Origin of the sequence: Mesorhizobium sp. BR1-1-6 (assembly GCF_020165355.1) — a bacterium.
Lineage (GTDB): Bacteria > Pseudomonadota > Alphaproteobacteria > Rhizobiales > Rhizobiaceae > Mesorhizobium.
Window position 1 is genome coordinate 1 of record NZ_JAIUHZ010000019.1, and the last position, 100,782, is coordinate 100,782.

Consider the following 100,782-nt stretch of genomic DNA (forward strand, 5'->3'; position numbering starts at 1 on the left):
CCTGCCTTTCTGATTTCGATATTTATCCTGTTTTCTGCTGCCCAGGCCTCTGCTCTCCAACTAAAACCCTTCAAGGACGATCTGTTCGCCTATCCCGCTACGCTCTCGTCAGACACCAACGGCGACTACACGGTGATCGACTACCGCGAGATGCGCGACATCAACCAGCGCGACGAGGTGCCGGAAAAGCGCGTGCATGCACAGTATACCGATACCGGTGTGCGCAAGGTGCAGCAGGATCTGCTGTTGAAAACCGATGCCGGCGACGTCCGGCACATCGCTGTAGGCAAGACGCAAGGGGCTTCCGTCATCGTGCTCTACCTGCACGGGCAGGGCGGCAGCCGCAAGCAAGGTGTCGACGACTTCACCTTCGGCGGCAATTTCAACCGCATCAAAAACCTGATGGCAGGCAATGGCGGCCTTTATCTCAGCCCTGACTTCCCAGATTTCGGCGACAAGGGGGCGGCACAGGTCGCGGCGCTGATCGATCACTATGCGCAACAGTCGCCGGGCGCGAAGATCTTCGTCGCCTGCGGCTCGATGGGCGGCGCATTGTGCTGGAAGCTTGCCGCCCGCACGGACACAGGCAGGCAAATCGGTGGGCTTTTGCTGCTTGGCTCGCTGTGGGACGAGAGTTTCTTCTCCAGCCTTGCCTTCAGACGCCACGTGCCGGTTTTCTTCGGTCAAGGCAGCCATGACGTGGTCTTCCCCGTGGCAAACCAGGAATCCTTCTTCCGGTCCATCATCGCCAAGTCGAAAGCCTATCCGACCCGCTTCGTGCGCTTCGAGACCGGCACGCACGGCACCCCCATCCGCATGGTCGACTGGCGCGGCGCGTTGAACTGGATGCTGTCGAAGGCGCCGTGATCGGACCTCGCGGGGCTCAGGGAGCGGTGTTGTAGTCGACAACCGTTTGCGGGTTTTCCTCGCCGTCATAGGAGGCGTCGACGTCGTACTGGACGAGTGAAAAATCGCCGTTGCGGAACAGATAGGTGCCTGCTGACGAGGCATCGCCGGCGCCGCGCCACTTGTTGAAGGTGGTTATCGTGTGGGCGTCCTGGTCGTAGCTGGAATTGGTCGCCCAGCCGGTGGTCCGGAAGCCGACGATGTGCATGGATTCGACCTTGCCTTCGCTGTCGTTGTTCACGTAGCGGATGTCCATCTCCGGTTCGGTGAACTGCAGTTGCCTGACGCCGTTCGCCTCGTCGGTCATGTAGTAGATCGAGCTTTCATTGTAGGCGGCCGCCGAGCAGGAAAAATGGAACAGGCGCGTTTCCTTGTCGGGATCGCCGGCCGCCGCATCCTTGTCCCTGTATTTGATGGAAAAAATCTCCGGCTCCTTGGCCGCGAGATCCTTGTCGCATTGGTCGCTATAGCTGGCCAGGAAAGCCTTCTTGGCCTGCTCCAGCGCTGCATCCCTCTTCGGCGGCGGCGGGCCGTCGCCACAGCTAGCCGGCACAGCCTCCTCGAAGTCCGCGCTCGACGGCTTCAGCGCTCCGCTGTCGATGAAGATCGGCTGGAATGGCGGCGCCTGAATCTGGGCATTGACCTGGCGCAGCGTGTAGCAGCCGGCAAAGACCTTCGCCTCGCCCTTCTTGTCGGTTGCCTGGATGGCGACCGGCACGCTGTAGTAGATGCTGCCTGCCGCGCCCTCGTTGGATACGGCGCCGGTCCTGACATCCACCTTGTCGGTACCGTCATAGCCCTTGACGAAGCTGTCGAAGTCCTTGGCCGGCTTGGTATCGCCATAATAACCCCAGGCACGTGCGAATTCATGCCGGTTGATGGCACTGTAGAGCGAGCGGACAACTGCCTCGGCGCTCGACCTGTCATCGACGTAGGGCGCCTCGTCGGCAGGTGCCGACTGGGCGATCGAGGCAAGGGAGAACAAGGCAGTCGCTGCGAGAAAAGCGTGTCTCATCGGGAATCTCCACGCGGTAACGGAGATTCTACCACGGTGATTGCGGCGACGTGGTGACGCCTTGCGGGTATCGCTTGAAGAATCGCCCGGGAAGGCGCTAGTTCGCGCTCGCGGCGCTTCAACTGCCCCGGGAGATAATTGCGTGACCCTATCCATGTATGAAGTATCGGTGGCTGTGTTTTCGGCCCGGTTGAAAGCGCTGTCCAGCGTGCTGTCCACGGCCGAACAAAACGCCGGCGAGCGCAAGATCGACCCGCAGGTGTTCCTGACGGCGCGGCTGGCGCCCGACATGTTCGCCTTGACCAGGCAGGTGCAGATCGCCACCGACCATGCCAAGGGAGCCCCATCGCGGCTCGCCGGCCGGGAGGTTCCCAAATACGAGGACAACGAGGCGAGCTTTGCCGAATTGCATGCGCGCATCGCTAAGACGCTTGACCATCTGGCGACGTTCTCCGCGGCCGATCTGGAAGGTTCGGACGAGCGGATTGTCGAGGTCAGGCTCGGCGGGCGCGAGGTCTCGATGGCCGGTTTGCAGTATCTCCTGCATCTGGCCATGCCCAACTTCTATTTCCACCTCACCACCGCCTACGACATTCTTCGCCATAATGGCGTGCCGCTGGGCAAGGCAACGTTCCTGGGCTCGCGTTGACGGATCACGTCGTCAAGGCGTTGCCCGTCCGGAGCCGGAATATCCCTGGCTGGCCGAACTAGCGAACGGACATTTCGCGGGCGATGCGCGGGAAATCGGCGGGCTTGATGCCGATGTCGGCGCGGTCCGCATTGCTCATGGAATGCAGCAGCGCGAGCGCGGCACGATAACGCAGATGTTCCTGCGGCCGTGGCCGCGCGAACATTTCAGTGAAGAACCCCATAATCCAGGCCCCTGTTGGACCTCCCAGCGTCCGAGTATAGGGGATTCGTGACGATTGTGCAGTGCAGCATTTGCATGCCTGCCATGCTCTGCAAAATTTTTCTGCCATGATCCTGCATCGCCTGAAACTTTCGCAGATCGCGAATCGTATCCCTCTCGCTGGCAGATGGCCGGTTTTTCCTCGCCGCTTCTGGCGAATTCCGGACTGCACCAACCCCAGTCCGGCTTTTTGTGACTGACCGGCGTGGTCCGGCCCCGTAAACCTTCAATTGTTAAAATCGGCGGCATGCATTTTTAACGAGCCGACCCTAAGGTGGATGTCTCGAACACACCGTGAGACTGGGGAGGCTGACATCGTTACCAGCGCCAAGCGGGATTTCGCTTCGTTGCTCGATGACCTCTTCGTCGCCTCCGACAAGGACGGGGGAGGCGAAGAGGCGGCCACTCGCCCATCCATTCCGTTTGACTATCTTTCCGTCGCCGACGAGCTCCATTCGGGCCGCATCAAGGTTTCTGGCAGCGGATTTGCCACGGAATATCGCGAGGCAGGCGCGGATCTCGCCGCAGAGTTCGCGGCCCTGCTCGATCATGCGAAGCTGGCACTTGCGGGCGAAGAGACAAGGCCCGAAGAAAAACTGCCTCCGATCGATCCCGAATCGATTGCCGTGGAATTGGGATTGGACACGCCTAAGGCTGTCGCCGACTTTGGTCGCATGCGCCGCAGTTTCGCCTTTTCCAACCATCCCGATCGCGTCGCGCCGCACCTGCGCCAGCGCGCCATGATCCGCATGCAGGTGGCCAACATGCTGATCGACGAGGCCAAGCGGCGCGCCCTGGCAGGGGCTTGCCGCTAGCGCAGTCTGGTTCACGCAAAAGTCGGCTTGCCGAGGCTTGGAGAGCGCCTCTGCTTTCTTGTAGGATGAAACTTCCTTCCCCGCGCAGCCGCGCAAACTTTCCCGCCGGAGCACACTTCCATGCACAAACGCCGTCTCGGTCGGACCGATCTTCTTGTCACCCAGATCTGCCTCGGTTCGATGACTTGGGGCCAGCAGAACACCGAAGCCGACGGCCACGCTCAGATGGACCTGGCCTTTTCGCGCGGGGTGAATTTCATCGACACTGCCGAGCTCTACCCGATCCCGCCCAAGGCGGAGACGCAAGGGCGGACCGAGAAGATCATCGGCAGCTGGATGAAGGCAAAGGGCAACCGCGACAAGGTGATACTCGCCTCCAAGGTCGTCGGCCGCACCGCAAACAGCTGGTTTCGCGGCGACAGGCCGTCGCAGCTGGTGCGCACCGATATCTTCGATGCCGTTGAAAAATCGTTGGCCAGGCTCGGCACGGACTATGTCGATCTCTACCAGATCCACTGGCCGGAGCGGGACATACCTTGGGGCGCCAATCCGACGCGCGTGGGGGCCGTGGCGCGCCGCGCTGATTCCGTCGGGGCGCCGACCGGTGAAACGCCGATCGCGGAGACGCTTGCCGTCTTCGATGAGCTGGTAAAGGCCGGAAAGATCCGTCATTTCGGCCTGTCGAACGAGAGCTCCTGGGGCGTCATGCGCTTCATTGCAGAGGCTGACAAAGCTATTGGTCCACGCGTCGCCTCGATCCAGAACGCCTATAATCTGGTCAACCGGACCTTCGAGGTGAACCTCGCCGAAGTCTGCGATCGCGAAGAGGTCTCGCTGCTTGCCTATTCGCCGCTCGCGCAGGGCTATCTCTCGGGCAAATACGATCACGGCGCGCGCCCGCAGGGGTCGCGCTCGCAGCTCTTCAACCGCGGCCAGCGTTACGAGACCCCCAATGCCGCAGAGGCGCAGCTTGAATACAACGAGCTGGCGCGCTCCTTCGGCCTGGAGCCGGCGCTGTTCGCCAACGCCTATGTATCGAGCCGGCCCTTTGTCACGTCGAACATCATTGGCGCGACGACCATTTCGCAGCTGGAAATGGCGCTGTCTTCAGTGGAGGTTGTCTGGACCGAAGAGATGCAGAAGGCAGTGGACGCCATTCATCAGCGGGTCGGCAATCCCTGTCCTTGATCGACTCGGAAGTTGAATTATCTGGGAGTAACAGCGGGATGGAGACGATGGTGGATTTTCCGATCGAAACATTGCGTGGAAAATTTCCCGCTCTCGCTCTGACCGATGGAGGTCTCAGGCGCAGCTCGACCTGTCAGCGTGCCTTGGTGCCGAACCCGGTCAGGAAAGCGGTGAGGTTGTCACAGAGTTCGTCGCAGAGATAGCCGCCTTCCTGAACGATTGTCGTCGGCAGGCCGAGCTTGGCGATGGCTTCGCCGATGCGCGAGAAACCTGGCGTCGTCACCGAAAGCCCGCCGAACGGATCACCCTCGAACGCGTCGAGCCCGAGCGCCACGACCAGCGCGTCGGGCGCGAAGGCGCGGATGCGCTGGAACGCCACCTGAAGCGCTTCCAGAAACGCCGCGTCGGCGGATTTGCGTGGCAGCGGCAGGTTGAAATTATAACCGAGGCCGGGGCCTTCGCCGCGCTCGTCAGCATGGCCCCAGAAGAACGGATAAAACCGCACCGGATCGGCATGCAGCGAGACGGTGAGCACGTCGGGCCGCCCATAGAAAATGCCTTGCGTGCCGTTGCCGTGATGCAGGTCAACGTCAAGGATCGCCACGCGTGCCGCCTGTTTGCGCAGTACCTGCGCCGCCACAGCCGAATTGTTGATGAAGCAGAAGCCGCCGGCGACGTCGGCGAACGCATGGTGACCGGGGGGGCGGCAAAGCGCATAGGTGGCCGGCGCGCCCGCCATCACCGCTTCCGCCGCCTCGACCGCGCTCCAGGCGCTCCACAGCGCGCTTTGCCAGGTCTCGCCAGAGATCGGGCAGGCCGTGTCGGCCATGTGGTACCCAGCCTGGCCGACCGCGGAGGCCGGATAGGAGCCGTTGCGCGCGATCGGGTGAATGTTGGGGATCACTTCAGCCGAGGCACCCTCAATGCGTTGCCAACGCGTGTAGATATGCTCCAGGAAATCGAGATATTCGGGCGTGTGCACCGCCGCGACCGGACCAAGTCCGTGATTGCGCGGCCGCTCGATCGTGCAGCCGGCCGATTTTGCGCCTGCTAACAATCTCTCGACGCGCTCCGGCTTTTCGGGATTGGGCTGCGGGGCGCCGCTGGAAAGGAAAGCCTTGGGGTCGTGGCGCTTCTGCTCCTGCGCGTAGAAGGCTTTCATTCTTTTTCCTCCGGCGCGTCGGCAAAGGCGAAGAAAGCGTCGCCGATGATCTTCTGCGTCTGCTCGTAGCTCGACCAGGCGATGCCCAGCCTTTCATAAAAGGCCTTTGCGCTCTCATTGTCGGTATCGACGGACAATCTGAGATAAGCGCCGCCTTGCTTGCGGCACTCGGTCGCGACGCGCCGCAGCAGGCGCTCGCCGATCCTGCGACCGCGAAACCGGTCCTCGACATAGAGGTCCTGCACATAGACGCCGGGCCGCCCCATCCAGGTCGAGAAGATCGGGAAATAGAGGCACAGTCCGGCGAATTCGCCATCGACTTCGGCGATCAGGGTCGAGAAGGCAGGTCTTTCGCCAAAGCCCCAGGTCCTGAGATCGTCTGGCGTTGAGACGATTTCTTCGGGCGCGCCGATATGGGTGCCGAGCTTCAGAATTGCGGCATGGATGGTTTCGACGTCTTCGATTCGTCCGGGGCGGAGGAGGATTTTTTCCGGACTTGTCATGGCAAGCAGGGAGCCAAGGTGTGACGGAGCACTATCATCTCAGCCAGTCGCATTAAAACGCTACCCTGTCGCCACCCTTCAGCGCCAGCATGTCGCGTGCTTCGGCCGGGGTGGCAACCTCCAGCGACAGTCCATCGAGAATGCCACGGATACGGCGCACCTGATCGGCATTGGATTTCGCCAGCTGGCGGCCGTCGTAGAGACTGTCTTCGAGCCCGACACGGACATTGCCGCCCATGGCCGCGGCGATCGAGATCAGCGGCATCTGGTGGCGGCCCGCGGCCAGCACCGAGAACTGGTAGCTGTCGCAGAACAGCTTGTCGGCGATGCGCTTCATGTGGATGAGATTGTCCGGATCGGCGCCGATGCCGCCAAGAATGCCCAGCACGAATTGGATGAACAGCGGCCCCGACACCAGCCCACGGTCGCGGAAATGCGCGAGCGAATAGAGATGGCCGACATCGTAGCACTCGAATTCGAAACGCGTGCCGCAGCCCTTGCCCAGTCTCTCGAGAACGCCCTCCATATCGGCGAAGGTATTCTTGAAGATCGTGTCGCGTGTGGCTTCCAGCAGCTTCGGTTCCCATTCGTGTTGCCATTCCTTTGGCTTGTCGAGCATCGGGAACAGCGCGAAATTCATCGAGCCCATGTTGAGCGAACACATTTCGGGCTCGGCCCGCAAAGGTGCCGCCAGCCGCTGGTCCAGCGTCATCAGGGAGGAGCCGCCGGTTGTGATGTTGATCACCGCCGACGTCGCCTGCTTGATGCGCGGCAGGAACTGCATGAACACGTCCGGATCGGCCGTAGGCCGTCCGTTTTTTGGGTCGCGGGCATGCAAGTGCAGGATCGAGGCGCCGGCCTCGGCCGCGGCGATGGCATCCGCCGCGATCTGGTCCGGCGTTACCGGCAGATAAGGCGACATGGACGGTGTATGCACCGAGCCGGTGACGGCGCAGGTGATGATGACCTTTCTCGGCGCCATTGTTTTATCCCCGGCCTTCGACCGGAAGGTCGAGTTCGGCAGCCAGAACTTCGAGCGAGTCGCCGATGATGGAGATGATCTCGCCGACCTGCTCGCTGGTGACGATCATCGGTGGTGCGACCATGAAATTGTCGCCGTCGACACCGCCCTTGACCTTGCGGCCATAGATGATCAGCCCGCGCTCATAGGCGAGGTCGAGCAGGCGCTGCGTCGCCTTCCTGCTCTGGTCGATCGGCCGCAGCGTTTCGGGATCGGCAAGCATCTCGGCGCCGGTGAGCAGGCCCTTGCCGCGCACGTCGGCGATGAACGGGAAGCGCTTGGCTAGCTCTCGCAATCCGTCCATCAGCACATCGCCCATGGCGGCGGCATTGGCGATCAGGTCGAGGCGGCCCATTTCGCCGAGCACGGCCAGCCCTGCGGCGCAGGCGAGCGGATTGCCGGCATAGGTATGGCCGTGCTGGAAGCCGCCGGAGGCGAGCAGCGGCTGCACCAGCCGCATCGGCGCCGCCAGCGCGCCGAGCGGCGCGTAACCCGATCCCAGGCCTTTTGATAGCGCGACGATGTCCGGCTTGCAGTTCCAATGGTCGCCGCCGAGGAATTTTCCCGTGCGGCCGGCGCCGCTCATCACTTCGTCATGGATGAGCAGGATGCCGTAGCGGTCGCAGATTTCGCGGATGCGCCCATAATAACTGTCCGACGCGACAAGCGCCGCTGTCGCCGCGCCGCCGATCGGTTCCATGATGAAGGCGACCACGCTCTCCGGCTCCTCGGCCAGGATCTTCTCCTCCAGCATGTCGGCATAGCGGAGACCGCGCTGTTCCATCGAGAGATTGTCGCGGTCGCGCCAGGCCGCCGGTGCCGGCACGGTCGGCATCACCCGCATCATTGGCGTGAAGGTCTCGGCCAGCGCGTAGTCGCCGGTGATCGACAGTGAACCCAGCGTGCCGCCGTGATAGGAGGGGAAGCGCGTGATCACCTTCCAGCGGCTGGCTTGGCCGGTAGCCACCGCCCACTGCCGCGCCAGCTTAATGCACGATTCGGTCGCTTCCGAGCCGCCTGAGACGAAGAAGATGCGGTCCATGCCTTCGGGCAGCTTGCCGGCCAGCTCACGCGCCAGCTCTTCTGCCGGTTCGTTCTCGAAATGCAGCCGGTAGGCGAAGGTGGCGCGGTCCATCTGCCGCTTCATGGCGTCGAGCACATTGCGGTTGGAATGACCGATATTGGCGACCATCGGGCCGCTTGATCCGTCGATGAAGCGGCGGCCGTCCTGCGTCCACATATAGATGCCCTCGGCACGGTCGATCAGCGGCCGGCGCAGGCTGGAGAGATAGAACAGATGCGATTGGCGCCGGGCTTCGGTGTCCGGGGCGGCGGTCTGGGCTTTCGACATGTCAGGACTTTCCGAGATAACGATCGAGGACATTTTGGGTAACGCGTTCGACCATCGGGTCCTGCCTCAGCAGGCCGGCGACCCATTCGCAGCTTCCGGCGTGGAAGACCTCGCCCTTGCAGCGCGGGAAATTGACGATCATGCCGTTGCCGCGTTTGACTTTTTCCAGATTGGCGTCGCTCCGATCGCCGAACAGCGTCTCGGCGCTGAAGCGACCATCCTCGTCGGTGAGAAACTGATCCTCGATCGGGATATCGGCGCTTTCCTCGACCTGGCTGGCCATGCCGACGGCGAGAACCTGCAAGCCGTCCGGTGCGCCGCTGGTCGCGGTCGGGTAGGGAAGGCCGCCGCGGATTTCGAAATCCAGCCCGTCGACCTCATAGCCATAGACATGGCTGTCGGCGCCAAGCAGGTCGCCATAGTAGATGCCGGTTCCGGCAAAGGCCCAGTGCTCGGGCCGATACACGGGAAAGCCGCGCACGCCGCGTGGCGCGCAGCCGCCCCATCCGGCATAGAGGCCGCGTGTGGCGTTGAGCCCGAAGGTCGCCGAACCCGGCCGGCCGATCTCGGGCGCCTCCCAGGAATTGGTGGCGCGGGTGACGTCGCCGCCGCGATAGGCGGGGTCCTCGGCTCGGGCGCGGTATTTGTAGCAGACCTGCCGCCGGCCTTCATCCTCCAGCCGCGTCTGCCACATGAAGTTGCCGGCGAAGCGCGCCGCATGGCCGCCACGTTCGACGTAGCTGTCGACCGCATCGCGCATTTCCCAGGTCCAGTACTCGTCATGGCCGACAAAGACGGCGCAGTCGTAGCCATCGAGAATGTCGGGCGAGAAATGCAGATCGTGCTGGCTGGCGAGATCGACGGCGTAGCCCGCCCGTTCGGCGAAGCGGAAGAAGTGGCTGTCATAGCTCGCCCAGCCCGACGATGCGTATTTCTTCGAATGGCCGGTGGCGAGCGCCCATTCCATGTGTGGATAGCGCGGCACTGTCTTCGGCGGCACCGCGACTTCCAACGGCACACGCGGCGCCTCCTTGGGCAGCACGACGAAGCCGCGGCACCAGGGGCGCTGCGTCGAGACGATCGGAGAATATTCGTTACGGTCCGGCCCGGTGATGCCCTGGTAGTGATTGGAGCCGCCCCAGGTGTTGTAGGCGAGCCAGGTGCCTGTCGCCGCCACCTGCAGCACACGGCCTGGCTTCTTGCCGGGCAGGGGCGCGACGATGAAAAGATGATGGGATTGGATCGGCTTGCCGTCGCGGCCTTCAGCAGTCAGCGTCACCCGGTAAGCGCCGGACGGCCAGTCGCTGCCGACGCTGAATTCGAACGAGGCTTCCCAGCCGCAGCCTTCGGCCGAGCACTGGTCTGGACTTTCCTGCCAACGCGCCGCAATGCCGGACTTCTCGAACACCTTTGTCTCGGTGCCGCCGTCGCGGACGATCGTCATGCTGAAGGACGGAGCCGTCGAACTGACATGCAGCGTCACTGTCTCGCCGGCGCGGTAGGAAAAGCGGTCGCTGTAGCACCAGATTTCGCCGCGCTCGCCATCCATGCCCGGCCACTCATAATAGTGGCCGCGCACTGCGTGCCGGCGCTGCTCCGGCGTCAGTCCGAAATCGGGGAATTCAGTGGTCAATCTGGTCATCGTCGTACTCAGGCGGAAAGGTATTTCTTGAGGAAGGTGCGGGTGCGTTCTTTTTGCGGGGCGCGGAAGATGTCGCCCGGCGGGCCTTCTTCCACCACCACGCCGCCATCCATGAACAGCACCCTGTCGGCCACTTCGCCGGCAAAGCGCATTTCGTGCGTTACGATGAGCATGGTCATGTGCTCGGCGGCAAGCTGCTTCATCACCGCGTTGACCTCGTCGACCAGCTCCGGATCGAGCGCCGAGGTGGCCTCGTCGAACAGCATCACCTTGGGCTGCATGGCCAGCGCGCGGGCAATCGCGACGCGCTGCTTCTGCCCGCCCGAAAGACGCGAGGGATAGGCGTCGATCTTGTCGGAGAGCCCGACCTTGGACAAAAGACCAAGCGCCAGCGCACGAGCTTCGGCTTTCGGCATGCTTTTCAGGATCACCGGCCCCATCGTGATGTTCTCGATCACGGTCAAATGCGGGAACAGGTTAAAGTGCTGGAACACCATGCCCATCTGCTGGCGCACCTTGTTGATGTGCCTTTCGAACGCCTGGCCATGCAGCTTCTGGTTGACCTGCAGGCCGTCCAGCCAGACCTCACCGCTGTTCAAACCCTCGAGATGGTTGATGGAACGCAGCAGCGTGCTCTTGCCGGAGCCGCTCGGGCCGATGATTGCGACGATCTGCCCACGTTCGACCGATAGGTCGATACCTCTGAGGACCTCGACGGCGCCAAACGATTTGCGTGCGCCGCGGACCTCGACCATCGGCCGCTGCGTGCTCATCGGGAAACCTCCACATGTCTTTCGAACCTATGCAGGGCCGCTTCGAGTGCGAGGTTGAGAATGTAGTAGAGCGCGGCGGCAGTGATGTAGAATTCGAAAGGGCGAAACGTTTCGCTGATCGCCAGTTGCGCCGAGTGAACCAGCTCGGCAATGCCGATGACCGAGACGATGGAGGATTCCTTCAACAGCGCGATCAAATTGCTGCCGATCGGCGGCGCCGTGTTGCGGATGGCCTGCGGTATCACGACATGGCGCAGCGTCTGCCACTTGCCGAAGCCGATGCTGCGTGCACCTTCCGTCTGGCCGACATCGACGGCCACGATGCCCGCGCGGATGACATCGGCATTGTAGACGGCAAAATGCAGTCCAAGGCCGACAATGCCGGCCACGAGGGCAGGGATGTCGATGCCGACCTGCACCAGGCCAAAATAGATCAGGAAGAGCTGCAACAGCAGCGGCGTGCCCATGAACACCCACATGAAGGCGCGCACGGGGTAGGCCAGGATTGCCGGCGCGTAGAGTACGACAACCGCAAAGAAGATGCCGCCGGCGAAGCTAAGCGCTCCCGCCGAGACCGTCAGCACTGATGTCCACCAGGCGCCGGTCAGCAGAAGATCCCAGTAGGGCGCGATGACTGTGAAATCCAGGCCTTGCATCGTGTTCTGCCTCAGACGATCGCGAAGCGTTTGTCGAGCATGTCGACTATGCGGGCGACGGCATAGACCATGATCATGTAGAGCAGGGCCGCGACGCCGAAGATTTCGAACGGCTTGTAGGTGGAGCCGATGAAGCGCTGCGCGGTGTAGGTCAATTCCACGACCGAGATGGTGGACACCAGGGCCGAGCCTTTCAGCAGCGCAACCGTGTTGACGCCGAGCGGGCGGATCATCAGCCTGGCGGCTTGCGGCAGCACCACCTTGCGCAAGGTCTGGAACCGGCCGAATCCGATCGTGCGGGCTGCCTCCGTCTGGCCGCGGTCGACCGCCACCACCGCGCCCCGGATTGATTCCGCCATATACGCGCCGATATTGAGGCCGAGGCCGATCACGCCGGCCGCGAACGGATCCAGATTGATGCCGATCTGCGGGCCGCCGAAATAGAGCACGAAGAGCTGGATCAGGCACGGTGTGCCGCGAAACAGGCTCACATAGAGCGTGCCGACGGCCCGCAGGATCGTCGATCTCGACATTCTTGCGGTCGCGGCAAGTGCTGCCACGGCCAGCCCCAGAACCAGGGCCAGCGCTGTCAGTTCCAGCGTCACCAAGGCGGCTTCCACGAAGAACGGGAAGACGCGCTGCATCAAGGAGAAATCCATGGAATGGCCCGGCGCAGTGGCTTTCGGCTTCAGGCGGCCTGGACCGCCGAAGCCTGGCGAAGTTAGCGGATGTCGCTGCCGACCCAGTGCATCGATATCTTCTCGTAGGTACCATCGGCCATCATGCCGTCCAGCGCCTTCTGCATGGCGGCCTTGAGCTCGGGATTGTCCTTGCGGATGGCGATGCCGATGGCGACGCTGCCGCCTTCGATACCCGGCGTGTCGAGCTTGCGTACCTTCTCGCCGGTCTCCTTGACGGCGACCATGACCGGAATGTTGTCGACGACGATGGCGTCGACGCGGCCCGCCTTCAATTCCAGCAGCAATTCCGGCAGCCCCTTATAGGTGCGGATGTCCCAGCCGCCCTGTTGGCGCGCCCATTTCTCATGCGTTTCGCCGAGCGTCACGCCAAGGGTCTTGCCCTTGAGTTCGTCGAGGCTCTGCACCTTGGAATCCTGGTTGACGAAAACCGCACGGCCGGCGTGATAGTAGGGGCCGACGAAATCGACCACCTTCTCACGCTCCGGCGTGATCGTCATCGAGCCGACCACGGTGTCGTATTTGTTGGCGAGCAGGCCGGCGATGATGCCGTCCCAGGCGGTCGTGATGATGGTGCCCTTGACGCCGATACGCTCGGCGATGGCCTTGCCGATATCGGCGTCGAAGCCGACGACCTCGTTCTGGTCGTTGACGAAGTTGAAGGGGGGATACTGCCCGCTCATGGAAATCTTCAATTCGCCCGCCGCCTTGACCTTCTCGAGGTCATCGGCCCTGGCCGAGACGTTAGCGAAGGAAGACGCAAACAGCAGCGCCGCGACGGCAATGCCGGAAAATACCTTGTTCATTTGAAACCTGTCCTCTGGATGGAGCGCGAAGGCTTGTTCTTGGGAGGCGTTGGGGCGCACTCCTGACGGCAATGATTGCCTTTGCGGTAGCATTGCGCAAATAGATAATGGAAATAGGGAGCATAGATATCAGGAATGGCATTGCCGCGCCCCGAACGGCTGGTCTGGGATCTGGACTGGAACCTTTTGCGGACATTCGTCGTCATCGCGGAGGTGAAGAGCATCACGCGTGCCGCCGAGAGGCTGAACCTCAAGCAGCCAAGCGTCAGCAATGCGCTGCGGCGGCTGGAAGACCGGGTCGGCCGGCGGCTGGTCGAACGCGATGCGACGCGCTTCGAGCTCACCGAGGTTGGACGGCTTCTCTACGAGCAGAGCATCGAGGTGTTCGGCACCATATCGCAGCTGCCGCTCTTGATGCGCGGCATCAGCGACGATGTCACCGGCCACGTCATGATCGCGACCGCCAGCCATGTGGTCTCGCCGCTGTTCGATCGGGCGCTGTCGGAATTCCACCGCAACTATCCGCGCGCCAGCATCACCATTTCGGTCGCGGCAAGCACCGAAGTGGCCAAGCAGGTGAGGGAGCGCCGTGCTTCGTTTGGCGTCTGCCTGGTCAGCCAGCGCGATCCGGCGCTGCAATACGACATGGTCTATCGCGAGTTCTTCGGCTTCTTTTGCGGGCCGCGGCACAGGCTCTATGGGCAAACCGGACTGACACTCGCCGATCTCCGCGACGAGCCGTCAGTATCGTTCCAGACCGACCATATTTCGGATGCGCTGCGGCCGGTCGCACTGTTGCGTAGCGAAGCACGGCTGAACGCCGATGTCGTGGGCGTTTCGTCGAGCCTGGAGGAGGTGCGGCGCATGATCGTCGCCGGGCTCGGCATCGGCCCGCTGCCGCTGCATGTGGCGCGGCGCGATGTGGCCGACGGCGCGCTGTGGCGGCTGCCGCCCTATGATGCGCCGCCGGCCATCGATATCTTCCTGCTGGTCAATCCGGACAAGGCGATGAACCGCGCCGAGAAGGCGTTGCTGTCAGGGCTGCAGGCGCTGATTGCCGAGACGCCGCTCGAGGACCGTATCTACAAAGGCTGATACGCAATATCGACTGCGCGGCGGCAGACAAACACGGTTGCCTCCGCCCTATTCGTCGCCACGCCCTTGGCCCTCGTCAACAAAGCGACTATCTCAGGACAAGGCGGCGTTCCGCTCGGGGGGTCGACATGCTCAGAGTGCAGAAGGTCAAGGTCGACGACATCTACGTGCCGACGGCGCGTAAGAAGACGCTGCATCCCGAGACGGTCCGTCATCTCGCCGAGGACATTCTGGAAAATGGCATGAAGATGCCGATCCAGGTCCGTCACGACGGCAAGCGTCATATCCTGGTAGAAGGCCTGCATCGGCTGGAAGCGGCCAAGTGGCTCGGCGAGACCGAGATCGATGCCTATCTGGTGCAAGCCAAGCGCCACTGACGCGTCCTCGATTTCGCCGTTGATCCCCATCCACGGGAAAGCCCCGGAATTTCTCCTTGATGATGTCGGTTTGCATTTCGCTGGTTCGTCCTTGGGACGGAAGCCGGGTCAGACCAATATTCTCGATCGGTTTTCGCCCAGGTTGGGGCCGATGCACCAGCCAGCTCAAGAACGCACCGACACACGGACAGACTGGAGGAGATCGATATGTCCAAAGCCCTGCTTTTCGCCATTCTTGCTTCGGCCGCGGCGCTTCTCGCCTGTCCGGGCATCGCCAACGCAAACGAGGTAAAATCTGCCATGACGACCGAAGCGAAGACACCGCCGAAGCCTGAAAAATCCGGCCTGCTGCCGATCAACGGCCTGAATTACTATTATGCCGTCCACGGCAAAGGCGAGCCGCTGCTTCTGCTGCATGGCGGTCTCGGCACAGCGGACATGTTCGCCCCCATTCTGCCGAAGCTTGCCGAACATCGCACTGTCATCACCGTCGACCTGCAAGGCCATGGCCGCACCGCGCTTGGCGACCGGCCGTTCACGCTGGAGGCGATGGGCGACGACATGGCTGATATCGTCAAACGGCTTGGTTACGGCGAGGTCGACGTCATGGGTTATTCTCTGGGCGGCGGTGTCGCCTTCCGGATGGCCGTCCAGCACCCCGAAGCGGTGCGCCGGCTTGTGCTGGTCTCGACCGGCTATGCCGCCGACGGTTTCTATGACGAGATGCGCCCGCAGCAGGCGCAAGTGAGCGCGGCAGCGGCCGATTTCATGAAGGACACGCCGATGTACAAATCCTACGTCGCCGTGGCGCCGCATCCCGAGGAGTTCCCGAAGCTGCTCGACACGCTCGGCAACTTCATGCGCCAGAACTACGACTACTCGGCCGATGTTCCCAAGCTGAAGATGCCGGTCATGCTGGCCTACGGCGACAGCGACATGTACAAGCCCGAGCACGAGATCAAGTTCTACCAGATGCTCGGCGGCGGTTTGAAGGACGCCGGCTGGATGCGTGAAAACCTGTCGCGGAACCGCCTGGCGATCCTGCCCAACCGGACCCACTACGACGTCTTCTTCGCTCCAGAGCTGACGGCCGCCGCGCTGCCGTTCCTCAACGGTGAGACCAAGGTGAAGAGCTGGGATGAGGTGGTCGGCGAAACCGAATAGCTTGCCCGGCATTGGCTGCCGGCGGTCTCCTTCGAGGCGGCCGGCAGTTTTTGTCGCCGCAGCCATCGCAGCCGTCGATGGGATCGCATCAATGCTATTGAATTGACCCGATGTCGGGCGTCGATAGTCTCGCATCAAATCTTCTCGGGAATGGATACGGCAATGGCTAAATATCAGGGCGGATGCCTGTGCGGAGCGGTGCGTTATCGCGCCGACGTCGAGCCCGTCAACGAACGCATCTGCCATTGTCGGCTTTGTCAAAAGGCGATCGGCGCCGCCTTCAACGCGCGTGTGCTGTTTCGCATCGACGATGTGACGGTCGAAGGGCCGTTCGCGATCGTGAACAGCTCGCCGGATGTTAAGCGCGGGTTTTGCCCAAGCTGCGGTACGACGATGTTTTCGCGGCGCGATGCCGCCGGCATCATGGGCGTCACCACCGGGTCACTCGACGATCCGTCCGTCTTCAAGCCGCAGATGCATATCTGGACCGCCTCCAAGCAGCCCTGGGTGGTGCTCGATGACGGCTTGCCGCAGCACGAAGGCGCGCCGCCTGCCTGAGGCCTCTGGCCTCCCTTCTCGTCTTAGGAAAGAAAATGGATCTGCGCTCGAGCGCCGAGACGGTTGAGCCGTGCTGGATGAAGTGCGGCATTGCCGCATCCACCCTTCGGGCCAACAGAAGGGTGAAGTTACGTTACCGTGACCAAAATTAATCGAAACAGTCACGAAATAACCGAAACAGTCACGCGAAAGCCGGCAAAGCGTCATTGGCGAGCCATCATTGTCTTCCTATTTAACCGGTGCGGGCCGGCATTCGAGGAGACGACGGATGAACGACAGCATCAGTACCCTGGACGAGCTTTTGAGCGATCCGATGGTCCTGCTTGTGATGGAGCGCGATCGTGTGCGCCCGGAACAGGTGCGCATGCTGCTCGAACGGGCGCGTCGGCCTTCCGTCGAGGAGCCGGTTGTCCCGCCGGCGCACGTGATCGCCAGGGCGTGCCAGAAACTCTGGCTGTGCCCCTGATCGCATCGTGATTTCCTCCAGTTTTTGCAGACCGGCCCGCCGGCCCGGTCTGGACACTGCCTGGCGCTGCCAGCGCGCCGAGGCGGCGCGGTGTTGATATTCGACACGCCTTCCGCACTCGGTGACCCATTCCCGGGCGCCAGTTCACAAATCCGTAAATTGATTTTCCGGCCCATGGCGGTATGGCTTGCCCGGGCCGATCGCCAGCGGTCGTCTTCAGCGCACTCGATCTCTCATATATGGAATTCGACATGGCCGGCAGCTGCATGCAAGGGATGGACATGGGCTTTGTCGGCCTGGGCTACGCCAAGGTCGCATTTCTCGGCTTGGTGCAAGGCATCACCGAACTGCTGCCGATTTCCTCGACCGCCCACATGCGCGTCGTCCCGGCGGTGCTGGGCTGGCAGGATCCCGGCTCCGCTTTCTCCGCCGCCATGCAGCTTGCGGCCCTCGCCGCGGTGATCAGCTACTTCTGGAACGATGTCAGGGACATCCTGTCCGGTTCGGTCAGTGCCTTGAAACGGCGCGATTTGGCCGACCGACATTTCCGGCTGGCGCTCTGGATCGTGCTGGCGACGATCCCGATCGTCATCGCCGGCGTGGCTCTGTCTGGTATGCTCAACGCCTGCAATTCGCCGTTGCGCGGCCTCGGGGTCATCGGCTGGGCCTGCATCGTGATGGCACTCCTGCTGGCGCTGGCCGAACTCCGTGCCCGCCATGCGCGAACCATGGGCCAGGCGTCCATGGCCGATGCGCTGCTCGTCGGCATCGCCCAAATCGGCGCATTGATCCCGGGCGTCTCGCGGTCCGGTTCGACCTTGACGGCAGCACTGGGGCTCGGCTTCAAGCGGGAAGAAGCGGCGCGCTTTTCATTCCTGCTTGGGCTGCCGGCCATCGCACTCGCCGGTCTCAAGGAGCTTTGGGAACTGCACAAGGCCCATCTCGATGCCCATGGCTGGTCGATCCTCGCGGTCGGCCTGGTGGTTGCCTCGCTATCCGCCTTCTTCGCCATATGGGGCCTGATGCGCGTGCTGGAACGCTTCTCAGCCTGGCCTTTCGTCATTTATCGCGGCGTGCTCGGCATCGCCCTGCTGCTGGCCCTGGCGATGGGATGGCTTGCCTGAAGCAATCCCGGAAAAGCGCGCAGCGGTTTTCCGCCGGCTTCAGACAAGGGACTAAAAGGCAACCCCAGGAACGTGCGAGCCGGTGTTGCTTCGGCGCAACCCCGGTCGGGCATGCGTCGATCGCCAAAGATGTGATCGGCCGCCTTCATTGACTCCAGGCAAAATCCATCTTTAACGTTCTGTTAACAAAAATAGATGGGTGGGGCCGTATGGCATCCTCGGTGGGTTGGCGCCGCAAGGCGAGGGGTTTGGGGTTTGCGTTTGCGCTGACGGCTTTTTGTTCGGCCGCGGGTTTGGCGAATGCGGGACCGCTTTCCATGACCATCGGCGGGCAAACCTCCCAGCCGATCGGGCACTATGATTTTTGCAAGGTCCATTCTGCCGAATGCTCCATCCGCTCGCCCGCCAACGCTCCGGAGAGCATGACCGGCCAGCTGTTGCGGGAAATTTCCGCCGTAAATCTCTCGGTCAACACCCGCGTCAAGCCGATGAGCGACATGGACAATTACGGCAAGGATGAGTGGTGGGCCTACCCCGATAACGGATTTGGCGACTGCGAAGACTACGCGCTTGAAAAGCAGCGCGAACTCCAGGCCGCCGGCATTGCCATTGCCAATCTGCTGATGACGGTGGTGCGCAAGCCCGACGGCGAAGGCCACGCCGTGCTTACGGTGCGCACCGACAAGGGCGATTTCGTCCTCGACAATCTCAGCGACAAGGTTCGTCTCTGGAACCAGACAGGCTATCGCTATCTGAAGAGACAGGCGAGCGACAACAGCGGTCGCTGGGTTTCCATCCTTGGCGGCGACGAGCGGCTCGTCAGCTCTGTTCAATGATGTCGCCGATGTCTTGCGTCGGCAGCCGCACTTCGACCTTGGCCGTTTGATCCATTCCCGCTTGGGACCGTTCTTGCGTCGTGCCGGCGAATGCTGGCGGCGGCTCGTTGGAACAGGCAATCCGGTGCGCGCATGGATCTTTTGACTGTCCTCCAATCCGCGCCATTACTGCTCGCGCTGATCAAGACCGCGCTGCCGTCGGCGGCGGCGATCATGGGGGTCGGCCAATGGTTCGCCTCGTTGCCGCCGTGCCGCGACCTCGTCTTCGAGGCCACCAGCTACCTGGTCTGCGAGGTCGATCCCAGGCAATATCGAATCGAATTGTTCTGGAAGGATCCGGCCGGCAAGCCCTATCACTCGCTGCACAATCTCGACGATGCCCAGCGGCGGGCCGGGCGCACGATGCTGTTCGCCATCAATGCCGGAATGTACCATCCAAACCTCGCGCCGGTCGGCCTGTATGTCGAGCGCGGGCAGGAACTGGCCTCGGCGAAGGTCGGGTCGGGAAGCGGCAATTTTTCGCTCCAGCCCAATGGTATTTTTTACATCAGCGACGGCAAGGCCGCGGTCCGCGCGACAAGGGATTTCCTAGAGAAGCGTCCGCCCACCGATTATGCCACGCAGTCCGGGCCGATGCTGGTGATCAACGGCCGATTGCACCAGAAATTCCGGGCCGACAGCACCTCGCGCAAGACGCGCGACGGTGTCGGGGTGCGAAAGGACGGCGTCGTCGTCTTCGCCATTTCGAATGGCACGGTGACATTCCATGCATTCGCGCGCCTGTTTCGCGACGGGCTCGGCTGCGACAATGCGCTGTTCCTCGACGGGTCGATATCGAGCCTGCTCGCGCCGGCCATCGGCCGCAATGACGACTACTGGAACCTGGGGCCGATGATCGGCGTCTTCAGGCGATAGGATGGGGCAGGCGTAGATTGCGCTTGTCGTCGCGCACGGCCCACACCCGCAACCGTGCCGAACATGCTTAAAAACTTGATTCAATCTTTATTGGTAATTTCTCGTTCATAACTAGACCTGGTTTGTCCGTCGGCCGTTGCCTTCGGTCTGTTGTGTTTGAGTACAGGTCCAGATGCGGTTACCAGGCGCCGTCAGTTTCGTGATCGCAACGCTGTGCCTTGCCGGCTGCTCGTCGACATCCGGCATGGACGCGCTGGACATCCAGAAGCCGTCGAACGAGATCACCAACTCGGTGGTGCGACCAAGCGCGCCGATCGCATCCGCCCCAGTGACCAAGGCCGAACGGAGAATGGCAGCCGAACGGAGGGTGGCGGAAGCCACGCCGGTGGACGAGAATGTCCGGCCTTACGGCCTGGCGGAGGAAGAGACGGTGGCGTTTCCGGCGCCCGACCTGCCGGACAGCGTCGAGCCGCCGGTCGTCGAGCCGGCGGCGCTGGTATCGCCGCCGAAGCTCTTGTCGCGGGTGGCACCGCCGATGCTGGCCGGGCCTGTCACGCGCTACGGCTTTCGCGATGCCAAGCCGATCAATTTCGGCCGCTCCTCGCCCCGCCATCTTGCCGTGCATGGCGTCGACGTGTCGCGCTGGCAAGGCAACGTCAACTGGGAGAAGCTGCGCGCCCAAGGCGCCAACTTCGCCTACATCAAGGCGACCGACGGCGGCGACCATCTCGATCCGATGTTCACCAGGAATTGGCGCAACGCCGACGCCGCAGGGCTGAAGCGCGGCGCCTATCACTTCTTCTACTGGTGCCGCACCGCCGGCGAGCAGGCCGACTGGTTCATCCGCAACGTGCCCAGGGTCGAGGGCGCCTTGCCGCCGGTGATCGATGTCGAATGGAACGGCGAATCCAGCTGTAAGCGGCGCCCGTCGCGCGAGAAGGTGCTGGAGAAGATGCAGGTGTTCATGGACAAGCTTGAACGCCATTACGGCCAGCGGCCCATCATCTACACCGCGCCCGATTTCTACCGCGACAATCTGCAAGGCGCCTTCCTGGACTACCCGTTCTGGCTGCGCGCGGTGGCGAGACACCCATCGAAGGTCTATACCGGCCGCAAATGGCTGTTCTGGCAATATTCCGGCTCCGGCCTGTCGCATGGCGTAACCGGCCGCATCGACCTCAACGTCTTCCACGGCGACGAACGGCAATGGCGCGCCTGGGCCGGCGGCCGGCAGATGGTGGCCGACGCGGATTGAACCGTCGGCTCCGTTCAGGCGCTTTGCGCCGCCGGATCGGCGGTCAGCGGCAATTTCAGGATTTCGCTAACCACCCGCTCACCTTTTCGCAATTGGGTTCTCCAACTCGACGATGCCGGCGACACCGCTCTTCGTGCCGACGACATCTTCACGCCGGAGGGCCTCTACAGCCTGACGCCGTCAGAGCACCCGAATGCTCGATTTGAGGACCATGTGGCCAAGGAATTCTATCGTCTGCGAGCCGCCGAGAGAGACGACAAATTCACACTCTGAGGCAGAGGGTCAACGCTTCGCCCCAGTCGGTTCGCCCTCCGTTTGACAACGACCAAGTCGTCCAGGCCCTCATCATATTCGTAGGCAACACCGTCGGCGACAACGACCTTGTGTGGGTTGGCAATTCGGCAAACCTGGCGACCAAGTTGACCGCCGAAAGCGCAGATTACCCGACCTGGATCACCGATCGTGTGTATAACTATTTGGATGACGGTCAGAAGCTTTCAAACGGAACGAACATGTGGAAATCATGGAAGTGGACTAAGCACAATAACGATGTGATCTATTCGTCTACTTACTACTGGAAGTTCTGAGGGCTGGGGTGATTGACAGATTCGTCGGCGAAGGTGGGCGGCGGCTTCGAGTGGAGGCTCTGCGCGGGCAGAAATTGGTTTCGGGCAACGGTGCACTGGCCGAAGAGCTGGCTGACGCCGTTGAATTGATCTCCTTGGGGAAGGGGCGGGTACTCATCCAGCAAGGCGGCCACGACAATGACGTTTATTTCATCATCGCGGGCTCGTTCGAAGTCGTTGTTAACGGCCGTCGGGTAGCCGCCCGTGGCCCTGGCGACTGTGTCGGCGAGATGGCCGCCATTGAGCCGACACAGAGAAGATCGGCGATGGTGGCTGCGAGCGAAGCCTCCGTCGTAGCCCGGTTGAGCGAAGGGCAATTCACCGAAATCGCCTCCCGCTATCCGGAAATGTATCGCTTCATCGCCAGGGAGCTCTCCAGGCGGCTGTTGCAGCGGAACGCGACGATCGGCGCATATCGAGATAGGATTCGGGTGTTCCTGATCTCGTCTGGCGAGGCCGTGGCCGTCGCAAGGATAATCCAGAACGCACTCAGCCGGGACTTCCTGGTCGTTCCGTGGACCGACGGGGTGTTCAAGGTCGCGAGCTATCCCCTCCAAAGTTTGGAGGACGAGTTGGAAAAGTGCGATTTCGCGATTGCGGTCGCGCATGCCGATGACATGACGGAAAGCAGAGGCAGGGACTGGCCCAGCCCGAGGGATAACGTCGTTTTCGAACTTGGTCTGTTTATGGGTCGCTTGAACCGTCAACGCGCAATTCTGATGGAACCCCGAGAGGAGAAAGTGAAGCTTCCAAGCGACTTGGCAGGCGTAACGACGATCCCCTATCGCTATGTGCCCGGGGACGACGCCGCTGCCTTGATGGGGCCGGCCTGCAATGACCTGCGAGACCACATAAACAGGTTAGGTCCATTCAATGGATAGCATACCCGGCGATACGGCGTCGCAACAAGCTCCGACGAGTAGCTTAGCCTAGTGGAGAGCTGACACCCAGTTCTCGCCGGCTTCCCACACGATCTGGACAGCCCAGACAATTGGCGGGGCTGCCATGCAGACAAACGAAGCCAGAACCATGCGGCCGGCTGCGTTGAAGGTCTTGAATTTACGATTGGCGATGCGTGCCTGCACGGCCACCTGGACAGCTAGGTCATCCAGATATTCGGCGGTGAACGACTGTCCTTCTACAGGGTAGTACCGCTGTTTGGCGGCCGGACCGAAATCGTCGATTTCCAGGGATGCGATGTCGCCGAAGTAAAGAAGGTTGCTAGTTTCCTTCCGTTCAGGGCGAAGATGGTGCAGCAATCTTGGAAGGAAGGACGCGAGCGTCACCACCGCTGCCACTGCCAGCAACGGCAGAGACACCAGAAAGGCAGCTCGAAACCCGATCGGAGGCTCGTCCGTGGAACGGAGGATTCCGATTATGAATCCCATCCACACGGAGCAGAACGTAAGCAGTGCTGCGTTCTTGGCTTCCGCGAATTTGACGAGATCCATCATTCGACCGTGGTTGGCGGCCAAGGCCTTTTCATAGCTTTCCTGCTGATCGTCCTTAGCCATCGGAATTCCTATGCGGCTTCAGGCAGTTCAGTGCCGACGAGGTCCCGGAGGGGACACTCGTCCATTGTTCCGCAGCACTTGAGGGAGGAGCCCTTGAAGCTGTCGAAGAATTCCGCCTCGGCTAGGCGCCAGTTTTTAAGCGCCGCCGCGAGGTCGGCGAACACCTGCGCATGGTCGGAGCATGCCACCAGCGGCAATCCGCTTCCTTGGTCACACTTGCACCTCTGGCGCCGGGTCATCACGCGGCCGCTCTCGATGTCGACTGTAAGCAGCCTCCTGCCGTCGAGCAGAAGCCGCAATCGATCGTGGCCGCCAAGCCTCCTTCGCAATGTCGCGAGACGCCCTTCCTTCAATGCCTTCTCGAAAGCCTCGCCTAAGCTTATGGCGCTGGCTTCAGCTGCCGCCTGGTATCTCGCAGCTTCGGACCCGTGGGCTCTTGCTTCGCCTTTTCCGGGCCAGCTGCGAAGTGCCGCCGCCGTGCGTTGCCTCAGAAGGAAAATGAGCAGCTTCCCCCACCATCGCCCGGCGGCCTCTGCGTTGGTGATTTCATGCGGTTCTGCCTCCACCCAATAGAGACAGAACGTGCCGTCGAAGTTGATGTGGCGCTCCGGGCAGAAGGAGGGGAGGTGTTCGGCTTTTGTCTCCTTTGCGACTATCTTGTCTCCGGCATCAATGACCTTGATAAGAAACCGCGTTGCGGGTGCACCGGACGCGTTGACCAGTTGAACGGCAAAGATCGCGACATTGTCGATCAGGCTCACCAGATCCGAGTGGTTGTCGCGTGCAGTTTCGGCCAGAAGGGCGAGGGCCGACATTGCCGTCAGCGCCCCTCCGAGTGTGGGCGGAACGGTTCCTCCGCAGCCCTGGCGATGGCCGGGCTCTTCGCGGCATACGCGGCGACATGCGCTGCTTTGGCCACCTTGTCGCCTTCGGCCGTGAGCGCCTCAAGCACCACGTCATAGGTCAGTCCGGATTTCCGGCGTGATGTCCCGAAGAGTGTCCGTACAGATTCCGGGCCAGCATCGTACGCCGCCTTTCCGATCGCGGTTTGCTCGCCCTTGCAGCGCTTCTGCTCGGCTTCCGAATCGAGGACGGCGCGACCTGTGGAGCAACGAACGCGCTCGCCCTGCATGCCCAGTCGGGTAATCGCCGTCGGGCCGAATTCAAAGCCTATGGCTAGTCCGAGATCGTCGGTGTCCACGTGACTCACCCCAAGTCTTTCGAGCGCCAGATCGAAGCTGCTGCGCAATCCTCCGGCACACAGGGCTGAGGTAGACACCGTATCCTCGGTGTACGTCTGGTAGGCCGTTCCCTCCATCACGTGGCCGTGGATGCAATCGCCGATGAAGCGAATACGCCGTCCCGAGAAATCGGAGGAAAGGACCCGGTCGAGTTCCGAACGGATGACGTGGAGACAGCGAACGACGTCTTCCGGATCGTCATCGATGTGTGCGTCGAGATATCAAGGTCGCGCAAAGGAGGGGTCGCCCGGCTGAACACGAAAGCGCCGATCGGGTTTTTCTTGTTGTCAGCACGCCAGTCGGACACGACGGAATCCTTGCTCAGGCCAAGATTTGCCGCTTCCTGGCAATCTGCGATTTCGGCTTCCGCGAGCGGCGTGAGAGGGACGTCTTCGTCGTCAAGCTCTTCGAGCCTGATTACCTTCCTCGCCTCGTTGCTCAGATATATGCCGGTGTCGCTCCCATTCGATGCGATCTTCGCTGCCATGTTGGCGGGACGACCTAGGAACAGCGGTTCACGGTTGCCGTTGCGGCCGTTGTTAACGACGAGCGCCCGGCCGCTGTCGATGCCAATTCGAACCTCGGCTGCCGGGATGTTCTCGTCGTCATCGCCAGTTTCAAGCAGGACATCGCTGATCAGTTGTGCGATGGCGACGGCACGGTTAACGCGATCGTCTTCCGCGTCTTCGCCATAGGGCTTGGCGACGACGGCATGGAGCCGTTGATTATGGAAGTCTACGCGGATTGCGTCGGAGGCGGCCAGAATGCGATGGACGGCCCGATAATGCAGGTTGAGGAACCGCAGCGTTCGCTTGTGGCAGGTTTCGCCTTCCGACTGCGTGCTTTCCAGCATCCCTCTCAGGTTCAGGATGTCGACATAGAGGTGAACCGCATCCATGCGGTACGCCTTGTTTGTCGGTATCGATTTCAGCGATGTGTCCCGCTTGTAGTCCACGACGGTCACGGACTCGACTTCCTTAATGCGGGCATCGATCGCGTCCTTGGCGCGATCATATTTCCAGTTGTTCGACATACCTACTCCTATCGACAAGGGCGCTTGGGATCGCCCAGCTACTTCGCAATGAATTCAAGTGAGTTCACACCGGGACACCGTGCTGCGACGAAATCAATCCGGTTGATTGTGCGGTCTTTATTTCGCTCGGAATGCGTTCAATTCCTGATTTGTTCCCGTTGGCATTCCCGGGCGCGAAACGCGCCCGGGAATTGAGTTTTTCTGGCTTATTGCACGAGGTGAGCAGACTTCGTGTGCCGAACGAGCGATCTACCTTGACGTTGAGCGAGATTCAGTGACGCGTCAGGCTAGCCAGTCCTCAGCTGCACCCGCTCGTCGAACCACAGGTGTCGCACTTCTCGCAAGTGCCGTTCCGCACCATGGTGAAGTTATGGCATTCCGAGCATTCGTTGCCGGTGTAGCCCTGCATCAGCGATTGCTGGCGTCGGGTGGCGGCAAGCGCCTTGGCTTCCGCGGCCTCGTGCGCGGCGGCGTCGGAGAACAGCCCTTCGGCACCCGAAGCCCCGGCTTCCTCCTCGGCGATGTCCTCGACCAGTTCCCTGGCGCGTTCCTCATAGTCCCGCTTGTAGGCGATGGCCTCGTCGCTCGCCGGCTTCAGCGCCAGTACGTTGGAGCCGGAGAAGGCCGTCGGCGCCACGCGGGCAGGGGCCGTGGCCGGGGCGGAACCGCCGAATCCCTTGGGTTCGGCGCCCGACACCAGCTTGACCGGCGAGGCACCGCGGTAGAGGCCCTTGGAGAAGGGCGTGGCCTTGCCTTCGGTGATGCCGCGCCCAAGTGCCGTCTTGTCGAAATCCGACTGGTCGACATGGGCGAGGTCGTGGCGGTTGAGATAAGAGACCGCAAGTTCGCGGAACACGTAGTCGAGGATCGACGTCGCGTTCTTGATCGCGTCATTGCCCTGCACCATGCCGGCCGGCTCGAACTTGGTGAAGGTGAAGGCTTCGACAAATTCCTCCAGCGGCACGCCATATTGCAGGCCGAGCGAGATGGCGATGGCAAAATTGTTCATCATCGCCCGGAAGGCCGCGCCTTCCTTGTGCATGTCGATAAAAATCTCGCCGAGACGCCCGTCGTCGAACTCGCCGGTGCGCAGATAGACCTTGTGGCCGCCGACGACCGCCTTCTGCGTGTAACCCTTGCGGCGGTTCGGCAGCTTTTCGCGGTCGCGGTAGAGACGCTCGACGACGCGCTCGACGATCTTTTCGGTGACCTGCACCGCACGCTGCGCGGCGGGCGCGGCGACCAGTTGTTCGATTGCCTCGTCCTCGTCCTCCTCGCCATCGGCGAGCAGCGAGGCATTGAGCGGCTGCGACAGCTTCGAGCCGTCGCGGTAGAGCGCGTTGGCCTTCAGCGCCAGCTTCCACGACAGCATGTAGGCGCTCTTGGCGTCCTCCACCGTGGCGTCGTTCGGCATGTTGATGGTCTTGGAAATGGCGCCGGAAATGAAGGGCTGTGCCGCCGCCATCATCTGGATGTGGCTGTTGATCGACAGCGAGCGCTTGCCGATCTTGCCGCAGGGGCTGGCGCAGTCGAACACGGGAAGGTGTTCGGCTTTGAGGAAGGGCGCTCCCTCAAGCGTCATCGCACCGCAGACATGGATGTTGGCGGCTTCGATGTCCTTCCTGGAGAAGCCCAGCGCCGGCAGCATCTCGAACGAGAAGTCGTTGAGCTGCTCGTCGGTGAAGCCAAAGGTCTCCTTCACCCAGTCGGCGCCCAGCGTCCACTGGTTGAAGACGAACTTGATGTCGAAGGCCGACTTCAGCGCCGCGTTGAGCGCCGCGATCTTGTCGTCGGTGAAGCCCTTGGCCTTGAGCGAGCCGGGGTTGATGCCGGGAGCCTGGTTGAGATTGCCGTGGCCGACGGCGTAGGCCTCGATCTCAGCGATCTGGCTTTCCGAATAGCCCAGCGTGCGCAGCGCTTCCGGCACGGCGCGGTTGATGATCTTGAAATAGCCGCCGCCGGCAAGCTTCTTGAACTTCACCAGCGCGAAGTCGGGTTCGATGCCTGTTGTGTCGCAATCCATGACCAGTCCGATCGTGCCGGTCGGCGCGATGACGGTCGCCTGCGCGTTGCGATAGCCGTGCTCCTCGCCGAGTTCGATGGCGCGGTCCCAGGCAGCCTTGGCGTGCGTCGCCAACTCCTGCTGCTTGAGGTCGGAAGCGACCAGCGGCACCGGGTTGACGGCCAGCTTCTCGTAGCCGTCCTTGTCGCCATAGGCGGCGCGGCGATGATTGCGCATGACGCGCAGCATGTTCTGCGCATTGCGGTCGTAATCGGGGAAGGCGCCGAGTTCGGACGCCATCTCGGCCGAGGTGGCGTAGGCGGTGCCGGTCATGACGGCGGTGAGCGCGGCGCAGATGGCGCGGCCCTCATCGGAATCGTAGGGAATGCCCGAGGTCATCAACAGGCCGCCAATATTGGCATAGCCGAGGCCCAGCGTGCGGTAGTCGTAGGAGAGCTTGGCGATCTCCTTTGACGGGAACTGCGCCATCATGACCGAGATTTCCAGCACGATGGTCCACAGCCTGACCGTATGCTCATAGGCAGCGATGTCGATCGTGCCGTCGGCATTGCGGTAGGGGAGCAGATTGATCGAGGCGAGATTGCAGGCCGTGTCGTCGAGGAACATGTATTCCGAGCACGGGTTGGAGGCCCGGATCGCACCGGCGGATGCGCAGGTGTGCCAGTCGTTCATCGTCGTGTTGAAGTGCAGGCCCGGATCGGCGGATGCCCAAGCGGCGTAGCCGATCTTTTCCCAGAGATCCCTGGCCTTCAGCGTCTTCAGCACCTTGCCGTCCTTGCGGGCGGTGAGATGCCAGTCGGCATCATCCTCGACGGCGCGCAGGAAATTGTCCTTCAGCGACACCGAATTGTTGGAGTTCTGGCCCGACACGGTGAGGTAGGCGTCGGAATCCCAGTCGGTGTCGTAGGTCTTGAACGACATCGAGGTGTAGCCCTGCTTGGCGAACTGGATGACGCGGTAGATATAGTTCTCCGGCACCGCGTCCTTCTTGGCCGCCTTGATCTCGCGCTTCAGCGCCGTGTTGATGGCGGGGTCGAAGCAGTCGTCGTCATGGCCTTCGCAGTTGACGCAGGCCTTCATGATCGCTTCGAGATGCTTCTTGACGATCTTGGAGCCGGTCACCAGCGAGGCGACCTTCTGCTCTTCATTGACCTTCCAGTCGATGAATTCCTCGATGTCGGGGTGATCGGCGTCGACGATGACCATCTTGGCGGCGCGGCGCGTCGTGCCGCCCGACTTGATGGCGCCCGCGGCGCGGTCGCCGATCTTGAGGAAGCTCATCAGGCCGGACGAACGGCCGCCGCCGGACAGCTTTTCGCCCTCGCCGCGCAGCAGCGAGAAATTGGAGCCGGTGCCCGAGCCGTATTTGAACAGGCGCGCCTCGCGCACCCACAGATCCATGATGCCGCCCTCATTGACGAGGTCGTCCTGCACGCCCTGGATGAAGCAGGCATGCGGCTGCGGGTGCTCGTAGGAGGATTTCGACTTCGTCAGCTTGCCGGTGAACGGGTCGACATAGAAGTGGCCCTGGCTCGGGCCGTCTATGCCATAGGCCCAGTGCAGGCCGGTGTTGAACCATTGCGGCGAGTTCGGCGCCACGCGCTGGGTGGCCAGCATATAGGCAAGCTCGTCGCGGAAGGCGCGCGCGTCTTCCTCCGACTTGAAATAGCCGCCCTTCCAGCCCCAATAGGTCCAGGTGCCGGCCAACCGGTCGAAGACCTGGCGGGCGTCGATCTCGGACCCGTAGCGCTCGGCTTCCGGCAACTTGGCAAGTTCGGCCTCGTCGGCGACTGAGCGCCACAGGAAGGAGGGAACATCGTTCTCCTCGACCTTCTTCAGCCGCGCGGGGACGCCGGCCTTGCGGAAATATTTCTGCGCCAGGATGTCGGCGGCGACCTGGGAGAATTGCGCCGGCACGTCGATATTGTCCAAGCGGAACACCACCGAGCCATCCGGATTCTTGATCTCGGAGAGCGCCTTGCGGAATTCGATCTCCGCGTAAGCCGATTGTCCCTGTCTGGTGAAACGACGCTCGATGCGCATTGGTCCGGTCCCTTTTGTCTATATATAGCGCTTTCGTCAGGAGATTTCTGCTCCCAATGCGAAACGCGCATGTCCGCCGTCTGCCGGCGTTCGAAAACGGCCGGCTCTCCATTTTCGCGGTCTTCGTCCGCCTTGCTGGTCAAACTTCTTGCGAAGCGCCTGTCCAACTCACCGACGAACCCGCGGGTCCCTCAAAACTGATTTTTTCCGATTCCCTCACTCGAGGGAAATTCACATTATCTAGCGTCGAACCTGCCTGCAAACACTAAATATAGTGTTAACAGACAATTTATTCCAGTCCGACAATTCTCCCTTTTATCGCCCACGCCCCACAATCCCAACGCTTCCGCCAGCCTCGTAAACAGGCGGAAATGTGGGGAAAAACGCACATAATCCGGGAAAAAGACCGGGCTCAGAACTTTCCGGTCGCGCTCTCAACAGGAGCGCATGGCCTATAAAAGGCGACTCGTTTTGCGCCGTCAAGGATTCGTTTGCGTAGCTTTTGTGACCTCAACATCTTGTGTGTCACACATGTGGATAACGGGGATAGAATGGAGCTGCCGCGGTAGCCCCCGGCCGAGGGGACAAAGACGCGCTTGTCAGGCTTCGCGACGGCTCCGGGGCGTGATCCAGGCACAGACCATCTGGCGCATCCGACGTCGCGGATCAGCCGTAATGCGTCCTGGGCTTCGGCTCGGTTCCGGTGAAGTGCACCCCGATCCGGCCGTTGCGGCGCCAGCGGACCTCGCATCGATAGCCGATGCCGTCGACGGGCACATAGAGAAGGAAATGATCCGGAATCGTTGCTTCGGGCGGAACCTTGAGTTCGGCGCCACCTTCATTTTGATTGCGCAGCGTGCAGCCAACTTCCGAATTCGAGATGCCCGTGATGATCGTGCCGCCCTTGAGCACGCGCTGGCGATGCTCGCGCTTGTGCTCGTCGGATCTCTCTGGATTGGGATTTGCGGGATTTGTCATCGGTAAAACGCCAGGATCGGATCAGATCCTATTACGTCTTCATTAGAAAAGCATTCACGCCGCAGGCGCCCCCGTCCGAGCTGCTTGGTGGCGCGGCCGGTCCCGGTTCAGGCAAACCGACGCGGGTCGGCGCAGAAATAGGCGATGATCTGGCAAAGATCCGGTTCGTTGACCATGCGCACCGCTTCGCTCGAACTGACCCATTTGCGGGTGCGGGAGCGTTTTTCCTTCCAATGGTCGGCGACCTTGTCGACATGCAGCGGGAACACCAATACCTCGCATGGCACTTCCTCGCCGGAGGCCAGGGCCTTGGCGTAGAAGTAGCGGCCGGCCTCGAGATGCGAGATCGTCCCGCGCAGTCCGGCTTCCTCGACAGCCTCGCGCGCCGCGGCTTCGCAAAGCGGCTCCCTGGCTTCAGGCCAGCCCTTCGGAAGCACCCAGCGGCCGGTATCGCGGCTGGTAATCAGCATGATCTCGACGCTGTTTCCGGTTTCGCGCCAGGGCAGGGCGGCTACCTGCAGACGGCACGGCGCGGTGCCGAAGAGTCGCCGGACCCTTTCGGCCAGATGGTTGTGCGTCGTTGGCCTCGTCAGCATCGGAGAAGCTAGCCCCAGCCTCCAGAATCGTTTGCCGTCTCACGAATCTTACGGCCAATTGTCGGCAATAAAAGTAAAAACTTTCATCAGGATGGCCGATTTTCGCCAATAGACGCCGATTTCCGCGCGCCAGCCAGCCTCGCGAGACCCTTTGCCTAGTGGATGAGACTTCCCTGCGGCTCGATTTGCAGCAGGTTGCTTGCCGCGAATCAGCCGGCGTGATCGTCGGCGATCGGCTTCTGGTAGGTGAAGCCCATGTCCCAGGGAAAATAGATCCAGGTATCCTGACTGACCTCGGTGACGAAAGTATCGACCAGCGGCCGCCCCTTCGGTTTGGCGTAGACGGTGGCGAAATGCGCCTTCGGCATCATGGCGCGCACGATGCCAGCCGTCTTGCCGGTGTCGGTCAGGTCGTCGATAATCAGCACGCCCGCGCCGTCGTCGGCAAGCAGGGCCGGCGTGACCTCCTTCAGCACCTGCAGCTGACCCTGGCTGCTGTAGTCATGATAGGAGGCGACGCAGACCGTCTCGATAACGCGTATGCCAAGCTCCCGCGAGATGATCGCCGCCGGCACGAGGCCGCCGCGCGTGATGCAGACGATCGCTTTCCATTGCGCCTTGTTGGTGCCGGCAAGCCGCCAGGCGAGCGCGCGCGCATCGCGGTGGAACTGGTCCCAGGAGACGGGAAAGGCTTTTTCGGGAAGGGACATCTTTCGCGCACTCCGCAGCACGCGCGGTCGCGCGCAGAAAACAGGGGAATGCGCGCGGAAGTAACTGGAAAACCTCGCGCTTGGCAAGAGCGGCCGCAAACGACACTGTGAACTTACCGCGACAGGAAAGCCGCCACCGGCGCGGTGCGCAGCACGGAGCGCGTCACTCCGCCGAACAGGAGCTGGCGCAGCCACGAGTGGCTGTAGGCGCCAAGCACCAGCAAATCGGCGCCGGTCTCCGCGATCCTGGTCTGGATCACCTCGTCGACCGAGGTGCCGCCCGATCTCTGCACCGAGACACTCACGCTGGCGCCATGACGCGACAAGGCGGAAGCGATTTCCGCTCCGGCGGCCTCGGGGCGTTCATCGAGCGTGTCCGGCGGATCGATGACCAGAATGTCGGTTTTGTCGGCCTCGATGATGAAGGGCAGCGCATCGAAGGCGGCGCGTGCGGCCTCCTTGCTGCCGTTCCAGGCAAGCAGCACACGCTTGAAGGTGGTGATCAGTGGACCCAGGTGCGGCACTACCAGCACCGGCCGTCCGGCGTCGTAGACCAGTGTGTCGACGTCGGCGCTCGCATCGCCGCCCGTCTCGCGCTGCGCGGCGATGATCAGGTCGGCGGCACGCACGCTTGAAATGCCGGTCAGGGCGCTGTCGCCGGAAAAACTCTCCAGGCTGTGCCATTCGAAGGACAGGCCGGAATTCTCGATATGCCTGAGAAACGCGGCCCGCAGCTTTTCGGCCCGTTCGCGGTTCATGTCGGCCGAAACCTGCAGGAACTCGGTGTCGGGAAAGCCGGTGGCCGACGTGTAGGGCACCGGAAGCGCTTCGGCGTGGATGCCGATCAGATGGCTCTGGAAGCGGCCGGCAAGCGGAATGGCGAAGTCGAGCACGCGCTCCGCGTCCTGCTCGTTCTGCAGAATGGCGACGATGGTCTTGAAGCGCATGGTGATCCCCTCATTTTGCGAGCGATCCGCCCGCGGCAAGGAAACGTCGCCGCGTTGTGCTTGGTTCCGGCCTGGACCGGATCAGCTCGCGCTGCTGGCAAAGCCGGCCACCATCGCCTCGACATCGGCGCGCGCAGCGTCCAGGGCCTGCTGGCTGCGGGCACGGACCACCAGTTCGGTCCAGAACTTGCCGTCGCCGTATTTCGGATAGGAGCCGATGATCGTGTCCGGATGCGCTTTCTGGATCTCGCCCAGCGGCCCGCCGACGAGACCTTCGCCGAACGGGCAATGCACCGCTGCCGACAGCATTTTCGTGCCGGCTTTCAGCGTCGGCACGACATTGTCGAGCATGGCCTGGAAGATCGAGGGCACGCCCGCCATCACGTGGACATTTCCGATGCGGAATCCGGGCGCGACCGACACCGGATTGTCGATATGGTCGGCGCCGCGCGGCATTCGGGCCATGCGCTTGCGGGCCTCGGTGTATTCGATGCCGCGAGCGGCATAGCTTGCTTCCAGCAGGGCATAGGCCTTGGCATCGTATTCGCACGGCACGCCGAAGGCCTTGGCAATCGAATCGGCTGTGATGTCGTCATGGGTCGGGCCGATGCCGCCGGTTGTGAACACATAGGTATAGCGGGCCCGCACTGCATTTACCGCTGCGACGATCTCGTCTTCCTCATCGGGAACGATGCGCACCTCCTTCAGGTCGATGCCGATGGCCGTCATGATGTCAGCCAGATGGCCGATATTCCTGTCCTTGGTGCGGCCGGACAGGATCTCATCGCCGATGACGAGCATGGCGGCGGTAACGATTTCAGACATCGAAGGCTCCGGCAAAAACGGGGTCGCCTGAAATAGCGCGGCACGCGGCCAGCGGCAATGCCACCCGACCGGTTAACAAACTGTGCCCGCCTACGCGGTATTCCCCGAATATTGGCGCCCTAAGTACCCTGGCGTGGCCGGGCGGACGAGGATCATCACGTCAAGGAGACGCAAATGGCCAAAGTACTTGTTCTCTACTATTCGAGCTGGGGTCACATGGAGCAGATGGCCAAGGCCGCAGCCGAAGGCGCTCGCGAAGCCGGTGCCGAGGTGACCATCAAGCGCGTCGCCGAACTCGTGCCCGAAGCGGTCGCCAAGGCCGCCCACTACAAGCTCGACCAGGAAGCGGCGATCGCCAGCCCGCTGGAACTCAGCGACTATGACGCGATCATCGTCGGCGCCTCGACGCGTTACGGAATGATGTGCGCGCAACTGAAGAACTTCTTCGACCAGACCGGCCCGCTATGGGTCAAGGGCGCGCTGATCAACAAGATCGGCTCGGTGATGTCTTCGACCGCGACCCAGCACGGCGGCGCGGAACTGGCGCTGATCAGCACCCAGGCCATGCTTCAGCACCACGGCATGATCATCGTTCCCCTGTCCTATGCCTATCAGGCTCAGATGGGCAACGATGTCGTGCGTGGGGGGGCGCCCTACGGCATGACCACCACAAGCGACAGCGACGGTTCGCGCCAGCCTTCGGCGCAGGAACTCGAAGGCGCGAAGTTCCAGGGCGGGCGCGTCGCCGAAATCGCCGCGAAGCTGCACGGCTGATCGTTGTGCCGCCGGTGCCTGCCGGCGTTGCTCCTGCTGGCGATGCTTGTGGTCCACGCCGTGGATCGTCGCTTCACCGACGCTTCACAAGGAATTCAAGGAACCATTCGGCTGATGACTGGTTTGCCCCGTGTCGCACCCAAGGCGACGAAGACAAAACGGAGTGATCCAATGTACAAAAAACTTTTCGCGGCATTCGTTCTGACGGCCGGTCTTGCCACATCGGCGATGGCGCAGTCGACTGACGGCAGGTATTACAACCATGACAGTTGGTGGAACAATTGGTCGCTGTTCGGCAATGAGGATTCATCAGCCATCGACCAGAGCACCACCGGGAGCATCAACGCATACGGCTCCGGGTTGAGCACCCAAGGCAATACCGGTGGGATGGGCCCATGTGCTCACAACACTCCAGGTCCGGACGCCAATGCTCAAGGCAACGTCAATGACCAGTACTGCGGCAAATAATCAGCCGTAAGCTCCCTGCTGACCGTAGGACGTTTTCTCTCCCGACGTCCGCGGTCGGCGCTCCGGGGCGGCCGGCCTTTGGGGCGATCGGGCTTTGGGCTGAAAGATCAGTCGGAAACCTCGGTCTGCGGCCGGTCGCGTCCATCAGCCAGTTCCTCATGCCATTTGCCGTCGGCATCCTCGTACTGGATGCCGTCCGTCGACCCCGCGACCTGCTGCTCGGCTGAAGCGATCTCGGCGGCCCGCAACGCGTCCTGATGCGTGGGAAACGTCTCCGAGAAGGTCGCTCCGACCTTGTAGGCCCAGCCGCCGTCATGCTCGACGATCTTGTAAGTCAGCTTCGCCATCAAAACCTCCGGTTTAAAGGTCCGTCCGCTCAATGCAGGCGGTCGTCGGACAGCTTGTCGTCTGGCACCAGCACTTCCGATTCCCTGGCGGCTTCGATAAGGGCCCGGCGCGCATCCGCTGTCGAACGATAACCTTCCAGCACTTTGAGGCAAGTGTCGAGAGCATCACGATGACGGGGGCCGCGATTGAGCGGCCAAACCGTCATCAGGCACTCCGCCGCCTCCTGGGTACTGCGGATGTGGCGATATTTGCCGACATGGCCGAGTTCGACCACGACCGGTGTTTCAAAAGGCTTGTTGTCCATCATGGCCGCAACGCAAAGCAGTCAATTTGGTTGCAACCGTGTCCTCAGCCTGCGCCCAAACGTCCCAGACCTCCTTGGAAGCTCTATTGCGGCGGTCGTCCGACGACGCGTTCCGCGCTGCTCGGAAGGGCGCTCAGCCCGCCGCCTTCATCCAGTGCTGCATCGTCGTCACCGAGCGTGCGAGCTGCGGCGCGGGATGGATCGTCTCGCTGAACGTGGCGGCCGCTCGCCACCCCCAGCGCGGGTCGGCGAGGAAGGCGCGCGCCAGCGCAACCATGTCGGCGCGGCCTTCGGCGATGATCGCCTCTGCCTGCTTGGGATCGTCGATCAGACCGACCGCGCGGGTAGGGATGCCGGCGCCCCCGCGCACGGCTTCCGCCAGATGCACCTGGTAGCCGGGCCCGGAGGGCAGTTTCTGCAAGGGTGAATTGCCGCCGCTCGAGCAACAGAGATAAGCGACGCCCTCGGCCTTCAGCGCTTTCGCCACTTCGATCGCATCCTCGACGTCGAAACCGCCATCGACCCAATCCTTGACCGACAGCCGGGCGCCCAGCATCAGTTTTGGCGCTGCCTTTTTCACCGCCTTGGCGATCTCGACGACAAGACGCATGCGGTTTTCCAGCGAGCCGCCCCAGCGGTCCGTGCGTTGGTTGGAGAGCGGCGACAGGAACTGGAAGATCAGATAGCCGTGCGCCGCGTGCAGCTCGATGAAGTCAAAGCCCGCGCGTTCGGCCCGCCTCGCCGACTCGGCGAACCGCTCGATGAGCTGGAGGATCTCCTCTTCCTCCAGCGCTCGCGGCACGTTCCACCCGGTATCGTAGGCGATTGCCGAGGCCGAGACGGTCTGCCAGGGATCCTCGTTCGGCTGCAGCGGTCCGCCCCCCTCCCAGGGCTTGCGGTTCGAGGCCTTGCGGCCGGCATGGGCAAGCTGAGTGCCGAATTTGGTGCCGGGTGCGGCCACGCGCCTTGCTGCGTCCAGGGCGCGGCGCGCAGCGGCTTCATTGTCTTCGGAATAGAGGCCGAGGCAGCCATGGCTGATGCGGCCACGCCGCTCGACATCGGTCATCTCGACCGTGACCATGCCGGCGCCGGACATTGCCAGGTTCATCCAGTGGTGGAGATGCCAGTCGCTCGCCGAGCCGTCCTCGGCCGAATACTGGCACATCGGCGCGACGGCGATGCGGTTGGGAAAGCTCAAGCCATCGAGCGTGATCGGCTGGAAAAGCGATGTGGTCATGAACGAAACTCCGGGAATAGGATGCGCTATTTAGGCGATCGATCGCCGCCATGCCACACACGAGAGAGTGAAATGCTTACTGGACCAACCGCTGCCCCGATTGCGCGAACGCCGGTTCGCGGCTACGCCTCCCGGGCAACGTGGAGGCAGCCGATGGAAGATCGTATCCGCATCCGTTCTGAAGAAATCCTATCCGACGACTGGGCGATTCTGAAGAAGACCGTCCTCGACTACCGTCGCCGCGACGGACAATGGGAGACACAAATTCGCCAGACTTACGATCGCGGCGATGGCGCGGTGATCCTGCCCTATGATCCCCAGCGTTCAACCGTGCTCCTGGTGCGCCAGTTCCGCTATCCCGCCTATGTCACCGGCCACCGCGAACCGCTGGTCGAGGCCTGCGCGGGACTGCTCGACGAAAACGATCCGGAGACCTGCATCCGCAAGGAGGCGGAGGAAGAGCTCGGCTATCGGCTGAACCATGTGGAGCGGCTGTTTTCGCCCTATATGAGCCCGGGCAGCGTCACCGAGCGGCTCTGGTTCTTCACCGCCCTCTATTCGCCCGCCGACCGCATTTCGGCCGGTGGCGGCGCAGCGGACGAAGGCGAGGACATCGAGGTGCTGGAAATGCCGCTCGACGAGGCTCTGGCCGGCATTGCCGATGGCCGCATCATCGACGCCAAGACCATCATCCTGATCCAGCATCTGAAGCTCCATCCGATCGCTGTTTGACCGATACCGGTCGCCCCTGCGGGAGGAAGAATCGGTGCGGGGCGAATGAAAACGAACGTGTTTTGCACAACGCTTTTTGGGGACTGCATGGCCCCGATTGACGAGATCGCCTAGGTAGTTGAAACGAAAGGCGCGCGGACGTGGCGGAATTGGTAGACGCAAGGGACTTAAAATCCCTCGATCTCTGATCGTACGGGTTCGATTCCCGTCGTCCGCACCACCTTAACTCTACTTCAATGCTCTGCAGAGCCTAGCCGCCACCAACGGGTGCCACCCGGGTCTCTTAGCGGCGGCTCGGCGACCGTGCGCCGAGGCGCGCCGTCGGCTATGGGCCCTCGGCGAACGTTGCCACGATCCGCCGACCTGAAACGGCGGATCGTGGCGTTCAAGCGCTCACTGGATAATCTTTACGATCTTGCGTGTGCCGGGATCCACGACGACGGTGTGATTGTCCACGACGACATAGCGATATTTGACGTTCGGAATTTCATGAAGCTCGACCGTGTCGGGCAGGGCGGTTCCGACATTGAGCTCAACGCCGGGAATCTTGACTGAGGCCAGAGGCTGTTTCTTTACGTATTCTTGTATGACGGTTTCGTCCTGCGGCTGAATGACCACATCCTGTGCGGCGGCGGCACCGATGCCGGCAAGCAGCAGGAATCCCGCTACGACGGTTGTAAGATCGGTTCTCATTGTTGCTTCCTTTCTCTCTCGTTGGGCTTGACGCGAAGCGCGGTGGCGCCCGAAGGATTGCCAGGGATTGGCAAGGGCTCCCAATGCTGGCCATCGATCAGGGGAACCATCGTTCAATGGCCTGTCAGGCAATCGCTCTTAGACGCGTGGGTTCCAAACAACCGTGGGTTTGGGCCTTTTGCGCGCCGCGATCTGACTTTGGTCGCATGTTCAATAGGACCCAAGCCCTAGCAGTGGAACCGCCGGTAGGAAGCGTGCGTTGCGTTTGCTAATGATCTTCAACTGGAGGCCGATCATGGCAGCCGGCCCCGCTGTGGTAAATTCTGGCGGCAGCGCTGCCGTGGCCATTGTTCTGGCAGGCGGAAAAAATATTTGGCGTCAAGATTGACGCTCCCAAAGCCAAAGTGCCGTCCGCATCGGCGAATCCGTCGAAGGGTGGCTGATGTCAATCCGAAGCTTCGTGAGGCAAAGCATGACCCCTGGTTCCATCAAAACTGATGGCCGTGACCGTGTCACAATTCCCGACAACGACAATCACATGGCTGGCGTCGACACCAAGCCGCTCTTGAAATGTATCCAGCGCGACGATTTTGCTGACGCGCTTTGCGCGAGAGCTGAGCGCTTCGCGACCAAGGTGGTCGTGGCAATGGCGATTTGTTTGACATCGACACTGGTCGCCGGCGTTTATTTTTTACTGGCGCCCTCTTGAGGGACCAGAAGCTCAAGCTGGAGAGCACGACCGGCCTCTCATACCCGGGCTGCGATTAAGCACTCATTTTCAACAGGGAAGACCCGCCTGGCTTCCTCAGCCTCCACTTCCCTTGTTGTCGGTCCGCAGCTCGCGGGCACGGCCCGGCAGGGTTGGCGATCAGCCGGGCCGGATTGCACAATATTAGTCGTTGCTGTCGTAGATCACCACTGGGTGATGCCGGTGGTGACGGCGTTCAGTTGAGCCCGTTATGACGACGGTGTCGCGGCGATGATGCCGGCGACCTTGGTCATAGAAAGCCACCGTGCCATGGCGCCGATGATGGAGGCGATGGCCCTGATCGTTGATCACTGCCACGTGACGGTGATGATGGCGATGGGTTTTGATGACGACGTCGGCTTCTGCCGCCGAAGCGACAACCGGCATTGCAACGAAAACGAGCGCCATGGCACTTGTCAGAAAAATCGCTTTCATAAGTGTTTCTCCATTCCAGATCCCTCGGGGGTAGTTTCACGACAGCTCAAGCCGCACGAGGTCTCGATTTGAGCTTTCTGCCTGCGAAATGAGCAGGGGGTTGAGGGTGCAATGATGGCAACCCTGCTCTCGTGGGCACATGAAGGACCATTGCTGCACCCGTTCAACAAATGAAAGGAATGCGAGTACGTTCCTTGCAGGAGAGCTGATCGGACCTCTGCTGTAGGTATTCGGACCAAGGTCTTGCTGATGTTCTTGGACCTTCGTCCGCACTTGCGGTTCGATGGCTCTTTTCTCGATGCAATTCTTTGAGTGTTCACTGCGCGATCGGGCGCGGGTACTGCGATGGCGGACGCGCGCCTGCGTGCGAGGGCAGGATCATAAACGGCACGCGGCATCAAGTTCTGCGCCGGTGACGTTCAGACAAGCGGGCATGGTGATACTGGTGCGATCACGCAATTCCGCGCGCCGCAGGCAATGATACGGTGTCTGCGCGGCGGATCTGATCCGTCGAGGCCGGCGTCTACCAGGCCCAACCCATCCCCCCGCTCACTGGGGACGCCGGCCCCTCAGTCCTTGGAATTGCCGTAGAATTGCCGTCACGGACCATGCGAGATCGAGCATGATCCTGCCCGGTGACCGGGCGCGGCGATGGGGCTCAGAACTTGTAGCTCAGATTGATGCCGACCGTATTCAGCTTCACATTCTGGTCGCGATCGAGAAAATCGTCCGGCGCATCGAAATGCTCCTTGCTGAAATCATAGTAGCGATACTGCGCCGCGACGACGAACCTGTCGGTCAGCGCATAGTCGATGCCGGCGCCAACCGTCCAGCCTATGCTGGTTCGCGTGTTGTCGAACGAGGTACCGGCATCTTGCGAGGTTTCGATGCCGGCAAAGGCGACGCCGCCGATGCCGTAGATCAGGAACCGATCCATCGCATAGCCGGCCTTGGCATTGATGGAACCGAACCACTTGACATCCGTGCCGAGCAGATTTCCCGCACCCAGTTCTTCGGCGCCCTTTGCCGAGGAATAGTTAAGCTCTGCTTCGGCGCCGAGCACAGCCTGGTCGAATTGCCACAGACCGGCGACATGGCCACCGACGAAACCGCCGTCGAGGTCTGGCGAGGCGGCAAACGGCTCGCCCTCGGTTCCCGAGATGTCGGAACTGCCCCAGCCATAACCGCCTTGCAGGCCGGCATAGTAGCCGGTCCAGTCGAAACCGGGCGCGGTCATCGGCACATCGGCCACAGGTTCGGCTGCGAAAGCCGGTGCGGCCAGAGCGGCAAGAAAACCGACAGTTGCAAGCATTAGGCGACGCATCGAACTGCCCGAACGAAGAGCTGGAAGATCCTGGCAGGCACGGTAACCCGATTTGCGGCAAAACGGCATCGCATTTCTGTGCGGCCGATTTACGCTCTCCGTCGGTCTTGGAACAATCGGGAGAAAGTGTGAGGCTGGTCAAAACCGTGGCGGCTTGGCACAGTCGGGCAAACAGGAGTCGCTTCATGGCGAACACGCCGTCGGGCAGCAAACCCAGACCATGGACTGAAATGGCAACGCATCTGGTCGATGTCGCCATGGGCAGGAAACCCGCCGATCTCGTCATCCGCAACGGGCGCTGGGTCAATGTTCACTCCGGCGAGATCGTAGCCGGCACCGACATCGCTATTGCCGGCGGCCGCTTCGCCTATTGCGGTCCGAACGCCGGCCATGCCATCGGGCAGGGCACCAAGGTGGTCGATGCCGGCGGGCGCTATCTGGTGCCCGGCCTTTGCGACGCGCACATGCATGTCGAGAGCGGCATGGTGACGGTGACCGAATTCTGCCGCGCGGTGATCCCGCATGGCACGACTTCGATGTTCATCGATCCGCACGAGATCGCCAATGTGCTCGGCCTGCCCGGCGTGCGGCTGATGCATGACGAGGCCGTCGCCATGCCGATCAACGTGCATGTCCAAATGCCGTCCTGCGTGCCGTCGGCCCCCGGGCTCGAACATGCCGGCGCCGAACTGACGGTCGCCGACGTCGCCGAGGCGATGGGCTGGGAAAATATCATCGGGCTGGGCGAGGTGATGAATTTCCCTGGCGTCGCCGCCAACGATCCTGTGATGTCGGGCGAGATCGCCGCGACCGTGAAAGCCGGCAAGACCGTCGGCGGGCACTATGCCTCGCGCGATCTCGGCTTGCCGTTCCATGGCTATGTCGCCGGCGGCCCGGAGGACGACCATGAGGGCACGCGCGCCGAAGATGCCATCGCCCGCGTGCGCCAGGGTATGAAGGCGATGCTTCGGCTGGGCTCGGCCTGGTACGACGTCGCCTCGCAGATCAAGGCGGTTACCGAGGGCGGCATCGATCCGCGCAATTTCATCCTGTGCACCGACGACAGCCATTCCGGCACCTTGGTTCACCAGGGGCATATGGACCGCGTGGTCCGCCACGCCATCAGCCAGGGCTTGAAACCGGTGACCGCGATCCAGATGGCGACGCTCAACACCGCTCAGCATTTCCGGCTGGAGCGCGAGATCGGATCGATCGCGCCGGGGCGGCTGGCTGACCTTTTAATCGTCTCGGATCTCGCCGAAATGACCATCGACGAGGTCTATGCGCGTGGCGTCAGGCTGGCCAAGGCCGGCAAGCTCGACATCGACATTCCGGTCTACGACTATCCCAAGGCGGCGAAGAACACCGTCAAGCTCGGCAAGAAGCTGAAGGCCCACGATTTCGACATCACGGCACCCAAGGGCGCGAACGAAGTCCGGGTCCGGGTCATCGGGGTCATCGAAAATCAGGCACCGACGCGGGCGCTGGAAGCGGATCTCGCCGTCGAGGACGGGCTGGTCGCCATGGATCGCCGCAACGACGTCTGCCAGATCGCGCTGGTCGAGCGTCACAAGGGTACCGGCGGCGTCACCAATGCCTTTGTCTCCGGCTTCGGCTACATCGGCGATTGCGCGATGGCGTCGAGCGTGGCGCATGATGCCCACCACATCATCGTCGTTGGCACCAACAAGCGGGATATGGCGCTTGCGGCCAACCGACTGGGCGAGGTCGGTGGCGGCGTCGTGCTGTTTTCCAAGGGTAAGGAACTGGCACTGGTCGAAATGCCGATCGCCGGGCTGATGTCGGACGAGCGGGCCGAAATCGTCGCGGCCAAGGCCGACAAACTGACCGAGGCCATGCGCCAGATGGGCTGCTCGCTGAACAACGCCTACATGCAGCACTCGCTGCTGGCGCTGGTCGTCATTCCGGAGCTCAGGATTTCCGATGTCGGCCTGATCGACGTGACGACCTTCCAGAAGGTCGACCTCTTCGTATAAGAGCAGTTGCGGTCGCCTCGCTCATCCGCCGGTGGCGATCGTCAGCACCTTGAACGGCGTGGTGATGACGATCTCGGCAACCGAGCCGACGGCCTTGCCGAGGCCTTGGCCGAGATTGTTGAACTGCACTGGAGGTTCGTCCGACGCCAGGCCGGCCGGGGCCCGCAGCCGGTCGCCGAGCAACTGAACCAGGATCGGATTGTCGGCGAATTTGGCGTGGTTCAGCCGGTCCCCACCCTTGGTCTGGCTGAGATCGACCACAGACACGCCATAGCTGGCGAGATCGGCCGCGTCGCCATAGTCGCCGACGCGGGGCTTGTCGCCCGAGATCAGGGAAGACAGTTTGAGCGCCCGGTCGTCCGCTGAAAGCAGGATGGCGAACGGTTTGTCCGGCTTGCCGTAGCGGATCATCTGTTTCTTGAACACGTCGACGTCGATGTCGGGCGAGGCCAGGACGACATAACCGAGCTTGCCGTCGAGATCGCGGTCGCCGGTGATGGCAAGCTGGCGCAGCGCCTCCATGGTCACCCATGTTCCCATCGAATGGGCAACGATGTCGATACTCTTGGCCCGCGTCTTGGCCAGCATCCTGAGCGTTGCCTCGAGGTCGTCACGCGCCGCGTTGGCGCTCTCCTTGTCATAGATGTAGCCCGTCGTCTTGCCGCTCGAGGCCCAGGAGAACAGCACCGGCGTGCCCGGATATTTCGTGTCGTGCGCGATCTGCGTCAGCCGGTAGATGCCGTCGTCGAAACCATTGTTGAACCCGTGCACGAAAACCAGCGCACGGTCGCCGCGCATGGCGATGTCGGCACCGACCGCCTTGGCGAATTGCGGCGCATCCGCGTAGAACGCGACATCCTTGGCGGTGAAATCCTTGGCTGGATTGCTGTTGGCAGACCCCCGGACACGCTCGATCATGCCGACCTTGTGACTTTTCGGCACGGTGACGTCGACCCGGGCGAAGCTGGTGGTCAAGGAGCGATCGCCGTCGAACACCTGCCGCGGGTCCTTGGTCGCCTTCTGGCGGGTGGTGGCGACGAATATCTCGTGGGTGGCCGCGATGTCGGACGCGGGTACGGCAACCGTCGTCCTGTTCAGCAGATCGTGCGTGTTTCGGCCGGCGCAGCCTGCGACCAGCAGCGTGAACGCAATGACGACGAAACTCTTCGAATGCACCGTCACACGCCGGCTCCCGCAAAGGAGGACGTCAAACGCGTGACGTCGCTGGATATTTCGATAAGGCCAGAGGCCGGCGCGGTCCAGTTCAAAGTTGGTCGACTCTGTCGCAAGGCCGAGCGGGCCACGCGAACCCGCGGCGATGCATCTATTGGCCGAGCAGGCTGATGCGGTCGGTCACGTCGCGGTCGCTGGCAAATCCATCGTCTTCGCGCAGCCGTTGGCCGATCATCTTCACCAGCGCGGGATTGTCGGCGAATTTCGTATGGTTGAAACTATCCGCTCCCTTGATCTTGGAGAGGTCGACGACCGTTACGCCGTAGGATGCAAGGTCGGCGGCGTCCTTGTAGTCGCCGACGCGCGGCCGCGCGCCGGCAATCAGACCGGAGAGCCGGAGCGCGCGGTCATCATCGGACAACAACAGGATGAACGGCTTGTTGGGTTTGCCATAGCGGCGCATCTGGCTCTTGAACACGTCGACATCGATGTCGGGCGATGCGAGCACGACGTCGCCGAGCTTGCCGCCGAGATCACGGTCGCCGGTGATGGCGAGCTGGCGCAGCGTCTCCATGGTCACCCAGGTTCCCATTGAATGGGCGACGATGTCGATGCGCCGCGCGCCGGTCTGCGCCAGCATGCGCAACGTCACCTCGAGCTGGTCGCGCGCGGCGCTGGCGCTTTCCTTGTCGTAGACATAGTCGGTGGTCTTGGCGCCGGATGCCCAGGAAAACAGCACGGGTGTGCCGGGATAGCCGGAATCGTGGACGATCTGGGTCAGGCGGTAAACGGCGTCGTCAAAGCCGGTGTTGTAGCCATGGACGAAGACCATGACGCGGTCGCCGCGCGCCGCGATGTCAGCACTTAGCGCATTGGCGAATTTCGGCTGGGTGTCGTAGCCGACGACCTCGGAGGCCATGAAATACTTGGCCGGATCGTTCGACTTGCCGCGCGAGCGGCGTTCGATCTGCCCGGTCTGGTGGATGCCGGGCACGGTGACGTTGACGCGGGCGTAGTTCAGCGTGGCCGATCGCTCGCCGTCGAAGACCTTGTTCGGATCGTCGGATTTCTTGCGCGTGGTGGCGATGAAGATGCTGTGATTGCCGGCGATCTCGGTCACCGGCGCTGCCACGATGGCGCTGCCGAGCAGTTCCTGGGTCTGCTGTCCCGCGCAGCCCGCGACAAGCAAGGCTAGGCCAATGGCAAAAATCGTCTTCAACGGCACGTCTGAAATTCCACTCCGGCCCGAAAAGGCCAATCGCCTCCGCAAGTCTCCCCCGACAGCGCAAGTGCGGCGGAAGTAAGTCGTGCCCAGCCGAAAAGCGGTCGGCGTCTCGCGACCGCCGCCGCAGTGTTGCACGAAAGCCAGACTGCATCAGGGCGAGCCCCGACGGGCCTTGGCACCCGCATGGATTTTAAGAATTACATGAACAATCACCTCCAACTAACGGCAAATATGTCACTAAACGCCGACCGCTTGGGAACATGAGTGACGGGCAATGGTTTCACGGGGTCGCCTGTGCAATAGACGGAATCGGGTTGCTTGGCGGCAAGGCTCGCGACAAAAGGGCGTTCCGCAGCCAATCGATGATAGACGTTTTCAAACGACATGCGTTCAAGGTGGCTTTCCGATGACCAGCTTCTCTTCCCGTGTTGCCACCGCTGCTTCCGCGATCCGCCGGATCTTTCCGGAAACGCCGCTGCAGGAGAACGACTATCTGTCGAAGAAGACCGCCGCGCGGGTGCTTTTGAAGCGCGAGGACCTGAGCCCGGTGCGCTCCTACAAGATCCGCGGCGCCTTCAACTTCTTCCGCAAGGCACTTGGCGAAGGCAATCAGGCCGAACTGTTCGTCTGCGCTTCCGCCGGCAATCATGCGCAGGGTTTCGCCTTCGTCTGCCGTCATTTCGGTAAAAAGGGCGTTGTATTCATGCCGGTGACGACGCCGCAGCAGAAGATCGACAAGACGCGGCTGTTCGGCGGCGACTTCGTCGAGATCAGGCTCGTCGGCGATTTCTTCGACGATTGCTATCGCGCCGCCATCGAATTCACCGAAAGCGCCGGCGCTCATATGGTGCCGCCCTTCGACCACAAGGACATCATCGAGGGACAGGCGACGGTCGCCTATGAGATCGCCCACCAGATGCCCGGCGCGGGCATGCCCGACATCGTCATGCTGCCGGTCGGCGGCGGAGGTCTGGCCGCAGGGGTGACGCACTACTTCGCCGATCAGGGGCGTGAGGCGCGCTTCGTCTTTTGCGAACCGGCAGGGGCGCCAAGCCTGCGCGAGAGCCTTGCGGCGGGAAAACGGCTCAAACTCGCCAAGGTCGATAATTTCGTCGACGGCGCGGCGGTCGCCGAGATCGGCCGTGAGCCCCTGCGTCACCTCAAGGACTTCGCCGCCGACACGGTGCGGTTGATCCCGGAAAACCGGCTCTGCGCGACCATGATCGAGATGCTCAATGTCGAGGGCGTGGTGCTGGAGCCGGCCGGCGCGCTGGCTATCGATGCGCTGAAGGATTTTTCCAGGAAGGAAATCCGCGGCAAGACCATCGTGGCGGTGGTTTCGGGCGGCAATTTCGATTTCGAACGGCTGCCGGACGTTAAGGAACGGGCACTGCGCTTCGAGGGCCTGAAGAAATACTTCATCATCCGCTTTCCGCAGCGGCCGGGCGCGCTGCGCGACTTCCTTGAAATGCTGGGGCCGGACGACGACATCGCCCGGTTCGAATATCTGAAGAAGTCGGCACGCAATTTCGGCTCGGTTCTGATCGGCATCGAAACCAAGGATCGCCGCAATTTCGACCTGCTGAAAGCGAATTTCGAGGCCGAAGGCGTCCAGTATCAGGATATCACCGACAACGAGACATTGGCCGGGTTCATCATATGAGCGGAAACGTCTTCATCGCCCTGTTTTCAGGCATCAATGTCGGCGGCAACCGCATCGTCAGGATGGCCGAGTTGCGGGCGTTCTTCGAGGATCTCGGGTTTTGCGATGTCGCTACCTACGTGCAGAGCGGCAACGCGGTGTTCCGGGCGAAGGAGGGAGACGCCGCCACGCTGACCAAACAGATCGAAGCGGCTTTCGAGGAGAAATGGGGTTTTCATTCGCGCATCATGGTGCGCGATCTCGGCTGGGTCGAACGGCTGGTCAGGGAAAATCCCTATCCGGAGATTGCCGAGGAGCCGACAAAGCTGCACGCGTATGCGCTGGAGCGCGCGCCTACCGCCGAGGAGGCGGCGCGGCTGGCCGAAAAATGTACGGGTCCGGAGCGGTTCGAGATCAAGGGCGACGTGCTTTACCTGCATGCACCCGGCGGACTGGGCAAATCGGTGTTTGCCAATCTGATCCCACGCGTACTGAAGGTACCTGGCACTGCGCGCAACTGGCGCTCGGTGCTGGCGCTGCTGGAGATGGCTGGCAAGCCCGGCGGCGGCTGATTAATGCCTGCCGTAATGCGCAGACAAGAGCCTACGCCGCCTCGGCGCGTTTCCAGTCGAACGTCAGCTCCTCGCGAAACGCAAAGCGTTTGATGTGGTCGGCGACGACGCTTTCGAGGCGTTCGATAGAGCCGGGGTCGTCGCTCGATACGGTGATGTGCAGCGCAGCTCCGTCGGCATCCATGATGGTGCGGCCGAGCGAAAGGTCGATGGCGCCATGGTTGGGATCGAATTCCACGGGGAATTTGTGCGCCCAATGTTTGCACAATTGCTGCAGATAACGGCTTGCATGTGCGGTGGTGACATCGGCATGGCTGATCGTCATGAAGGGATCTCCGAGGGTGAAACGCACGAAACGGCGGCCGCTTTCGAAGCGGGCGCTATCGCCGCATAGATAGGCGCAAGCTCGCCCGCCGCCATAGGCCGGCTGCGGACCGCTCGAAAAGGTGATCGATCACCAGCTTCCGGTGTTCGGCATCGACGCCCACGGTTCGGCCTTTGCCTTCGCCGGACCTTTCTGCAGAAGTTCGATCGAGATTCCGTCCGGCGACTTGACAAAAGCCATGTTGCCGTCGCGCGGCGGCCGGTTGATGGTGACACCGCTGTCCATCAGCCGCTGGCAGGTGGCGTATATGTCGTCGACTTCATAGGCGAGGTGGCCGAAATTGCGGCCGCCCTTGTAGTCTTCCGGGTCCCAATTGTAGGTGAGCTCGACCAGCGGTGCTTTCTCGTCGATGCCGCTTTGCTCGTCTTCCGGCGCGGCCAGGAAGATCAGCGTATAGCGGCCCTGCTCGTTCTCGTAGCGGCGCACTTCCTTCAGGCCGAGCTTGTTGCAGTAGAAATCGAGCGAAGCATCGATGTCGGCGACGCGAACCATGGTGTGCAGATAGCGCATGTGATTTCCTCGACTTGTTGGGTTGCGGCGCAACATAGGGGTGGGCCGTCCAAAGGGCAAATCCCAGGCGGCTGCCGGCGCCGCCAAAGAACAAATCCGGTATTCGCATAATGAACCGTGAAAAAAGGCACGTCAGGTCTTGCACTCACCGGAAGCCGCAGTGTTAATCTGGTGTCAAGAATCAGTTGCGGTGTTCTTGAAAAAAGGGGGCATTCTTATGGGGGAAAAAGCCTCTTTGACGGGGCGGTCCGAAACCCTTGGCGACGCCATGAAGCGCGAGGAAGGCGGCGATGCCGTCGATCTGACCGAAATATCCGGCGCCATCAAGTGGTTCGATGTAGCCAAGGGCTATGGCTTCATCCTCCCGGATGACGGCGTTTCAGGCGACATCCTCCTCCATGTGACATGCCTTAGACGGGATGGTTTCCAGACTGCTCTGGAGGGAGCGCGCGTTGTCTGCCTCGTCAAGCAGGGCGAGCGCGGATTGCAGGCTTTCCGGGTTCTCTCGATGGATGTCACCACAGCGGTCCATCCGGCGGAAATGCAGGAACAGCGCACCCATGTCTCGGTGACGCCCGAAAGCGGGCTGGAGCGTGCCTTGGTGAAGTGGTTCAACCGCACCAAAGGATTTGGTTTCCTGACCCGGGGCGAGGGCACCGAGGACATCTTCGTCCATATGGAGACCTTGCGCCGCTACGGCATCACCGAGCTTCGGCCGGGGCAGGTCGTGCTTGTCCGCTTCGGGCGCGGCGACAAAGGCCTTATGGCTGCCGAAATCCACCCCGATATGGGAACCTTGCCGGTCGCGCATTAGGGCGGTTGCCGAGGATTTTCGCATGACACATAGGAACTGGCTGACGGCGGGCGCAATGTGCGTCCTGGCTGCCGTCATCGTCGCCGCGGGCGCCTATTTCTATTCGCCTGCACCGACGGCGGCCGACAGCCGGGTGATGACCCTGCCGGTGGACCCGACGCCGCTGGTCGTGGCGACGAAAGGCGGAGATCGCTCCTTTTCCATCGAAATCGCCGACACCGATGCTGAACGCGAGGCCGGCTTGATGTATCGCCAGGACATGGCGGACGATCACGGCATGTTGTTCGTCTTCGACATGCAGCAGCAGGTCAACTTCTGGATGCAGAACACGCCGATGCCGCTTGACCTGGTTTTTATCGGCCAGGATGGCAAGATCCGGGCGGTCAAGCACGGCGAGCCGCAATCCCAGGCGCTCATTTCGCCCGGCGTGCCGGTGCGCTTCGTGCTTGAGCTCAAGGCGGGCACCGCCGCCAGGAACGGTATCGATTATGGCGACCTGGTGCGGCATCCGGCCGTTGGCACCATATCAGGCCCCGAGGTGCCGCCATCGGACAATGGCGATGCGCCGAACGGCGGTGGCGGTTGAGGACGCGGGCAGTATAGCCGATGCAGTTTTTTTCCCATGACGGGTTCGACATCGCCTTCCTCGATCGCCAGCCGGGATCGGGCCGGGGCGATCCTGTGCTGATGATCCATGGCTTTGCCTCCAGCCATTACGTCAACTGGGTTTCGCCCGGCTGGTTCAAGACGCTGGACGATGCCGGCTACCGCGCTATAGCGCTGGACAATCGCGGCCACGGCTCGTCATCGAAAAGCTACGAAGAGGCAGATTACACCCCGGCCCGGATGGCCTCGGACGCGGCTGCTTTGCTCGATCATCTCGGCATCGAGCGCGCCCATGTCATGGGCTATTCGATGGGCGCGAGGATAGCGGCATTCCTGGCGCTATCGGATCCCGACAAGGTAGCGACGCTGGTCTTCGGCGGTCTCGGCATCGGCATGATCGACGGCGTCGGCGATTGGGATCCGATCGCGGCAGCCCTCCTTGCCGACGATCCGGCCAAGACCACACATCCCCGCGGCCGTTCGTTTCGCGCCTTCGCCGACCAGACCCGCAGCGACCGCCGGGCGCTCGCGGCCTGCATCGCCACCTCCCGCGAGTTGCTGAGCGAGGATGAAATTGCCCGGATCGCCCAGCCGACGCTGATCGCCGTCGGCACCACCGACGACATCGGCGGCTCGCCCGACGAGCTTGCCACGCTGATGCCCAACGCCAAGGCTTTCCACATCGAAGGCCGCGACCATATGCTGGCCGTCGGCGACAAGACCTTCAAGCGGCGTGTGCTGGAATTCTACGCCGAAAATCCGCTTTGACCCGGCGCAAGAGCCCGATAAAACCTGATGCACAAGCCAGATGTCACGCTGGTTTTTGCAGCGCTTCGAGCGATCGGGTGAGATTCAGCCTGGCCTGCTGCTCGAAGCGCCGACGGAATTCCTCGCTGTGGAAGATGTGCGGGCGTGTCAGGAAGCTGTTCAGCACCGCGCCGCGTCCGGCCCGCCAGATCGGCTCCTCCACCCATTGATATTCGGCGCGGATCGCGCGCTCATAAGCATCGAATGCATCCGGCGCTGCGCCGAGGATCGACAGGTCCATGTCCAGGAAAAGAGCGGCGTCATGCATCGCGGCCGTGTCTTCGAAGCCCGGCAACTGGTGTGTTGCGGTGGCAAGGATCATGGCGCAGATGCAGCCGAGGCGCTGGGCGTCGATGCGGCCCGCGAGCTTTTTTTCCGCGAGCGCCGCGCTTTGCGCCTCATTGTCCTTGGCCCGGCTGTCGTAGACGGCGTCGTGGAACCAGATCGCCGCCTCGACGGCCTCGGGATCGCCGAGCAGCTTCCGGTACTCGCCGGCGAGCGCCAGCATCGCCTCGATATGGGCAAGGTTGTGGTAGTGGCGATCCCGTCCCTCATAGAGGACGGAAAGCTCGCGTTTGAGGGCATTGTCGAGCAAGAGTTCATTTTCCATGCCGGCTTGAATTCCCGCGAACCAAATCCATTTGACAGAGCACTAAGGAAAATTGAGTTCAATCGTGCTATGATCTGGCTTATATGTGCGGCCCGATATTAGGCAAGGCGGCAGGACGACGTCGATGAACAGCATCAGCATTTCCCGACACAGCGCGTTGCAGCCGGTCGATCCGATCTGGCGCTCGATCCGTGACGAAGCGATGGACGCGGTCAATCGCGACCCGCTGCTCGCCGCCTTCCTCTATTCGACCATCCTCAACCAGGAGAGCCTGGAGGAGGCGGTCATCCACCGGCTGGCCGAGCGGTTGGCGCACCAGGACATAGGCTCCGATCTCATCCGCCAGACCTTCAAGTCGATGCTGGCCGACGACAAGGACTGGCCGACCACCGTGCGTGTCGACATCCAGGCCTATTACGACCGCGATCCGGCCTGCGACCGCTTCATCATGCCGGTTCTCTACTTCAAGGGGTTTCACGCCATCCAGACCCACAGGCTGGCGCATTGGCTGTGGAACCAGGGGCGCAAGGATTTCGCGCTCTATCTGCAAAGCCGTTCGTCCTCGGTCTTCCAGACCGATATCAATCCGGCGGCCCGCATCGGCAAGGGCATCTTCATCGACCACGCCACCGGTCTGGTCGTCGGCGAGACAGCGGTCATCGAGGACGACGTGTCGATCCTGCACGGTGTCACGCTCGGCGGCACCGGCAAGGCCGGCGGAGATCGCCACCCCAAGATTCGTCGTGGCGTCTTGATCGGTGCCGGCGCCAAGATTCTCGGCAACATCGAAATCGGCCATTGCTCCAAGATCGCCGCCGGTTCGGTGGTGCTGTCGCCGGTGCCGCATAACAAGACGGTTGCAGGCGTGCCGGCTCGCGTCGTCGGCGAGACCGGCTGCGACCAGCCGTCGCGCCAGATGGACCAGCTTCTGCCGTCGCAGACGATGGACCAGGTCGTCAGCTTCGACATCTAGTTTTACTGAGGGGCGTCGCGGAGTTTCGCACTGCTCGCGCCGGCGGCTTCGATTGCCGTGCAATGCGGCGAGCTTGCCTTTACATGGCCATCGTCGACGTGTCAGAAGCGCCGTTCAAACGAGCAAGCCCGATGATCGGAGAAGACTGTTGAAGCCTGACGAAATCAGAAAGCTGGACGCCTATTTCAAGCGCGTCTTCCAGAACCCCAAGCTCGAGGTCAAGGCACGGCCGCGCAAGGAGGATTCGGCCGAAGTCTATGTCGGCGACGAGTTCCTCGGCATCGTCTTCAAGGACGAGGATGACGGCGACTACAATTTCTCGATGGCGATCCTCGACATCGATCTGGGCTGATCCCAGCATCCCATGGCGATGCCGGACGCAAACGCGACCGGCCTTTCCCGTCAATGTCCGGCCTTCAGGACACGCCTGGCCTCGGCGGTGATTGCCGCGTCAAGCGCCTGCCAATCCCCCAGAAATTCCTTCGGGAAGCGATAGGTGAGGCTGAGATCCTCGCCGACATGGATGTCGCGCTCGCAAGGCGCCAGCGATTGTTCTGCTGCCGGCCCGCTCAGGCAGCGGGCCACGAATGGGTCCTTGCCGGGCCGGTTGCCGACAACGAGCACCTCGTTGAGGTAACCTGATTTCGCGTTGAAACCGTAAATCGTCGTGCCGCCCGGACCTGCCGTGCCGGGCTGCACGATCAGCGCGCTGTAGATCGGCCCGAAACGTCCGCTCATGTCGCGAGACATCATTTGCGGTTCGAAGGACAGGAAGACGATGCTTTTGGCTGGCCCCGTGTGGTTGAAATCGCCGCGGGCGGCCTCGCTGTAGCCATCCATCTGGGGATAGCGCAGGTAGAGGTCGAGCCGCGAAGCGATGCCGTCGCGCCGCGCCTGTTCGAAACGGATAAAATTGGCAGGCACGGCGATGACATTGTTGCCGACCACCACCTTGCGCATCGTCGCATCATCCGTGTAGCCGGCCATGGCGATCGAATGGCCGAACCATTTGCCGCCCAGGCTGATTGCGACCGACAGCAGGGCGAGTGCTGCGAAGGCGTAGAATACCCGCTTCATCAACGTGGAATCGACCACGGTGAATTCGGGGTCGTCGGCGATCGCTGCCTGCTTCATCTCTGTCCCCGGATTCCTGTCCCGTGACGGCACGCATCGCACGGCACGGCTCTTGCAGTCCTTCCAGCGACTGTGCGATTTCATGGTAAACGGAAGGTAAAGATGGGCCCGGTTGAGCTAACTGCGTTCGCTTTTCTTGTCGGGTTGACGGCTTGCGGGCAGGTCGGATCGGCGATGGAGTTGGTTGCCGGGCGCAAGGTCGCGTTCACCGAGCCTTATGTGTCCTCCGCGCACGTACTGCGTTCGCTCGCCGCCACCGCGTGCGCCGGGCCGTTCATGCTGGTCAACGATGCCTTGGACGCCCGCCGCGACGGTCGCATTTCGTCGGTGGCGCTGATTTCCTGTGGCTGCACGGCGGTCGCCTGGACGCTGGCGCTCGGCATCGTTCTTGTGGCCGTTGCGTGTTGGGAGGTGCCAACCTAGGGTCGTTCGACTTCTAGGCTTGAGACGAATCGGAGACCAGAAATGCCGCTTTATGCGATCGATGGCACCGAACTGAACTTCGCGGATGCGGGCTCAAACTGGATCGCGCCCGATGCGACGCTGATCGGCGACATCAGCATCGGCCGCAATGCCGGCTTCTGGTTCGGCGTCGTCATTCGCGGCGACAATGAGCCTGTCGTGATCGGCGCCGACACCAACGTGCAGGAGCACACGGTCATGCACACCGATCCCGGCTTCCCGCTGACCATTGGCGAAGGCTGCACGATCGGCCACCGCGCCATGCTGCATGGCTGCACCATCGGCGATAACAGCCTGATCGGCATGGGCGCAATCGTGCTCAACGGCGCCAGGATCGGCAAGAATTCGCTGGTCGGCGCCGGCGCGCTGGTCACCGAAGGCAAGGAATTCCCGGACAATTCGCTGATCGTCGGCTCGCCGGCCAAGGCGATCAGGGTTCTGGACGAGGCTGCGATTGCAAGGTTGCGGGCCTCGGCCGCGCACTATGTCGCCAACGGCAGGCGCTTCAAAGCGGGTTTGGAGAAGGTCTAAGCCAGAAATGGCGGAGCCGGCCCGGGGACGGGGCCGGCTCCTTAGACCCGGTCGTTGGGACGGGGAGGGTGGGGACTCGACCGGGTTTCTCCTTAGGCGCATCGCCTTGATGCGTAGCGCCTGGTCTCTGGTTCACGCGTGCCGGTCCCCTAACGCTGCGCGTTGATCGCCATGGATCGACGCCTTCAGCGGACGCTGGCGACCGCGTCGGCGCGGCCGTCGTTGATCGTCACCCAGACGCCGGAATTGGTATCCGACTGTCGCTTGAGGTAGGTGTAGTCGGTGTCCGTCCAGGACAGGACCTTGGTTTCCAGATTGTCGAGGATGAACTCGCCGAGGCTGGTGCGCACGGTCAGCACCGCGTGGCCGTCACCGTTCGGCTGGCGCGCGACCGTCATCAACAGGTTGCCGGCCGGAACGCCGGCGTCCATCAGCTCGCGGCGCTTTTCCAGCGCGTAGTCCTCGCAATCGCCATAGCCGTTGTCGGGATAGGCCCAATATTCCTCGACGCCGTTGTTTTCCATGTCGGTGCGCGGCTTGACGCGGGTATTGACCGAATTGTTGATGCTGAGGATCGTCGCCCACAGCTTGCGGGTCAGTTCGACCGGCGCCCCCTTGGGTGTCCGCTCGCTGCATTCGCCCGGCATGCGCTGGCAGAATTCATAGTGGCCGACAGGCTGTGTGGTGCGGCCGCCGGTGTGCATATAGGCCGGTCCCGCGGCATATGCTGATCCCCAAGCGGAAAGCTGCATCGCCATCGCCATCAGCAACAGCTTGCCCCTCGTTTTCTTCATTGTTTTTGTCTCCCCGTTCGAGGGAGACATTGCCACAGGTGGATTTATTCGACGCAAAAGCGCGCAGTAGACATTGAGTAAAACGCCCCTAGAATAAGTATCAAATTTGAAACTTTTGAATGGTCAATCGTTTAACGTTTCGGGGACTGAAGTGACTCGAATTGCGCTGTCGTGAAATACAAAAAAACCGGCCGCGAAGGCCGGTTTTGATCTGGACGCTGTTCGGCCTTCAGGCGCGCGGCGTGTTGAATTCCGAATCGAGCGTCTCAGGCCGCTGGATGACGGCGAATTCGATGGCGACGCCATCCTCGAAATGACGCACGATCTGTCCGCGCATGGTGCCGAGCATGACCTGGACGCCGATCGCCGGCTTGACATCGATCTCGATCGCGGCGCCGGAGAGCGACAGGTCGATGATGCGGCACTGGTACTGACGCCCGTCGGTGAGCTGCAGGATGCTGGTCGGGTTGCGGGGGGCGACGCGCTCGTGGCGGCGGTCTTCCGGCAGATCGAGCTCGTGCTTGTTGGCGAGCCACGTCAATTGCGCGGCGAGCTTGTCCTTCTTGCGGTCCGACGCAATCACCGTCATTGCGAAACCGTCCTGCAAGGTGCGGGTGACGACGCCTTCTATGCGGCCGATATGGTCGACATAGGCGATGACCTTTTCACCGGGCATGCCGATGCGGTCCGTGCGAAACGCGACGTTACCCGGCGACATATCGACGACCTGGCAAGGATGTTCGGTGCGGTCTTCCAGCATGAAGCGCCCGTATATCTTGACCCGGACGCGCTGAAAGTTACGTCTCTCAGCTTGGGACGGCGCGTAGTCGACCGCCGCTGACCTCATGACTGCCTACACCCCGTTTGGCATCCCCGCGCGCCGATGCCAGGGACTTCATCCCAGAACTACAGCAAAGCGGGTTAACAAAGGGGAAAAACGGGCAGGCGGGGCTGTAGGATCGTCAACTATTCCTCGCGCCCGCCATCGAAGACGACGAGGTGGCGGATGCGGCGCGCTCGGCCGAGCGCGGAGATGGTTTCGGGCGCCTCCAGTTCGGCGGGAACAAGCGAGGGAACGTCGATCGCCGGCCGGCTCGCCAGCAACTCTTTTTCGGGATCGATGACACGGATCGAATCGATCAACGCGTCCGTGAGCGGGTCGGCGCCCAGCCAGAACGGCTTCTCCACAGCGCTGATCACGCCAAGGCAACGCGGGTTTTCGACGCCGCCATCCAGCGGCAAGGCAAGCAGTTCGAACTTGTTGGAACGGCCGTTGCGGCTGAAGCCCTCGAACATGATCAGCACGACGGATTTCTGGTCGAACACGCCATGGATCAGCTTCGAGACCAGCCGCTGGTCCTTCTCGCGCCACAGCGAGGGAAAGGAGAACCCCTTGAGTTCGCGGCCATAGGAGGCGCAGAGCCTTGTGCCGGCCAGCCGGAACACCGCTTGCCCACGCGTGTCCCTTTCCAGGATGAAGGTGTCGGCCAGCAGCGACTTGATATCGGCCGGCTCCACTTCCGAGCGCTTCGGGGCAGGGCGTCCATCACGCAAGCGGTTCCAATACTGGAACAGCGTGATCGATCCGTTCTGGTTCATGCTAAGCAGCTCCGCGCATTCTGTCGTCTGATGTCCCATCGGTGAACAGAAGGGCGCCCTCCGATGACCTACATGCGTTGCGGAGCAGGAAGCGTGCCAGCGTCGTTAACACTTGTTCACGGGTCGGGGCCGTTAAGGTTAACAAGTGGTTTACGTTGCGCCCGGTCGAGCCGCGTGGCACACAAAAACCACTCCAGAAGCGGTCGTTTCGCGACGATCGGCAGCACTTCAGTCAAGAGTTCGGGGGGACAGGGGACTCGACAGCCGTTCAAGGGAAACCTTGGACGGCTTTCTTTTGATTCGGCACTTTTGATTCGCGCTCGGCGATTCGCCCTTTGTGGTCCGGCGGGCAGTGGTCTAGATGCTCGCAACAACGAATCCTGGACCGAGTGCTAGTGCACATGAGTGAACCTGTAAGCCCACCGGAAATAGAACAGGCGGATCGCGAGCCCGAGCCGCGTCGCGAGCCGATCTTCAACCTGCCGCCGATCGTGCTGGCGGTGATCGCCATTTGCGTGGCCATCTACCTGTTGCAGCAATACGTGCTGAGTGATGCTCAGCAAATGACACTGCTTTACGACGGAGCCTTCATCCCTGTCCTCTACACCGGCCAATACGGCTTCGACTGGTTCCTGTTCACGCGGCCCTTCACCTATGCCTTCATGCATGGTGGATTTGCGCATATCGCCATCAATATGGTCTGGCTCGCTGCCTTTGGCTCGCCGTTGGCCAATCGGCTCGGAGCGTTCTGGTTCGCGTTGTTCTTCGCCGCGACGGGACTGGCTTCAGTGGCGCTTTTCTGGGCCATGCATCCATATGGCGAAGCGCCGCTGGTCGGGGCTTCCGGTGCGATATCGGGCATGATGGGAGCGGCGGCACGCTTTGGCTTCCGTACGGATCGTTCGGCGGGCAAAGCCGCTTTCGCCGGCCCCGTGCTGCCGATCGCAATGGTGCTGCGCTCGCGTGGCGTGATGATCTTCCTTGCCGTTTGGATGGTGATCAACCTTGTCACCGGCCTTGTCGGCTTCGCCCCCGGCGTCGACAGCCAGATCGCCTGGGAGGCTCACATTGGCGGCTTTATCGCCGGCTTCTTCGGCTTGCGCTGGTTCGATAGGCGTTGGCAGCCGCTCGACTGGGAGACGACCGACCACCGCACTTGAAATGCAACCGATCGCGGCGCACGATGTTCACTCTTACGTGAAAGCCGGTCAGGGCAGGAACCGGTTGGCAAAGTAGAGGAGGACGCCATGACGGTTAAGGCCATTCTCGAGCAAAAAGGCCACGACGTGTTGACGCTCGGGCCGAACGAAAAACTAAGCGAGGCCATCCGCATCCTTGCCGAACACAGGATCGGGGCGTTGGTCATCACCAATGGAGACCGCAAGATCGTCGGCATCCTGTCCGAGCGCGACATCGTGCGCGTCGTCGCAAGGGAAGGCGCTGCCGCGCTCGACATAGCCGTTCGTTCCGCGATGACGCCGAAAGTGAAGATCTGCAACGAGAATCACACCGTCAACGAGGTGATGGAGATCATGACCCGGGGCCGCTTCCGCCATCTTCCGGTGGAAAAGGACGGCATGCTCGACGGCATCGTTTCGATCGGCGACGTGGTCAAGCGTCGTATCGAGGATGTCGAGCGCGAGGCTGAGGAAATCCGCGCCTATATCGCTACCGCCTGAGCGGTAAGCAACCGCCGGCCGCGCAAACGGCCGGCGGGCGATAGGCTACCTGTTGTCGAGTTCGGAGCGGACGAGTTGGAGCCCGCGCCGCGTGATGCGGTAGGGGCCGCCGTCCGACGACGAAACCGCCTTCTTGCGCTTCAGCTTCCGAAACAGGTCGAGATCGACGCCGGGGTAGTGCCAGCCGTCGCGGGTCAGGCATTTGACGGAGGCGATCCGTTTCTTCTCACTTTTTTCGATCTCAATGCGTCCGCCCTGCGCGAGCAGGTGCAGAACGCGTTGTTCAATACGCGAAATATCCATGGGAGAGTTTCCGGGAAAACAACAAAAGCCGCCGCCGCGAAGCTTCGCGGCGCGGGGTTTCAGGTTTTCTGCCCTGCCTCGCTATGAGGTCAGGGTCTTACCGGGACTGAGCGTAAGTGGACATCCACTCTCCATTGGGATGGATGGCCTATAGGCGAAAGCGGCGGAAAAGGCCAGCGGGCGGCTTTACGCTTGTCTCGCGAGGCGGTTTGCACTAGCGAAGTTGCAAATCAGGATGTGCAAAACGCACGTTTCCATCGTTCTACTACGCAGGCTACCATGAGCATCATCGACACCCGCACGCCCGACGCGAAACGCCTTATCCCCGGCGCCACCGGCGACTGGGAAATCATCATCGGGCTCGAGGTCCACGCGCAGGTGACATCGGAAGCAAAACTCTTTTCCGGCGCTTCGACGTCGTTCGGCGCTGCCCCCAACGCCAATGTCAGCCTGGTCGATGCGGCAATGCCCGGCATGCTCCCCGTCATCAATGAGGAATGCGTCAAGCAGGCGATCCGTACCGGCCTCGGCTTGAAGGCGCAGATCAACCACAAGTCCGTCTTCGACCGGAAGAACTATTTCTACCCGGACCTGCCGCAGGGCTACCAGATCTCGCAGTTCAAGCAGCCGATCGTCGGCGAGGGCACGGTGATCGTCTCCGTCGGGCCGGACCGCCAGGGCGAGTTCGAGGACATCGAGGTCGGCATCGAGCGCCTGCATCTGGAGCAGGACGCCGGCAAGTCGATGCACGACCAGCATCCGACCATGTCCTATGTCGATCTCAACCGCTCCGGCGTGGCGCTGATGGAAATCGTGTCGAAACCGGACATGCGTTCGGCCGACGAAGCCAAGGCCTATGTCACCAAGCTGCGCACCATCGTGCGCTATCTCGGCACCTGCGACGGCAACATGGACGAAGGCTCCATGCGCGCGGACGTCAACGTTTCGGTGCGCCGGCCGGGCGGCGAATTCGGCACGCGCTGCGAGATCAAGAACGTCAATTCGATCCGCTTCATAGGCCAGGCGATCGATTTCGAGGCGCGCCGGCAGATCGCTATCATCGAGGATGGCGGCACGATTGACCAGGAAACGCGGCTGTTCGACGCCGTCAAGGGCGAAACCCGTTCGATGCGCACCAAGGAAGAGGCGCACGACTACCGCTATTTTCCAGATCCCGACCTGTTGCCGCTGGAATTCGACCAGGCCTATGTCGAAGCGCTGGCCAAGGAACTGCCGGAACTGCCCGACGACAAGAAGGCGCGATTGATCTCCTCGCTCGGCCTCTCGACTTACGATGCCTCGATCCTGGTGTCGGAAAAGCCGATCGCCGACTATTTCGAGAAGGTGGCCGCCGGCCGCGACGGCAAGCTCGCCGCCAACTGGGTTATCAACGACCTGCTTGGGCAATTGAACAAAGCTGGAAAGGACATTGAAAATGCTCCGGTTTCGCCGGATCAGCTCGGTGCCATCATCGATCTGATCAAGGACGGCACCATCTCCGGCAAGATCGCCAAGGACCTGTTCGAGATCGTCTGGAACGAGGGCGGCGACCCGCGCCAACTGGTCGAGAGCCGCGGCATGAAACAGGTTACCGACACCGGCGCTATCGAAAAGGCGGTGGACGAGGTGATCGCAGCCAACCCGGACAAGGTCGAGCAGGCGCGCGCCAAGCCGACCATGGCCGGCTGGTTCGTCGGCCAGGTGATGAAGGCGACCGGTGGCAAGGCCAACCCGCAGGCCGTCAATGACCTGGTCAAGGCCAAGCTGGGCATCGAGTAGACTATGTTCGTGCGCACCGCCGGGGATCGCGACCTCGCCGCCATCCGGGCGCTGCTGGTCGAGACTTGGCATGCGACTTACGACGCCATCTATGGCGCCGAACGGGTGACAGAGATCACCGATGCGTGGCATTCGATCGCCTCGCTCACGGCGCGGCTGGCGAAGCCAAACAGCGAGTTCCTCGTCGCCGACGATGGCCAGCGCATTGGCGGCATGGCATTTGCCGAAGCGCTCGATGGCGGCGGCGTGGTCATGCTGAAGCAGCTTTACGTGCAGCCCGGCCTGCAGGGCCGGGGCATCGGCGGCATGCTTCTCGACGAGATCATCGAAAGCTTCCCTGAGGCCCGCGCCATCCGGCTGGAAGTGGAAGAGAAGAACACGCGCGCAATTGCCTTCTACCAGGCGAACGGCTTCGTCCAGACCGGCCGCACCGACAATTGCGGTTCGGCCCAATCCGCTATCCCGGCCCTCGTCTATGAAAGGCCGCTTGCCGCATAGCGGCGGACCTTTCGGGTGCGCAATCCGGCGGTCGAATTCAGCGATCGAGCCGCAGCCTAACTGGTGGAGACGTCCACATTGTCGATCAGCCTGGTCTTGCCCAGCCAGGCGGCGGCGAGCAGGCGGCCCTCGTGCCCGCGGCGCCACGGCGCCAACGTCCGGCTCTCGCGAGCTTCGACATAATCGATCTTGTGGAAGCCGGCCGCGAGCAGGGCGCGGCTGGCTTCGCCTGTCGCGCCGTTCTGGTCGGCGCCGGCCGCCAGCGCCGCGGCTGCCTTGCGCAGGATCACGTTGAGCCGGCGGGCGATCTGGAGTTCGGCCTCGCCGAGATAGGCGTTACGCGATGACATGGCGAGGCCGTACGCGTCGCGGATCGTCGGCGCGCCGATGATTTCGACGGGCAGGTCGAGGTCGCGGCAGAGCTGCCTGACGACGCACAATTGCTGATAATCCTTTTCGCCAAAGACCGCGACGTCGGGCGACGCCTGCAGGAACAGCTTCGCCACGACGGTGGCGACGCCTTCGAAAAAAGTCGGTCGAAAATCCGATTCGAGCCCGGCGGAGGGACCGCCGACCGAGATTTTGGTGGCAAAGCCGGCAGGATACATCTCACCAACCCCAGGCGTGTAGGCAAGATCGGCTCCGGCCAAAGCCAGCTGGTCGAGATCGCGGGCGAGCTGACGTGGATATTTGTCGAGATCCTCGCTCGGCGCGAACTGCGTCGGGTTGACAAAGATCGAGACGATGCAGCGCTCGGCTCTTTCAAGCGCGATCCTGACCAGCGATAGGTGCCCTTCGTGCAAGGCGCCCATTGTCGGCGCCATGGCGACGCGAAGGCCGTCGCGCCGCCAGTCGCGGATCCGCGCGCGAAGGCCGGCGACCGTGTCGACGACGAGGGGCCGGCTCATCGGTTGTCCTTGCCCAAGGTGGCCGAAAACACATTTTCAGGGCCGGGGAATGTCCGGTCTCGTACCTCGCTGGCGTAACGTGCGGCCGCATACGAGACCACGCTGCGCAAATCGGCGTACTCCTTGACGAATTTCGGCACGCGGTCGACGGTGAGCCCGACCATGTCGTCTATGACCAGGATCTGGCCGTCGCAAACGCCGCTGGCGCCGATGCCGATAGTCGGAATGGCGATGCGGCGGGTGATTTCGGCCGCGACCGCTTCGACCGTGCCCTCGATGACCATCGAAAAGGCGCCGGCTTCTTCGACGGCGCGCGCATCGGCAAACAGCGCTGCCGCATTCTCGTCGGTCCGGCCCTTGATCCTGTAGCCGCCATCCTTCTCGACGGACTGCGGCAGCAGGCCGATATGGCCCATGACCGCGATGCCGGCATCGACGACTGCGGCGATCTGCCGGGCCATACCGACGCCGCCCTCGAGTTTCACAGCCTGGCAGCCGGTTTCGCCAACGATACGCCGCGCCGAGGCAACGGCTTGGGCCGCCGAATCCTCATAGCTGCCGGCCGGCATGTCGACGACGACGCAAGCCCTGGCCGAGCCGCGCATCACCGCTTGCCCATGCGCGATCATCATCTCCAGCGAGGCGCCCAGCGTCGTTTTGTGGCCATGCAGGACCATTGCGACGCTGTCGCCGACGAGGAGCAGATCGACATGCTCGTCGAGCAGCCGGGCGATGGGGTAGGTATAGGCGGTGAGACAGACGATCGGCACGCCACGCTTGCGGCGGCGAATGGCATCGGCGCCGATGCGAATGTCGGCGGTCGGCGATTCCCTGGCCAATCGTCACCTCCCTCGGCCAAGGGTCGGCCGGATACCCGCACGGCGCGCGCGCGCAGAGCTTTAGAAAGGCTGAGGGTGGTTGGCAAGCACCATACGGCGCCGGCAATGCATCACCGGCTTGTGTCGCCTTACCGGCGCGCCATTTGCGCCCTCTTGGCGGCAAGCCCCTTGCCTTCACGAAGGGCTGACGCCATAAGCAGGAAACGGACGCCATCGGCGCGAGGGTTTGAAGATGAAGACTTTCCTTACGCAGTTTTTCACCTGGTGGAACGGCCAGACGCTTGGCACGCGCCTGCACACCTGGCGGCACGGCAGGAAGGTCGGGCAGGACGAGGTGGGCAACGTCTACTACGAAGGCGGTGTCGATTCCGAAGGACGCACGCGCCGCTGGGTCATCTATCGCGATTATTCCGAGGCTTCTTCTATCCCGCCCGGCTGGCACGGCTGGATTCATCACCGCGTCGACGTCGCGCCGCCGAGCGACGATTACAAGCCGCGCGACTGGCAGAAACCGCATCAACCGAACCTGACCGGCTCGCCCTCAGCCTATCGTCCGAAGGGCTCGGTGCTGACCAACCAGCACCGCCCGCAGGTCACCGGCGACTACGACGCCTGGACGCCCGGATCATAAGCGGGCGTCGGTCCTTTATCGCCACAATTGGTGTCTAGCAGCTTGCTCATCAGAAAACGGCGACTAGCCTTTGTGATAGAGAGAATCACCCGGGCGCTAACCACCGGTATCCCTGCATGAGCATTTTCAGCCTGACATCGATGGGCGCACTGATAGTAGCCGCCGGGCTCACCGTTAGCACCGCGGCACTTGCCGCTTCGCCAACGCCGGCCGCACCCGCGCCGGCGCCGGGATCGGACCGAATCACCAACCCGGTCGCCGAATTCGCCGGCATCGACAAGATCACCGGCCGCATCATCACCTTCGACGTCTATATCGACGAGACGGTGCAGTTCGGTGCTTTGCAGGTGACGCCGCGCGTCTGCTACTCCCGGCCGCAGAACGAGGAGCCGAAGACCGATTCTTTTGTCGAAGTCGACGAGATCACGCTCGACCGCAAGATCCGCCGCATCTTCACTGGCTGGATGTTTGCCGAAAGCCCTGGTCTCAATGCCGTCGAGCATGCCGTCTATGACGTCTGGCTGAAGGCCTGCAAGCAGAAGTCGGATGTGCCAGCGCCCGATTCGGCCAAGACCGATGCGGCCAAGCCCGATACGGCCCAGCCGAATGCCACGGCCGCTCCGGCTGCGGCCGAACCGGAAGCCACGGAACCGCCTACGACCAACGCCAACTGATCCTTCGGAACCGCCCTGAGGGCAACGCGTTGGGCCCTGACGGCCACACGATGCGCGCCGGGAGGATTTTCCGATGTCTGCCAGAAAGCGGATCACCGCCAGCATCAAGGAACTGCTTGAGCTCGAAAAGGGCTTCTGGACAGGCGATTCGGCATTTTTCGCGGCCAATGCCGACACCGAGTGCCTCGTGGCATTTCCGCAGTTGGCCCAGACCATGAGCAATGCCGATCTCGCCGAAACCGCCGCCGATCCCAAGCGATGGCGTGATCTCGAGATCGATCTCAAGGGCGTGGTCGAACCAGGCAGCGACATCGTCATCCTGGCCTATGAGGCGCATGCCGTGAAGGGCAATGGCGAAGCCTACGCGGCGCTGGTCAGCACCGGCTATGTCCATCGCGTCAACGGCTGGAAGATGATGTTCCATTCGCAGGCTCCGCTGGAAACGAAGGTCCGCTGACGGGCTGGATCATCAGGGGAAAAACACCGCTTCACCCTTCAGCGCGTCGGCCAGCATCTTCTCGTATTTGCCGCGCGGCACGTCGATTGCGCCGAAGCGCTTGAGGTGTTCGGTGGTGAACTGCGTGTCGAGCAGTGCGAAACCGCGCGCCTGCAGGCGTTCGACGAGATGCACAAGGCAGATCTTCGAAGCATCCGTTTCCCGGGAAAACATGCTTTCGCCGAAGAACACCCTCCCCAGGGAGACACCGTAGAGGCCGCCGACCAGCCGCTCCTCGCGCCAGGCCTCGACAGAATGGCAATGGCCGATGCGATGCAACTGCACATAGGCCTCGCGGATCGGCGCGTTGATCCAGGTGGAACGGCGCTCCTCGCGCCTTTCGGCGCAGCCATCGATCGTCGCCTCGAAATCGAAGTCGAAACGGATGTCGAAGAGGTTTCGCCGAAGCGCCTTCTTCAGACTTTTCGGCGTGTGGAAGCGGTCGAGCGGAATGATGCCGCGCGTCTCCGGCCGCACCCAGAACACTTCCGGATCGGCGGCGCTTTCGGCCATCGGGAAGACGCCCGAGGCGTAGGCCTTGAGCAGAAGGTCGGTCGGGATACGATAGCCTGGCGCGTAGGGGCGAGTCATCGCTTCATTATAGCGGCAAGTCCGGGGCTATTCGCCTTTGGCCAGATATTTTTCCAGCCAGTGGATGTCATAGTCGCCATTGGCGATGTCGGCGTTGCCGACGAGGTCGCGAAACAGCGGCAACGTCGTCTTGATTCCGTCGACGACGAATTCGTCCAGCGCCCGGCGCAGCCGCATCATGCATTCGACGCGGTTGCGCCCGTGCACGATCAGCTTGCCGATCAGGCTGTCGTAGTAAGGCGGGATCTTGTACCCTGAATAGACGCCGGAATCGACACGGATGCCAAGGCCGCCTGGCGTGTGGAAATGGGTGATCGTGCCGGGCGAGGGCGTGAAGGTGCGCGGATCCTCTGCATTGATGCGGCACTCGATGGCATGGCCCTGGAAGCGGATGTCTTCCTGCTTGACCGAAAGACCGCCGCCCGAGGCGACACGGATCTGCTCATGCACCAGATCGATGCCAGTGATAGCCTCCGTCACCGGATGCTCGACTTGCAGGCGCGTGTTCATCTCGATGAAATAGAACTCGCCATTCTCGTAGAGGAACTCGATCGTGCCGGCGCCGGAATAGCCGAGGTCGGCGATGGCGTTGGCGCAGATATCGCCGATGCGCGAGCGTTCCTCGGCGTTGAGGGCGGGTGAGTTGGCCTCTTCCCAGACTTTCTGGTGGCGGCGCTGCAAGGAGCAGTCGCGCTCGCCGAAATGCACGCCCCGGCCAAAGCCGTCGCCGAACACCTGAACCTCGATATGACGCGGCTTTTGCAGGTACTTTTCAATATAGACGGCGTCATCGCCGAAGGCCGCGCCCGCTTCCGAGCGGGCCGTCTGCAAGGCGACTTCGAGGTCGGCCTCGGTATGCGCCACTTTCATGCCGCGTCCGCCGCCGCCGGCCGACGCCTTGATGATCACGGGATAGCCGATCTCTGCGGCGATGCGCTTGGCCTCCTTTTCCTCGGTCACCGCACCATCGGAGCCGGGAACCACCGGAATGCCGAGGCGCTTGGCGGTGCGCTTGGCTTCGATCTTGTCGCCCATGATGCGGATATGGTCGCCGGTCGGACCGATAAAGGTAATGTTGTGCGCGGCCAATATGTCTGAAAACTTGGCGTTCTCCGACAGGAAACCGTAGCCGGGATGCACGGCGTCGGCGCCGGTGATCTCGCAGGCGGCGACGATCTGGTGGATATTGAGGTAGCTGTCGCGCGATGGCGGTGGCCCGATGCATACGCTCTCGTCGGCGAGCCGAACATGCATGGCGTCGGCGTCGGCGGTCGAGTGCACCACCACCGTCTGGATGCCAAGCTCCTTGCAGGCACGCAGCACCCGAAGCGCGATTTCGCCGCGATTGGCGATGAGAATCTTCTGGAACATTAGGGCCGCTCTACTCGATCACGACGAGCGGCATGCCGTATTCGACCGGCTGTGCGTCCTCGAACAGGATCGCCGTCACCGTGCCGGCGCGTGGCGAGGGGATCTGGTTCATCGTCTTCATCGCTTCGATGATCAGCAGCGTCTGCCCTTCCTTGACGTTCTGGCCGATCTCGATGAACGGCTTGGCATCCGGCGAGGGCGCTAGATAGGCAGTGCCGACCATGGGGGAGGCCACGGCGTTTTTCGACACGTCGGCCGCGGCCGGAACGGCTGCGGTGGCAGATTGCGCCGCCGGCGCCGGCGCAAAGGCCGGCTGCGGCGCGGCTATCGCGTGAACCGCCGGCGCCTGCCGCGATACGCGCACCTTCAGGTCACCCAGCTCGACTTCGATCTCCGTGAGATTGGTGTCGTTCAGTATGCCCGCGAGGTCGCGGATCAGCTGCTGGTCAACACCGGTCTTCTTTATCGACATTTTCGAGCCTTCTGTTTGTTGGCCGGTCATAGGCGTGCGGCCAGCGCCTGCAGCGCCAGCGTGTAGCCGAGCGGCCCAAAGCCACAGATCATGCCGACAGCGACCGGCGCGACCATGGAGACGTGGCGGAATGGTTCCCGCGCATGGATATTGGAAAGATGGACCTCGGCGACCGGCAGCGGCGCCACGGAACGGATGGCGTCGTGAATCGCGATCGACGTGTGGCTATAGGCGCCGGGATTGATGACGATGCCGACGGCCTTGTCGCCGGCTTCCTGGATCCAGTCGACGAGGTCGCCCTCGTGGTTCGACTGGCGGAAATCGATTTCGAGCCCGAGCGCCGCGCCCGCCTCTCTGCAGTCCTCCGCGATGGCGGCAAGCGTCTTGCCGCCATAGATGCCTGGCTCGCGCTTGCCGAGCGCGTTGAGATTGGGACCGTTCAGGACGAAAACCGTTTTCAAAAAATGCCGACCTTTTCCGGCACCGGCGTCAAACCGGCGCTGGGCCCTCTATAATGGGCATAGACGCCCGCGGAAAGAGCGCAAGTGCGTTCTTTCACTGTCCACAACAGGCGGAAATGCGCCCGTGAAGAAAACCCGCGGCCGATCAAAGCGCGGCTTTCGCCGCCTCGATCTTCTCCGCCAGGACTTCCTGTCCGAGCGCCCCGAACACGACCTCGTTGCCGACGACATAGGACGGCGTTCCGGTGATCGCCAGCTTGTTGGCGAGATCGTAGGTCTTGGAGAAGGCTTCGGTGATGGACGGGTCCTTCATCTTTTCACGCAGCGTCGCTTCATCGGCGCCGAGCGAAAGCGCGACCTTGATCGCCGCCGCCTCGGTGGCGCGACCCTGGCCGCCGAGCAGCGCATTGTGGAACTCGCCGTACTTCTGCGGCATCATCAGGTGGAAGGCCATCGAAACGACGCTGGCCTTCTGCGAATCCGGGCCGAGGATCGGGAACTCCTTGAGCACGAAACGCAGGTCCGGATCGGCCTTGGTCAGCGCCTGCATGTCTTCGATGGCGCGTTTGCAGAAGCCGCAATTGTAGTCGTAGAACTCGACGATCGTGACCTTGCCGTTCGGGTTCCCGACCACGCCGTCGAAGGAGGAGTTGAAGATCTGCTCCTTGGCGCCCTTGATGACGCCGAGATGGGCAATGCGCTGCTCTTCCTTCTGCTTGGCCTCGAGCGCATCCTGGACTTCCAGCAGCACTTCCGGATTCTTCAGGAGATAATCGCGGATGATGCCTTCGACCTCGGTGCGGTCGATCTTGGTATCGGCCGCTGCCGTCTGAAGCGGTTGCGCCGCACCGGCTTCCGCGATTTGCGGGCTGCCGGCCACGAAACCGAACGCCAGCATGGCAAGGGCTATCGCAACTCCCGTGGTGCCCAGCAACAGTGCCTTTTTCATCGTTCCGTTCCTTTGCCTGTTTTCCGGTCTGGCTGCGTCGCAGCGCACGGCCGGAAGGTTCATTATACCTTGCCCGACGGCTTGTAGTTTATGATGTCCTGGGCGCGTATCCATCGCGGCTCGCCGCGTTTGAGTTGCTGCTGCGCTCGCATGGCGAAGATCTTCGCATCCTTGTAGTTACCGGAATAGAAATGACCCTCGGCCGTGGCGAGCTCGGCGCCCGGTATGTCTCCCAATTCGCCATAGGCCTGCGCCAGATAGCGGTATCCCGCGGAATTTTCCTTGTCGCGTCGCAAGCCGTTGTTGATCTGGATCACGGCCTTTTTCAGAGCGTCTGGGGTGCCCGTCGCCATCAACGCCTGGCCGAGCGAAACCGGCAGCAATCCAGATCGCGCCTTGTCGAGGCTGACTGCCTTGGCGTAGGCATCGGCAGCTTCCTTGGGCTTGTTCGCCTTCATCAATATATCGCCGCGCAATTCCTGGAAATAGGCGTTGCCGGGCTGGGCTTTGATCAAGGCGTTGGTCTTGGCGAGTGCGGTGGCGATGTTGCCGAAAAGATAGGCCGATTGGGCCTCGCCATACTGCGCGGCAAGGCTGCCCTGCATCTTTCGCATCAGCCGCGACGCGGCGGCCTGGCCTTCCATGTAGACAGCGATCTTCACCCGCATCATGTCGTGGCGCAATTGCAGTGCCGGCGCATCGACCTTGTCGAGATAGGGGCTCTGCTTGACCAGCACTTCGAGGTTGGAGATTCGATCGCGCGGCATTGGATGGCTGATCCGGTAGGGATCGACCTGCGCGCCCGACAGCGACAAGGCCGTCTGGAAACGCTGAAACGTCTTCAGCATGCCCATGCCGGACTGGCCGGTGGCGTTGAGATAGGTGATCGCCGAGCGGTCGGCCGTCATCTCCTCGGTGCGCTGATAGGCGAGAATGCTGCGCTGCGCCATCTCGCCGCCGCCAGCCGCCACGCCCACGCCGGCGCCGGCAAGTCCGCGGCTGTTGGTGGTCGCCCCGGCGACCATGGCGCCAGCGCCCAGCAAGGTTGCGATGATGGCCATCGTCTTGGCGCGCTCGAGTTGGTCACGCAGTTTCTGCTGGTGGCCGCCGGCGATGTGGCCGGCCTCGTGGGCGATGACGCCGATGATCTCGTTGGGCGTTTCGGCTTCCATCAAGGCGCCCGTGTTGATGAACAGCCGGCGTCCGGTGACGAAGGCATTGAAGCTCTGGTCGTTGACCAGGACGATGTCGATGCCGTCATTCGCCAGACCGGCGGCCTTGAAGATCGGGCGGGCGTAGTCGCGCACCAGCGCCTCGATCTCGGCATCGCGCACCACCGGCACGTTCTGGGCGAAGGCGCTGATGGAACCAGACACCGCGACGGCGACGCCAAGCGAAAGCGTCGCAACGACGCGCGCTGCCCGGGCAACCATCGATTTGGGTCGGCTCAACATGACGTGTCCACTGGTAGACGAGCGTGCGAAAGATGAAAAGTCGGCACCGGAAAAACTTCCTCAACTTGTGATCCTCACACCAATCGGGCATTTGTGCGGCGCATGCGCCAGGATGTGGCGCGCTCAATCGTCGGATCGAGGTCAAAATGGTCGTTTCGCTCTCACGCCGTGGCAATGTCGAACCCTTCCACGCCATGGATGTGCTGGCCGAGGCGAACCGGCTGAGAGCGACGGGCGCGCCGGTCATTTCCATGGCCGTCGGCCAGCCGTCCGATCCGGCTCCGGCCCGCGTTCGTGCCGCGGCGGCCAGGGCTTTGCAGGACGGGCGCATTGGCTATACCGATGCGCTGGGCCTGGCTGGATTGCGCAAGGCGATCGCGGAACACTATGGGGATCACTACGGGCTTGATGTCGCGCCCGACCGGATCGCGGTCACGACGGGATCCTCGGCCGCCTTCAATCTCGCCTTCCTGGCAATGTTCGATCCCGGTGACCGCGTCGTCATCGCAGCGCCGGGCTACCCCGCCTATCGCAACATCATGGCGGCGCTGGGCATCGAAGTGATCGAGATAGAGCTCGGCGATGCGGCCTATCTTCATGCCGCTCACCTGGAGACCGCGCATCGCGAAAAACCGCTGAAGGGCGTGCTGTTCGCAAGTCCGGCCAACCCGACCGGCGCGGTCATTCCGGCCGATGATCTCGCGGACCTGGTCCGGACGGCGGAGGCGCTCGGCATTGCCGTCATCTCCGACGAGATCTACCATCGGCTGGCCTATGCGGCGTCCGACACCACCGCACTCGCCTTTGGCACCGGTGTCACGGCGATCAACTCCTTCTCGAAATACTATTGCATGACCGGCTGGCGCATCGGCTGGATGGTGCTGCCGGAAGCGGTGGTGCGGCCCATCGAGCGCATTGCGCAGAGCCTCTACATCTCGCCGCCGGAACTGTCGCAGGTCGCCGCAATCGAGGCCTTTGCCGCTACCGAGGAGCTAGAAGCGGTCAAGGGTCGCTATGCCTGGAACCGCGAGCTCCTGATGAAGCGTCTGCCGGAGCTCGGTTTTCCGCTCGCAGCACCGATGGATGGCGCCTTCTATGCCTTTTGCTACGTCACCAGGCACAGCAACGACAGCATGGCTTTCGCCCGCAAGATGCTGGCCGAGGCGCATGTCGCGGCCACGCCCGGCCGTGATTTCGACACCCAGGCCGGGCACCGCACCATGCGGTTCTCCTATGCCGGCAGCCATGACGACATGGTCGAGGCATTGGCGCGCATCGAACGCTGGCTGAGATAGATCCATGCCGGAACTCGAGCAGGCCCTGGCCGAAGTCGCGGCCGAAATGGCCGAACGCACCGATCGCGGCGAGGTCGCCACCTATATCCCGCAACTCGGCAAGGTTGATCCCAAGAAATTCGGCATCGCAGCCGTCACCAATGACGGCCGTGTGCTGATGGCGGGCGACGCCGACCAGCCCTTTTCGATCCAGAGCATCTCGAAAGTGTTCACCTTGACGCTGGCGCTGGGCAATGTCGGCGACGCGCTGTGGAAGCGGGTAGGGCGCGAGCCTTCGGGCAATCCGTTCAACTCGATCGTGCAGCTCGAGCATGAGAACGGCATTCCGCGCAATCCCTTCATCAATGCCGGCGCCATTGTCATCTCCGACATCCTGCTTGCCGGCCACCAGCCGCGCGAGGCGATCGGCGAGATCCTGCGCTTCATCCAGTTCCTCGCCGACGACGAGACCATCATCATCGACCGCGAGGTGGCAGCGTCGGAGCGCGCCACCGGCTATCGCAACTTCGCGCTCGCCAACTACATGAAATCCTTCGGGAATCTTCATCATGCGCCGGAGCTGGCGCTCGGCGTCTATTTCCACCATTGCGCCATCGCCATGAGCTGCCGGCAGCTGGCGATGCCCGGCCGGTTCCTCGCCAATGGCGGCAAAAATCCGGCGACCGGACATTCCGTGGTGTCGGTCGAGCGGGCACGCCGCATCGGCGCCATGATGCTGACCTGCGGCCACTATGACGGCTCCGGTGATTTTGCCTTCCGCGTCGGCATTCCGGGCAAGAGCGGCGTCGGCGGCGGCATATTGGGCATCGTGCCCGGCGTCGCCTCGCTCGCCGTCTGGTCGCCCGGCCTCAACGCCAACGGCAATTCCAAGCTGGGCTCTATCGCCCTGGAGAAGCTCGCCAGGATGATGAACTGGTCGATCTTCGCGCCGTAACGCTCTGTCGGAAAAGCTGGATATGAAAAATCCCGCACCGTCTTTCGACCGGCGCGGGATTTTTTGTTCAGGAAGTCAGTTCAACGGGCTGAAATCTCAGAAGAAGCCTTTCCGCTGCCACCAGCCGGCGCGCTTCGGCTTCTCTTCGGTCTTGGTTTCCGGCTCTTCGGCGACGGTCGAGGAAACCACCGGCACGACCGGCGCATCGATGGCCGGCGGCTTGCGTCGCGACGGACGGGCCTTCGGTGTGTCCGCGGCGGTCGTCGCCGCTGCCTCGTCCGATGCCGTGGCTGGCGTCTCGGCGGGTGCTGGAACGGCCAGTTCAGCGATCGGCTCCTCGGCGACAGCCTCGGCGGCTGCCTTCTTCGGCTTGGCTACACGCCGCGGCTTCTTGGGCTTCTCGGCGGTCGTCGCCTCGTCGCTCACCGGAGCCACCGGCTCTTCCGCAGCCACGACGGCTACCGGCTCGATCGCAGGCTCGCTTTCGGAAGCATCGACCCCGGAAGGTTCAGTCGCTTCATCGGCGCTTGCCCCGGCCTCGCCTTCGCCGTCCTCGCGCCGGTTGCGCTTGCCGCCGCGCTTGCCGCGGCGACGCTTCTTGCCCTGGCCCTCGTCGGATGCTTCCGCCGTTTCGGCAGTTCCGGCCGCAGGGACCGGAGCCTCGTCGCCGGCTTCCGACTCGTCACGGCTCACCGGGCTTTCCGACGTGGACAAATCGTCGGTCTGCGCCGCCACGGAAGCACCGTCGATGTGGCCATGCTCGCGATCGCGATCCTTGCCGCCGCGGCGTCTGCGACGCTTGCGGCGCTTGCGGTCACGGCCTTCGCCCTCTTCGCCGGGCCTCTGCTGGTGCTGACCTTGCTGCGGCTGACGCGGCTGTTCGGCCTGGGCCGGTGCTTCGTCTTCCTCCTCGACGATGGTCTCATCCTCGGGCTCTTCCGGTTCGACATAGGCCGGCAGGGTGCGTGCTTCGACGAAGCCTTCCGGCTTTTCGGCCAGCGCGCCGCGGAAGATCGCATAATGCTGCGAACCGACCGTGTCGTCGGCCTCGAGCGTGATGGTCAGGCCGAAGCGGCTTTCCAGTTCCACCAGCGTGCCGCGCTTGTGGTTGAGCACATAGAGCGCGGTCGCCGCAGGCGTGCGAACCGTGATGTGGCTGCGCGAATCCTTGAGCAGGAACTCCTCGATCGCCCTGACCACCATCAGCGCGACAGACGAATCGGAGCGCACATGGCCGGTGCCGCCGCAATGCGGGCAAGGCTTCATGGTCGATTCCAACACGCTGGCGCGGATGCGCTGGCGCGACATCTCCATCAGGCCGAAATGCGAGATGCGGCCGACCTGGATGCGCGCGCGGTCGTTCTTGAGATGATCCTTCAACCGCTTCTCGACGGCACGGTTGTTGCGGTTCTCCTCCATGTCGATGAAGTCGATGACGATCAGGCCGGCAAGGTCGCGCAGCCTGAGCTGGCGGGCGACTTCCTCCGCCGCTTCCAGATTGGTGTGGAGCGCGGTGTCCTCGATCGAGTGCTCCTTGGTCGAGCGGCCCGAATTGACGTCGATGGCGACCAGCGCCTCGGTCTGGTTGATGATGATGTAGCCGCCGCTCTTGAGCGTCACTTGCGGCTGCAGCATGCGGTCAAGCTGCGCCTCGATGCCGTTGCGCACGAAGATCGGCGTCGTATCGCGGAACGGCTGAACCACCTTCGCGTGGCTCGGCATCAGCATGCGCATGAAGTCCTTGGCCTCGCGGTAGCCCTCTTCGCCGGAGACGAGGATCTCGTCGATGTCCTTGTTATAGAGGTCGCGCACCGAACGCTTGATCAGGCTGCCTTCCTCGTAGACGAGGGCAGGGGCCGTGGACTGGAGCGTGAGATTGCGCACGTTCTCCCAAAGCCGCATCAGATATTCATAATCGCGCTTGATCTCGGCCTTGGTGCGGCTCTCGCCGGCGGTGCGCAGGATGACGCCCATGCCTTGCGGCACTTCGAGATCGGCGACCACTTCCTTGAGGCGCTTGCGGTCCACAGCACTAGTGATCTTGCGCGAAATTCCGCCGCCGCGCGCCGTGTTCGGCATCAGCACGGAATAGCGGCCGGCAAGCGACAGATAGGTGGTGAGCGCTGCGCCCTTGTTGCCGCGCTCTTCCTTGACGACCTGCACCAGCAGGATCTGGCGGCGCTTGATCACTTCCTGGATCTTGTACTGGCGGCGCATCGGCTTGCGGCGGTTGCGCGCTTCCTCCAGGGCATCCTCGGCGCCGACCGATTCGACCTCGTGATCGTCCAGATGCGAAGACTGAACCTCTTCCAGCATGCCGCGATCATCGTCGCTGGATTCACTGCCCTGTTCCGTCAGCGGGACGGGTTCGGAAATCACATCGGCGTCGACGGAGGCGGCGATCGACGTCGGGCCGCCCTCGCGGGTCTCGCCTTCGTCCTGTCCGGACGATTCGTCGCTCTGCTCGGGAGAGGCTTCGCCATGATTGGATGCATCCGCGGCCTGTTCCGGGATATCGGCCGCATGTTCGATGGTTTCCGAACCGTGGGAAATGTTCTCCGAGACGGCGTCATTGCCATTGTCGGCGTCGCCTGCCTCGCCGGCCGTTTCGGTTGCCTCGTCGGCATCGGTCCCGCCCGCGTCGCGCTTGTGTTCTGCGCGGTCGCGGCCCTTGCCGCCGCGCCGGCGTCCGCGCCGGCCGCGATCACGGCTCTGGGGGTCGTCGCCTTCGCCGTCCTCATCGTCCTCGTCCTCGGCTTCCTGCGCTTCGGCGCGCAGCAGCGCCTGACGGTCGGCGACGGGGATCTGGTAGTAGTCGGGGTGTATTTCACTGAAGGCGAGGAAACCGTGACGGTTGCCGCCATATTCGACAAAGGCTGCCTGAAGGGAGGGTTCGACGCGCGTTACGCGGGCGAGATAGATGTTTCCTTTGAGCTGCTTCTTGTCCTGTGATTCAAAGTCGAATTCTTCGATACGATTACCGCGTACGACGACAACGCGTGTTTCCTCCGGGTGGGAGGCGTCTATCAGCATTTTGTTGGGCATTATTTCGTTTCCCCCCGGCAGCCGTCAGCCGCAGCTTGCGGCGCAAGGGCCGCTGCTGTGTGTCTGGATGAATGTGGGTGCCGGATGTCTGAATGTCCGCCGGACGGTGCCTGCGCGCCATGGCGGTGCCGCCCGCAGCCATATTGGCGCGGTTTGATGCGGACCTTTCCATGATTGCGCTTGAAGCCATCGTCACCAGCAGAACCTTTTGAACCAAAGCCCGGAAACCGGACCAGCTTGTTTGCTCATACAGAGCCGGCGCGGGACAAACCCGGCCGTTTTCCTCACGCAGGCGATTCCCCCGCCACGGGCGCACACCTGCGAAATTCGTCGCGATCACCTGAACCCTTCTCGCATGGAGCGAAAGGAGCCGCCTTTCGTCTCACCTGTAGCGGGAAGCTGCGGAGGAGGGCGGTTCCAGGATTGCAGTGATCCACTATCGCTTTTATGATTTGGCGGGTTGGAAGGCAACCCCGATTTCCGACGCCGGCAAAAGCGGTTCCGCCACGTAAGCACGGGTCCGGGCCTCGCGTGAAAAGGCTTGGTTAACCTTCTCTGGATACCAATCGTTAATCGAGTTCGCGGCCTAACCGGCACTTCGACTACATGACCGGGCGCCTTGGCGCCAAACCGGGAGCGACTGCAAAGAGATGGGACTGGCAGGCTTCACAGACAAGGGCAGTCGTGCCGGCGGCCGTTTGCTCGCGATCTTCTGCCTCCTGCTGTCGATGACCATCTCGTTGGTCGCCAACGCCGCCGATGCCCCGCTCACGGCAACCGGTTACAAGATGGCGGGCGATGCCACCAAGATGCGCATCGTCATGGATTTCGACCGTGAGCCCGACGTCAAATGGTTCCTTTTGCGCGGCCCCAATCGTCTGGTCATCGACCTGGCGAATACGAAATTGGCCATCGATGCCAAGGATTTGAAGCCTCGCGGGCTGGTCAAGGGCGTGCGCCTGGGTGAGTTGGAGGCAGGCGTGTCGCGGCTGGTTCTCACCGGGAAGGGGCCGTTCGCGGTCGACAAGCTCGATGTTCTCAAGAACGAGGACGGCGCGGGCTACCGCATCGCCATCGACATGTCGGCGGCCTCCGAACGCGAGTTCGACACTGCCCTTGCCAATCAGGCGCTGACCACCGGTTCCACGGTTTCGACCGACAAGGGCGGACGGGTCGGCACCGGGCCGGTCTCCAATCCGGGCCATCGCTTCACCGTCGTCATCGATCCGGGCCATGGCGGCGTCGATGGCGGTGCCGAGGGCCTGAACGGCACCGTCGAAAAGAACGTCACGCTGGCTTTCGCCACGGAACTGCGCGACAAGCTCGCCGCCCTCGGCAGATACGATGTCTTCATGACGCGCGACACCGACGAATATTTGCGGCTGGACGACCGCGTGCGCATCGCTCGCCAGCATGAGGCCGACCTGCTCATCTCCATTCATGCCGACACCATCAGCCTCAAGGGCATCCGTGGCGCGACCGTCTATACCGTTTCCGACAAGGCTTCGGATCCGGAAGCGCAGGCGCTTGCCGACCGTGAAAATCTCTCGGACCAGTTCGCCGGCATGGTGATCAAGGACGACAACAAGGAAGTCACCGATATCCTGATCGACCTGATCCGCCGCGAGACCCACACCTTTTCGATGAGTTTCGCCCACACGCTGGTCGGCCAGTTGTCGACCAGCGTCGGCCTCATCAACAATCCGCAGCGTTCCGCGGGATTCAAGGTGCTGAAAGCGCCTGACGTCCCCTCCGTGCTGGTCGAACTAGGCTATCTCTCGAATGCCAAGGACGAGGCGCAACTGCTCGACGCCGACTGGCGCGGCAAGGCGGCGCAAAGCATCACCAACGCCGTCGCGCTGTTCGCTTCCGCGCGTGCCGGAACGGGAACCGGGGGCTGAAATGCCTGACGACGCCTGCAACCACAGGCAGCGTTGCGCGGCGACAACACCCGACGCTTTTATTTCCGACTCACGGCCGCGAAATCCGGCCTTGCCGTATTTTGCCCACATGGTAGCGACATGGGTTTTCCATTACGGGTTGGGACCGGCTCGAATGCTTGCGCGGAAGGCGGCTTCGTTTAGGAAATTCCCGAACCAAGGACTGGAGCGGGCATGATTCGTCTCATTGGCTATTTCTTCGGTATCGGCACGACGCTGGCCCTGCTGGTCGCGGCGGGGGTTGCCATCTATATCGGGCATTTGTCCAAGGATCTGCCCGACTATGAGGTGCTGGCCAAGTACGAGCCGCCGGTGACCACCCGAATCCATGCCTCGGACGGCGCGCTGATGGCCGAGTACGCGCGCGAACGGCGCCTGTATTTGCCGATCCAGGCCATCCCCGACCGCGTCAAGGCGGCCTTCCTGTCGGCCGAGGACAAGAATTTCTACAACCACCCCGGCATTGACGTGACCGGCCTGGGCCGCGCTATCATCGTCAACCTGCAGAATTTCGGCTCGGGCAGGCGTCAGGTTGGCGCCTCGACGATCACCCAGCAGGTGGCGAAGAATTTTCTGCTGACCTCGGACCAGACCTACGAGCGCAAGATCAAGGAAATGATCCTCGCCTTCCGCATCGAGCAGGCCTATTCCAAGGACCGCATTCTCGAACTCTACCTCAACGAAATCTTCTTCGGTTTCGGCGCCTATGGCGTGGCGGGTGCCGCGCTCACTTATTTCGACAAGTCGGTGAACGAGCTGACCGTGGCCGAGGCCGCCTATCTGGCCTCGCTGCCCAAGGGGCCGAACAATTATCACCCCTTCAAGCATGCCGACCGCGCGCTTGAGCGCCGTAACTGGGTCATCGACCAGATGGTCGAGAACGGCTACGTTACGCGCGAGGAAGGCGACAAGGCCAAGGCGGAGCCCCTCGGCGTCACGCCGCGCCGCAACGGCACCTATCTGTTCGCCGGCGAATACTTCACCGAGGAGGTGCGCCGCCAGATCATCGCCCGCTACGGCGAGAACGCGCTCTATGAAGGCGGCCTGTCCGTCCGCACCACGCTCGACCCGAAGATCCAGCTCATCGCCCGCAAGGCGATGCAGAACGGCTTGATCAAATACGACACGCTGCGCGGCTACCGCGGGCCGCTGAAGACGATCGACGTGTCCGGCGACTGGGGTGTGCCGCTGGGCAATGTGAAGGGACTGGAAGACGTTCCCGAATGGAAGCTCGCAGTCGTGCTCGACAGTTCGGCATCCGGCCTGTCGATTGGCTTGCAGCCGGCACGCCAGGCGTCGGGCGACATCGTCAAGGAGCGCGTCGAAGGCACCGTCAGCAAGGAAGACATGGGCTTTGCCATGCGCCATGTGGTCGGCGGCAAGACGGTCAGGGCCAAGTCGCCGGCCGATGTGCTGAAGCCGGGCGACGTCGTCTTCGTCCAGAAGAACGAAGGCTCCGACGACGCCTACAGCCTGCGCCAGGTCCCCGAAGTGGAAGGCGGCCTGATCGCCATGGATCCACACACCGGCCGCGTGCTGGCCATGGTCGGCGGCTTCTCCTACGCGCAGTCGGAGTTCAACCGCGCCACCCAGGCCATGCGCCAGCCCGGCTCTTCGTTCAAGCCGATCGTCTATTCCGCGGCGCTCGACAATGGCTATACGCCGGCGTCGGTGATCATGGACGGGCCGATTACCATCCAGAGCGGCAACACGACCTGGACGCCGAAGAACTACGACGGCACGGTCGCTGGTCCGGCAACCCTGCGCTCCGGCATCGAAAAGTCGCGCAACCTGATGACTGTGCGCCTCGCCAACGACATGGGCATGAAGCTGGTCGTCGAATATGCCGAGCGTTTCGGCGTCTATGACCATCTGGCGCCGTATTTGCCGATGGCGCTGGGCTCCGGCGAGACGACGGTGATGCGCATGGTTTCGGCCTATTCGATCATGGCCAATGGCGGCAAGTCGATCAAGCCGACATTGATCGACCGTATCCAGGACCGCTACGGCAAGACCGTCTTCAAGCAGGACGAACGCGGCTGCGAAGGCTGCAACGCGGCCGAATGGCAGAACCAGCCCGAACCTGAGCTTGTCGATAATTCCGAACAGGTTCTCGATCCGATGACCGCCTACCAGATCACCTCGATGATGGAAGGCGTCGTCCAGCGCGGCACCGGCGCCACCATCGCCGAGCTCGGACGCCACATCGCCGGCAAGACCGGCACCACCAACGACGAAAAGGACGCCTGGTTCATCGGTTACACGCCGAACCTCGTCGTCGGCCTCTATATGGGCTACGACACGCCGCGCGGCCTTGGCCATGGCGCCACCGGCGGCGGCCTCGCCGCTCCTATCTTCAAGGATTTCATGCGCGTGGCGCTGGATGGCACGCCCAATGTCGACTTCAAGGTTCCCGAAGGCATGAATCTGGTCGCCATCAACCGCAAGACCGGCATGCGGGCCAATTCGGGCGATCCCGGCACCATCATCGAGGCCTTCAAGCCGGGCACCGGGCCAGCCGACAGCTATTGGGTGATCGGCATGGGCGCTGACGGGTCCAATGCCTCCGGCGGCGCGCTGTCGCCTCAGGCCAACCAGGCCATCCAGTCGGGCGGCGGCGGCCTCTACTGACGGGTATGCATGCAGGATTGGGCCGGCCCTGGGCCGGTCCAATTTGCTTTACAGGCGGCGGCGCCGTCCCTATGTATCGCGCCGACCAGGCGTCACTTTCAGCAACAGGATAAAACATCAGGCCATGCGCGCGGAAACGCAGAATATTGTCGACGAGATCAGGCAGGCAATTACCCTGCTGAGGAGGCATCTTTGACTGGGATCAGGCCATAAAGCGGCTTGAATATCTCAACGTCCGCGCCGAGGACGCCAGCCTCTGGAACGAACCGCTGGAAGCGCAGAAGCTGATGCGCGAGCGCCAGGGCCTCGAGGAAGGCATCGCGGCGGTCAGGGGCCTGACCCAGGCGCTGGAAGACAATATCGGCCTGATCGAACTCGGCGAGGAAGAGGGCGACGAGAGCGTCGTTGCCGAGGCTGAGGCAGCGATCCGCTCGATGCAAGGCGAGGCGAAGGCCCGCCAGGTCGAGACGCTGCTGTCGGGCGAAGCCGACGCCAACGACACCTATCTCGAAATCCACGCAGGCGCCGGCGGCACCGAAAGCCAGGACTGGGCCTCGATGTTGCTGCGCATGTACACGCGCTGGGCCGAGCGCCGCCGCTTCAAGGTAGAGGTGCTGGAAGTGCATGACGGCGAAGAAGCCGGCATCAAGTCCGCGACGCTGCTGATCAAGGGCCACAATGCCTATGGTTGGCTGAAGACGGAATCCGGCGTCCATCGCCTGGTGCGCATTTCACCCTATGACAGCAACGCGCGCCGGCACACGTCCTTCGCCAGCGTCTGGGTCTATCCCGTCATCGACGATACGATCGAGATCGACGTTTCCGAATCCGACGTGCGCATCGACACCTATCGTTCGTCCGGTTCAGGCGGCCAGCACGTCAACACCACCGATTCGGCGGTGCGCATTACCCATCTCGCCACCGGTATAGCGGTCGCCTGCCAGGCCGAACGTTCGCAGCACAAAAATCGGGCAAAGGCCTGGGAGATGCTGCGCTCGCGGCTTTACGAGGAAGAGCTGAAGAAGCGCGAAGCCGTCGCCAACGCCACCGAAGCATCGAAGAGCGACATTGGCTGGGGTCACCAGATCCGCTCCTACGTGCTGCAGCCCTATCAGCTGGTGAAGGATCTGCGTACTGGCGTCGAAAGCACCAGCCCGTCGAGCGTGCTCGATGGCGACCTCGATGACTTCATGGAAGCCTCGCTGTCGCAACGCATCGAGGGTGGTGCTGGGGAAGCGGTGGCGGACCTGGATTAGGGCCGGCGCCTACAGTGCCACACATTTGGATTGGATGATGGCTCGCAAGCTTGTTGGAAAGTGCTTCTGCGGCGCGGTGCACTATGCGGTCGCTGACGAGTTCCTGTACGCGGCGAATTGCCATTGCTCGAACTGCCGGCGCACGACAGGTTCGGCTTTCAAGCCCTTCGCGGGCATCGAACGCGCCAAGTTTGTCCTGACCAAGGGCCACGACATGTTGCTGGTCTTCGGCGACGACAACGGCCATGACGCGCACTGCAAGCGGTGCGGTTCGCTGCTCTATTCGGTCGTGCGCCAGGGCGCCTTCGTCCATGTCGCGATGGGAACGCTCGTCGACAACCCGAGCATCCGCCCGACCGAGCATATCTTCGTCGGTTCCAAGGCGCCGTGGTACACGATCAGCGACGGCCTGCCGCAGTATGACGAACACGTGATCACAGGACCTGCTGGCGAATAGGCCGGAACTTCTCTCGCTGAATCTCGTTATCTGCGATCCCGTCTGCTGGGCATGGTTGTGCCTGCCTATCCAATCGAGAGACGGCGCCTGTTTTCTGTTGCCGATGCGCGGCATTCAGCCTGCGACATCGGCATGCAGTGGTTTCTTGCGCCGACTCACAAATCGGCCCACCATCCATGGTCGAGGGGAGACAAAAGCATCTATGGCCGGGCGCGGCAGAAATGCCTGCTGACGATCCGGCCGCTGGGAAGACACGTTTCAGGAACGGGCAAGCGAAACGCTTGATGCTCGTCGAAAGGAGCGCTTCCATGTCTGCTGCCCCATCAAAATCGGCTCGGGCCGCGGTGGGCCGACTCATGCTCTGCCTGCTTGCAATCGCAGCGATTGCGTTGCCGATGGCGCCTGCCTTCGCCCACGACGCCAAGCCTACAGCGGCGAAGCCGCTGGGTTGGAGCTATCCATTCGCATGCTGCGCTAACTACGATTGCCGCACGGCCCATACTGGCGAGGTTTTGGAAAAACCCGAGGGTTATGTGATCGCCGGCACGGGGGAAGTTGTCCCGATGACCGACAAGCGTGTGAAGGACAGCCCGGACGGCGAATTCCACTGGTGCGCGCATCAAGCGGGTCTAGACGCCGGTAAGACGATCTGCCTGTTCGTGCCGCCGCGCTCCTACTAAGCCCGGGAGGCGCAGCGGCGACCGGGCCCGGACCGCGATGGGCGGGGGCCTGCTGACGGACGGTTGCCAGGACCGCTCCTTTGTGTTGCGTTGCCTGCGGGCGGCGGACAAGGGAGAGGTGACGTCCATGACCATCAAGGGAAGCTGCCACTGCAAGGCGACGATATTCGAGGTTTCGCAAGCACCGCAGACGCTGACGCAGTGCACTTGTTCGTTCTGCTCGAAACGCGGCTCGCTTTGGGCCTACTACACTCCTGCGCAGTTCAAGCTCCTCACGCCGCAGAAGAATGTTTCCTTCTATCAGTGGGGATCGAAGACCGTTAAGCACGGTTTTTGCGACACCTGCGGCTGCGGGACCTTCACCGAAACACCGGACTGGTCGAGCGGAGAGCCGGATTTCGACAATCCCAAGATCAGCGTCAACTCGCGGTTGTTCGACGATTTCGATCTGGACAAGGTCGAAGTGGTGGCCATCGACGGCCGGAATCTCTGGTAGATTCCTGGACGCCCAATCGGGAAATCGTGCCCCGGGGAAAAGCCGTTGCCGGTGTTTTTCCCGTTCCGCTTTTCGCCGCATTTCATGGTACAAGTCGCGCGAAGGGCTGATTTGGCGCCACCGCAAGGCGTGACTTGGAGAGGGACAATCCTATGAAGAAGACCGTGCTCGTCGTCGTGGCGACGGCTGTGCTGGTGAGCGCCTGCACCACCACCGATCCGTATACCGGTGACCAGAAAATTTCCAACACGGCGGCCGGTGCCGGCCTCGGCGCCTTGGCCGGCGCCAGCCTTGGCCTGCTTGCGGGCGGCAATGATCGTCGCAACGCGCTGATCGGCGCCGGCATCGGGGCGCTGGCTGGCGGCGCCATCGGCGCCACCATGGACCAGAACGAAGCCGAACTGCGCCGGCAGTTGGAGGGCACAGGCGTCAGCGTCACCCGCTCCGGCGACCAGATCATCCTTAATATGCCGTCCGATATCACCTTCAACGTCGATCAGGATGCGGTGAAGCCCGGCTTTTACCAAGTGCTGAATTCGGTCGCGCTGGTGCTGAAGAAGTTCAAGCAGACCACGGTCGACGTGTTCGGCCATACCGATTCGACCGGCGGCGACCAGCATAATTTCGATCTGTCGCAGCGCCGCGCGCTGGCGGTCGCCAACTACCTGGCTGGCCAGGGCGTCGATTCGCGCCGCTTCGCGGTCACCGGATTCGGCAAGACCCGTCCGGTAGCGTCCAATGCCACCGCCGAGGGTCGCGCTCAAAACCGTCGCGTCGAGATCCAGCTTTCGCCGCTCACCTGAGCAGCATCGATCAGAATGCAAAAACGGCCTCGCAAGGGGCCGTTTTGTTTGCAAAATGCGACCGACGGCCAGGCCTGCGGCCCCCGGGTTCTTCCATGATCTTACGGTGAGGTCGGCTTATCGACCGTCGCTCATTGGGTCAGGCGCTGCCGCCGGACGACATGGGCAACGATCAGTCCATGAATGATCAGCCCGGCCGCAAGTCCAAGGACATGGAAACCCGTTCCCGAACCGGAAAGCGTCAGGATCGACCAGCTGGATGCGGGTACGAACAAGACAATTGCGGTGATGAGCCCGGGGTTATAGCTGCGCATCCTGATGGCCTGCGCGATGTGAACCAAAGCGTTGATCAGGGTGGTGTAGGCGGCGATCAGCCCTATTCCGGCATTGACCGTGACAGTGAGGGTGAAAACCAGGGAGTAGATGCCCCATACACCCGGTACGTTGATCACAAAGACATCGAAGCGGGTAAGCAGCGGCGCCCCGCCGCCGAGCATCTTGTTGACAAAAAGCCGGAACCGGTCTTCGGCATGCTCCTCGTATTGATGGAGCATGTAAATCGGAATCAGCAGGAAGACGGTGAGCTCGGCTGTCTCCAATTGAGCGGCCAGCCCGATCGCCACCACGCACAGAGTGAGGCCGGCGAGCACGCCACCATAGACCCAATCTTCCACCAGACGCTTCATCACGCCATCTTCGGCGAGGCCGCGCGTCCTTGCAACACACGACGATATCAGACCTTGGCAACGATGCGCATGAAGGCCGGCGTGTCGTCGCCGAAGCCAACGGTGGTGTCGCTCGGCGATGACGGCAACAGCTTCACCGGCCGCGACCGCCGCGCTCAGATTGAGATTGGCGTGCCAGAGAATTAGCCAGTCCTAAATAACCGCTTTCCCGCAGCCATGGAAAGGAATAGCATCGTCGCTGTTCCGGAGGGGATGAGGCGGTACACTTGGCCGCGCAATAAGCATTTTCTTTTTCAGCCTCGGTCTTGCACGGCCAGATCAAAAAAATCTGGGAGGAATGCATGACAAGAACAGCCAGCCTTGGGCGTTGCGGCGTCTTCGCTTTAACAGGTCTTGTAAGCGCATGGTTGGGCGTCGCGGCGGCTCGAGCCGAGGATGCCAACAAAGCTGACATCGAGGCCTTGAAAAAGTCGCTCGCCAAATATGAGGACTACACCGCGGCCGTCCGCGACCTTTATCTGTCGACGGTCGGCTGCGTCTACTATAGCGGAGAAAAGATATCCGGAGCGATGTACTACCCGAAAGGCGCCATGGGCATCCATTTCGTCAACGTCCCAAGTGTCGGCCAAAAACTCGACCCGATGCGCCCCAATGTGCTGATCTACGAGCCGACGAAAAACGGTCTGCGCCTGGTCGGGGCGGAATGGCTTGTGCCGCTGACGCCGGACGTCAAAGAGCCACCGAAGCTGTTTGGCCAAACCTTCATGGGTCCGATGGAGGGACACTATCCGCTCATCCCGAGGGAGTTCGTCCACTACGATCTTCACGCCTGGCTGGGTGATAATCCGAACGGCATGTTCAGTCCGACGAACCCGAACGTGAAATGCAACAAGGCCGAGTTTCCGATGTTGGAGAAACCGACCAAGATGATGCCTGGGCCGATGTAACGGCCAGCCCAGCCAGGAGCTTGCCGGGAGGGCAAGCCGGATGGCCGTCTTGTCTTGGAACCACTCGTCGGTCAGCCCTTGGCGACGATGCGCATGAAGGCCGGCATGTCGTCGCCGAAGCCAACGGTGGCGTCGTTTTCGTCTTCTCGGTTGCGGGCAGGGCGACGGTCATCGCGCTGCGGCCTGGTGTCGCCGCGCTCCGGTGCACGTCGCTCGCTGCGCGCCGCGGAGCTCTTGCGCTCGGAATTTTCCGAGCGGATAGCGTCCTTGCGCGTGCGCCGCTCACCAGTGCCGGCGACCGTTTCCTCGGTCGCGACCGGCTGTTCCTCGCGCACGGTTTCCGGTGCCGCGTCTTCGCCGTGCTTGGCCTGGCGTCCGCCTCTCTTGCGCTCGCCCCTGTCCTTGCGGTCGTCGTCCTTGCGGCCGGCGCGCCGCGGCGCACCGCGGCCACGGCGCGGTGCTTCGTCCTCGCCTTCGCTGGCCACCACCGTCGACAGGTCACCGTCATGCCACTCGATCTTGGTGCCGATCAGCCGTTCGATGGCGTCGATGTACTTGGTGTCGGACTTGGTCGCGATGGTGAAGGATTTTCCGGAGCGCCCGGCGCGGCCGGTACGGCCGATTCGGTGGACGTAATCCTCGGCATGGATCGGGACGTCATAGTTGAAGACGTGGCTGACATCGGGAATGTCGAGGCCGCGCGCGGCCACGTCGGAGGCGACCAGATACCGCAGCTTGCCGTCGCGGAAATTGGCCAGCATCTGCATGCGCGCGCGCTGGTCCATGTCGCCATGCAGCGCGCCGGCGTCGAAGTCATATTTCAGCAGCGAGCGGAACAGCTCCGACACCTCGATCTTGCGGTTGCAGAAGATGATGGCGTTCTTCAGCTCCGCATCCTCGGCCTTGATCAGGTTGCGCAGCGTCTCGCGCTTGTCCCAGGGTTTGGAACCGGACTTCACCAGCCGCTGGATGATGTTGGTCGCGGCGGAGGCGGCCTTTGAAACCTCGACGCGCACCGGCGCGTGCAGGAACTTTTCGGTCAGCTTGGTGATCTCGGGCGGCATCGTCGCCGAGAAGAACAGCGTCTGCCGGGTGAAGGGGATCATCTCGCAGATACGCTCGATATCGGGAATGAAGCCCATGTCGAGCATGCGATCGGCTTCGTCGATGACGAGGATCTCGACGCCGTTGAGCAAGAGCTTGCCGCGCTCGCGGTGGTCGAGCATGCGGCCGGGCGTCGCGATGAGCACGTCGGCGCCACGCTCCAGTTTCTTGTCCTGTTCGTCGAACGACACGCCGCCGATCAGCAGTGCGATGTTGAGCTTGTGGTTCTTGCCGTATTTGATGAAGTTTTCCTCGACCTGCGCCGCAAGCTCGCGGGTCGGCTCCAGGATCAGCGTGCGGGGCATGCGGGCGCGGGCGCGGCCCTTTTCCAGTCGTGTCAGCATCGGCAGCACGAAGGAGGCCGTCTTGCCGGTACCGGTCTGTGCTATGCCAAGCACATCCTTGCCCAGAAGCGCGTGCGGAATGGCGCCGGCCTGGATCGGCGTCGGCTTGAGGTAGCCGGCGTCGGTGACTGCGGAAAGGACCTTCGGCGATAGGCCGAGGTCCGCGAAAGTCAACGCTTCTTGAGCGGTCTGGGTGTCTGAGGACAAGTTCTGGCTGTCTTTGGCTGTTCGGGGAAGCGCAACGGCATCCGTCGCGGCAGGCGCCGCGCGCCCGCAAGATCATCACTGCAACTAGGCGCAAGCCCGCGATTTGTCAACACAAACGGCCGGCAATGGCTCGATTGTGAAGTCGTAACCTTAATTACTATGTCTGATCCGGCCGCTTATCCGCGCGCCGGCTCAATATCGGCTCAATAACGGAACTGTTCCGCCAGTATGCGTTCGTTCCAGGAGTGATTGGGATCGAACAGCAAAGTTGCGGTCGCCGTCGCAGATTCCCTCACCGTCACGGAAGCTACGGCCTTGACCTCCGTATGGTCGGCGGCGGCGTTCACCGGCCGCTTTTCCGCCTCTAGTATATCGAAGCGCACGGTTGCCTTGTTGGAAAGCAAAGCGCCGCGCCAGCGGCGCGGGCGAAACGGGCTGACGGGGGTAAGCGCCAGCAGCGGCGCGTCGAGCGGCAGGATGGGCCCATGCGCCGAAAGATTGTAGGCGGTGGAGCCAGCCGGCGTGGCGATCATCACGCCGTCGCAATTCAGTTCCTCGAGCCGTACCTGGTCATCTATGGTGATGCGGATCTTGGCCGTCTGATAGGACTGGCGCCATAACGCCACTTCGTTGATGGCCAGCGCCGAGACGGTTTCGCCATCCGAGGTAACGGCCTGCATCTCCAGCGGACGGATCGTTTCGGCGACCGCGGCCGCGATGCGCTCGGCGAGACCTCCGGAACGATATTCGTTCATCAGGAAGCCGATGGTGCCACGGTTCATGCCGTAGACCTTTTTGCCGGTTCCCATTGTATCGCGCAAAGTTTGCAGCAGGAAACCGTCGCCGCCCAGGGCCACGACGACATCGGCTTCCGCGACCGAATGCTGGCCATAGCGCGCCGACAGGCTTTCCAGCGCCGCTTTGGCGTCAGGCGTGCCGGACGAGACGAAGGCGATGCTGTTGGCGGCTTTGCTCATGGCTCCCCGACGGTGACCGGTTGGCGGCTGGGCCGGGGTAGCATGGGCGGGCCTGTGTGCAAAGAGAGCCCGCAGACGTGCGGTTCGAACCGGCAGTCGCGAATCATATCAGGGAACGAGCCAATGTGATGGTTAAGGCCGGGCTTAAACTCTCGTAAAGCCGCATGGATCATGTTAGCCGGCATGGGTGGCGTGGGGGCGCCCGCAGCGATCTTATGCCTTTCAGGATACGAAAGACGCTGTGGCACTTTGATCGTGCGTGAATCCTTCGAGAGTCGATCCCGATTTCGGGGACACGCGCCAGCCGGGACCAACATATTGCTGGTAACACGCCTGATCATCATCTCCGTCGTGCTGGGAAGCTTCGCGCTTGTCTTCGCCGAACTGGTGCGCCACTCGGAAGAAACAAGCCTCAGGCCATTGCCCACGGCCTCGCGCTGCGGCGATGCCGCCGGAATGCCTTGTCCGCAAAGGGCGCTGTAGATCAAAACAAGCTGATTGTTAGGAGCGTGGTTGCAGATGGCAGCCGGCCTGGCGTTTCTGTGCCAGATACTCGTCGATCAGCTGGCGATAGCGCACCTTGCCGAAACTCGGGAAATGGCCGCCATGCACGACCGAGACGTCGAGGTCGCGCATGGCAAGCAGCGTCTGCAAATAATCATCGATATCGGAATGGTAGACGTCGTCGATCAGCGGGCCGTCATAGATGATGTCGCCGGAAAGCAGGATGCGGGTCTTCTTCTCGTACAGAGCGATACCGCCTGGCGAATGGCCGGGCGTGTGGATCACCTCGAAGGCGCGATCGCCGAGGTCGACGATATCGCCATGTTCGAGCAGGCGGTCCGCCGGGGCGGGCATGATGCGATAGCGCGCCGTATCCCAACCTTGTGGCTGGCGATCGAACATCTCTTCATTGGCGTAGCGGTCCGCCACCGTCCATTCGTTGCGCGGATCGGTCAGAATCTCCGCCTCGGCGCGGTGCACGCAGCGGTCGGGAAATTCATGGTGGCAGCCTATATGATCGAAATGCGTGTGGCTGGCGACGCAGGTGAGCTTGCGCTCGCTGACCAGCGGCACATGGCGCCTGAGGCTGAAATGGCCAAGCCCGGTATCGAACAGCAGGTCGCGGTCGCGACCGCGCACATGCCACATATTACAGCGGAAGAACGGTTTGATCCATGGCTCGTGGATCAGCGTGACACCGTCGCCCATGCCGATGGTCTCGTACCAGTCAGGTGCGTCGACGACCGCAAGCATGCCCATGTTCAATCCGTCAGCAGGATGATCTTGTCTGTATCGCAGGAAACCGAGACCGTGTCGCCCGGCTGCACGACGGACGTCGCGGGCAGTTTGGCGATGAATTGCAGCGTGGCGTCTTCAGCGGAGACCGCGAGCACGCGCTTGAAGCTGCCCTGGAAAACGACATCGCTGACCTGCGCCTTGCCCAGCTTTGTGGCGCCTGAGGTCGCGCCCAGGGCAAGGTGCTCCGGCCGGATGGCCAAGGCAACCGCCGATCCCACCGGCAACGCTCCGGACGCCGAGACCGGCCCGACCTGTGTCGCGACAGTGCTTGTCCTGTCCATCATCTCCGCCACCGTTCCGCGAAGAATGGTGCTCTCGCCCATGAAAGTCGCCGAAAAGCGTGTCTTTGGGCGCGCATAGACGCGTTCGGGCGGCCCTTCGTCCTCGATGCGGCCGTCACTCATCACCACGCAGTGGTCGGCCAGCGCCATCGCTTCTTCCTGGTCGTGGGTGACATGGATGAAGGCGGTGCCGACGCGCTTCTGGATCGCTTTCAATTCGTCCTGCATCTGCCGGCGCAGCTTGAGGTCGAGCGCGCCGAGCGGCTCGTCGAGCAGCAGCACGGCGGGCTCGATCACCAGTGCGCGCGCCAGCGCTACGCGCTGCCGCTGGCCGCCGGAGAGCTGGTGCGGCTTCTTGTCGAAGGCGGCATCCAGCCCGACCAGCGCCAGCGTCTCACGCGCCCGCGCGGCGCGTGTCGCGCCATCGACGCCTTGCATGCGCAGGCCAAAACCGACATTGCCGCCGACGCTCATATGCGGAAACAGCGCATAATCCTGGAACACCGTCGTTGTCGGGCGCTTTGCCGGCGGAACGGCGGTGCAGTCCTCGCCTCGGATGAACACCTTGCCTTCGCTCGGTGTGACGAAGCCGCCCAAAATCGACAAAAGCGTCGTCTTGCCGGAGCCCGACGGTCCGAGCAGGATGGTGTAGCTACCGGGCTCTATCCGCAGCGATACGTCTTTCAGCACCGCCAGCTGGCCGAAACGGTGCGAGATCCCGCGGATGTCGACCAGGGGCGCGCTCATGCCGGCTTTCTCCGCAGCAATGTCAGTTCGAACAGCACGACCAGCACGATGGAGACGGCGAACACCAGCGAGCCGATTGCGTTGGTCTTGGGGTTGAGGCCGGAGCGTAAGAGGTTCCAGATTTCGACCGGCAGCGTGGTTTCGAAGCGTGTCAGCAGGAAGGAGATCACGAATTCGTCCCAGGAAAAGGTCATCGACAGGAAGAAGCCGGCGAAGATGGCCGGCGCCATGACAGGCACAGTAATCAAGAGCAGCACTTTCCATTCCGGCGCGCCGAGATCGCGCGCGGCGCGCTCGATGTTGATCTGGTGGTCGCCCATCTGGCTGTAGACGATGGCGAAGCAGAGCGGCAGGTTGATCACGACATGGCCGATGCCGGCGGCCATCAGCGATTTCGGCACGCCGGCCCAGTTGAACAGCACCAGCAGCCCCATGCCGATGATGAGATAGCTGACGGTAAGCGGTAGCGTGATCAACCCTCGCAGCAGGGCCGAACCCGGCAGCACGAAGCGCGCGAACGCCCAGGCGCTGAGGAAGCCGAGCGTGACGGCCGCGAGCGACGAAAGGACGGCCACCAGCAGCGAGTTCACCAGCGCCGAGGTCAGCCGCGTATCGGACAGGACGGCCTGGTACCAGCGCAGCGACGGGCCGGTGAAGGGCGGGATGGGGAAGGAGGTTGCCTGCAGCGAGAACAGCACGAGCACGACCACCGGCAGGAAAATGAAGGAATAGATGGCGATCGCGTAGAGACAGGAAGCGGTTCGGACGATCAGGCGCATCTCAGGCCCGCTCGATCTTCAGCCAGCGGGCGCAGGCGAGATAGGCGATGGTCACGACCGCCATCAGGATGATCGAGAGCGCCGAGGCCAGCGGAAAATCGCCGCGCCGGCCGATCTGCATCATCACCAGCTGCGGCATGACCAGCTCGTTGTTGCCGCCGAGGATCTGCGGCGTGATGTAGTCGCCGATGCACAGCACGAAGGTCAGGAAGGCGCCGACCATGATGCCGGGCAAGGTCAGCGGCAGGATGACATGCAGGAAGGTGCGCACCGGCCCGGCGCCGAGATCAGCGGCGGCCTTGCGGTAGCTCGGACTGAGCTGCTTCAAATTGGCGAAGATCGTCAGCGTCAAAAGCATGACGAAGAAATGCACGAAGCCGGTCACGGTGGCGAAGCGCGTATTGGCGAGCTGCAGCGGTTCGCTGGTCAAGCCGATGCCGGTCAGCGTCCGGTTGATGACGCCGTTCTGCGCCAGCACCAGAAGCCAGGAATAGGAGCGCACGACATAGGACGTCCAGAACGGCAGCACGGCCAGCATCAGCGCCAGCCGCTGCCAGCGTTCCGGCACCTGTTCGGCCAGGATCCAGGCGAAAGGATAGGCGAGCAGCACCGAGACCACGGTGACGATCGCCGTCACCTGAAGCGAGTTCACCATCGCTTGCCAATAGGCAGGATTGGTGAAGAACTGGCTGTAATTGGCCGATGTGAAGCCGCCGCCCTCATGCGACGTCAGGCTGGAAAACCCCATGGCGATGAAAGGCAACACGAAGAACAGCAAGGTCCAGCCGAGCGCCGGCGTAACCAGCGCCCAGGGCAGGGCCTTGTTTGCGGTGCTGCTCACGACGCCCGTCTACTGCGCCTGCAGCATCTCGGTCCACATGTCCTGCATCTTCTTGTCGAGGTCGGCGTTCGGCGCCGGATAGGCCTGGGCGCGGGCAAGGAACTCGGGCTGCTCGTCGAAGCGCAGGATCTTCTTCTGGTCGTCGGTGAGTGCCGCCTTGCTGTTCGCCGGCATGCCCCAATAGCAGGAGGATGTGGCAAGACGGGCCTGGCCTTCCGGGCTCATGATGTACTGGATGAATTTCAGCGCCACGTCCTTGTTCTTGGAGTCCTTGAACATGGCGAGCGACTGCGACCACAGCACCGCTCCCTCCTTGGGGATCGAGAAGTCCAGCGCCGGGTTCTCCTTGGCCAGGCCCGCCGTCACCCATTCGCCGCCGCCGACCAGAATATCGACTTCACCGGTGGCGAGCGCTGTCTGGCTGGCGGTCACCTCGCCGACCAGCTTGGCGTTGGCCTTCATCTTGAGCAGTTCGGCCTTGAGGGCGGGAAGATCGGCCTCGGTGAGTTCAGCCGTTTTCTTGCCGATGGCGAGTGCTGCCATGCCGATGACCGGCAGGTAATAATCGTAGATGGCGACCTTGCCCTTGTACTTGTCGCTTGTCAGCGACGCCAAGGATTGCATGTCGGCCGGGTCGACCTTGGTCTTGTTGAAGCCGATCGTGTTGTAGCCGAACTTTTCGGTGATGCCGTAGCGCTTGCCGCCGACCACGGTGGAGTTGTCCATCTTCACCTGCGGAAAGAGGTCGCCCAACGGCAGCTTGTCCTCCGGCAGCGGCTCGAACAGGCCTTTTTCCACGCCGCGCGGCACGTCGATGCTGTCGATCACCATCACGTCCCAGTCGCCGGGTTGCGACTGTTCGACGATGGCGAGCCCCGCGCCGGTGCCCTCGAATTCCTTGACGTTGACCTTGACGTTGTTGGCCTCTTCGAAGGGCTGCAGCAGCGCCGGGTCGGCATGATCGCACCAGATCAGGGCGTTGAGATCGGCGGCCTGGCTGGCGCCGGCTGCTGAGAGCACCAGCGCCGTGGCGCCGCAAGCGGCGCCCAGATGTCTCTTCAGGATTGAAAGCGGATTGTTGGCTGTGGATCGTGCGGACATCGAGTGTTCTCCCTTGCCTTTGTGGCTTCTTGCAAAAAATTGAACCAATTCTAAAATTGAGTCAATTCTGTTTCTGTGGCAGACAGCCGGCATGAGTGGATTGAGGGCAAGGCAAAAGGCCGACCGGCACCGCCGCATCATCGAGGCGGCCGCCGAGCTTTTCCGCGAGGCAGGCTATGAAGGCGCCAAGATCGAAACGATCGCGGCCCAGGCCGAAGTGTCGATCGGGACGATTTACAATTACTACCAGAATAAGGGCGACATCCTCGGCGCCATCGTCTCCATGGAGGTCAACGAGGTGCTGAATGCCGGGCGAGGCGTGGTCGACAGCCCACCGGCCAATGTCGGCGATGCGCTGGACACGCTGATCGGCATCTATATCGAGCACTCCTTGCACTATCTCAGCAAGGAAATGTGGCGCCAGGCGATGGCGATCTCGACGCAACTGCCCGATAGCCCGTTCGGCCAGGCCTACACGGCGCTCGACCGCGCTCTGACGCAACAGATCCGCGCCCTGATCGCAAGGCTGCAGGAGATCGGCCTGGTGCGGCGCGACATCGACGGGCAGGCGGTGGGTGAGCTGGTCTTCAACAACATGAACATGATGTTCATCGAGTTCGTGAAGCGCGACGAGGCAAGGATAGCGGAACTGCGCGCGGCGATCCGACGGCAGAACCGGATCTTGGTGGCGGCGATCGGGATGTGAGGATGGAAGCGACCGCGGCATGAACCAGCTTCCGCTGCCAGTGTGACTGACGATGAGTGCCAACGGCGGCGCCCGTCTACACCGCCGGGCCCCGCGCACAGGGCAGCGTAGCCGCTGGGCCTATCAGCGATTCCTTCGAAGCATCGACCGAAAGGAAAGACGCGGCCGCAGTGTCGCAGGTAAAAATCAGTGATCGGTCGGATCGATCTTCGTCAGGCGCTCTCGCGCTTCGGTGACGCGCCGCTGCGCGGACCTTATCCTGCTGCAAAGCGCGAGATTGATGCCGACGCCACAGTCTCCGTCCAGCATTTCTTCCGCCCGCTTGAGGGCGAGTTCCGCTCGGCCAATTCGCTGCCTGGCTTGGGCCAGTTCCATATCCAAGAGTTCGATCATTGTTCCGCTACAGAGTTTGCGGTCCCTTCGGTCGTTAACCGTCTCCGGCCGGGTTTGGTTCCGGGTTGGGGCTCGAGACTCAGGACAGCAGGAGAAAGTCGCCGCTTCGGCACCGACCTCATTGCACGCGAAGTCGCCTCTTGAGTTGAATTTGAAATCTGTTACAACTTATAGGGGCAGACGAAGGGGAGAGATGGTAAATGGGGACGTTTTCAATCTGGCATTGGGCGATCGTACTGCTGATCATCGGCGTGCCTGTTTTCTTTGCGGTTCGCTCAGCCGTGAAGCCGTCACAGGGCCCGGCGGCTCTTGTAGGATTCGGTGGCTGGCTTATGCTATTGGCGATCGGCCAGGTGTTGTCGCCGCTGCGCACGCTCGCCGACTTGGCCAATTCGGCCGAGGGTTACCGGCAACTCATGCCCCTGCCAAATGGACTGGTTGCGGTTTATAGCGAGGTTGCCCTCAATCTGGCATTTCTGGCGCTTCAACTGGTTGTGCTCATTTCGATGCTGCGGCGAAGCCGACGCTTTCCACAATTGTTTCTGGTTCAGTGGATTGCGATACCGGTTGTGTTCGTCCTGGACACGATCTTGATCTCATCAACTCTAGGCGTCCCGGTGAGCCAGATCCTTGCTGGAGATGCGCTGATGACACCCATTCTGTCGTTCGTTTTCACCGGAGCCTGGGTCGCCTACGTCCACAAGTCTGTCAGGGTGAAGAACACGTTCGGCGGCGAAGTGGCAGCCGGCCCAGGTCGCGACGGCCTCCTAGCGAGAGTCCGCCAGGCTCTCTTCCCATGAGCAGTCCTCTTTCGTCGAAGGCTTCGGAGGACTCCTCAGTCTAGTGGGCGCTGGTTGGCCTACCATCCGGGCGGGCCGCGCGCCGGTTGCGCTGGGCTAAATCGCCTGCAGCGCCGCGCCCGAACTTATCCGCAGTGCAGTATGTTTTCGCCAGATCAAGGGTTGGGTAATTTCGTTTGCCTATGATCACCTGGCAAGCAGGATGGATCGCAAGGCACATCATGGCCAGTTTGGATGTATGCCATCGGATCAGGATGAGGCTGCTAATCGGTATGCCTCTCGTTGTTGGTGGCGTACTTCTTCGGCACTACAGTTTTCACGCCTTCGAGCTTGTCATATTCGGGTTCTCGATTGCTCTGACCCTTTTCTCGATCTGGCTTGTCTATGTCAGCTGGCCCGGCCGAGAGCAAAGGCTGAAAGATAAGACCAGCGCCGCCTATGCGCGGCCGATCATGGCCTCATTCCTTCTCATTGTGTCTCTCTACGGCAACTATATCGTTCTGCCTGTCGTGACCGGGTAAGAAAATTGTCCCGGAAGGGGAAACTTACAAGGGCCATACTGGACTCAAGGGAGCTCTAAGGTGGCCTGCCACCCGAAGCTCGAAGAACGAAGGGTGGTGCCCCCGGCAGGAATCGAACCCGCGACCTTCGGTTTACAAAACCGCTGCTCTACCAGCTGAGCTACAAGGGCATGCGGCACCGGTTAGCCATATTTGCGGCGCCAGTAAAGACAAATGTCGGTTTTGAGGCGCTCATGAACGCTGCCGGGCAACAGGCACGGCATCCTGAAAACGGCCAATTCGCTTCCTATATCTACGGCAGGTGCAATCGCTTGGGCGAGGCTGCCACATGATCAGATTTGTCATCATCCTGCCGATCGTCGTCATAGCCTGGATGCTTCTGGTGAAGCTTATCAGGAGCGTCAAGAACGCCAATATCGACTGGACCGGCGTCACCACCATCATCGGCTTCATCGCGCTCGCCTTCTGGCTGCGCCATGTCACGGGCATGGGGTGGTGAATAGTAGTCAGTAGTCAGTAGTCAGTAGTCAGTAGTCAGTAGTCAGTAGTCAGTAGTCAGTAGTCAGTAGTCAGTAGTCAGTAGTCAGCCTGCCGCTCATAGCCTGCTACTCACTACTCACTACTCACGATTCATCCCGTCTCCGGCCTTGCCGAAAAAATCTCCTCCCCCTTTCGAACCTTTTCCCGCGCCGCGCCGACTGATGGTCAGAGGCGAATGGGTCGCCTCGATCAAAAGATCCAGGAGATCATCATGTTCAAGCGCACTCTCGTTTCAGGCCTCGTTGCAATCTTCGTCGCCACCGGCGCGCTCGCCGGCACCGTCGGCACGTCGTCGGCCCACGGCATGCACGGCCATCATCATCACCACAATCATCACAAGAAGCACTTCAAGAAGTTCTGGTGGAAGCACCACAACCATCATCACCACAAGCACGGCAAGGTGATCATTTTCCTTTGATGGAGGAACCCAATTCTCCCGAAAGGGCGGCTTCGGCCGCCCTTTTTCGTTGGGCGAAGCGGGGCGGTCATGAATGTCTCGTCAAGCTCTCAGGTCGCCGTCAGCACGACCTCCTCGGTTCACGTTCAAAAAGATTCGAACCTTTTTCTTGTGCCGAACGACAGATGATCAAGAGGCGGATGGGTCGCCTCTCCAACGAAGCAAGGAGATCATCATGTTCAAGCGCGCACTCGTTTCCAGCCTCATCGCCACCGCTGTCGCCGCCACCGCTTTGGTCGGCACCGTTCAGCCCTCGGCGGCTCATTCGCATCACCACCACCATGGCCTCGGCATCGGCATTGCCGCCGGCGTCGGCGGTTTTGTCCTGGGCAGCCTGCTTGCCCAGCCCCGCGCCGTCTATGTGGATGAGGACGGCGGCTCGTGGCACGTCCGCCGCTGCTTCGATCGCTATTCGAGCTACGATCCGGACTCCGACACCTACATCGGTTACGACGGCTATCGCCATTACTGCCGTCTCTGAGAGGAGGAGCACCGTTCAGCACCAGAATAGGGGCTCAGGCGAGCCCCTTTTCTACGCTTGGATGGCGGCACACCTGTTGGATTAGCCGACTTTCACGGAGACGCCTGAACCCTCGGTCATCGGCTTTTGTCGATGCGATCGGCAATGTACAGGCATTTCCCGAAGGCCTAATCTGCTTGGCGATAATCTGCGGGCGATATGGGGGAGGGTGATCCTTGGACGAGCAGGACCCGAAAGAGGAACAGGTCGAAATTATTTTCCGCAACGGCACGGTCACGGCCGTCGGCATCCTGCTGGCGTTTTCGCTGGGATTTATTACGCATTGGGCCGCCAACCCGATCCCGTGGCAGACCTATCATCTCGTCGCCGTGCTGCCGATCCTGGCCGGCATCGCCTTGCAGATGCGGGCACTGTCGCTTCTGCTCGACACAAAGTGCCTGCAGCGGCGCCTCTATGAACGCGCCAACCGCATCTTCATCACCGGCCTTGTCTTCACCGCCTGCGGTGTCGGCATGGCGATCCTGCTCGATTTCTTCGATCTTGCGAGCAAAAGCGCGCTGCCCGGGGCAGGTTGATCATCCGGTTTGCACGCCGCCGATCATCTTGGTTACCTCGGCCGCGGCGCTGTGCACCAGCGGGCCGATCTCGGCCAGCCGCTCAGGCGTCACCCGGACCGTCGGGCCCGACACGGAGACACCGCCGATCGGCTCGCCGAATTCGTTGAAGATGGCTGATGCCACGCAGCGCATGCCTGGGTGCCGTTCCTCGTCGTCGACCGACCAGCCGCGCAGCTTGATCGTCGCGAGATCATGCGCGAGGGCAGGGATGTCGGACAGCGTCCTGTCGGTAAAGCGCTGCAGGCCGGCCTTGCGCAGGATGGCTCCGACGCGCTCCGGCTCGAGATGGGCCAGCACCGCCTTGCCGATGCCGGATGCGTGAAAAGGGCTGCGCGTGCCCGGTCGGAAGAAGGCGCGAATTGCCTGGTGCGTCTCGACCTGGCTGACGAAGACCACGCAATCGTCCTCGGCGACACCGAGATTGGCGGTCTCGCCGGTTTTCTCCATCAGCTCCTGCATGACGATGCGCGCGCGGTCGACCAGCTTGCGGCGGCGCAGGAACGCCGCTCCCATCCGGTAGGTCTCGACACCGATCGACCAAAGCTGGTCCGAGCTGTCGAACTCGACCATGCCGTGGTTTTCGAGCGTCGTCAGCATGCGGTAGGCGGTGGAGGCAGCCAGGCCGCTTTGCGCGGATATCTCGCTCAGCGACAGGCCGCTGCCTTCGGCAACGATGGCCAGGATGCGCAAGGCGCGGTCCAACGACTGCACCGAAGCCGCTTCCGACGGGCCGTTGAAGGCGCGCGGCCGGCCGCGCTGGCGTTTTTCGGCGGTTTCCATGACGCCATCATGCCCGATTTTCCCGAATGGACAATGAAAAAGTTTTTCACTCTTCTGCATTGCCATTTTTTGGAAAACAAAAAGAGAAAGGAAATCAATTGGCAACGGCAGCTTCCTAGAAATGAAAAAATATTCTGAAAAAATTGAAAAATAGGCCGCTTGCTGACATTCTCGGTCATCCAACAATCACAACCCTGTGGAGGGCCGGAACAATGGCCAGGATGCGCGCTGTCGACGCTGCGGTTCTCGTTTTCGAAAAGGAAGGCATCGCCTGCGCCTTCGGCGTGCCGGGAGCGGCGATCAATCCGCTCTACTCGGCCCTGAAGGCGAGGGGCACGATCCGCCATGTGCTGGCCCGTCATGTCGAGGGCGCCTCGCACATGGCCGAAGGCTTCACCAGGGCCAAGGCAGACAATATCGGGCTCTGCATCGGCACGTCTGGCCCGGCCGGCACCGACATGATCACCGGGCTCTACTCGGCCGCAGCCGATTCCATCCCGATCCTCTGCATCACCGGCCAGGCGCCGCGGGCGCGGCTGAACAAGGAGGATTTCCAGGCCGTCGACATCGCCGCTATCGCGTCGCCCGTCGCCAAATGGGCGGTCACCGTCATGGAGCCTTATCTCGTGCCGATGGCGCTGCAGAAGGCATTCCACCTGATGAGGTCTTCGCGCCCGGGACCGGTGCTGATCGACCTGCCGGTCGACGTCCAATTGGCCGAGATCGAGTTCGACATCGACGCCTACGAGCCGCTCGCGCCATTCAAGCCGGCGATGACGCGCGCCCAGGCCGAGAAGGCGCTGGCGATGCTCAACGCCGCCGAAAAGCCGCTGATCGTCGCCGGCGGCGGCATCATCAATGCCGATGCGTCGGACCTGCTGATAGAATTCGCCGAGATTACCGGCGTGCCCGTCATCCCGACGCTGATGGGCTGGGGCGCGATCCCCGACGACCATCGGCTGATGGCCGGCATGTGCGGCCTGCAGACCTCGCACCGCTATGGCAACGCGACGATGCTCGAGGCCGACTTCGTGTTCGGCATCGGCAACCGCTGGGCCAACCGCCACACCGGTTCGGTCGATGTCTACACCAAGGGAAAAAAGTTCATCCATGTCGACATCGAGCCGACGCAGATCGGCCGCGTGTTCGCACCCGATCTCGGCGTTGTCTCAGACGCGGGGGCTGCGCTGAAGATGCTGCTCGACGTCGCCACCGAGTGGAAAACGGCCGGAAGACTGCGCGACTGGTCGAGCTGGGCCAAGGAATGCCAGGACCGCAAGAAGACTATGAAGCGCAAGACGCATTTCGACCAGGTGCCGCTCAAGCCGCAGCGCGTCTATGAGGAGATGAACAAGGCGTTCGGGCGCGACGTCACCTACGTCACCACGATCGGCCTGTCGCAGATCGCCGGCGCGCAGTTCCTGCATGTCTACAAGCCCCGCAACTGGATCAATTGCGGCCAGGCCGGCCCGCTCGGCTGGACACTGCCGGCAGCCCTTGGCGTGCGCGCCGCCGATCCCGACCGCACCATCGTGGCGCTGTCGGGCGACTATGACTTCCAGTTCATGATCGAGGAACTGGCGGTCGGCGCGCAGCACAAACTGCCCTACATCCACGTCGTCGTGAACAATGCCTATCTCGGCCTGATCCGCCAGGCGCAGCGCGGCTTCTCGATGGATTACGAGGTCAGCCTTGCTTTCGAGAACATCAACCGATCGGACGATCCCGAGGCCGGCTACGGCGTCGACCACGTCGCTGTTGCCGAGGCGATGGGCTGCAAGGCGGTCAGGGTGCGCAAACCGGAAGAATTCGCCGGTGCCTTCAAGGAGGCGCAGCGGCTGATGAAGGAGCATCAGGTTCCCGTAGTGCTCGAATTCATCCTCGAACGCGTCACCAACATCTCGATGGGCACCGAGATCGACAAGATCACCGAATTCGAGGACCTTGCCGAACATCAGGAAGACGCGCCGACGGCGATCGTGATGCTGGACTAGGAGAAAAAGAATGCCGCGTTTTTCAGCCAATCTTTCCATGCTCTTTGGCGAGCATGACTTCCTCGACCGTTTTGACGCAGCTGCCCGCGCGGGCTTCAAAGGCGTCGAATATATAGGCCCCTACGACCATGCCCCCGAGGTGGTGGCCGCGCGGCTGAAGAAGAACGGCCTGACACAGGTGCTGTTCAACCTGCCAGCGGGCGATTGGGGCAAGGGCGAGCGCGGTATCGCCGTTTTGCCGGACCGAGTGCCGGAATTCCGGCAGGGCATCGCCAAGGCGATCATCTACGCGCAGGCGCTCGGCTGCTCACAGGTCAATTGCCTGTCCGGCATTGCGCCCGCCGGCGTCGACCGCAAGGTGCTCGAAGATGTGTTTGCCGAGAACCTCGCCTTCGCGGCGGAGAAACTGGAGCAGGCCGGCATCAGGCTGCTGATCGAGCCGATCAACACGCGCGACATTCCGGGCTTCTTCCTCAATTATTCCGACCAGGCGCTGGCGCTGATCGACCGCGTTGGCTCGAAGAACCTGTTCCTGCAATACGACATCTACCACATGCAGATCATGGAGGGGGATCTCGCCCGTACCATCGAGGCAAACCTCGGCCGCATCGCGCATATCCAGCTTGCGGACAATCCCGGCCGTCACGAGCCGGGGACGGGCGAGATCAACTATCCCTTCCTCTACGAGCACATCGACCGCATTGGTTATTCCGGCTGGGTCGGCGCGGAATACAAGCCGAAGGCCGGAACTGAGCAAGGGTTGGGGTGGTTCCGGGAACTGGCCGGGCAGGGAAGCGCGGCGGCTTAGCTGTCGAAATCGAACTCGCGTTCCTTCACGCCCTCCTCTAGCTTGCCGGCCATCTCCC

111 protein-coding genes and 2 tRNA genes are annotated in these 100,782 nt (G+C 62.2%); 57 read left to right on the forward strand and 56 right to left on the reverse strand.

The features are described from left to right. Nucleotides 1-9 precede the first annotated feature (9 nt). The gene (locus LB545_RS25150; protein ID WP_224706039.1) at nucleotides 10-867 is read left to right on the forward strand and encodes an alpha/beta hydrolase family protein; all 858 of its coding nucleotides are present in this window, start codon (nucleotides 10-12) and stop codon (nucleotides 865-867) included. A 16-nt stretch (nucleotides 868-883) separates the two neighbouring features. Here the strand turns inward: LB545_RS25150 and LB545_RS25155 are convergent, their stop codons facing one another. Further along, nucleotides 884-1,921, reverse strand: a complete 1,038-nt coding sequence (locus LB545_RS25155) for a DUF1176 domain-containing protein (protein ID WP_140493792.1) — start codon at nucleotides 1,919-1,921, stop codon at nucleotides 884-886. Between the two features lie 142 nt (nucleotides 1,922-2,063). On the opposite strand from LB545_RS25155, the gene LB545_RS25160 reads away from it, so the two are divergent. Beyond that, nucleotides 2,064-2,570 carry a DUF1993 family protein gene (locus tag LB545_RS25160; protein WP_140517685.1) on the forward strand — a complete coding sequence of 169 codons (507 nt, stop codon included), beginning with the start codon at nucleotides 2,064-2,066 and terminating at the stop codon, nucleotides 2,568-2,570. Nucleotides 2,571-2,628: 58 nt separating this feature from the next. Here the strand turns inward: LB545_RS25160 and LB545_RS25165 are convergent, their stop codons facing one another. Continuing rightward, nucleotides 2,629-2,901: a hypothetical protein gene (locus LB545_RS25165; protein WP_181172778.1), complete on the reverse strand. Its 273-nt coding sequence runs from the start codon at nucleotides 2,899-2,901 to the stop codon at nucleotides 2,629-2,631. A 277-nt stretch (nucleotides 2,902-3,178) separates the two neighbouring features. On the opposite strand from LB545_RS25165, the gene LB545_RS25170 reads away from it, so the two are divergent. Both LB545_RS25170 and LB545_RS25175 read left to right on the forward strand, forming a co-directional pair. After that, on the forward strand, nucleotides 3,179-3,646 hold the full coding sequence (locus tag LB545_RS25170; RefSeq protein WP_224706040.1) for a hypothetical protein: 468 nt from the start codon (nucleotides 3,179-3,181) through the stop codon (nucleotides 3,644-3,646). Between the two features lie 120 nt (nucleotides 3,647-3,766). Continuing rightward, a complete protein-coding gene (locus tag LB545_RS25175) occupies nucleotides 3,767-4,834 on the forward strand; it encodes an aldo/keto reductase (protein ID WP_140631646.1) in 1,068 nt (355 codons plus the stop codon). Between the two features lie 133 nt (nucleotides 4,835-4,967). On the opposite strand, the gene LB545_RS25180 is transcribed toward LB545_RS25175, so the two are convergent. The 9 genes from LB545_RS25180 to LB545_RS25220 form a co-directional block, all read right to left on the reverse strand. Next, on the reverse strand, nucleotides 4,968-5,996 hold the full coding sequence (locus tag LB545_RS25180; RefSeq protein WP_224706006.1) for a histone deacetylase family protein: 1,029 nt from the start codon (nucleotides 5,994-5,996) through the stop codon (nucleotides 4,968-4,970). Beyond that, nucleotides 5,993-6,499: a GNAT family N-acetyltransferase gene (locus LB545_RS25185; protein ID WP_140517682.1), complete on the reverse strand. Its 507-nt coding sequence runs from the start codon at nucleotides 6,497-6,499 to the stop codon at nucleotides 5,993-5,995. Before LB545_RS25185 ends, LB545_RS25180 begins: the two co-directional genes overlap by 4 nt. A 52-nt stretch (nucleotides 6,500-6,551) precedes the next feature. Continuing rightward, entirely contained in the window at nucleotides 6,552-7,481 is a 930-nt protein-coding gene (locus LB545_RS25190) for a 3-keto-5-aminohexanoate cleavage protein (protein ID WP_224706007.1), read from the reverse strand. Nucleotides 7,482-7,485: 4 nt separating this feature from the next. Beyond that, nucleotides 7,486-8,871 (reverse strand): aspartate aminotransferase family protein, encoded by a 1,386-nt coding sequence (locus LB545_RS25195; protein ID WP_224706008.1) that lies wholly within the window; start codon nucleotides 8,869-8,871, stop codon nucleotides 7,486-7,488. A 1-nt stretch (nucleotide 8,872) separates the two neighbouring features. Continuing rightward, nucleotides 8,873-10,513, reverse strand: a complete 1,641-nt coding sequence (locus LB545_RS25200) for a N,N-dimethylformamidase beta subunit family domain-containing protein (protein WP_224706009.1) — start codon at nucleotides 10,511-10,513, stop codon at nucleotides 8,873-8,875. A gap of 8 nt (nucleotides 10,514-10,521) precedes the next feature. After that, nucleotides 10,522-11,286, reverse strand: a complete 765-nt coding sequence (locus LB545_RS25205) for an amino acid ABC transporter ATP-binding protein (protein WP_140493771.1) — start codon at nucleotides 11,284-11,286, stop codon at nucleotides 10,522-10,524. Then, nucleotides 11,283-11,942: an amino acid ABC transporter permease gene (locus LB545_RS25210; RefSeq protein ID WP_140522073.1), complete on the reverse strand. Its 660-nt coding sequence runs from the start codon at nucleotides 11,940-11,942 to the stop codon at nucleotides 11,283-11,285. Before LB545_RS25210 ends, LB545_RS25205 begins: the two co-directional genes overlap by 4 nt. Nucleotides 11,943-11,953: 11 nt before the next feature. Further along, entirely contained in the window at nucleotides 11,954-12,601 is a 648-nt protein-coding gene (locus LB545_RS25215; RefSeq protein ID WP_140522075.1) for an amino acid ABC transporter permease, read from the reverse strand. A gap of 62 nt (nucleotides 12,602-12,663) precedes the next feature. Continuing rightward, complete coding sequence (locus LB545_RS25220) at nucleotides 12,664-13,446, reverse strand: ABC transporter substrate-binding protein (protein WP_140493765.1); 783 nt, start codon at nucleotides 13,444-13,446, stop codon at nucleotides 12,664-12,666. A 135-nt stretch (nucleotides 13,447-13,581) separates the two neighbouring features. Here LB545_RS25220 and LB545_RS25225 point away from each other — a divergent pair, with 135 nt between their 5' ends. The 10 genes from LB545_RS25225 to LB545_RS25270 all read left to right on the forward strand — a co-directional run bounded on the left by LB545_RS25225 (nucleotide 13,582) and on the right by LB545_RS25270 (nucleotide 22,743). Continuing rightward, nucleotides 13,582-14,541, forward strand: coding sequence for a LysR family transcriptional regulator (locus tag LB545_RS25225; RefSeq protein WP_140493763.1), 960 nt, complete (start codon nucleotides 13,582-13,584; stop codon nucleotides 14,539-14,541). Between the two features lie 128 nt (nucleotides 14,542-14,669). Further along, nucleotides 14,670-14,918: a ParB N-terminal domain-containing protein gene (locus LB545_RS25230; protein ID WP_006206067.1), complete on the forward strand. Its 249-nt coding sequence runs from the start codon at nucleotides 14,670-14,672 to the stop codon at nucleotides 14,916-14,918. Nucleotides 14,919-15,125: 207 nt separating this feature from the next. Beyond that, nucleotides 15,126-16,082, forward strand: coding sequence for an alpha/beta fold hydrolase (locus LB545_RS25235; protein WP_140493761.1), 957 nt, complete (start codon nucleotides 15,126-15,128; stop codon nucleotides 16,080-16,082). A 162-nt stretch (nucleotides 16,083-16,244) separates the two neighbouring features. After that, nucleotides 16,245-16,640 (forward strand): GFA family protein, encoded by a 396-nt coding sequence (locus LB545_RS25240; RefSeq protein WP_224706010.1) that lies wholly within the window; start codon nucleotides 16,245-16,247, stop codon nucleotides 16,638-16,640. Nucleotides 16,641-16,908: 268 nt separating this feature from the next. Beyond that, entirely contained in the window at nucleotides 16,909-17,106 is a 198-nt protein-coding gene (locus tag LB545_RS25245; protein ID WP_140493757.1) for a hypothetical protein, read from the forward strand. A 251-nt stretch (nucleotides 17,107-17,357) separates the two neighbouring features. After that, entirely contained in the window at nucleotides 17,358-18,230 is an 873-nt protein-coding gene (locus LB545_RS25250; protein ID WP_140493755.1) for an undecaprenyl-diphosphate phosphatase, read from the forward strand. 209 nt (nucleotides 18,231-18,439) lie between these two features. Continuing rightward, nucleotides 18,440-19,066: a transglutaminase-like cysteine peptidase gene (locus LB545_RS25255; RefSeq protein WP_140561002.1), complete on the forward strand. Its 627-nt coding sequence runs from the start codon at nucleotides 18,440-18,442 to the stop codon at nucleotides 19,064-19,066. Between the two features lie 132 nt (nucleotides 19,067-19,198). Beyond that, the gene (locus tag LB545_RS25260; protein WP_224706011.1) at nucleotides 19,199-19,981 is read left to right on the forward strand and encodes a phosphodiester glycosidase family protein; all 783 of its coding nucleotides are present in this window, start codon (nucleotides 19,199-19,201) and stop codon (nucleotides 19,979-19,981) included. 172 nt (nucleotides 19,982-20,153) lie between these two features. Next, a complete protein-coding gene (locus LB545_RS25265; protein ID WP_224706012.1) occupies nucleotides 20,154-21,236 on the forward strand; it encodes a GH25 family lysozyme in 1,083 nt (360 codons plus the stop codon). A gap of 637 nt (nucleotides 21,237-21,873) precedes the next feature. Further along, entirely contained in the window at nucleotides 21,874-22,743 is an 870-nt protein-coding gene (locus LB545_RS25270) for a TIR domain-containing protein (protein ID WP_224706013.1), read from the forward strand. A gap of 48 nt (nucleotides 22,744-22,791) precedes the next feature. Here LB545_RS25270 and LB545_RS25275 read toward each other — a convergent pair whose 3' ends face one another. The 10 genes from LB545_RS25275 to LB545_RS25320 form a co-directional block, all read right to left on the reverse strand. Further along, on the reverse strand, nucleotides 22,792-23,376 hold the full coding sequence (locus LB545_RS25275; RefSeq protein ID WP_224706014.1) for a Pycsar system effector family protein: 585 nt from the start codon (nucleotides 23,374-23,376) through the stop codon (nucleotides 22,792-22,794). Between the two features lie 8 nt (nucleotides 23,377-23,384). After that, nucleotides 23,385-24,191, reverse strand: a complete 807-nt coding sequence (locus tag LB545_RS25280; RefSeq protein ID WP_224706015.1) for an E2 domain-associated cysteine-rich protein — start codon at nucleotides 24,189-24,191, stop codon at nucleotides 23,385-23,387. 5 nt (nucleotides 24,192-24,196) lie between these two features. Continuing rightward, nucleotides 24,197-24,577: a hypothetical protein gene (locus LB545_RS25285; RefSeq protein ID WP_224706016.1), complete on the reverse strand. Its 381-nt coding sequence runs from the start codon at nucleotides 24,575-24,577 to the stop codon at nucleotides 24,197-24,199. A gap of 116 nt (nucleotides 24,578-24,693) precedes the next feature. Next, nucleotides 24,694-25,650: an adenylate/guanylate cyclase domain-containing protein gene (locus LB545_RS25290; protein WP_224706017.1), complete on the reverse strand. Its 957-nt coding sequence runs from the start codon at nucleotides 25,648-25,650 to the stop codon at nucleotides 24,694-24,696. A 298-nt stretch (nucleotides 25,651-25,948) separates the two neighbouring features. Further along, a complete protein-coding gene (locus tag LB545_RS25295; RefSeq protein WP_224706018.1) occupies nucleotides 25,949-29,716 on the reverse strand; it encodes a vitamin B12-dependent ribonucleotide reductase in 3,768 nt (1,255 codons plus the stop codon). 666 nt (nucleotides 29,717-30,382) lie between these two features. Then, complete coding sequence (locus LB545_RS25300; protein WP_140493741.1) at nucleotides 30,383-30,694, reverse strand: PilZ domain-containing protein; 312 nt, start codon at nucleotides 30,692-30,694, stop codon at nucleotides 30,383-30,385. 107 nt (nucleotides 30,695-30,801) lie between these two features. Continuing rightward, nucleotides 30,802-31,290: an NUDIX hydrolase gene (locus LB545_RS25305; RefSeq protein WP_140493739.1), complete on the reverse strand. Its 489-nt coding sequence runs from the start codon at nucleotides 31,288-31,290 to the stop codon at nucleotides 30,802-30,804. 209 nt (nucleotides 31,291-31,499) lie between these two features. Continuing rightward, nucleotides 31,500-32,000, reverse strand: a complete 501-nt coding sequence (gene gpt / locus LB545_RS25310; RefSeq protein ID WP_140493737.1) for a xanthine phosphoribosyltransferase — start codon at nucleotides 31,998-32,000, stop codon at nucleotides 31,500-31,502. Nucleotides 32,001-32,113: 113 nt separating this feature from the next. Continuing rightward, complete coding sequence (locus LB545_RS25315) at nucleotides 32,114-32,947, reverse strand: universal stress protein (RefSeq protein WP_140493736.1); 834 nt, start codon at nucleotides 32,945-32,947, stop codon at nucleotides 32,114-32,116. A gap of 81 nt (nucleotides 32,948-33,028) precedes the next feature. Continuing rightward, entirely contained in the window at nucleotides 33,029-33,772 is a 744-nt protein-coding gene (locus LB545_RS25320) for a competence/damage-inducible protein A (protein WP_140517664.1), read from the reverse strand. Nucleotides 33,773-33,946: 174 nt separating this feature from the next. Here LB545_RS25320 and wrbA point away from each other — a divergent pair, with 174 nt between their 5' ends. Together wrbA and LB545_RS25330 are read left to right on the forward strand one after the other, a co-directional pair. Continuing rightward, nucleotides 33,947-34,546 carry an NAD(P)H:quinone oxidoreductase type IV gene (gene wrbA / locus LB545_RS25325; RefSeq protein WP_140517663.1) on the forward strand — a complete coding sequence of 200 codons (600 nt, stop codon included), beginning with the start codon at nucleotides 33,947-33,949 and terminating at the stop codon, nucleotides 34,544-34,546. Nucleotides 34,547-34,717: 171 nt separating this feature from the next. Then, entirely contained in the window at nucleotides 34,718-35,014 is a 297-nt protein-coding gene (locus tag LB545_RS25330) for a hypothetical protein (protein WP_140494988.1), read from the forward strand. 107 nt (nucleotides 35,015-35,121) lie between these two features. Here the strand turns inward: LB545_RS25330 and LB545_RS25335 are convergent, their stop codons facing one another. The 3 genes from LB545_RS25335 to LB545_RS25345 all read right to left on the reverse strand — a co-directional run bounded on the left by LB545_RS25335 (nucleotide 35,122) and on the right by LB545_RS25345 (nucleotide 36,903). Next, nucleotides 35,122-35,361 (reverse strand): DUF2188 domain-containing protein, encoded by a 240-nt coding sequence (locus tag LB545_RS25335; RefSeq protein ID WP_140493732.1) that lies wholly within the window; start codon nucleotides 35,359-35,361, stop codon nucleotides 35,122-35,124. Between the two features lie 29 nt (nucleotides 35,362-35,390). Next, a complete protein-coding gene (locus tag LB545_RS25340) occupies nucleotides 35,391-35,669 on the reverse strand; it encodes a DUF982 domain-containing protein (RefSeq protein WP_032920128.1) in 279 nt (92 codons plus the stop codon). Between the two features lie 130 nt (nucleotides 35,670-35,799). Next, entirely contained in the window at nucleotides 35,800-36,903 is a 1,104-nt protein-coding gene (locus LB545_RS25345) for an NADH:flavin oxidoreductase/NADH oxidase (protein WP_224706019.1), read from the reverse strand. A 153-nt stretch (nucleotides 36,904-37,056) separates the two neighbouring features. On the opposite strand from LB545_RS25345, the gene LB545_RS25350 reads away from it, so the two are divergent. Both LB545_RS25350 and LB545_RS25355 read left to right on the forward strand, forming a co-directional pair. After that, complete coding sequence (locus tag LB545_RS25350; RefSeq protein ID WP_140522089.1) at nucleotides 37,057-37,635, forward strand: NUDIX domain-containing protein; 579 nt, start codon at nucleotides 37,057-37,059, stop codon at nucleotides 37,633-37,635. Between the two features lie 134 nt (nucleotides 37,636-37,769). After that, nucleotides 37,770-37,855: transfer RNA gene (locus tag LB545_RS25355), tRNA-Leu, on the forward strand. A gap of 173 nt (nucleotides 37,856-38,028) precedes the next feature. Here LB545_RS25355 and LB545_RS25360 read toward each other — a convergent pair. Then, nucleotides 38,029-38,328 (reverse strand): DUF1236 domain-containing protein, encoded by a 300-nt coding sequence (locus LB545_RS25360; RefSeq protein ID WP_140493726.1) that lies wholly within the window; start codon nucleotides 38,326-38,328, stop codon nucleotides 38,029-38,031. Between the two features lie 472 nt (nucleotides 38,329-38,800). Between LB545_RS25360 and LB545_RS25365 the strand changes: the two genes are divergently transcribed. Then, nucleotides 38,801-39,037, forward strand: a complete 237-nt coding sequence (locus tag LB545_RS25365; protein ID WP_224706020.1) for a hypothetical protein — start codon at nucleotides 38,801-38,803, stop codon at nucleotides 39,035-39,037. Between the two features lie 183 nt (nucleotides 39,038-39,220). Here LB545_RS25365 and LB545_RS25370 read toward each other — a convergent pair whose 3' ends face one another. Continuing rightward, the gene (locus LB545_RS25370) at nucleotides 39,221-39,511 is read right to left on the reverse strand and encodes a hypothetical protein (RefSeq protein WP_140625541.1); all 291 of its coding nucleotides are present in this window, start codon (nucleotides 39,509-39,511) and stop codon (nucleotides 39,221-39,223) included. 658 nt (nucleotides 39,512-40,169) lie between these two features. Then, nucleotides 40,170-40,835 (reverse strand): outer membrane protein, encoded by a 666-nt coding sequence (locus LB545_RS25375; RefSeq protein ID WP_318012566.1) that lies wholly within the window; start codon nucleotides 40,833-40,835, stop codon nucleotides 40,170-40,172. A gap of 185 nt (nucleotides 40,836-41,020) precedes the next feature. On the opposite strand from LB545_RS25375, the gene ade reads away from it, so the two are divergent. Continuing rightward, nucleotides 41,021-42,832 carry an adenine deaminase gene (gene ade, locus LB545_RS25380; protein WP_224706022.1) on the forward strand — a complete coding sequence of 604 codons (1,812 nt, stop codon included), beginning with the start codon at nucleotides 41,021-41,023 and terminating at the stop codon, nucleotides 42,830-42,832. Between the two features lie 21 nt (nucleotides 42,833-42,853). On the opposite strand, the gene LB545_RS25385 is transcribed toward ade, so the two are convergent. Continuing rightward, nucleotides 42,854-44,014 carry an alpha/beta hydrolase gene (locus LB545_RS25385; protein ID WP_224706023.1) on the reverse strand — a complete coding sequence of 387 codons (1,161 nt, stop codon included), beginning with the start codon at nucleotides 44,012-44,014 and terminating at the stop codon, nucleotides 42,854-42,856. A gap of 142 nt (nucleotides 44,015-44,156) precedes the next feature. Beyond that, nucleotides 44,157-45,230, reverse strand: a complete 1,074-nt coding sequence (locus tag LB545_RS25390) for an alpha/beta hydrolase (protein ID WP_140493715.1) — start codon at nucleotides 45,228-45,230, stop codon at nucleotides 44,157-44,159. A gap of 406 nt (nucleotides 45,231-45,636) precedes the next feature. Between LB545_RS25390 and ilvA the strand changes: the two genes are divergently transcribed. Next, nucleotides 45,637-46,893, forward strand: coding sequence for a threonine ammonia-lyase IlvA (gene ilvA / locus LB545_RS25395; RefSeq protein WP_224706024.1), 1,257 nt, complete (start codon nucleotides 45,637-45,639; stop codon nucleotides 46,891-46,893). Next, on the forward strand, nucleotides 46,890-47,444 hold the full coding sequence (locus LB545_RS25400) for a DUF1697 domain-containing protein (RefSeq protein WP_140625538.1): 555 nt from the start codon (nucleotides 46,890-46,892) through the stop codon (nucleotides 47,442-47,444). Before ilvA ends, LB545_RS25400 begins: the two co-directional genes overlap by 4 nt. Nucleotides 47,445-47,475: 31 nt before the next feature. On the opposite strand, the gene LB545_RS25405 is transcribed toward LB545_RS25400, so the two are convergent. Together LB545_RS25405 and gloA are read right to left on the reverse strand one after the other, a co-directional pair. After that, on the reverse strand, nucleotides 47,476-47,769 hold the full coding sequence (locus LB545_RS25405; protein WP_140522099.1) for a DUF2218 domain-containing protein: 294 nt from the start codon (nucleotides 47,767-47,769) through the stop codon (nucleotides 47,476-47,478). Between the two features lie 129 nt (nucleotides 47,770-47,898). Next, the gene (gloA, locus tag LB545_RS25410) at nucleotides 47,899-48,339 is read right to left on the reverse strand and encodes a lactoylglutathione lyase (RefSeq protein ID WP_140522101.1); all 441 of its coding nucleotides are present in this window, start codon (nucleotides 48,337-48,339) and stop codon (nucleotides 47,899-47,901) included. Between the two features lie 268 nt (nucleotides 48,340-48,607). On the opposite strand from gloA, the gene LB545_RS25415 reads away from it, so the two are divergent. The 3 genes from LB545_RS25415 to LB545_RS25425 are packed head-to-tail and all read left to right on the forward strand — an operon-like array spanning nucleotide 48,608 to nucleotide 50,527. After that, on the forward strand, nucleotides 48,608-49,153 hold the full coding sequence (locus tag LB545_RS25415; protein WP_181167391.1) for a cold-shock protein: 546 nt from the start codon (nucleotides 48,608-48,610) through the stop codon (nucleotides 49,151-49,153). 22 nt (nucleotides 49,154-49,175) lie between these two features. Then, the gene (locus LB545_RS25420; protein WP_140493705.1) at nucleotides 49,176-49,739 is read left to right on the forward strand and encodes a DUF192 domain-containing protein; all 564 of its coding nucleotides are present in this window, start codon (nucleotides 49,176-49,178) and stop codon (nucleotides 49,737-49,739) included. Between the two features lie 20 nt (nucleotides 49,740-49,759). Continuing rightward, nucleotides 49,760-50,527 carry an alpha/beta fold hydrolase gene (locus tag LB545_RS25425; RefSeq protein WP_140493703.1) on the forward strand — a complete coding sequence of 256 codons (768 nt, stop codon included), beginning with the start codon at nucleotides 49,760-49,762 and terminating at the stop codon, nucleotides 50,525-50,527. 43 nt (nucleotides 50,528-50,570) lie between these two features. Here the strand turns inward: LB545_RS25425 and LB545_RS25430 are convergent, their stop codons facing one another. Next, nucleotides 50,571-51,176, reverse strand: coding sequence for a hypothetical protein (locus LB545_RS25430; protein WP_224706025.1), 606 nt, complete (start codon nucleotides 51,174-51,176; stop codon nucleotides 50,571-50,573). A 124-nt stretch (nucleotides 51,177-51,300) separates the two neighbouring features. Here LB545_RS25430 and cysE point away from each other — a divergent pair, with 124 nt between their 5' ends. Together cysE and LB545_RS25440 are read left to right on the forward strand one after the other, a co-directional pair. Further along, complete coding sequence (gene cysE / locus LB545_RS25435) at nucleotides 51,301-52,149, forward strand: serine O-acetyltransferase (RefSeq protein ID WP_140493699.1); 849 nt, start codon at nucleotides 51,301-51,303, stop codon at nucleotides 52,147-52,149. A gap of 148 nt (nucleotides 52,150-52,297) precedes the next feature. After that, nucleotides 52,298-52,501 carry a DUF3126 family protein gene (locus LB545_RS25440; RefSeq protein ID WP_019857879.1) on the forward strand — a complete coding sequence of 68 codons (204 nt, stop codon included), beginning with the start codon at nucleotides 52,298-52,300 and terminating at the stop codon, nucleotides 52,499-52,501. Nucleotides 52,502-52,551: 50 nt separating this feature from the next. Here the strand turns inward: LB545_RS25440 and LB545_RS25445 are convergent, their stop codons facing one another. After that, entirely contained in the window at nucleotides 52,552-53,283 is a 732-nt protein-coding gene (locus LB545_RS25445; RefSeq protein WP_140493697.1) for a hypothetical protein, read from the reverse strand. Between the two features lie 102 nt (nucleotides 53,284-53,385). Between LB545_RS25445 and LB545_RS25450 the strand changes: the two genes are divergently transcribed. Continuing rightward, nucleotides 53,386-53,706 carry a DUF6949 family protein gene (locus tag LB545_RS25450; protein ID WP_224706026.1) on the forward strand — a complete coding sequence of 107 codons (321 nt, stop codon included), beginning with the start codon at nucleotides 53,386-53,388 and terminating at the stop codon, nucleotides 53,704-53,706. A 42-nt stretch (nucleotides 53,707-53,748) separates the two neighbouring features. After that, nucleotides 53,749-54,276, forward strand: a complete 528-nt coding sequence (locus tag LB545_RS25455) for a gamma carbonic anhydrase family protein (RefSeq protein ID WP_224706027.1) — start codon at nucleotides 53,749-53,751, stop codon at nucleotides 54,274-54,276. Nucleotides 54,277-54,461: 185 nt separating this feature from the next. Here the strand turns inward: LB545_RS25455 and LB545_RS25460 are convergent, their stop codons facing one another. The 3 genes from LB545_RS25460 to LB545_RS25470 all read right to left on the reverse strand — a co-directional run bounded on the left by LB545_RS25460 (nucleotide 54,462) and on the right by LB545_RS25470 (nucleotide 56,669). Further along, nucleotides 54,462-55,070, reverse strand: coding sequence for a transglutaminase-like cysteine peptidase (locus LB545_RS25460; RefSeq protein ID WP_140493691.1), 609 nt, complete (start codon nucleotides 55,068-55,070; stop codon nucleotides 54,462-54,464). A gap of 229 nt (nucleotides 55,071-55,299) precedes the next feature. After that, complete coding sequence (locus LB545_RS25465) at nucleotides 55,300-55,917, reverse strand: PilZ domain-containing protein (RefSeq protein WP_140493689.1); 618 nt, start codon at nucleotides 55,915-55,917, stop codon at nucleotides 55,300-55,302. 119 nt (nucleotides 55,918-56,036) lie between these two features. Beyond that, complete coding sequence (locus LB545_RS25470) at nucleotides 56,037-56,669, reverse strand: PAS domain-containing protein (protein WP_140493687.1); 633 nt, start codon at nucleotides 56,667-56,669, stop codon at nucleotides 56,037-56,039. A gap of 401 nt (nucleotides 56,670-57,070) precedes the next feature. On the opposite strand from LB545_RS25470, the gene LB545_RS25475 reads away from it, so the two are divergent. Both LB545_RS25475 and LB545_RS25480 read left to right on the forward strand, forming a co-directional pair. Continuing rightward, nucleotides 57,071-57,829 (forward strand): rhomboid family intramembrane serine protease, encoded by a 759-nt coding sequence (locus LB545_RS25475; RefSeq protein WP_140493684.1) that lies wholly within the window; start codon nucleotides 57,071-57,073, stop codon nucleotides 57,827-57,829. A gap of 87 nt (nucleotides 57,830-57,916) precedes the next feature. Continuing rightward, nucleotides 57,917-58,348 carry a CBS domain-containing protein gene (locus LB545_RS25480; protein ID WP_140493682.1) on the forward strand — a complete coding sequence of 144 codons (432 nt, stop codon included), beginning with the start codon at nucleotides 57,917-57,919 and terminating at the stop codon, nucleotides 58,346-58,348. A 45-nt stretch (nucleotides 58,349-58,393) separates the two neighbouring features. Here the strand turns inward: LB545_RS25480 and LB545_RS25485 are convergent, their stop codons facing one another. Further along, on the reverse strand, nucleotides 58,394-58,651 hold the full coding sequence (locus LB545_RS25485) for a YjhX family toxin (RefSeq protein ID WP_140493680.1): 258 nt from the start codon (nucleotides 58,649-58,651) through the stop codon (nucleotides 58,394-58,396). 279 nt (nucleotides 58,652-58,930) lie between these two features. On the opposite strand from LB545_RS25485, the gene gatB reads away from it, so the two are divergent. Next, nucleotides 58,931-60,430 carry an Asp-tRNA(Asn)/Glu-tRNA(Gln) amidotransferase subunit GatB gene (gatB, locus tag LB545_RS25490; protein ID WP_140493678.1) on the forward strand — a complete coding sequence of 500 codons (1,500 nt, stop codon included), beginning with the start codon at nucleotides 58,931-58,933 and terminating at the stop codon, nucleotides 60,428-60,430. A 3-nt stretch (nucleotides 60,431-60,433) separates the two neighbouring features. Next, entirely contained in the window at nucleotides 60,434-60,928 is a 495-nt protein-coding gene (locus LB545_RS25495) for a GNAT family N-acetyltransferase (protein ID WP_140493676.1), read from the forward strand. A 56-nt stretch (nucleotides 60,929-60,984) separates the two neighbouring features. Here LB545_RS25495 and panC read toward each other — a convergent pair whose 3' ends face one another. Next, on the reverse strand, nucleotides 60,985-61,836 hold the full coding sequence (gene panC, locus LB545_RS25500) for a pantoate--beta-alanine ligase (protein WP_140493674.1): 852 nt from the start codon (nucleotides 61,834-61,836) through the stop codon (nucleotides 60,985-60,987). Then, a complete protein-coding gene (gene panB / locus LB545_RS25505) occupies nucleotides 61,833-62,675 on the reverse strand; it encodes a 3-methyl-2-oxobutanoate hydroxymethyltransferase (RefSeq protein ID WP_140493672.1) in 843 nt (280 codons plus the stop codon). Before panB ends, panC begins: the two co-directional genes overlap by 4 nt. A gap of 232 nt (nucleotides 62,676-62,907) precedes the next feature. Here panB and LB545_RS25510 point away from each other — a divergent pair, with 232 nt between their 5' ends. The 3 genes from LB545_RS25510 to LB545_RS25520 all read left to right on the forward strand — a co-directional run bounded on the left by LB545_RS25510 (nucleotide 62,908) and on the right by LB545_RS25520 (nucleotide 64,437). After that, nucleotides 62,908-63,306, forward strand: a complete 399-nt coding sequence (locus LB545_RS25510) for an NADH:ubiquinone oxidoreductase subunit NDUFA12 (protein WP_140493670.1) — start codon at nucleotides 62,908-62,910, stop codon at nucleotides 63,304-63,306. A 116-nt stretch (nucleotides 63,307-63,422) separates the two neighbouring features. Further along, nucleotides 63,423-63,980 (forward strand): DUF2155 domain-containing protein, encoded by a 558-nt coding sequence (locus tag LB545_RS25515; protein WP_140493668.1) that lies wholly within the window; start codon nucleotides 63,423-63,425, stop codon nucleotides 63,978-63,980. Between the two features lie 73 nt (nucleotides 63,981-64,053). Continuing rightward, nucleotides 64,054-64,437, forward strand: a complete 384-nt coding sequence (locus LB545_RS25520) for a hypothetical protein (protein ID WP_224706028.1) — start codon at nucleotides 64,054-64,056, stop codon at nucleotides 64,435-64,437. 12 nt (nucleotides 64,438-64,449) lie between these two features. Here the strand turns inward: LB545_RS25520 and aat are convergent, their stop codons facing one another. The 6 genes from aat to LB545_RS25550 all read right to left on the reverse strand — a co-directional run bounded on the left by aat (nucleotide 64,450) and on the right by LB545_RS25550 (nucleotide 69,774). Further along, entirely contained in the window at nucleotides 64,450-65,067 is a 618-nt protein-coding gene (aat, locus tag LB545_RS25525) for a leucyl/phenylalanyl-tRNA--protein transferase (protein ID WP_140517639.1), read from the reverse strand. A gap of 27 nt (nucleotides 65,068-65,094) precedes the next feature. Then, nucleotides 65,095-66,438, reverse strand: coding sequence for an acetyl-CoA carboxylase biotin carboxylase subunit (gene accC, locus LB545_RS25530; RefSeq protein ID WP_140493663.1), 1,344 nt, complete (start codon nucleotides 66,436-66,438; stop codon nucleotides 65,095-65,097). 10 nt (nucleotides 66,439-66,448) lie between these two features. Further along, nucleotides 66,449-66,910 carry an acetyl-CoA carboxylase biotin carboxyl carrier protein gene (accB, locus tag LB545_RS25535; protein WP_140561025.1) on the reverse strand — a complete coding sequence of 154 codons (462 nt, stop codon included), beginning with the start codon at nucleotides 66,908-66,910 and terminating at the stop codon, nucleotides 66,449-66,451. Nucleotides 66,911-66,936: 26 nt separating this feature from the next. Next, complete coding sequence (gene aroQ, locus LB545_RS25540; protein WP_140522126.1) at nucleotides 66,937-67,371, reverse strand: type II 3-dehydroquinate dehydratase; 435 nt, start codon at nucleotides 67,369-67,371, stop codon at nucleotides 66,937-66,939. A 145-nt stretch (nucleotides 67,372-67,516) separates the two neighbouring features. Then, nucleotides 67,517-68,320: a DsbA family protein gene (locus tag LB545_RS25545; RefSeq protein ID WP_140517637.1), complete on the reverse strand. Its 804-nt coding sequence runs from the start codon at nucleotides 68,318-68,320 to the stop codon at nucleotides 67,517-67,519. A gap of 62 nt (nucleotides 68,321-68,382) precedes the next feature. Next, nucleotides 68,383-69,774 (reverse strand): M48 family metalloprotease, encoded by a 1,392-nt coding sequence (locus LB545_RS25550; RefSeq protein ID WP_224706029.1) that lies wholly within the window; start codon nucleotides 69,772-69,774, stop codon nucleotides 68,383-68,385. A gap of 146 nt (nucleotides 69,775-69,920) precedes the next feature. Between LB545_RS25550 and LB545_RS25555 the strand changes: the two genes are divergently transcribed. Together LB545_RS25555 and LB545_RS25560 are read left to right on the forward strand one after the other, a co-directional pair. Then, nucleotides 69,921-71,069, forward strand: coding sequence for a pyridoxal phosphate-dependent aminotransferase (locus LB545_RS25555; protein ID WP_224706030.1), 1,149 nt, complete (start codon nucleotides 69,921-69,923; stop codon nucleotides 71,067-71,069). A gap of 4 nt (nucleotides 71,070-71,073) precedes the next feature. Beyond that, the gene (locus LB545_RS25560; RefSeq protein WP_224706031.1) at nucleotides 71,074-72,003 is read left to right on the forward strand and encodes a glutaminase; all 930 of its coding nucleotides are present in this window, start codon (nucleotides 71,074-71,076) and stop codon (nucleotides 72,001-72,003) included. A 96-nt stretch (nucleotides 72,004-72,099) separates the two neighbouring features. On the opposite strand, the gene LB545_RS25565 is transcribed toward LB545_RS25560, so the two are convergent. Continuing rightward, complete coding sequence (locus LB545_RS25565) at nucleotides 72,100-75,048, reverse strand: ribonuclease E/G (protein WP_224706032.1); 2,949 nt, start codon at nucleotides 75,046-75,048, stop codon at nucleotides 72,100-72,102. Between the two features lie 650 nt (nucleotides 75,049-75,698). Between LB545_RS25565 and LB545_RS25570 the strand changes: the two genes are divergently transcribed. From LB545_RS25570 to LB545_RS25600, 7 genes are all read left to right on the forward strand, one after another. Further along, nucleotides 75,699-76,949: an N-acetylmuramoyl-L-alanine amidase gene (locus LB545_RS25570; protein WP_140686215.1), complete on the forward strand. Its 1,251-nt coding sequence runs from the start codon at nucleotides 75,699-75,701 to the stop codon at nucleotides 76,947-76,949. Between the two features lie 213 nt (nucleotides 76,950-77,162). Next, nucleotides 77,163-79,619 carry a penicillin-binding protein 1A gene (locus tag LB545_RS25575; protein ID WP_140493638.1) on the forward strand — a complete coding sequence of 819 codons (2,457 nt, stop codon included), beginning with the start codon at nucleotides 77,163-77,165 and terminating at the stop codon, nucleotides 79,617-79,619. Between the two features lie 124 nt (nucleotides 79,620-79,743). Continuing rightward, nucleotides 79,744-80,875 (forward strand): peptide chain release factor 2 gene (gene prfB, locus LB545_RS25580; RefSeq protein ID WP_140493636.1). Its coding sequence is split into 2 segments (ribosomal slippage): nucleotides 79,744-79,809 and nucleotides 79,811-80,875, totalling 1,131 coding nucleotides; the frame shifts between segments, so codons are not numbered across the junction. A 37-nt stretch (nucleotides 80,876-80,912) separates the two neighbouring features. Beyond that, on the forward strand, nucleotides 80,913-81,332 hold the full coding sequence (locus LB545_RS25585) for a GFA family protein (RefSeq protein ID WP_140517633.1): 420 nt from the start codon (nucleotides 80,913-80,915) through the stop codon (nucleotides 81,330-81,332). 308 nt (nucleotides 81,333-81,640) lie between these two features. After that, a complete protein-coding gene (locus LB545_RS25590) occupies nucleotides 81,641-82,012 on the forward strand; it encodes a hypothetical protein (protein ID WP_140493631.1) in 372 nt (123 codons plus the stop codon). 127 nt (nucleotides 82,013-82,139) lie between these two features. Continuing rightward, nucleotides 82,140-82,508, forward strand: coding sequence for a GFA family protein (locus LB545_RS25595; protein ID WP_140584175.1), 369 nt, complete (start codon nucleotides 82,140-82,142; stop codon nucleotides 82,506-82,508). Between the two features lie 152 nt (nucleotides 82,509-82,660). Next, on the forward strand, nucleotides 82,661-83,311 hold the full coding sequence (locus tag LB545_RS25600; protein ID WP_140493627.1) for an OmpA family protein: 651 nt from the start codon (nucleotides 82,661-82,663) through the stop codon (nucleotides 83,309-83,311). Nucleotides 83,312-83,442: 131 nt separating this feature from the next. On the opposite strand, the gene LB545_RS25605 is transcribed toward LB545_RS25600, so the two are convergent. Then, nucleotides 83,443-83,997 (reverse strand): HXXEE domain-containing protein, encoded by a 555-nt coding sequence (locus LB545_RS25605; protein ID WP_210243808.1) that lies wholly within the window; start codon nucleotides 83,995-83,997, stop codon nucleotides 83,443-83,445. A 54-nt stretch (nucleotides 83,998-84,051) separates the two neighbouring features. Between LB545_RS25605 and LB545_RS30890 the strand changes: the two genes are divergently transcribed. Then, nucleotides 84,052-84,183, forward strand: a complete 132-nt coding sequence (locus tag LB545_RS30890) for a hypothetical protein (protein WP_263483010.1) — start codon at nucleotides 84,052-84,054, stop codon at nucleotides 84,181-84,183. 155 nt (nucleotides 84,184-84,338) lie between these two features. Continuing rightward, the gene (locus LB545_RS25610) at nucleotides 84,339-84,944 is read left to right on the forward strand and encodes a hypothetical protein (RefSeq protein WP_140494984.1); all 606 of its coding nucleotides are present in this window, start codon (nucleotides 84,339-84,341) and stop codon (nucleotides 84,942-84,944) included. A 71-nt stretch (nucleotides 84,945-85,015) separates the two neighbouring features. Here the strand turns inward: LB545_RS25610 and LB545_RS25615 are convergent, their stop codons facing one another. Both LB545_RS25615 and LB545_RS25620 read right to left on the reverse strand, forming a co-directional pair. Next, nucleotides 85,016-86,599 (reverse strand): DEAD/DEAH box helicase, encoded by a 1,584-nt coding sequence (locus LB545_RS25615; protein ID WP_181167385.1) that lies wholly within the window; start codon nucleotides 86,597-86,599, stop codon nucleotides 85,016-85,018. Nucleotides 86,600-86,802: 203 nt separating this feature from the next. Next, nucleotides 86,803-87,576, reverse strand: coding sequence for an NAD kinase (locus tag LB545_RS25620; RefSeq protein WP_140493621.1), 774 nt, complete (start codon nucleotides 87,574-87,576; stop codon nucleotides 86,803-86,805). 318 nt (nucleotides 87,577-87,894) lie between these two features. Here LB545_RS25620 and LB545_RS25625 point away from each other — a divergent pair, with 318 nt between their 5' ends. Continuing rightward, a complete protein-coding gene (locus tag LB545_RS25625; RefSeq protein WP_181168343.1) occupies nucleotides 87,895-88,059 on the forward strand; it encodes a hypothetical protein in 165 nt (54 codons plus the stop codon). A gap of 18 nt (nucleotides 88,060-88,077) precedes the next feature. Here the strand turns inward: LB545_RS25625 and LB545_RS25630 are convergent, their stop codons facing one another. The 5 genes from LB545_RS25630 to LB545_RS25650 are packed head-to-tail and all read right to left on the reverse strand — an operon-like array spanning nucleotide 88,078 to nucleotide 92,627. Then, nucleotides 88,078-88,839 carry an MBL fold metallo-hydrolase gene (locus LB545_RS25630; RefSeq protein ID WP_140762314.1) on the reverse strand — a complete coding sequence of 254 codons (762 nt, stop codon included), beginning with the start codon at nucleotides 88,837-88,839 and terminating at the stop codon, nucleotides 88,078-88,080. Between the two features lie 2 nt (nucleotides 88,840-88,841). After that, entirely contained in the window at nucleotides 88,842-89,906 is a 1,065-nt protein-coding gene (locus tag LB545_RS25635; protein ID WP_224706033.1) for an ABC transporter ATP-binding protein, read from the reverse strand. Continuing rightward, nucleotides 89,903-90,685 carry an ABC transporter permease gene (locus tag LB545_RS25640; RefSeq protein ID WP_224706034.1) on the reverse strand — a complete coding sequence of 261 codons (783 nt, stop codon included), beginning with the start codon at nucleotides 90,683-90,685 and terminating at the stop codon, nucleotides 89,903-89,905. Before LB545_RS25640 ends, LB545_RS25635 begins: the two co-directional genes overlap by 4 nt. A gap of 1 nt (nucleotide 90,686) precedes the next feature. After that, nucleotides 90,687-91,526, reverse strand: a complete 840-nt coding sequence (locus LB545_RS25645; RefSeq protein WP_140671700.1) for an ABC transporter permease — start codon at nucleotides 91,524-91,526, stop codon at nucleotides 90,687-90,689. 9 nt (nucleotides 91,527-91,535) lie between these two features. Continuing rightward, a complete protein-coding gene (locus tag LB545_RS25650; protein ID WP_140584184.1) occupies nucleotides 91,536-92,627 on the reverse strand; it encodes a spermidine/putrescine ABC transporter substrate-binding protein in 1,092 nt (363 codons plus the stop codon). A 91-nt stretch (nucleotides 92,628-92,718) separates the two neighbouring features. Here LB545_RS25650 and LB545_RS25655 point away from each other — a divergent pair, with 91 nt between their 5' ends. The 3 genes from LB545_RS25655 (at nucleotide 92,719) to LB545_RS25665 (ending at nucleotide 94,526) form a co-directional block, all read left to right on the forward strand. Beyond that, on the forward strand, nucleotides 92,719-93,333 hold the full coding sequence (locus tag LB545_RS25655) for a TetR/AcrR family transcriptional regulator (RefSeq protein ID WP_140493601.1): 615 nt from the start codon (nucleotides 92,719-92,721) through the stop codon (nucleotides 93,331-93,333). A gap of 189 nt (nucleotides 93,334-93,522) precedes the next feature. Next, complete coding sequence (locus LB545_RS25660; protein WP_181168487.1) at nucleotides 93,523-93,870, forward strand: hypothetical protein; 348 nt, start codon at nucleotides 93,523-93,525, stop codon at nucleotides 93,868-93,870. A 56-nt stretch (nucleotides 93,871-93,926) separates the two neighbouring features. Further along, nucleotides 93,927-94,526: a DUF2569 family protein gene (locus LB545_RS25665; protein WP_224706035.1), complete on the forward strand. Its 600-nt coding sequence runs from the start codon at nucleotides 93,927-93,929 to the stop codon at nucleotides 94,524-94,526. Between the two features lie 615 nt (nucleotides 94,527-95,141). Here the strand turns inward: LB545_RS25665 and LB545_RS25670 are convergent. Beyond that, nucleotides 95,142-95,217: transfer RNA gene (locus tag LB545_RS25670), tRNA-Thr, on the reverse strand. A 158-nt stretch (nucleotides 95,218-95,375) separates the two neighbouring features. Between LB545_RS25670 and LB545_RS25675 the strand changes: the two genes are divergently transcribed. The 4 genes from LB545_RS25675 (at nucleotide 95,376) to LB545_RS25690 (ending at nucleotide 97,100) form a co-directional block, all read left to right on the forward strand. Next, on the forward strand, nucleotides 95,376-95,546 hold the full coding sequence (locus tag LB545_RS25675; protein WP_140493589.1) for a hypothetical protein: 171 nt from the start codon (nucleotides 95,376-95,378) through the stop codon (nucleotides 95,544-95,546). A gap of 252 nt (nucleotides 95,547-95,798) precedes the next feature. Further along, nucleotides 95,799-96,005, forward strand: a complete 207-nt coding sequence (locus tag LB545_RS25680) for a hypothetical protein (protein ID WP_140638034.1) — start codon at nucleotides 95,799-95,801, stop codon at nucleotides 96,003-96,005. 214 nt (nucleotides 96,006-96,219) lie between these two features. Then, nucleotides 96,220-96,525, forward strand: a complete 306-nt coding sequence (locus LB545_RS25685) for a BA14K family protein (protein ID WP_224706036.1) — start codon at nucleotides 96,220-96,222, stop codon at nucleotides 96,523-96,525. Nucleotides 96,526-96,740: 215 nt separating this feature from the next. Then, nucleotides 96,741-97,100, forward strand: coding sequence for a hypothetical protein (locus LB545_RS25690; protein WP_140674793.1), 360 nt, complete (start codon nucleotides 96,741-96,743; stop codon nucleotides 97,098-97,100). Here the strand turns inward: LB545_RS25690 and bhcR are convergent, their stop codons facing one another. After that, nucleotides 97,101-97,922, reverse strand: coding sequence for an HTH-type transcriptional regulator BhcR (bhcR, locus tag LB545_RS25695; protein ID WP_140517623.1), 822 nt, complete (start codon nucleotides 97,920-97,922; stop codon nucleotides 97,101-97,103). It abuts the gene before it with no gap. A gap of 212 nt (nucleotides 97,923-98,134) precedes the next feature. On the opposite strand from bhcR, the gene gcl reads away from it, so the two are divergent. Together gcl and otnI are read left to right on the forward strand one after the other, a co-directional pair. Continuing rightward, on the forward strand, nucleotides 98,135-99,916 hold the full coding sequence (gcl, locus tag LB545_RS25700) for a glyoxylate carboligase (protein WP_224706037.1): 1,782 nt from the start codon (nucleotides 98,135-98,137) through the stop codon (nucleotides 99,914-99,916). Nucleotides 99,917-99,926: 10 nt separating this feature from the next. After that, nucleotides 99,927-100,724, forward strand: coding sequence for a hydroxypyruvate isomerase (otnI, locus tag LB545_RS25705; RefSeq protein WP_224706038.1), 798 nt, complete (start codon nucleotides 99,927-99,929; stop codon nucleotides 100,722-100,724). The last annotated feature ends 58 nt before the right edge of the window (nucleotides 100,725-100,782 follow it).

What these genes read in the sequence shown, in the direction of transcription:
- LB545_RS25155 (WP_140493792.1), bottom strand. Translation starts at nt 1,921, where the DNA reads ATGAGACACGCTTTTCTCGCAGCGACTGCCTTGTTCTCCCTTGCCTCG.
- LB545_RS25165 (WP_181172778.1), bottom strand. Translation starts at nt 2,901, where the DNA reads ATGGCAGAAAAATTTTGCAGAGCATGGCAGGCATGCAAATGCTGCACT.
- LB545_RS25175 (WP_140631646.1), top strand. Translation starts at nt 3,767, where the DNA reads ATGCACAAACGCCGTCTCGGTCGGACCGATCTTCTTGTCACCCAGATC.
- LB545_RS25180 (WP_224706006.1), bottom strand. Translation starts at nt 5,996, where the DNA reads ATGAAAGCCTTCTACGCGCAGGAGCAGAAGCGCCACGACCCCAAGGCT.
- LB545_RS25185 (WP_140517682.1), bottom strand. Translation starts at nt 6,499, where the DNA reads ATGACAAGTCCGGAAAAAATCCTCCTCCGCCCCGGACGAATCGAAGAC.
- LB545_RS25190 (WP_224706007.1), bottom strand. Translation starts at nt 7,481, where the DNA reads ATGGCGCCGAGAAAGGTCATCATCACCTGCGCCGTCACCGGCTCGGTG.
- LB545_RS25195 (WP_224706008.1), bottom strand. Translation starts at nt 8,871, where the DNA reads ATGTCGAAAGCCCAGACCGCCGCCCCGGACACCGAAGCCCGGCGCCAA.
- LB545_RS25200 (WP_224706009.1), bottom strand. Translation starts at nt 10,513, where the DNA reads ATGACCAGATTGACCACTGAATTCCCCGATTTCGGACTGACGCCGGAG.
- LB545_RS25205 (WP_140493771.1), bottom strand. Translation starts at nt 11,286, where the DNA reads ATGAGCACGCAGCGGCCGATGGTCGAGGTCCGCGGCGCACGCAAATCG.
- LB545_RS25210 (WP_140522073.1), bottom strand. Translation starts at nt 11,942, where the DNA reads ATGCAAGGCCTGGATTTCACAGTCATCGCGCCCTACTGGGATCTTCTG.
- LB545_RS25215 (WP_140522075.1), bottom strand. Translation starts at nt 12,601, where the DNA reads ATGGATTTCTCCTTGATGCAGCGCGTCTTCCCGTTCTTCGTGGAAGCC.
- LB545_RS25220 (WP_140493765.1), bottom strand. Translation starts at nt 13,446, where the DNA reads ATGAACAAGGTATTTTCCGGCATTGCCGTCGCGGCGCTGCTGTTTGCG.
- LB545_RS25225 (WP_140493763.1), top strand. Translation starts at nt 13,582, where the DNA reads ATGGCATTGCCGCGCCCCGAACGGCTGGTCTGGGATCTGGACTGGAAC.
- LB545_RS25230 (WP_006206067.1), top strand. Translation starts at nt 14,670, where the DNA reads ATGCTCAGAGTGCAGAAGGTCAAGGTCGACGACATCTACGTGCCGACG.
- LB545_RS25235 (WP_140493761.1), top strand. Translation starts at nt 15,126, where the DNA reads ATGTCCAAAGCCCTGCTTTTCGCCATTCTTGCTTCGGCCGCGGCGCTT.
- LB545_RS25240 (WP_224706010.1), top strand. Translation starts at nt 16,245, where the DNA reads ATGGCTAAATATCAGGGCGGATGCCTGTGCGGAGCGGTGCGTTATCGC.
- LB545_RS25245 (WP_140493757.1), top strand. Translation starts at nt 16,909, where the DNA reads ATGAACGACAGCATCAGTACCCTGGACGAGCTTTTGAGCGATCCGATG.
- LB545_RS25250 (WP_140493755.1), top strand. Translation starts at nt 17,358, where the DNA reads ATGGCCGGCAGCTGCATGCAAGGGATGGACATGGGCTTTGTCGGCCTG.
- LB545_RS25255 (WP_140561002.1), top strand. Translation starts at nt 18,440, where the DNA reads ATGGCATCCTCGGTGGGTTGGCGCCGCAAGGCGAGGGGTTTGGGGTTT.
- LB545_RS25260 (WP_224706011.1), top strand. Translation starts at nt 19,199, where the DNA reads ATGGATCTTTTGACTGTCCTCCAATCCGCGCCATTACTGCTCGCGCTG.
- LB545_RS25265 (WP_224706012.1), top strand. Translation starts at nt 20,154, where the DNA reads ATGCGGTTACCAGGCGCCGTCAGTTTCGTGATCGCAACGCTGTGCCTT.
- LB545_RS25275 (WP_224706014.1), bottom strand. Translation starts at nt 23,376, where the DNA reads ATGGCTAAGGACGATCAGCAGGAAAGCTATGAAAAGGCCTTGGCCGCC.
- LB545_RS25280 (WP_224706015.1), bottom strand. Translation starts at nt 24,191, where the DNA reads ATGTCGGCCCTCGCCCTTCTGGCCGAAACTGCACGCGACAACCACTCG.
- LB545_RS25290 (WP_224706017.1), bottom strand. Translation starts at nt 25,650, where the DNA reads ATGTCGAACAACTGGAAATATGATCGCGCCAAGGACGCGATCGATGCC.
- LB545_RS25295 (WP_224706018.1), bottom strand. Translation starts at nt 29,716, where the DNA reads ATGCGCATCGAGCGTCGTTTCACCAGACAGGGACAATCGGCTTACGCG.
- LB545_RS25300 (WP_140493741.1), bottom strand. Translation starts at nt 30,694, where the DNA reads ATGACAAATCCCGCAAATCCCAATCCAGAGAGATCCGACGAGCACAAG.
- LB545_RS25305 (WP_140493739.1), bottom strand. Translation starts at nt 31,290, where the DNA reads ATGCTGACGAGGCCAACGACGCACAACCATCTGGCCGAAAGGGTCCGG.
- gpt (WP_140493737.1), bottom strand. Translation starts at nt 32,000, where the DNA reads ATGTCCCTTCCCGAAAAAGCCTTTCCCGTCTCCTGGGACCAGTTCCAC.
- LB545_RS25315 (WP_140493736.1), bottom strand. Translation starts at nt 32,947, where the DNA reads ATGCGCTTCAAGACCATCGTCGCCATTCTGCAGAACGAGCAGGACGCG.
- LB545_RS25320 (WP_140517664.1), bottom strand. Translation starts at nt 33,772, where the DNA reads ATGTCTGAAATCGTTACCGCCGCCATGCTCGTCATCGGCGATGAGATC.
- wrbA (WP_140517663.1), top strand. Translation starts at nt 33,947, where the DNA reads ATGGCCAAAGTACTTGTTCTCTACTATTCGAGCTGGGGTCACATGGAG.
- LB545_RS25330 (WP_140494988.1), top strand. Translation starts at nt 34,718, where the DNA reads ATGTACAAAAAACTTTTCGCGGCATTCGTTCTGACGGCCGGTCTTGCC.
- LB545_RS25335 (WP_140493732.1), bottom strand. Translation starts at nt 35,361, where the DNA reads ATGGCGAAGCTGACTTACAAGATCGTCGAGCATGACGGCGGCTGGGCC.
- LB545_RS25340 (WP_032920128.1), bottom strand. Translation starts at nt 35,669, where the DNA reads ATGATGGACAACAAGCCTTTTGAAACACCGGTCGTGGTCGAACTCGGC.
- LB545_RS25345 (WP_224706019.1), bottom strand. Translation starts at nt 36,903, where the DNA reads ATGACCACATCGCTTTTCCAGCCGATCACGCTCGATGGCTTGAGCTTT.
- LB545_RS25350 (WP_140522089.1), top strand. Translation starts at nt 37,057, where the DNA reads ATGGAAGATCGTATCCGCATCCGTTCTGAAGAAATCCTATCCGACGAC.
- LB545_RS25360 (WP_140493726.1), bottom strand. Translation starts at nt 38,328, where the DNA reads ATGAGAACCGATCTTACAACCGTCGTAGCGGGATTCCTGCTGCTTGCC.
- LB545_RS25365 (WP_224706020.1), top strand. Translation starts at nt 38,801, where the DNA reads ATGACCCCTGGTTCCATCAAAACTGATGGCCGTGACCGTGTCACAATT.
- LB545_RS25370 (WP_140625541.1), bottom strand. Translation starts at nt 39,511, where the DNA reads ATGAAAGCGATTTTTCTGACAAGTGCCATGGCGCTCGTTTTCGTTGCA.
- LB545_RS25375 (WP_318012566.1), bottom strand. Translation starts at nt 40,835, where the DNA reads ATGCGTCGCCTAATGCTTGCAACTGTCGGTTTTCTTGCCGCTCTGGCC.
- ade (WP_224706022.1), top strand. Translation starts at nt 41,021, where the DNA reads ATGGCGAACACGCCGTCGGGCAGCAAACCCAGACCATGGACTGAAATG.
- ilvA (WP_224706024.1), top strand. Translation starts at nt 45,637, where the DNA reads ATGACCAGCTTCTCTTCCCGTGTTGCCACCGCTGCTTCCGCGATCCGC.
- LB545_RS25400 (WP_140625538.1), top strand. Translation starts at nt 46,890, where the DNA reads ATGAGCGGAAACGTCTTCATCGCCCTGTTTTCAGGCATCAATGTCGGC.
- LB545_RS25405 (WP_140522099.1), bottom strand. Translation starts at nt 47,769, where the DNA reads ATGACGATCAGCCATGCCGATGTCACCACCGCACATGCAAGCCGTTAT.
- gloA (WP_140522101.1), bottom strand. Translation starts at nt 48,339, where the DNA reads ATGCGCTATCTGCACACCATGGTTCGCGTCGCCGACATCGATGCTTCG.
- LB545_RS25415 (WP_181167391.1), top strand. Translation starts at nt 48,608, where the DNA reads ATGAAGCGCGAGGAAGGCGGCGATGCCGTCGATCTGACCGAAATATCC.
- LB545_RS25420 (WP_140493705.1), top strand. Translation starts at nt 49,176, where the DNA reads ATGACACATAGGAACTGGCTGACGGCGGGCGCAATGTGCGTCCTGGCT.
- LB545_RS25425 (WP_140493703.1), top strand. Translation starts at nt 49,760, where the DNA reads ATGCAGTTTTTTTCCCATGACGGGTTCGACATCGCCTTCCTCGATCGC.
- LB545_RS25430 (WP_224706025.1), bottom strand. Translation starts at nt 51,176, where the DNA reads ATGGAAAATGAACTCTTGCTCGACAATGCCCTCAAACGCGAGCTTTCC.
- cysE (WP_140493699.1), top strand. Translation starts at nt 51,301, where the DNA reads ATGAACAGCATCAGCATTTCCCGACACAGCGCGTTGCAGCCGGTCGAT.
- LB545_RS25445 (WP_140493697.1), bottom strand. Translation starts at nt 53,283, where the DNA reads ATGAAGCAGGCAGCGATCGCCGACGACCCCGAATTCACCGTGGTCGAT.
- LB545_RS25450 (WP_224706026.1), top strand. Translation starts at nt 53,386, where the DNA reads ATGGGCCCGGTTGAGCTAACTGCGTTCGCTTTTCTTGTCGGGTTGACG.
- LB545_RS25455 (WP_224706027.1), top strand. Translation starts at nt 53,749, where the DNA reads ATGCCGCTTTATGCGATCGATGGCACCGAACTGAACTTCGCGGATGCG.
- LB545_RS25460 (WP_140493691.1), bottom strand. Translation starts at nt 55,070, where the DNA reads ATGAAGAAAACGAGGGGCAAGCTGTTGCTGATGGCGATGGCGATGCAG.
- LB545_RS25465 (WP_140493689.1), bottom strand. Translation starts at nt 55,917, where the DNA reads ATGAGGTCAGCGGCGGTCGACTACGCGCCGTCCCAAGCTGAGAGACGT.
- LB545_RS25470 (WP_140493687.1), bottom strand. Translation starts at nt 56,669, where the DNA reads ATGAACCAGAACGGATCGATCACGCTGTTCCAGTATTGGAACCGCTTG.
- LB545_RS25475 (WP_140493684.1), top strand. Translation starts at nt 57,071, where the DNA reads ATGAGTGAACCTGTAAGCCCACCGGAAATAGAACAGGCGGATCGCGAG.
- LB545_RS25480 (WP_140493682.1), top strand. Translation starts at nt 57,917, where the DNA reads ATGACGGTTAAGGCCATTCTCGAGCAAAAAGGCCACGACGTGTTGACG.
- LB545_RS25485 (WP_140493680.1), bottom strand. Translation starts at nt 58,651, where the DNA reads ATGGATATTTCGCGTATTGAACAACGCGTTCTGCACCTGCTCGCGCAG.
- gatB (WP_140493678.1), top strand. Translation starts at nt 58,931, where the DNA reads ATGAGCATCATCGACACCCGCACGCCCGACGCGAAACGCCTTATCCCC.
- LB545_RS25495 (WP_140493676.1), top strand. Translation starts at nt 60,434, where the DNA reads ATGTTCGTGCGCACCGCCGGGGATCGCGACCTCGCCGCCATCCGGGCG.
- panC (WP_140493674.1), bottom strand. Translation starts at nt 61,836, where the DNA reads ATGAGCCGGCCCCTCGTCGTCGACACGGTCGCCGGCCTTCGCGCGCGG.
- LB545_RS25510 (WP_140493670.1), top strand. Translation starts at nt 62,908, where the DNA reads ATGAAGACTTTCCTTACGCAGTTTTTCACCTGGTGGAACGGCCAGACG.
- LB545_RS25515 (WP_140493668.1), top strand. Translation starts at nt 63,423, where the DNA reads ATGAGCATTTTCAGCCTGACATCGATGGGCGCACTGATAGTAGCCGCC.
- LB545_RS25520 (WP_224706028.1), top strand. Translation starts at nt 64,054, where the DNA reads ATGTCTGCCAGAAAGCGGATCACCGCCAGCATCAAGGAACTGCTTGAG.
- aat (WP_140517639.1), bottom strand. Translation starts at nt 65,067, where the DNA reads ATGACTCGCCCCTACGCGCCAGGCTATCGTATCCCGACCGACCTTCTG.
- accC (WP_140493663.1), bottom strand. Translation starts at nt 66,438, where the DNA reads ATGTTCCAGAAGATTCTCATCGCCAATCGCGGCGAAATCGCGCTTCGG.
- accB (WP_140561025.1), bottom strand. Translation starts at nt 66,910, where the DNA reads ATGTCGATAAAGAAGACCGGTGTTGACCAGCAGCTGATCCGCGACCTC.
- LB545_RS25545 (WP_140517637.1), bottom strand. Translation starts at nt 68,320, where the DNA reads ATGAAAAAGGCACTGTTGCTGGGCACCACGGGAGTTGCGATAGCCCTT.
- LB545_RS25550 (WP_224706029.1), bottom strand. Translation starts at nt 69,774, where the DNA reads ATGTTGAGCCGACCCAAATCGATGGTTGCCCGGGCAGCGCGCGTCGTT.
- LB545_RS25555 (WP_224706030.1), top strand. Translation starts at nt 69,921, where the DNA reads ATGGTCGTTTCGCTCTCACGCCGTGGCAATGTCGAACCCTTCCACGCC.
- LB545_RS25560 (WP_224706031.1), top strand. Translation starts at nt 71,074, where the DNA reads ATGCCGGAACTCGAGCAGGCCCTGGCCGAAGTCGCGGCCGAAATGGCC.
- LB545_RS25565 (WP_224706032.1), bottom strand. Translation starts at nt 75,048, where the DNA reads ATGCCCAACAAAATGCTGATAGACGCCTCCCACCCGGAGGAAACACGC.
- LB545_RS25570 (WP_140686215.1), top strand. Translation starts at nt 75,699, where the DNA reads ATGGGACTGGCAGGCTTCACAGACAAGGGCAGTCGTGCCGGCGGCCGT.
- LB545_RS25575 (WP_140493638.1), top strand. Translation starts at nt 77,163, where the DNA reads ATGATTCGTCTCATTGGCTATTTCTTCGGTATCGGCACGACGCTGGCC.
- LB545_RS25585 (WP_140517633.1), top strand. Translation starts at nt 80,913, where the DNA reads ATGGCTCGCAAGCTTGTTGGAAAGTGCTTCTGCGGCGCGGTGCACTAT.
- LB545_RS25590 (WP_140493631.1), top strand. Translation starts at nt 81,641, where the DNA reads ATGTCTGCTGCCCCATCAAAATCGGCTCGGGCCGCGGTGGGCCGACTC.
- LB545_RS25595 (WP_140584175.1), top strand. Translation starts at nt 82,140, where the DNA reads ATGACCATCAAGGGAAGCTGCCACTGCAAGGCGACGATATTCGAGGTT.
- LB545_RS25600 (WP_140493627.1), top strand. Translation starts at nt 82,661, where the DNA reads ATGAAGAAGACCGTGCTCGTCGTCGTGGCGACGGCTGTGCTGGTGAGC.
- LB545_RS25605 (WP_210243808.1), bottom strand. Translation starts at nt 83,997, where the DNA reads ATGAAGCGTCTGGTGGAAGATTGGGTCTATGGTGGCGTGCTCGCCGGC.
- LB545_RS25610 (WP_140494984.1), top strand. Translation starts at nt 84,339, where the DNA reads ATGACAAGAACAGCCAGCCTTGGGCGTTGCGGCGTCTTCGCTTTAACA.
- LB545_RS25620 (WP_140493621.1), bottom strand. Translation starts at nt 87,576, where the DNA reads ATGAGCAAAGCCGCCAACAGCATCGCCTTCGTCTCGTCCGGCACGCCT.
- LB545_RS25630 (WP_140762314.1), bottom strand. Translation starts at nt 88,839, where the DNA reads ATGGGCATGCTTGCGGTCGTCGACGCACCTGACTGGTACGAGACCATC.
- LB545_RS25635 (WP_224706033.1), bottom strand. Translation starts at nt 89,906, where the DNA reads ATGAGCGCGCCCCTGGTCGACATCCGCGGGATCTCGCACCGTTTCGGC.
- LB545_RS25640 (WP_224706034.1), bottom strand. Translation starts at nt 90,685, where the DNA reads ATGCGCCTGATCGTCCGAACCGCTTCCTGTCTCTACGCGATCGCCATC.
- LB545_RS25650 (WP_140584184.1), bottom strand. Translation starts at nt 92,627, where the DNA reads ATGTCCGCACGATCCACAGCCAACAATCCGCTTTCAATCCTGAAGAGA.
- LB545_RS25655 (WP_140493601.1), top strand. Translation starts at nt 92,719, where the DNA reads ATGAGTGGATTGAGGGCAAGGCAAAAGGCCGACCGGCACCGCCGCATC.
- LB545_RS25665 (WP_224706035.1), top strand. Translation starts at nt 93,927, where the DNA reads ATGGGGACGTTTTCAATCTGGCATTGGGCGATCGTACTGCTGATCATC.
- LB545_RS25675 (WP_140493589.1), top strand. Translation starts at nt 95,376, where the DNA reads ATGATCAGATTTGTCATCATCCTGCCGATCGTCGTCATAGCCTGGATG.
- LB545_RS25680 (WP_140638034.1), top strand. Translation starts at nt 95,799, where the DNA reads ATGTTCAAGCGCACTCTCGTTTCAGGCCTCGTTGCAATCTTCGTCGCC.
- LB545_RS25685 (WP_224706036.1), top strand. Translation starts at nt 96,220, where the DNA reads ATGTTCAAGCGCGCACTCGTTTCCAGCCTCATCGCCACCGCTGTCGCC.
- bhcR (WP_140517623.1), bottom strand. Translation starts at nt 97,922, where the DNA reads ATGGAAACCGCCGAAAAACGCCAGCGCGGCCGGCCGCGCGCCTTCAAC.
- gcl (WP_224706037.1), top strand. Translation starts at nt 98,135, where the DNA reads ATGGCCAGGATGCGCGCTGTCGACGCTGCGGTTCTCGTTTTCGAAAAG.
- otnI (WP_224706038.1), top strand. Translation starts at nt 99,927, where the DNA reads ATGCCGCGTTTTTCAGCCAATCTTTCCATGCTCTTTGGCGAGCATGAC.